Genomic DNA, 114,951 nt, shown 5'->3' with positions numbered 1-114,951 from the left:
CCGATTGCCTGGATTGACCAGGTTCTTCGGCTCGCGCGGCTCTCCAAAACGGGGGCGGGCATAGGTCTCGACCATGGGGTTCCGAATACGCTGAAACCGCCATGCCGACAACCGCTTAGCGAACCCTCACTGGATTCTGACCACAACTGTGTCCGCAGCGCCCGTGGCATCGATCACGGTGAGGCGGGCAAAGCCCGGCCCGGGCGGATCGATCAGGCGCTGGCGCCGGCTGTCGATCTCGCCGACGGCCAGTCCATTGACCAGCATGGTCAGCGGCAGCACGCCCCCGGACACTTTCACCGGCATCACCGAAGCCTCGCGTCCCGCGGATCGGTCGACATCGATGCGGGAGCCATTCAGCGGGAACTGAATGTGCGGCGCCTGCTCTGCGCCGGTCCGCACCAATTCCCCGACCGGCCGGAACCGGCGAAGGGGCATTGGCAACTTTGAATTGCTGGCGACAAGCGCCCCTTTGGGCGCCTTTGGCAGTGTCGCCGGCAGCTTGCCGCTGCGGGCAAAAGCGTCGAACAGGATCGGCGCCGCGGCGACGCGGCCGATCAGGCCGGGCACCGGCGCACCATCGGGCCGGCCGACCCAAACGCCGATCGTGATGCGGCCGTCGAAGCCGACCGACCAGGCGTCACGATAGCCGTAGCTGGTGCCGGTCTTGAAGGCGATCCGGTTCCGGGCTGCGTTTTCCGGCGGCGGCGTCCCCAGCAGCACGTTGCCGACCTGCCAGGCGGCCGCCGAGTCCATCAGCCGCATCGGCTCGCGGGCGTTATCCTGCGCACCGTCAGCCGTCATGATCTCGCGCAGCGGCCTGGTGGTGCCGAGCCGCGGAAAGCCGGTATAGAGCTGGGCGAGGTCCTGCAGGGTCACACCGACGCCGCCAAGGCCCATGGCGAGGCCCGGGGCCTCGTCCTTCGGCAGCACCAGATTGCCGCCCGCCTGCTTCAGCCGCGACGACAGCCGGCTGGCGCCGACGCGGTCCAGCAGCACGATCGCCGGTACGTTCAGCGACAGTTGCAGCGCCTTGCGCACCGGCACCGTGCCCTGGAACGTCATGTCGAAATTCTCCGGCGCATAGGAGCCGAAGCGCACCGGGCGGTCCTCGATCAGGCTCTCCGGGTGCACGAAGCCGTCCTCGAAGGCGAGCCCGTAGATGAACGGCTTCAAGGTCGAGCCGGGCGAGCGCACCGCGCGAGTCATGTCGACCTGCCCTGCCCGCTTCTCGTCGAAATAGTCGGCCGATCCGACATGGGCGAGCACGTCGCCGCTGTCATTGTCGACCACGATGATGCCGACCGAGACGTTTGGTCCCAATGCGATGGCGCGATCGCGCGCCAGCGGCTCCAGCACCTTCTGCAGCGAGGCATCCAGCGTAAGGCGGATCATCGGCTGACCCTTGACGGCCGCCGAGGCCTGGTCGGCGGCATGCGGCGCCAGGATCGGCATCGGCTTGCGGAAGGTAGGCACGGCTTGCGCCTTCGCCTGCGCCGCGTCCTCGGCGGAGATCACGTTCTCCGACACCATGCGGTCGAGCACGCGGTCCCGGCCGCGTCGAGCGGCCTCGGGATGGCGGTCGAGCCGGCGCGTCTCCGGTGACTGCGGCAGCGCCACCAAGAGGGCCGCTTCTGCCAGCGACAGCCGCTTCGGCTCCTTGCCGAAATATGCGATCGAGGCGGCGCGGATGCCTTCGAGATTGCCGCCATAGGGCGCGAGCGTCAGATAAAGATCAAGGATCTCGTCCTTGCTCTTCTGATGCTCGAGCTCAAGCGCGCGCACGATCTGCCTGAGCTTGGCGTGCAGCGAACGCTGCCGTCGCGGCTCCAGCAGCCGCGCCAGCTGCATCGTGATGGTCGAGCCGCCGGAGACGATATGGCCATGCGAGCCGAGCTGGATCGCGGCCCGCGCCAGCGCGCGTGGATCGACGCCGTGGTGGTCGTAGAAGCGCTGGTCCTCATAGGCGAACAGCAGCTTCAGATAGGTCGGATCGACGTCCTTCTTCGCGCTGACCGGCAGCCGCCAGCGCCCGTCCGCCATCGCATAGGCGCGCAAGAGCTTGCCGTGGCGGTCGACGACGGTGGTGGACAGCGCCTCGGCCTCGCGCAGCGGCAGCGGGCCGAGGGAGATGGCGTAGGCGGTGAGTGCGAGAACGATTGCAACGATCGACAGGAGCGTACACACCAACAGCCGTTTGACGCCCCGCCCCCTCCTCCCGTCATGGCCGGGCTTGTCCCGGCCATCCACGTCGTGCGGAGGCAGCGTGGGTGCCCGGGACAAGCCCGGGCATGACGGAGTATGTGGCTCCGTCCTGCGCCCATCACCGCTCGTTCCAGCCTCGCTCATTTCGCCGCGCGGACCTCCACGGACCCCGTCCCGGTCCGACCATAGCGCGACGGATTGTACATGTCCTCGACATAGGCCTGCGGCAGCACGTATTTGCCGGGCGACACCGCGCGCACGACGTAAGCGACCGTGAACACGGACTTGGAATCCGCGGCGCGGTCGAGCGCGGCGGTGAAGCGGTCGTCGCGGAACTCGGTATTGACCGGTTCCTGGCCGTCCTCGATCCAGTCGAGCGTTCCGCTGTCTCCCGACGACACCAGATGCGGATTGTCGATCTCCAGACCCGCCGGCAGATAGTCCGACACCATGATGTGCCCATATTCCGGCTTGGCCTCGGTAACCTTCAGCACGACAGCGAAACGGTCGTTCTGCTTCGCGGTTCTGATATCGGCCGGCTTGCCGTCAAGCGTGTGGTAGCCACGCTCGATCTTGAAGCCGTTCGAGGCGGCCGGTTCCGGCGTCAGGGGCGAGCCGGACACCGAAACCACCGCCTGCACCGGCGCCTCGCCGGTGTTGGTGATCTTCAGCGGCTGGCCTGACAGCTCCGTCGCCTTGTAGCTGCGGTACAGCGCCTGCTTCACCGCCTGGCCATTGACGTCCAGGGTCAGCGTCTCCTTGGCGAGCGCCCGTGCCGCCAGCACCATCCACGCATTCTCCTGCGTCGAGGTGTACGGCGTGAGCCCGCGCGCGGCTTCGACGCGGGCCACCGCCTGCGTCAAGGTCGCGCGCGGCGCATTGCCCTCGCCCGCCAGCGACACCAGTGCGGCGGCATCGCGGAGGTCGGAGCCGTAGTCGGTGCGGCCGAACACCAGCACCGGTTTCGGGGCGAGGCTGTCGGCGGCGGCGCCATAGACCCGCTCGGCGCGGGCGCGGTCACCGACCAGCGCGAGCGCGGCTGCGAGCTGCGCCTTGGCAATTGGAGTAGCCAGGTTGCCGAGCTTGGTGTCGGCGAGATAGCGCAGGTCGCCGATCGGCGCCGCGCCATTGCGCGCGAGCACGTAGAGGCCGTAGGCGAGGTCGCGGCCGCCGGTCTTCTCCGGCTCCTCGGCATTGACCACCGAGTTCCTGACGCGGTCGAGCGCGCTTTTGAACAGCACGTCGGGCACCGCAAAGCCCTTTTCGCGGGCGCGGGTCAGGAAGTCCGTCACGTAGGCGTCGAGCCAGGGATCATCGCCGCCGGCTGACCAGAGGCCGAACGAGCCGTTCGAGCCCTGCCGCGCCAGCAAGCGATCGATCGAGTCGCGGATGCGCTGATCGACCTCGGTGTCCATCGCCAGATGCGCGCCGGCCGCGAGCTCATTGACATAGAGCAGCGGCATCGCCCGGCTGGTGATCTGCTCCGAGCAGCCGTGCGGGTAGCGGTCGAGCGCCTTGAGGATCGTCGCCGCGTCGAGCGCGGTCGACAGTCCCGCCGACAGCGACACCGTGCCGGTGCCCGCCACGAGGTCGGAGAACATGTCCGACGTCAGCGTCAGGCTCTCGCCCTTGGCCAGCGTCCGGATCGAGCGCCGCGCCAGCACCTGCGTCGCCGGCTTGACGTCGAGCTGATAATGCCGCGCGAGGCTCAGCCCGTTCGGCCCCTTGATGTCGACGTCGAGCTGCGCCGTGCCGGTGCCCGAGGCGTCCAGCGGCAGGGTCGATGAGCCCCGCTGCTTGGCCGCGAGCTTCAACGTCACATTGGCATTTCCGGAGACCTTCACCGGACCGCTCGCCTTCACGGCCACGACATAGTCTCCGGGCGCGCCCTCGACATTGTCGACGTCGAATGACAGCGTGCCGCGGTCGCCCGACAGCAGGAAGCGCGGCAAGGTCGCGGTCAACACCACGGGATCGCGCACGGTGACATCGATGTTGGCACGGCCGACCTTGGTCGCGCTCCACGCCACCGCCATCACGCGCGCCGTGCCCGCGAACTCCGGAATGTCGAAGCTGACCTCAGCCGTGCCGTCCGGTCCGACGGTGACGATGCCCGAATACAGCGCCAGCGGTTTCTGCGTCGGCGGCGAGCCCTGCAGCTCGGCGCCGCCGGAGTCACCGCCGGACCGGATCTGGCCGCGCGTGCCCTGCATGCCGTCGATCAGCTGGCCATAGAGATCGCGGATCTCGGCCGAGAGCTGGCGCTGGCCGAGATAATACTCGTCCGGCGCCGGCGGCTTATAGTTGGTGAGGTTGAGAATGCCGACATCGACCGCCGCGATGACGATCTTGGCGTCCTCGCCGGGATTGAGGCCGCCGATCTTGACCGGGATCTTCAACGCCGAGCCCGGCCGCACCAGTGCCGGAGGTGTCAGCGCGACATTCAACGTGCGCGCCGACTTGTCGATGCCGAACCAGGCAACGCCGAGCGCGCGGCCCGGCATACGCTGCGCGGCCGCATCGAGCGGACGGCGCAAGGTCGTCACGACATAGGCGCCCGTGCCCCAGTCCCTGCCGACCGCGAGCTTGACCTGGTTGGTGCCTTCCTTGACCTCGGTGGTCTGCGTCGTCAGCAGCCGGTCGCCAAGCACGTTGACCGTGAGCTTGCCAGCGGTGCGCGCATTCACCGTCACCACCATGGTGTCGCCCGACTGGTACTGCGGCTTGTCGAGCGAGGTCTCCAGGAGGTCAGGCGTATCGGCGCTGCCCTCGGTGTACCAGCCGACGTCGAACTGCAGCGACGTCACTGGACCGTCGGCCTCGGCCGACTTGATGTCGAGCCGATAGCGTCCGGCCTCCGGCTGGAAGCTCAGCCGCGCCGGCTTGTTGGCAGCGATTGCGACGTCGCCGTCACCGACGCGTTTGGTCGACTTCACCGGCTCATACTCCCAATAGGAGTTCTGCCGGTACCATTGATAGCGCGACTCGATCTTCAGGAGCTCATAGCGCAGGCCATTGCGCGCTAGCGTCTTCCCCTCGGGCGAGACGAACACGATTTCGAACTCGGCCTTGTCGCCCTCGCCGACACTCTTGCCGGAAAACGACGGCTTGATGCCGATCTGCGCCGCCTTGGGCGCCACGGGGAGCACCAGCTTGCGCTCGACGGCGCGGCCGCCGGTCTCGGCCATGCGCACGAAGATCTGCGCCTCCTGCGGCCGGCTCGACGACGGCGGCTTCGGCAGGCTGACCAGGAAGGTCGCCGCGCCCTTGTCGTCGGTCTCGGGCAGCCCCTCGATCGGCGTGCGCTCGTTGGAGGCGCTCTCCTCGTCGGCGACGCCGAACTGATAGCCGGGGAAGCCCGGCCGCTCCGAGGCCGTGGTCACCAGCAGGTCGCCTTCAAGCTGCAGGCCGGAGGCCGGCGCACCATAGAGGAAATGGCCGTCGACCTTCACCTCCACCGGAGTCTCAGCCTTGATCTGCTTGTCCTTGGAGGACAAGTCGAATTCCAGCCGCTCGGGGACGTAGTCCTCGACCATGAACGTGGTCTCGCCGACCGCCGTCCCCTTCGGATCGGTGAAGGCGCGGACGCGATAGGTCCCGGTCGGCACTGCCAAGTTCAGCGCCACGCTGAACGAACGGCCGCCAGCGCCCTGATCCGGCAGCACGGCGCGGCGGAACTCGACGCCATCGGGACGCTCGACGACGAGCGTCAGCGGCGTGCCGGTCATGGCGTTGCCCTTGCCGTCGCGCAGCAGCGCGGTGAGGTAGACCGTCTCGTTGGAGCGGTAGACGCCGCGCTCGGAATAGACGAAAGCGTCTGGCCCCGTGGGCGCCTCGCGCCCGGCGACGCCGCGATCGGACAGGTCGAAGGCGGACGTCTTCAGGCTGAGGAAGGCATAGTCGGTCTTCTCGCCCGATACGGTCAGCATCGCCGGCGACAGCCCCCCCTCGCCACGCGCCAGGCCCGTCTCGAACAGCACGTGGCCGGCGTCGTCGGTCTTGCGCGTCGCCAGGATCTCGTTGTTGCGTGCCACCAGCCGCACCTCGGCGCGCGCGACCGGATCGGTCGAGGCCAGCGAATTGACGAACACGTGAATGCCGTCATTGCCGGAGAACGCGGCGACGCCGAGATCGGAGACGATGAACCATTGCGTCGCGAGCTGGCCGCCGCTGTCCTCGTCACTGTTGCCGCTGTTCGGGCCCTTCGGCGCGGCCGTGATCACATAGACGCCCGGCTGCATGTCGCTCAGCGCCTGGTCGACCGGGAAGGCAGTGGTGACGTCCTGGTTCAGGGTCATCGCGGTCGACAGCTCGCCGCTCCACACCTTCATGCCGCGCTCGTTGCCGAGATCGGTGAGCTGGTAGCTCGACAGCGGACGCTGGAAGTCGCTGTCGATGACGGTGTTGATCAGGTTGCGGTCGCCGATCCGGAACACGTTGATATTGACCGCGGGCGTGTTGACGCTGACCAGCGGAATGCCCTTCTGCCCGGTGCGCGGCAGCACATAGGCCTTGCCGGTGAAGCGCACGAACGGCTTGCGGTCGCGGACATAGATATTGAACTCGGCCGATTTCGGCAGGCTCTCCTTGACGCTAGAGGGCAGGCCGGCGCGCAGATTGATGTTGTAGCGCTCGCCATGCTTGAGTCCCTCGACGCAGAGCTGCTTGTCCTCCGAGGTCAGCGCCGGCTTGTCATTGCCGGCCTGTGCCACGAAGGGCGAAAAGTCGGTGCGCTTGGCCAGATCCTCGGAGAACTGGAAGCAGGCGCGCGGGCTCGCCGAGTCCGAATCCACGGTATAGTCGAGCAGCCTGAAGCCGTGCTCGTCGCGCATCCGCTCATACTGGCCGCGGACGTCGGCGACCTCACGGAGCTCGAGCGACATCCTGAGCGTATCCAGCGCCGGACGCCACAGCTTGCGCTCGGCCATGGTCTTTCCGAGCACCGCGAGCGCGTCGGCCTCCTCCCCGGCATTGCCGGCGCGCTGATAGGCGATGTAGGCCGCCGTCGAGGCGCGCTCGAGCAGGAAAGTCTGCTCCGACGAGTTGGCCGGCTTGATCTGGTTCAACACAGTGCGCGCCAGCCGCAGCCAGTTGCCGGAATCATCCGGCGCCGCGGTGGCGATCTGCCCGAGGATCTGCAGCCCGGTGCGCAGGTCGTTCCGGCGAAGCGCCGCGTCGGCGTCCGTGCGCAAGGTCGCCAGCGGCTTGTTCACCGCTCCCGCCTCGCTCTTGATCTGCGCCTCCAGCTTGATTGCGGCATCCGCCAGGTCGTCGCGCTTGAACGCCTTGTCGGCGGCGTGGGCAGAAGCAAGACCGAGCGCCATGATGGCGCAGAGGACGGCGGCGCGGACCAGACCGATCATGGGGCAGCTCCTTGGACGGCGATTTCGGCGGCTGTTCGGGACAAGCGGAGGGATGTCCGTGTTTGGCCGATTCGTGGCGAGAATGGACGCGAAATGGTGACGGACTGATGGCAAAGGTTGCAGTGGACCGCTGAGCGGCCCGTCGCAGGCGCGATCATCGGCATGCACATGCGACAGGAAAATCTGTTCATCGACGGGCAATTCACGGGACATGGCATACAGACAAGCCGCGGCGGCCGCTGATCCGACGCCGCTGACGCGCAAATGGGGCGATAGACCCACCTCCGCCTCCGCTTGGTCTCCCCGGGCCTCCGTCGGGTTCGGCCGCTCTTGGCGAAACGGAAGATTTTTCATATGACCCGTGCTATGGAAAGCGCGCTGGCCGGACGTCGCCCTCCGGCACCCATCCCATGACGCTCATCCTCCGGACGTTCATCTTGGGATGGTCACCCGGCGATGCTCGTCTCGCGACGACGGTCCCATAGCTCAACTGGATAGAGTAGCGGATTTCTACTCCGCGGGTTGCAGGTTCGAGTCCTGCTGGGATCGCCAATCGCCACGCCAGCGCCATCGTGGCGCCCCGCCGCTCGTTCATTTCGAAGCATCGCCGTGAGCGACAGGGCGTGCGCCACTAGGCTTGCCTTCGTTTGCCGGGCGCGTGGCCATGGCGTTGGGAGGCTCGGTTGGCGAAGCATGAGGCATCCCGGTTTCTGGTCAGAATCCTGCGGTCCCGATTCCGCGACCACAAGACGGAGCTGTCCGAGTTGCGGCGTCACATCCGGCGCGGCGACATCGTTTGCGACATCGGCGCCAACAAGGGCAGTTTTCTCTACTGGCTGGCACGGTGGTCGGCGCCGGGGCGGGTCGTCGCCTTCGAGCCCCAGCCGGATCTTGCCGAGCGATTGGCGCGGCTCTGTTCCCGGTTCTCGCTCGACAATGTCGTGGTCGAACCGCGCGCCGTCTATTCGTGCTCCAGCAGGAAAACCCTGTTCGTTCCCGAGGGGCATCAGCCCGGGGCCTCGCTGCTCCGGCCCGCCGAGACCTCGAGGGCGATCCAGGTGCAGACGACGTCGCTTGACGACTATCTCCCTGACATCGGAAACGTCTCTGCGATCAAGATCGACGTCGAGGGCGCCGAACTCGACGTGCTGCGCGGCGCCGAGCGCACCTTGCGCCGATGCCGGCCGTTGATCGTGGTCGAGTGCGACCGCCGCCTGGCGACGCTCGACAGGGTGAAGGAGACATTCTTGTTCCTGCGGGGTCTCGGCTATCAGGGCCAATTCCTGAGCCGCGGGAGATTGCTTCCGTTGTCTGCCTTCGACCCGGAAATCCATCAGCGCGCCGATGGCGAATGGTTCTGGAAGCGGAAGGACTATTGCAACAACTTCATCTTCAGGAGCGTGCGCGCGCCCATGTCCTATGACCGCGAAGCTTTCCTGGCTCCGATCGAAACCACTTCGCTGGGCGCACGAAGTCGTCTTGAAACAGACCCCCGGCATGTTGCCGAGCATCACGTCGACTGATGGGGGTTACCGATGTCCACGTTGCTGAGCTTCATTTTCGAGTCCTATTGCCTGAGCTGCCGGGCGATGTTTCCGGAGCTCGATACCGATCAATCGACCGTCGCTGAGTAGTACGCGCCAAACGGCAGGACTCGCGATCCGCGATTCCGCCGCGCGGGCCCAGCGGTTCTGCTTTAGATGTTCGCCTGCAGCCTGCGACGCAGGATGACCCGCGCGCATTAAGCTTTCCTCTTCAGCTTAACGCCGGCTTCCATTTGACGCCGGCGCCCTTCATCCGCCACGTCTGGGGCGATGGAGTTGCATCATGTTTGAATTGGCCATTTTGACCGCAATCTGTTTCATTGCCGTTGTCGCCCTCACGATCATCTACCAGCGGCGCCAGGACGTTTTGTACGGCCCCTACATCTCGGACGTCTCGTGGCCGACGGCGCTGCCCGACGACCGCATGGAGGCGTCCTCGTCCTGACCTGGACAGGCTCTCAGAAGCCCACTCCGCAGGCGCCACGATCACGTCAGGGAAAATTGGTGGCCGCTGGACCGTCCGGCTTCACAAGCCGATGCGCCCACCGGCCTCGTTGAGCAACGCATCGAGCCGATCCGGGCTCATGCTTTGTCCGCCCGGCGTTTCAATGCTGACGCAGGCGGCGCCGAGACGCAGATAGGCGTTGGCCGTAAGCAGCGCGTCCTGCGCGCTGCGGCACCTGATGGTGGCGATCGCGCTGGCGCTTTGGGCCCGTACGGTGAAGGACGCTGCGGCCATGTAGGGCTGGCTCGTCTGTAAGCGGCGGCTGAAATGAAGCCGAAGCTTATTCAGAGGAGCCCGACGGGATCATTGAGGTGGATCAAAGCCGCCAGCCGAAGACTTCGTTAAAGGCGCCCCGCTCAGCTCCGGTTCAGCGACAGGCTGATACGGGTGACGATGCCGTCCCAATCGCGTTCCCAGGCCCGGGGATAGTTGATCAGCACGCAGTGCACATAGCCCCCAACGAAGTTGCAGCGATTGTACCAGACGTAGTCGCCCTTATAGCTCGACACCGCGAAGAAGCGCGAGGTGACGCGCTTGTATTGGATGTTCGGCGGCGGGTTCTTCCTGGCGAGGAACCGCGCAGGTGACTCCTGCGCGTTGTTGGATATCGACTGCACGGTCAGATTGGCGCGGCCGTCGGCAGTCTGGAAGCGTTGGCCGTAGCCCTCGGGTTGGCCCGCCGTGTCCCTGAAGATCGAGACCGGAATGTCGACCGAGGTGCCGGTCTCCGGGATCCTGTAGGTGTTCCAGCGCACCGATTGGGCTGTCGCGGCGGTGCTCCAGCAGGCGGCGCACGCAAGCACTGCCATCGCCTTGATGATCGGATTCATGTGTGTCGTCCCGAACGGCTTGAGAAACCGATGACGTTGGACCACTTTCACGGCCGCGCGAAGGCAACGTCCGACATCAACGGCAGGGGAACGCACGACACTCGCCGAAGTTCATGGCTCCCGCAGGTCCCGTGCTCGGTCGCTTCCCATCATTGAATCCGGGACGGAGCGGGGTTCCGGGTTGCCGTCGGGCCGTCACCCGCCAGGATCTCGTTCGTCCCGGCCCCGGAGGGCTGCTCCAGTCTCTGCAAGAATGCATCCAGTTGCGGAGCGAGTTGCGAGACGACGAACCTCGAGCCTTCCGGGGTGAAATGGATGGTATCCCAAACGATCGGTGTTTCCGCGTCGATCGTCAGCGGACAACGCCTCTTGCTGCAAATCGTGCCGAGAATGGAAACGTATTGAACGAGCGGATACGCGCGGGCGATCTCTCGCAGACGATCGTCCGCCTCGAACGACGCATCTTTCGGCATCAGCGCATTGCCGATCGGGACGTGCGTCTGCTCATGGTTGAACAACGTCGACGCCAAGGGAGCTGGAAACTCGATCGAGGGACCGACGAGCAGAACTGGAACTCCCGTTTCCTGAGCGACCACCAGCAGCGCGTTCAAATAACCGTCGACGCGCCGTGCGGGGGGCTGGCCATAAGTTTCGAGATAGGCGCGCCAATTGCCGGAAAGAATGATGGCGTCAAAGCGGTGCGCCCTGATCTGATCGCGTAGCAGCTGATTGACGTCGTTACAGTTTCGCGAGCTGCGCAGCTTGAGCTCGACAAACGGCGGGCAGCCCCCTGACGTGAGCTGCAGAAGATGGTAGGCATCGGACGATAGGTAGCTGCGCAACGCCCAGGCATAATGCGCGGCAAGGCTGTCGCCGGCGAGCAGAATGTTGCGCTTGTTTGCAGCCGGCTTCAGGCACGCCTCGAAATCGTAGGCCGATGCCGGCTCATCGGGCTGCAAGAAGCAGCTATGCGCCCGATAGAACGGCTCCATCGTCCGGGAATCGTACCGGAGCATTCGCGCCTGTGATTGCGGGAAGCGATCGGCGTAGCCGTCATGCGCGACGCCGTGAATTCCGACCGCAACCAGGACGGCGGCAACGCCCGCGATCACCGGTGGGCCACGCACGCCGACCCACACGGTTCGCGCGCGCGCCGGCCGCTCGACGATGACATAGGAGAAATAGGCCAGCAGCAGCGAGCACAGTAGGAGTCCAGCCGTAGCGGCGGCTGAGGTCGCAACATCCAGCGGCAGCGCGGCCCTGCCGAGGACGAAAACCGGCCAGTGCCAAAGATAGAGCGAATAGGACAGACGACCGAGGAATGCTCCGATCTCGCTGAATGGCAGCCTGGGTCTGCCCTGCTCCTGATTGAACGCGACGATGTAGACCGCAGCACCGACACAGGGGATCAGCGCGTGCAATCCCGGGAAGCGGGTCTCTGCGCGGAAGGTGACCACGGCGAGCAGCATGGAGACCAAGCCCAAGGCCGCGAAAGCCAGGCGCGTCTCGCCTCTGACCGGTGACCATCGATGCAGGAAAAACGCAATGCTTCCGATCAAGAACTCCCAGGCCCGCAGCGGGGCGATGTAGAAGGCGGTCGAGGGCGATTGCTTGATCCAAAGCTCGTCGAGCACACACAGCGCGACCGTTCCGAGGATGACCAGCCCGAGTGACGGCTTCGACGTTGGGTCGGGAAACAGCCGGCTCCAGAGCCATGTCACGACCGGAAACAGGAAATAGAACTGCTCCTCCACCGACAATGACCAGGTGTGGATCAGAATCTTCCCGATCGTTGGCAGATCGAAATAGCCGGTCTGCGACCAGAAGAAGACGTTTGACGAAAACAGAACCGTGGAGATCGCGCTTCCGAAGAACATCCGGTAGTCGCCAGGAGGCGCCAAGAACCACGCGACCATCCCGGTGACGACGATCATCAGATAGAGCGCCGGAAGCAGGCGCCGCGCCCTTCGTTCGTAGAAGGCGATGAACGAAAAGGAATTGGATTGAATGCCGGTCCAGATGAGACGGGAGATCACATAGCCGGAGATGACGAAGAAGATATCGACCCCGACAAACCCCCCGCCAAAGCCTGGCAACTCGTAATGAAATCCAATGACCGAAATCACGGCGACGGCGCGCAGCCAATCGATGTCCGAACGGTACTCTAAAACCTTTGCACGCGTCATGCTGGCAGCCCGGGCGGGCCGTTCGCCCTAACAGGTTACCTGCTGACATACCGCCAAATGAATTGCAACGTGCAGAAACACACGAAAATACCGTTGATGGTTGGTGTATCCGAATTGCCGCACCTCAGGGGCCCATCATGCGGGATGCTGGAGGATCGCGGGCGCGGCCCGGCTCCCATTCGCCTGCGGCGTCATCCGCTTCGCATCAGGAGGGCGGCCGGTCGGGACATCCCGGTACTGAGATGGGACCGGTGATCGGAAGCTCGACAGGGCAGCGAGAACGCGCAGCATCCGTCCATGCCGTCACCGGAGGGCGGGCATGCCACGCGCGCTTCCTCCATCATCCATGAACTGCCCATCACGCTGGCGCCTCAACTGGGCTCGACACGAGACGCCCGTGCGATCCCTGCTCGATGATTATGCGGCTGTTGTTTGATGAGCACACCCACCTGCGAGATTTCAGCGAACGGCTTCCGTCGTCACCACTCACATGATACCAGTCATGCTAAAGAAGCCGGCGAGCGAGTGGCGACATTGCCATAGCCGTTAACGCCGCGTCACAAATTGGCCGAGGTCGAGGTGAGCCGCCTCTATACTTCGAGTTGCTTTTGCAACCGCATTGGCGTCGTGGCTCGGACACTGCTCATCGGCCAGCGGGCCGCACAGGCTGAGAACACTCAAACCGCTTCCCCGATGGAATTAAGCTTAAAAACGTGCGGCGCCGCGTCGCCGCAACTTGGCAACTTCTTTCAGCAGCCAAGACGTGCAACAATACTGTACGCAACTAATATCAACCTCAGATTTAATTTACTGATCATTTACTTTCCGCAACTTTGCCCCAAAAACTGCACGATGCTGGGTTCCTCTTTCACAATTAGAACTCTTCTGGGACTCTACAAAAACCACGTCCCCAGAACGGGATCTAACAACCTCAGATATACTTTTCATAACTCACTCTCCGTCTTCGTTTCGCGTACAGAGGTCCCACAATGACAACACTCATCAAGGCTCTCCCGACCCATCTCGAAGAGACTCGTATCGACTCCGAGAAGCTGCGCACGATCCTGATGCTCTGCGGCGCCACGGCGTTTGGCTTCATTCTCCACGCCACCTACGGTCTCGATCTCAGCTACGCTTTCTTCTGATTTGATCAGTCCGCCGGTCGCGGGCTGGTACTCTTCATTGCCGGACGCAATCGGCGCCGGTCCCGGCTCGCGGGGTTATTGAACGGCCCCGCGCGTCGCCTTTTTCGCAGCGATACGCGTGTCATGCGAAGAATATGGAAGAGACCGTCCATCACAGGCTTGATCGTGCTTTTGCACAGCCTGGCCGCGTCGCTCCCACAATTCCGCCGCGACGACGCGACACGCTGAGGGTGTTGAGAATTGCGGTTGCTTGAGGACGAGTAGCGTCATGCGTTCACCAGTATATGATCTCTATCAGATGAAGCAGGATCGCTTGCCGAAAGGAGCCCGTTCGGCATGGCTGAGGACGAGGCCGAATGAGCCGCCACCTGCCGCCGACGACTGGGTCTTCGTCGGCAAGGAACGGCATCCGAGCCGGTGGACGGTCGCAGAGATGAATGAAAAAGGCACCTGCTACCGCGAGATTCCGATCTGGCTGTCGAGCCGCCGCAGCATGATGGCTGGATCGGCGGCCGAAAACAGCGCTCAGCCGCCGGCCGCCTGAGATTTCATCGGGGAGCGCTGACATGGCCGCGACGTGCGAGGTTCGTCAACGGCCTGGACAGCGCAATGAACGGGTTCGGCGGTCCTAAGCGAGTTGGACGCCGTAATAGTCGTCGACCTTGCGCCCTGCTCCGGCATCGCCCCAGTCCCACTCACGCTCGTCGGAATATTTCGGCGCACCTCGCAGCTGATTCTCGGTCACGCCGGTAACGTAGCCGCCGAGTCGCGTGTCGTACTTCAGGGATTGCCAGGGCAACGGGTAGTGGTCATTGCCAAGCCCGAGGAAGCCGCCGAAGCCCAGGACGGCATACGAGACCCGCCCGCTCAGCTTGTCGATCATCACGCGTTCGATGGTGCCGATCTTGGTGTCGTCGGCGCCATAGACGGCCGTGCCTTCGACCTTGTCGCTTCCAATCAGGTTGCCATATTCGCGTTCATCGAGCATCGATGTCATGTGATCCTCCCATGCCAATGGATCGGCAACGTTCGACCGTCACCGGCTGTTCCCAAGTCCCGCCGGACGCTCAGTCCGAATCCAAGTCTCCGCTGTGTTGCTTGCGATCCTGCGAAGGATGCCGCGTCGCCTCGCGCGAGGGCGCATCCGGCGATGTAGTCTGATGCACCCGCTGCGCACGCTCCTTGTCGGCGGGCTGGTCCTCGCCGCGTTCAGTCCTGACAATGCCTTGGCTTGGCTGCGTCATCGGATAGCTCCTTCTGTCGGTGATCCAAGCGCGCCGAGCTGGGTAGCGCCGACGCGGCCGCGGTTCGCGCCGTAACGACGCCGGCTACGCCTGTTCGTTCCCTCCTTGAGCCAACACGTCGCAGAATCGACCGCGTCACCCGGCTCAGCGCAGTTCGGAGGCCCTCGCCGGCGCAAGGCGCTGATCACCGGGGAGCGACTGCTGCATGGGACGCACTGACGCCCTCGCCGAAACGCGCCGAGCGACGACCCAACCGAAGAGCCGGATGCGCAGGAGGTCATCGCCTTGATCCGGGCGGGAGGGCGGAAGGCCGTCGCCATCACTGGCGACCTGCGCGACGAGGAGTTCTGCCGGCGGCTGGTGCAACAGGCCATCGAAGCGCTCGGCGGACTCGACATCGTCGCGGCAGCAGACGCGTCAGTCGATCCGGGACGTCTCTTCCGAAGATTTCGATGCAACCATGAAGGCCAACATTCATGCCCCGTTCTGGATCATCAAGGCCGCCTGCCCTCACGTCAAGCCGGGATCAGCCAACGAACTACGTAAAGTCGTTGGCCAAGCAGCCGGGCCGAAGGGTACTCGTAACGCCGTCGCTCCCGGCCAACCTGGACCCCGCTTCAGGTCTCCGGCGGAGCTGAAATGGAGACGCTGGACGCGCGGCGGCCAGACCCCGCTGGGCCGTACCGGCGAGCCGGCGGAGCTCGGATCGATCCATGTACAATTGGCGGCTGCAAAAGCGACCTACGCCGATGGACAGGTCTATGGATCCTCTGGCGGATCGGCAGCTTTGATGCTGCCGCTGGTTCAGATGCGGGTGATGGGCTGCGGCAGCGAATACGCTTCCGTATGCACCTGGCGGATCGTCGTGAACGCGGCGACGGCCGATGCCAGGCCGAAGGCCGTCAGCAGTGCAATGAGAACGGTGCGGGGTGTCATGGGACGCTCCTCCATTCGGATTTGTTACTTGGGCAGCGCAGTCCAGGGCTCTCCGAGCGGCGCAATCTCGCCATCGAGCCAATCCTGCTGGAGGGCGAGGGCGTTCCAGCCCTGGGCCATCCGTTGATAGCGCCGGAACGCCGGCTCTCCGTCGGCGCGCTCCGCGAGCTGAAGACAGTTGTCTGCGTTCTCTCTGAAAAGATCTGATTGTTTCATCCCAATGAGTTGGTAGACGCGGCGGAGCGGTGCAACTCTGTTACATGATATTAATATTCGCCCTGCGCTCGATGGAACATGGCGCGCATTGCAGCGCCATCCGACCTCCTCCTGTCTCCCGCACCATTCCCCATCGTGCCTTCGGAGGCCATCGCGGCGACTGAGCTACCGATCTCGACCCGCGGTTCTCCGACGGCGTCTCTTCGTTGTTCCATGGAAATGGCCGTCCTCGTTGGCAGTTAAATCCTTTGGAACCCTTTTGCTGGAGGGGAGTTGAGGTGCTTGTGCCAGCAGAAGCCGGTTCCATAAGCCTGAGAAATCGGCGTCCCGGCTTGATTTGGATAGTTGCGGCGGCTTGTATGCCGCCGGCTATACGAATCTCGGATTCTTGCTGGCAGGCGGTCTGCCACGGGGGAACTTGATGAGCGATGTCGATTCTGCTGCCGGTCCGATGCCCCTGCGCCAAGGGTTTGGTCGCCAAGGCAACGGAGCCGAGGCGGCCGATGCCAGCCAGGATCTGCTCCGTGTCCTCCAGGCGATGCGTTCCGGAGATTTCTCCGTGCGCATGAGCGGCGACTATCTCGGCATTGACGGCAAGATCGCCGACACGTTCAACGAGATCATTGCAGCCAACGAGCGGATGGCGCAGCAGCTCGAACGCGTCGGCCAGGTCGTGGGACGGGAGGGAAAGACGCGCCAGCGCGTGCGATTCGGCATTGCCAGCGGCTCCTGGGCGGACATGGAGAGCTCGATCAACACGTTGATCGACGATCTTCTATGGCCCACCCGCGAGGTGACGCGCGCGGTCGCCGCCGTGGCCCAAGGCGACCTCCTGCAGACCGTGAAGCTGGACGTCGATGGGCGGCCTCTGGGCGGCGAGTTCCTGCAGTCGGCGACCATCGTCAACACGATGATCAAGCAGCTCAGCGTCTTCACCTCCGAGGTGACGCGCGTGGCGCGCGAGGTCGGCACCGAGGGCAAGCTCGGCGGCCAGGCCCAGGTTCCCGAGGTCACGGGCGTCTGGAAGGACCTGACCGAGAGCGTCAACTCGATGGCCAACAACCTCACCGGCCAGGTCCGCAACATCGCGGAGGTGACGATCGCGGTGGCCAATGGCGACCTGTCGAAGAAGATCACCGTCGACGTGCGCGGTGAAATTCTGCAGTTGAAGGAGGCCATCAACACGATGGTCGACCAGTTGCGCTCGTTCGCCTCCGAGGTGACGCGCGTGGCCCGCGAGGTCGGCACCGACGGCAAGCTCGGCGGCCAGGCCATTGTTCCTGGCGTCGCCGGCACCTGGAAGGACCTCACCGATTCCGTTAACGCGATGTGCGGCAACCTCACCGCCCAGGTCCGCAACATTGCCAACGTCACCACTGCGGTCGCCCGCGGCGACCTGTCACGCAAGATCACGGTCGACGTGCGCGGCGAGATCTTGGAGCTGAAGGACACCATCAACACGATGGTCGACCAGCTCAACGCCTTCGCCTCCGAAGTGACGCGCGTGGCGCGCGAGGTCGGCACCGAGGGCAAGCTCGGCGGCCAGGCGCAGGTGCCGGGCGTTGCCGGCACCTGGAAGGATCTCACCGACAACGTGAACTTCATGGCGTCGAACCTGACGGCCCAGGTGCGCAACATCGCTGACGTCGCGACCGCCATCGCCAGCGGCGATCTATCAAAGAAGATCACGGTCAACGTCTCCGGCGAGATACTTCAGCTGAAGGAAACGCTGAACACGATGGTCGACCAGCTCAACGCGTTCGCCGGCGAGGTCACGCGCGTCGCGCGCGAGGTCGGCACCGACGGTCGGCTCGGCGGCCAGGCCAACGTGCTCGGCGTTGCCGGCACCTGGAAGGATCTCACCGAGAGCGTCAACTCGATGGCGTCGAACCTGACGGCGCAGGTCCGCAACATCGCGGAGGTGACGACCGCCGTCGCCAATGGCGACCTGTCCAAGAAGATCACCGTCGATGTGCGGGGCGAGATCCTGGAGCTGAAGGACACCATCAACACGATGGTCGACCAGCTCAACGCCTTCGCCGGCGAGGTCACGCGCGTGGCGCGCGAGGTCGGCACCGAGGGCAAGCTCGGCGGCCAGGCCATGGTGCGTGGAGTCGCCGGCACCTGGAAAGACCTCACCGACAGCGTCAACTCGATGGCCTCGAACCTGACCGGCCAGGTCCGCAACATCGCGGAGGTCGCCACCGCCGTCGCCAAGGGCGACCTGTCGAAGAAGATCACGGTCAACGTCTCCGGCGAGATCCTTCAACTGAAGGAGACGCTGAACACGATGGTCGACCAGCTCAACGCCTTTGCTGGCGAAGTCACCCGCGTGGCGCGCGAGGTCGGCACCGACGGCAAGCTCGGCGGCCAGGCCGAGGTGCCCGGCGTCGCCGGCACCTGGAAGGACCTCACCGACAGCGTCAACTCGATGGCCGGCAATCTGACCGCCCAAGTGCGCAACATCGCCGAGGTCGCAACCGCCATCGCCGGCGGCGACCTGTCGCGCAAGATCACGGTGGACGTCCGCGGCGAGATCCTGAGCCTCAAGGAGACGCTGAACACGATGGTGGATCAGCTCAACCGCTTCGCGGGCGAGGTGACGCGCGTGGCGCGCGAGGTCGGCACCGAGGGCCGGCTCGGCGGCCAGGCCAACGTCCCCGGCGTCGCCGGCACCTGGAAGGATCTCACCGACAGCGTCAACTCGATGGCCGGCAATCTGACGGCTCAGGTCCGCAACATCGCCGAGGTGACCACGGCCGTGGCGCGCGGTGACCTCTCCCGCAAGATCACCGTGGACGTGAAGGGCGAAATCCTCGAGCTGAAAAACACCATCAACACGATGGTGGACCAGCTCAACGCCTTCGCGTCCGAAGTGACGCGCGTCGCCCGTGAGGTCGGCACCGAAGGCAAGCTCGGCGGCCAGGCCGAGGTGCCCGAAGTCGCTGGTACCTGGAAGGACCTCACCGACAGCGTCAACTTCATGGCCTCGAACCTGACCGCGCAGGTCCGCAACATCGCCGAGGTCGCGACCGCCATCGCCGGCGGCGACCTATCGAAGAAGATCACGGTCGACGTGCGCGGCGAAATCCTGCTGCTCAAGGACACCCTGAACACGATGGTGGAGCAGTTGCGCTCGTTCGCGGCCGAAGTGACGCGCGTCGCGCGCGAGGTCGGCACCGAGGGCCGGCTCGGCGGCCAGGCCGTTGTGCCCGGGGTCGGCGGCACCTGGAAGGATTTGACCGACAACGTCAACCTGCTCGCGGCCAACCTGACCACGCAGGTCCGCAACATCGCAGAGGTCACCACCGCGGTGGCGCGCGGCGACCTGTCGCGCAAGATCACCGTCGACGTGAAGGGCGAAATCCTCGAGCTGAAGAACACCATCAACACCATGGTCGATCAGCTCAACGCCTTCGCCGGCGAGGTGACGCGCGTGGCGCGCGAGGTCGGCACCGAAGGCAAGCTCGGCGGACAGGCGCAGGTGCCGGGCGTTGCCGGCACCTGGAAAGACCTCACCGATACCGTGAACTTCATGGCCGCGAACCTGACCGAGCAGGTCCGCGGCATCGTCAAGGTCGTGACCGCCGTCGCCAACGGCGATCTCAAGCAGAATCTCACGGTCAAATCGAAGGGCGAGGTCGCAGCGCTCGCCGACACCATCAACAACATGACGGAGACGCTGGCGACCTTCGCCGACCAGGTGACGAGCGTGGCCCGCGAGGTCGGCGTCGAGGGCAGGCTCGGCGGTCAGGCCAACGTGCCCGGCGCGGCCGGCACGTGGAAGGACCTGACCGGCAACGTCAACCTGCTCGCGGCCAATCTGACGTCCCAGGTGCGCGCTATCGCCGAGGTCGCGACGGCCGTGACCAAGGGCGATCTCACCCGCTCCATACAGGTCGATGCCCGCGGCGAGGTGGCCGAGCTCAAAGACAACATCAATACGATGATCACCAATCTGAGGCTCACCACCGACCTCAACACCGAGCAGGATTGGCTCAAGACGAACCTCGCCAAGTTCACCAACATGCTGCAGGGCCAGCGCGACCTGACCACCGTCGGCCGCCTGCTGCTGACCGAGCTGACGCCGCTGGTGAACGCCCATCGCGGTGTGATCTATCAGGTCGAGACTGAGTCCGCGCCACAGCTGCGCCTGCTCGCCTCATACGCCGATGACGGCATCTATCCTCACCGGACGCATGTCCAGTTCGGCGAGGGCCTCATCGGGCAATGCGCGATCGACAAACGCCAGCGGCTGGTCTCGGAGATCCCAGCCGACGTCATCCCCGTGGGCTCCGCCCTGCTCCGCGCCGTCCCGAAGAACCTCGTGGTGCTGCCGGTGTTGTTCGAGAACCAGGTCAAGGCGGTGATCGAGCTGGCGTCGCTCAGCCCATTCACGACGTCGCAGATGACATTCCTCGAGCAGCTCACCGACTCCATCGGCATCGTGCTCAATTCGATCGAAGCCACGATGCAGACCGAGGGACTGTTGAAGCAGTCGCAGCAGCTCGCCGCGGAGCTTCAGACCCAGCAGCGCGAGCTGCAGCAGACCAACGAACAGCTCGAGCAGAAGGCGCAACAGCTCGCCGAGCGCAACGTCGAGGTCGAGCGCAAGAACCAGGAGATCGAGCAGGCCCGCCGCGCGCTCGAGGAAAAGGCGACCGAACTCGCGCTGACATCCAAGTACAAGTCCGAGTTCCTCGCCAACATGTCGCACGAGCTGCGCACGCCGCTCAACAGCATCCTGATCCTCGGCCAGCAGCTGACCGAGAATCCGGACGGCAATCTCACTCTCAAGCAGGTCGAGTTCGCCCGCACCATCCATGGCGCCGGCACCGATCTGCTCAATCTGATCAGCGACATTCTCGATCTCTCCAAGATCGAGTCCGGCACCGTGACGGTCGATGCCGAGGAGATCCTCACCACCAACCTCCTGGATACCGTGGGACGTCCGTTCCGCCACGAGGCAGAAAACCGCCTGCTCGCCTTCAACATCGACGTCGACCCGAACCTGGCCCGCAGCATCGTCACGGATTCCAAGCGCTTGCAGCAGGTGCTGAAGAACCTGCTTTCGAACGCCTTCAAGTTCACCGCCGAAGGAGGGGTGCGCTTGAAGGTGTCTGCGGCGCTCGGCGGATGGAGCGCAGAACATCCGGTGCTCAACACTGCGCCGGCCGTGATCGCGTTCGAGGTCTCGGACACCGGCATCGGCATTCCGCAAGACAAGCAGAAGCTGATCTTCGAGGCGTTCCAGCAGGCGGATGCCGGCACGAGCCGCAAATATGGCGGCACCGGTCTCGGGCTCGCGATCAGCCGCGAGCTCGCCAACCTCCTGGGCGGCGAGATCCATCTCAAGAGCGCCCCCGGCAAAGGCAGCACCTTCACGCTCTACCTGCCGCTCAAATATTCAGGTCCCGCAACGACGCCGCGCGTCAGTCCCGCATCGCCCGTTCCCTACGTTCAGCCTCCAGCCCTGCAGCAGGCGGCCGCGCCGGAGCGCGGGATCGAGCCTCCGCCGGACGATCGTCTCGATCTCGAACCCGGCGATACGATCCTGCTCGTGGTCGAGGACGATCCACACTACGCGCGCGTCCTGATCGACCTCGCGCGCGATAAGGGCTTCAAGGTCCTGATCGCCGGCCGCGGCGCCGAGGCGCTGGATCTCGCCAAGCAGTATCAACCAGCCGCGATCTCTCTGGACGTCTTCCTGCCGGATATGCTCGGCTGGACCGTTCTGAGCCAGCTCAAGCACAATCCGCTGACGCGGCACATCCCGGTGCAGATCATCACGCTCGACGAAGATCGCCAGCACGCTTTGGCGCGTGGCGCCTTCTCCTTTGTCAGCAAGCCCACGACAACAGAAGGCGTCAGCGCGGCCCTGTCGCAGATCAAGGAATACGCCAAGCCGCGACGCAAGCGGCTGCTGATCGTCGAGGACAACGCGGCCGAGCAGCTCAGCATCCGCCAGCTGTTGGATCACGACGACATCGAGATCATCGCGGCGGATACGGGAGCTGCGGCGCTCGATACGCTGCGTAGCGCCCCGTGCGATTGCGTGGTTCTCGATCTACGGCTGCCCGACATGAGCGGGTTCGACGTCCTCGATCAATTGCGCTCCGACGAATTCTTGTCGAGCGTTCCGGTGGTCGTCTTCACCGGGCGGGAATTGTCGGCCGAGGAGGATGCGGAACTGCATACGATGGCGCGGAGCATCGTCGTCAAGGGCGTGGAATCGCCGGAGCGGCTGCTCGACGAGACGTCGTTGTTCCTGCACCGTGTGATTACGGAACTGCCGCTCGAGAAGCAGCGCATGCTCGAGAAGCTGAACAGTTCCGACGAGGATCTGATCGGCAAGACGGTGCTGCTGGTCGACGACGACGCCCGCAACATCTTTGCTCTCTCCAGCGTGCTGGAACGCCGCGGCATGAAAGTGCTGACGGCGACCACCGGCAGCGAAGCGATCGACCTGGTGCAGAGCAATCCTGCAATCGCGATCGTCCTCATGGACATCATGATGCCGCAGATGGATGGTTATCAGACAATCGGCGTCATCAGGCAAAACCCCGCCTTCGTCCGGCTCCCCATCATCGCGTTGACCGCGAAAGCCATGAAGGGAGACCGTGAAAAGTGTCTCGAAGCTGGCGCCTCCGATTATCTGGCAAAACCCGTCAACACCGAGCAGCTGCTTCTTGCGATTCGCATGTGGCTGCACCGCTGAACGGCTCATCATGATGGAACATGCGAAGGTCAACATCCTCCTGGTCGACGATCAGCCCGCGAAGCTGCTGGCCTACGAGGTCATCCTGAAGGAACTCGGCGAAAACCTCGTAGTCGCCACCTCTGGTCGCGAGGCGCTCGAAATTCTGTTGAAGAACGAGATCGCCGTGATCCTCGTCGACGTCTGCATGCCTGAGCTCGACGGTTTCGAGCTGGCGCAAATGATCCGTGAGCATCCGAGGTTCCAGAAGATTGCGATCATCTTCATCTCCGCCATCCAGGTAAGCGACTTCGATCGCCTGCGTGGTTATGAGATGGGCGCCGTCGATTACGTGCCGGTTCCCGTCGTGCCGGAGGTGCTGCGCGCCAAAATCAAGGTCTTTGCCGAGCTCTATCGCAAGACACGCGAGCTCGAACATCTGAACCTTGAGCTGGAGGACCGGGTACGGGCTCGCACGGCCGAGCTTGAGCGATCAACAGCAAAGCTCGTCGAGAGCGAGCAGCGTCGGAGCATGGCGATCGCGGCCGGTCGGATGGGCTCATGGGACTGGGACGGTGTCAATGGCGACTGGATGTGGGACGAGGGCCAGTACCGCATCTTCGGCGTCACGCCGCAGAACTTCGAGCTGAACACCGTGAACATCATGGCGCTGCTGCACCGGGAGGATGCCGAGCGCGCCCGCCAGGTGGTCGCGGAATTCAGCCGTGGCACGGCTTCGTATGAGGCTGAGTTCCGGATCAACCGGCCCGATGGCGAAGAGCGGTGGTGCGTTGGAACGGCCGCGGCGACCACCGACAGGACTGGCCGCGTGATCCGCGTCAGCGGGGTCACGATCGACATCACCGAGCGCAAGCGCGCCGAGGAACGACAGAACCTGCTGACCCGCGAGGTCGATCATCGTGCCAAGAATGCGCTGACCTTGGCCCAGTCGATCGTGCGGCTCACCAAGGCGGACAGCGTGAAGACCTATGTCAACGCGGTAGAGGGGCGCATCAGCGCACTGGCCCGCGTTCACACCATCCTCTCGCTATCAAGCTGGGAAGGTGCGAAGATAAGCAGGTTGGTGGCCGAAGAACTTGCACCCTATGCACCGGGCGGCCAGGTCGCCTTTGACGGTGCCGAGCTGCAACTCGAGCCTGCGACCGCACAGACGCTGGCGTTGGCGCTGCACGAGCTGGTGACAAACTCGGCCAAATACGGCGCGCTGTCGGTCCGCTCCGGACATCTCTCGGTCAAATGGACCATCGAGGATGAGCGCCTGGATCTGATCTGGATTGAAACCGGCGGTCCCTTGGTGCGCGCACCGACCTCGCGCGGCTTCGGCACGCGCAGCCTGATGGCCAGTGTGGAAAGCCAGCTCGGTGGGCGCGCCTCCTTCGACTGGCGTCCAGAGGGATTGGTGTGCCGGCTGGTCGTCCCGCTCCGCCCCGGCGCGACCCCGCCGGAGATCACGAGCCCTTGCGCAACGGCGGCGCCGGACGACGCACGACAACGGGCTGCGGGCTGACCGCCCCGGATAGCTCAGGCCATGTCGCGCGAGATCCGGACCGGGATCGACTTGGCGGCGGGCACCTTGCTGCCCTCCGCATAGTGCCATAGCGGAATCAATCCGTTGCATTCGGGGTAGTAGGCCGCAACGCTGTAGCGCGGAATGTCGAACGCCACTGCCTGGAGCCCGCCCAGCGAGCGCTCCACGCCGTCATCGGCCTCGGTCGAGAGCCGAACCGGCTCGCCCTGCTTGATGCCCAGATCAGCCATGTCGCTCGCGTTCATGAAGACGATCTGACGGCCTCCGGTGACGCCGCGAAACCGGTCGTCCTCGTTGTAAATGGTGGTGTTGAACTGCCCGTCGGCGCGCAAGGTCATCAGCTGATACACGCCATTGCCTTCCTCCGGAGGATTGAGCGCCGCCTTGGGCACGGTGAAGTTCGCCTTGCCGGTCGGCGTCTTCCATTTGCGTTCGCGGGCGCCAAGCGGCCGCGGAAAGCCGCCGGGCTCAAACAGGCGCTTGTTGAAGTCTTTGAACTGCTCGGGATAGGTCCGCTCGATCGCGTCTCTGACGCGCGCGTAGTCGCCCACCCAGGCATCCCAGTCGACGTGCGGATTTGGCTTCAGGGTGGCCTTGGCGAGACCGGCGACAATGGCTGGTTCGGACAACAGGGTCTCGGCGACGGGTTGGCGCTGCCCGCGCGAGCCGTGAATGCAGGTGGTGGAGTCCTCCATCGAGACCGCCTGATCTCCGCTGGCCTGCCGGTCGATTTCGATGCGGCCGAGGCACGGCAGCAGATAGGTCACCTCGCCTGCGACGATGTGGCTGCGATTGAGCTTGGTTGCGATCTGCACAGACAGCCGCAGCTTCGACCACGCCGGCTCCATCAGCGAACGTTCCGGGACGGCGCGCAGGAAGTTGCCGCCGAGACTGATGAAGCCCTTCACGTCGCCCTTGATGATGCCCTGGCAGGCATCCACCGTGCTGAGACCGTCCCATCGCGGCGGCTCGAAGGAATAGAGATCGGCCAGTTTGTCGAGTGGCACCAGCTTGGTCTTCTCGGAGATTCCCACGGTGCGCTGACCCTGCACGTTGGAATGGCCGCGGACAGGCGAGATGCCGGCCCCGGGCTTGCCGATATTGCCGCGCAACAGCAGGAGATTCACGATCATCTTGGCCGTCTCGACGCCATGCCGATGCTGCGTAATTCCCATGCCGTAATTGGCGATCACAGCGTGCGAGTTCGCGTAGACCTTGGCTGCCTCCAGAATGGCGGCGCGCTCGAGGCCGGAAGACCGCTCGATATCGCTCCACGACGCCTGCCGGCAGAAGGTCGCAAAGGCCTCGAAGCCGGACGTGTGCTGCTCGATGAAGGCGACATCCAGCACACGCGGGCTCTTCGTGGCGACCGCCGCGTCATCCGCCTCGATGACCGCCTTGCACAATCCGAGCAGCGTCGCCCCATCTCCGCCGACGCGCAGCTGATGATATTGCGTGCTGATCCGCGTCCCGCCGGTCAGCACCATCTGAATCGGGTTCTGCGGATCGGTGAAGCGCTCCAGCCCCCGCTCACGCAGCGGGTTGAAGGTGATGATGGGTACGCCGCGTTGCGCCGCCCGCTGCAACGGATGCAGCATGCGCGGCGAGTTCGTCGTCGTGTTCTGGCCGAAGAAAAATATGCAATCCGCTTTGTCGAAATCCTCCAGCAGCACCGTGCCGACGGGCACGCCGATCACCTCAGGCAGCGCTACCGACGTCGACTCGTGGCACATGTTGGAGCTGTCGGGAAAATTGTTGGTGCCGTACATCCGGCCGAACAGCTGATACATGTAGCTCGTCTCGAGCGAGGCCCGGCCCGACGTGTACATCACGACCGACCGTGGATCGAGCCTGTTCAACTCCGCCCCGATGTCGCGGAAGGCCTCGTCCCAGCTCACGGCAACATAGCGATCCGCCGCAGCGTCGTAGCGCATGGGATGAGCGAGACGCCCCTGCTCTTCGAGCTGATGATCCGACCAGCCTCGCAACTCTGTCAGACTGTGCCGAGCAAAGAACTCCAGTCCGACGGTCTTGCCGGTGATTTCCCACGCGGTCGCCTTGGCGCCATTCTCGCAAAATTCGAACGGGTGCGGCTTTGCCGGCTTGGCCCAGGAGCAGCTGACGCACATGAAGCCGCCCGGCTTGTTCTGTTTCAGCAGGATCTCGCTGCCGAGCAGCGTCACCTCCTCCTGCGTCAGGATGCTCGCGACCGCGTGCACCGACCCCCAACCGCCAGCCGGAGATTTGTAGTCCTGGATTTTTGCCTTCTCGCTCACGACGCATCTCCGCGGCCTGGTCAAAAGCGGCAAACCCGGGATGAGCAGCGAAGTTCCGATTCCTCACTGAACCTTGCGAGGCTATCATCGAAGTCACGCGGGCGAAGGGCCGAACATAGGAATTAGGAACGACCCAGCCCGCCGCGAGTCATGTCCGTGCCTCTGGCGGCGTTCCCCCATCTCGCTGGAGGCACTCCGTGTGGACTGCGGCCCAGCGTTCGACCCCTCGGGCGCTGGGCCTGTCCCTCCTGAGGTGGCCGGGATTTCTCCCGGCTTCCGATCTCAGCTTCAAGCCGCGCTGCGCTTGAGATGGCGGCCTTCCCTGACCTCCTCGATGATCTTGGCGCTGAAAGCTTCCAGATCGCCGGGATTGCGCGAGGTGATCACGCCTTGATCGACGACGACCTCCGCGTCCTGCCACTGCGCGCCGGCATTGGAAACGTCCGTCTTGATCGATTTGTACGACGTCATTTTGCGCCCCTTGGCGATGCCGGTCTCGATCAGGAGCCACGGCGCATGACAGACCGCCGCGACGATCTTCTTGGCTTCGAAGATCTCCTTGATGAACCGCAGCGCCTTCGGCTCGAGCCGCAACAGATCCGGATTGATCTGGCCGCCCGGCAGCACGACGGCGTCGTAGTCCGCAGCAGAAGCCTGGTCCAACGTCTTGTCGACCTTGACGGGCCGTCCCCAATCCTTCTCATTCCATCCCTTGATCTCGCCCGGCGCGAGCGAGACGATCTCGACGGTCGCGCCCGCCTGCTTGAGGCGATCGCGGGGCACTTCGAGCTCGGATTGCTCGAACCCGTTGGTTGCGAGGATCGCGATCTTCTTTCCCTTGATATCCATTGAACTCTCCTGGCCATTCGCACCGCGGGCAACCTCCCGCTGGCAGGCATGTTCCACCTGGAAAGCGCGAGGACCGTCACAACTGGTCAATCGCTTGACGCTCTCCCGGGGGTGGAACCAGCCCGCACGTGCCGCAGTTTGTTGGACGTCCCTGCCTTGAAATGGATGGGCGGCGTCGGGCGGCACGGCATCGCTGCGTCGGCGGATCGCAATCTGGAGGCGCTCGTGCCCTACGCATTGTTTGAGAATGACGAACAGATGACCCGCCCGTTTCGCACCGAGCGCGAGGTCTGGGAGGCCGCGGAACAGGCCGATCTCATCACGTTCGGCACGCATGGCGAGAAAATTCTGGACAACAATTTCGAGATCAAATCATGCGAGGCCACTCCGGAAGAGCTGACGGCCGTACCGCCGGACATCGTATTGCCCGAAGCTCACACGCCCCATGTTGGCGAGGGGCACGGGACCGCCGACCAACCTTTGCCCTCGCTGCCCAAGCCAAGGACGCGGACCTCCTCATGACCGGGCTCGGACCCGCCGTGGCCGTCTCGGCGAGCTGAATACCGACGAGCAGCGGATCGCTCGACCTTGTCGCCGGAATGTCATGCGTGCCGGGCCCCTCTCTGCCTGGGAGGCAGCCTGCTCGCCTCTTCCAGCTTGAGCTGCTCGCGTTGTTGCCGCAGTCCCTCGAGCGTTCCCAACATCCGCTGCAACAGCGCTTCGGCCGCCGCCGCCGGCACGCCGGCCCGCCGCAGTTGCACGATTTCGCGACGCTGCCGCCCGACCTGAAGGCGCAGACGGTCGATTTCGGCTCGAACCAGATCGAGATCGCGCATGGAGCCCCCTCAGACGATGATCATTACACCATAGAACAAAATGGGAACATTCTGCAAGCTGGCGCATTGAGCCCGCCAAGAACGGCAAAGCCCCATGGCTGAACGGCTGCAGAAAGAACCCGAGGACTGGGGTTCCGGAGCCGATCCGATGACCGATGCCCACGCGTCCTGCTTGAAGACGCTCAGCGAGCAGGCCGGTCGCCCTGCCCCCACGCAAGCGGAGATGACGAAGGCTGAAGCGTCCGAACTGATCGATGAGATGAGACGCGCCGCGAGGTTGGATTGAGCTGGCCAAGTTCAAGTCATCGAGACGATGATTCGGCAGATCGGTATTCCGATGTTGCCGATGCCGGGCCTAGGCTGTCGCGAATCAGAAATCGGTCGTTTAGTCTTCGCGGCATTTCGCGGGAGTCCACCATGGTTGCGGACAGTGACAGCAAGGTTGCCTGGCATCGCGCCCAGCTCAAAAAGAATCGTGCTGCCTTGAAGCAGATTGAGACGGCGCGGTTCACGGTGGGCGAGAGCGCCGATGCGAAGGCGCTCGAACACACCAAGCGGCAGGTCGCGGAACTCCAGCTCAAGATACGCGAGTCCGAGCACCTCATTGCCCAGCACGACAAACAAGTACGACGCCCGCTGGCGACCGACCTGAGAAGCCTCTCGAATGTCGCCTGGCGCAACTGGACCGGCAACGGCCCGCGCTGAGGACTCGCGCTGTCCTGCCCTTCAGTCGACGATTTTCTGATGCTCGGCTCCAGTCTCTTGCAGAACCGTGGACACATTCGACGGCTCTGATCTGTCAACCGCCGGCGCCCAGCGCTTCAGCCGCTCATCGCTTCGGCTGAGGGCATCGAGGTCGATGCGTCCTTGCGCCAGAGCCTCCTTGGCGCAGGCCAGCACGCGATGAAACTGGGTGCCGTCATAGGCCACCAGCAACAGATCGGCACCGCCGTTCAGAGCCTCCACGACAGCTTTGCAGAGATCGCGGCCGTAGATCGCCCCCATCACGAGATCATCCGTCACAATCACACCCTGATAGTTCCAGCGGCCGCGAATGAGTCCCTCGAGCACGGCTTTGGAATGTGAGGCAGGCCGCTCCGGATCGACCGCATCGACCGTCACGTGACCGACCATCATCGCCGCGTGCGAGCCCTGCAGCACCTGTCGAAATGGCCTCCAATCCGACCGTTCTAGGACATCTGCCGGTGTGCCGAGCTGTGCCGAGAAATGATGCGTATCGGCTGCGACGCGCCCCAGACCAGGGAAATGCTTGACGGCCGCGCGGACACCGCTTGCTTCCAGGCCGCGGACGTAGCCGAGCGCAATGTCGCCAACCACGGCGGGATCGTTGGAGATCGCGCGGCGGCCGATCAAGGTGTGAAAGTCCAGTCGATTGCGTGTCCAGCTCGGGCGAAGGTCGACGACAGGCGCCAGGTTGAAGGTGATGCCGGCAGCCGCGAGCGCCTCACCTTGGGCGCGCCCCATCGCGAACGCATCCTGCGCGCGCCGCGAGGCCGGCAGATCGGCCAGCGTGGCGAGGCCGGGCATGTTCGGCAGTGTCGGAGACAGGTGCGCGACGGCGCCTCCCTCCTGATCCGCCGCGACCAGCAGGGACGGCAGCCCGGCACTCCGGCGCGCGTCCTGCAACCGCGCGATCTCGGCACGGAGTTGCGGCTCGGTCCGGCCACGGACGTTGTGGTGAGTGACATAGACTCCCGCGATCAACCCCTGCCGCGCCAACGCGGCTGCGTCGCCCACGGCCGTGTAGCCGACGATGAAATGCCGGCCGAGCAGACGCGCCACGTCGGGGGGCGTGCGGAACGTCTCGTACTTGCGCCAGGCAAACATGAACTGCGTCGACGTCAGCATGATCAGCGGAACGCACCATGCCAGCACGAGCGCGCGTCCGGCGGCCCCCTGCCGCCACCGGCCGCCGAGCATCAGCAGCAGCGGGACAGCAAGCCCGATGAGGAGCAGGGCCACATGGCCGCTGCCCCGCAGCCGAACCAGATAGGGCTCGTTGCTGTTCAGCGTGACGAAAATGAAGAGCAGAGCAAGGATCCAGAGAACCGCGGTCCTGATACGTCCAAGCATGTGTGCAGCCGATCATCCCAGGGGAAAGACGGCCATTGCGTAACAATCACGTTTCGCCCGCGCCAGCAGCAGAATCGCGTCTGCACCAAATCTGCAAACAAATCCTGAAATGCTGCAGATCCCCTCGTGAGCCGCTGCATAGGCAGGCGTCATGCTGGGCTCATCGGCTTGTGCCTTCCGGCCCGAGCGATGACCCAAACCAAGGATTCCTCCATGACCACCCTTGCCGAGCCGACGGCTGCACCCGTCGCGCCCGATTCCATGTGGCTCAAATTCGCCATCGCTGCAGGCCTCGTCGGCCTCGCCGATCCGCTGCTGTACGACGGCCGGCCGATTGGCCTGGCATTCCCGCTGTTTTTCGCCGCGCTCGCCTCCGCCAGCGTTCTTGCCAACCTCGCCAAGACCAATCGAGGCCGTCTGGTCGGAGCCGCAGTTCTCTTCGGTGCCGGCCTGGCTCCCGCCATCGAGGACCTGAACCTGCTTTCTTTTCCTGTCCTGCTGCTCACGACGCTGTCGGCCGTCGCGCTGGCGACCAACCGATCCGCGCGCGGCTTCCGGCTTCCGCTGATCGCCGCACGGCAATTGCTGCTCATCGGACCGTTTCGGCTGATACCGGATGCGATCGTGACGCTACGCACGAACATGGTCATGCGAACTCTCCTTGTCTGGAGCATCCCGCTGGCACTCGGTTGCGTGTTCCTGGCTCTGTTCGCGGCAGCCAATCCGGTCATTGAGCGCTGGTTCGCCGTTCTCAGTCCCGAGCACGTCGCTTCCCAACTCACGATGGGGCGCGCGATCTTCTGGCTCGTCACATTGTCCATGGTCTGGCCGTTCATCAATCTTCGCTGGCGCGAGCGGACCAAGACTTGGAGCCCGCCGATCGAAAGCGAACCCGATCAGCCGTCAATCCTGGCGACCGTGCTCGGCCCTGAAACGGTGCTTCGGGCGCTGATCCTGTTCAACGTCCTGTTTGCTCTCCAGACGGCGCTCGACGGCGCCTATCTGTGGGGACATGCCGCGCTTCCGGACGGCATGACCTATGCAGCCTATGCGCACCGGGGCGCCTATCCCTTGATCGTCACAGCGCTGCTCGCGGCGGCCTTCGTCATCGTCGCCGTCCGCTCCGAGACGACGGCAAACGAGTCGCGATTGGTCCGGCCGCTGGTCTATCTCTGGGTGGCACAGAACGTGATGCTGGTCGTATCCTCGATCCAACGGCTTCACATGTATATCGAGACTTATGCTCTGACCTATTGGCGGATCGCGGCCTTGATATGGATGATCCTGGTTGCGATCGGCCTGATCCTCATCGTGCTCAGGATCGCTCTCGCCAAGTCCAACGCGTGGCTCGTCCGCATGAACATCCTGGTGCTCTCGGCGACCATTTACGGCTGTGCACTGATCAATTTCGACCGGCCGATCGCAGACTTCAATGTCTCCCATAGTCGTGAGGCGGGGCAGAGCGGCCCTCTCATCGACGGCTCCTATCTCGTCTGGCTCGGGCCAGAGGCGCTGCCGGCCATCGAGCGGGCGATGCTGTTGCGACCGACGGACCGGGGACTGGCGAGCGACCGCGATCGGCTCCTCGCGCAACAGCAAAGCAGCATGGCGTCCTGGCGATCCTGGAGTTTTCGCGGCTGGCGCCTGCAGCGCTATCTCGATACACATCCCGTGTCGCAGAAACCAAGCTGATGCCTCGCCGCGGAGGAAAGCACGTGTCTCCCCGAATCCTCATCGTCGACGACGACCCGCATATCCGCGAGGTCCTGCGCGTGGCCTTGAGCAAGGCCGGCATGGCGGTGAAGGAAGCCGCCGACGGCCGCGCCGCGCTGGCCAGGTTCGCCGAAGACCGTCCGGACCTGATCGTGCTCGACGTCGGCATGCCGGAGTACGACGGCCTCGAGGTCTGCCGGCGGATTCGCCGGACCTCGCAGGTGCCGATCCTGTTCCTGTCGGCGCGCGACGAGGAGATCGACCGTATTCTCGGGCTCGAGATCGGCGGCGACGACTACGTGACCAAGCCGTTCAGTCCGCGCGAGCTCGTCGCCCGCGTCAACGTCATTCTCCGCAGGGTCTCATCCGGTGGGGCGGATCGTGCGCCCGAACCGGAGGAGCTGGCGCATGGCAGGCTTCGTCTCGACCCGCAGCAGCATCTGGCGCGCTTCGGCGACGCGCCGCTGACACTTACCGCCCTGGAATTCAGCATCCTGCGCACGCTGATGACGCGCCCTGCCGTCGTGTTCAGCCGCGAGCAGATCATGAGCGCCGCGTATCAGCTCAACATCCAGGTTTCCGACCGCACCATCGACAGCCACATCCGCAACATCAGGGCCAAGCTGGCAGCCGCGCATTGCGAGAACGCCATCGAGACGGTGCATGGCGTCGGCTTCCGGCTCGGCCGCTGCGGCGCCCCATGATCGCACCCAAGCCCAAGGCAAAATGGCGGCCGTCGCTGGGACAGATCGTCTTCGGCGTTCTGGCGCTGGTCGGCACCTTACCGCTGGTCGGGCTGTTCTTCTTTCGCATCTATGACAACCAGCTGATCCGCCAGACACAGGCGGAGCTGATCGCGCAGAGCCGCGTGCTGGCGGCGGTCTTTGCCGAGGAGGTTTCCGCGCGCCTTGCCGCCGGCGTGCCGCTCGGCGCCGAGATCCCGCCCGAGTCACGTCCGGATGCCTCCGACGAGGTGACGCCGATTCGCCCCCTGCTCGATCTCCTGGCCAACGATCTGTTCGTCCGCCGGCCCGACGCACGCGATGCGGTCCATCCAGCGGATCCGGCCTACGTCGCGATCGGCGCGCGCCTGCTGCCGATCGTCAGGGAGACGCAGAAGGTCACCTTGGCCGGGTATCGCGTACTCGATCCCCAGGGCGTCGTGATCGCCGGCCGCGACGAGATGGGCAAATCCCTCGCCCATATCGACGAGGTGGCCGCCGCCCTGAAGGGACGCTACAGCGCCGCGCTCCGCATCCGCATTCCCGACAAGGCCCCGCCACCGATCTATTCGATCAGCCGCGGCGTCGGCGTCCATGTGTTCTCGGCGATGCCCGTGATCGTCGACGATCACGTCGCCGGGGTCATCTATACCTCGCGCACGCCGCGCAACATCTTCGAGCATCTCTATCAGGAGCGCGGCAAGTTCATCGCGGCCGGCTCCACCATTGTCCTCACGACGCTGCTGGTCGGCCTCATCGTGGCGCGCACGATCACGCGCCCGATGCGCGAGCTGGTCGATCGCGCCGGCCGGATCGGACGCAACGATCCCGCGGGCTTCCGTCCGCTCGCCCATTACGGCACCCGCGACTTCGCGGAGCTCGCCGAGCACTTCTTCGCCATGGCCGAGCAACTGGCGCAACGCTCCAACTACATCAGGAGCTTTTCCGCGCATCTGACCCACGAACTCAAATCACCGCTCACCTCGATCAAGGGCGCAGCCGAGCTGCTGCTCGACTCTCTGGCCAGCCCTTCTGAGACCTTGACGCGCGCCGAGCAGGAGACGTTCCTCACCAACATCCTTGGCGGCGCCGACCGCCTCGCGGCACTGGCCCAGCGCTTGCGCGAGCTGGCACGGGCGGAGACGGTGTCGGCGGTCGAGGCCGGTAGCATCGCCGAGGCCGTCGGCACGCTGCGATCGCGTTTCCCGTCGGTTGTCATCGAGACATCAGGGCCCGTCGAACGTAGCACGACATTGCCGAACGAAACCGTGCTCATCGTGCTCACGCATCTCGTCGACAACGCCGTCCGGCATGGCGCCCGGCGCATCCGCCTCGAGGCCGAGGAGAGCAAGGAGATGCTGATCGTCATCGCCAGCAATGACGGCGATCCGATCTCGCCTGACAACCGCGACCGCATCTTCGACGCCTTCTTCACGACCCGGCGCGACAGCGGCGGTACCGGCATGGGGCTGGCGATCGTGCGCGCCATCATGGCAAACCATGGCGGCGAGATCTCGCTGCGGCCGAGCCAGACCGGTGTCGCATTCGTGCTGCGGCTACCGATCGAATGCAGACGCGGGACGCCGACTTAAGATAGCGTGCTCTCTGCGGCGCCACGTCAAAGTTGCTTCCGGTCGCTCAATCGCCGCCGGCAATCCCCACCACATTCAGGGCCTTGTCGACGAAGGTCTTCTCCCATTCGTTCGTATACGAGCAATGTATGCCACGGTGCCGCCGGCTGCATGGGCCACACGAGAATGCCGCAGAACTGCATGGCAATTCGCAAATGACTTGGACCCGCGATCCGCGTAATCTTCGCCCCGATTGCACCATCGGCCAGCGTCCCGCTTGGCCTTCGGGAGACCTTGATGAATTCGAGCCGTTTCGAGATCAGCCGCCGGACCGCCCTCCTGACCTCCGCTGCCATCGCAGCGAACGTGGTCAATCCATTCCGCGCCTTCGCCCAGGAGACGCCGCGCAAGGGTGGCGTGTTCAACGTTCACTACGGCGCCGAGCAGCGCCAGCTCAATCCGAGCCTCCAGGCTTCGACCGGTGTCTACATCATCGGCGGCAAGATCCAGGAGAACCTCGTCGACCTCGACGCCAATGGCCAGCCGGTCGGCGTGCTGGCCGAGAGCTGGGAGGCGACGCCGGACGGCAAGACCGTCACTTTCAAGCTGCGCAAGGGCATCACCTGGCATGACGGCAAGCCGTTCACGTCGGAGGACGTTGCCTTCACCGCGATGAACATGTGGAAGAAGATCCTCAACTACGGATCGACCCTGCAGTTGTTCCTGACTGCGGTCGACACGCCAGATCCGCAAACCGCGATCTTCCGCTACGAGCGGCCGATGCCGCTCAACCTGCTGCTGCGCGCCCTGCCCGATCTCGGCTACGTCTCGGCCAAGCACATCTACGAGAGCGGCGACATCAGGCAGAACCCCGCCAACCTCGCCCCCATCGGCACTGGTCCGTTCAAATTCGTGAAGTACGAGCGCGGCCAGTATATCATCGCCGAGCGCAATGCCGACTACTGGCGGCCGAACGCACCCTATCTCGACCGCATCGTGTGGAAGGTGATTACCGACCGGGCCGCGGCGGCGGCGCAGATGGAGGCCGGCGAGCTGCACTACAGCCCGTTCTCGGGCCTGACGATCTCCGACATGGCGCGGCTCGGCAAGGACAAGCGTTTCATCGTGTCCACCAAGGGCAATGAGGGCAACGCGCGCACCAACACGCTCGAGTTCAACGTTCGCCGCAAGGAGCTGGCGGACGTGAAGGTCCGCCGTGCCATCGCGCATGCGATCAACGTTCCCTTCTTCATCGAGAACTTCCTCGGCGATTTCGCCAAGCTGGGCACCGGTCCGATCCCGTCGACCTCGACCGACTTCTACCCCGGCGCCAATACGCCGCAATATCCCTACGACAAGGCCAAGGCGGCGGCGCTCCTGGACGAAGCCGGCTACAAGCCCGGCGCCGGCGGAACCCGCTTCTCGCTGCGGCTGCTGCCTGCGCCGTGGGGTGAGGACATCTCGCTGTGGTCGACCTTCCTTCAGCAATCGCTGGGCGAGGTCGGCATCGCGATCGAGATCGTGCGCAACGATGGCGGCGGCTTTCTCAAGCAGGTCTATGACGAGCACGCCTTCGATCTCGCGACCGGCTGGCACCAGTACCGCAACGACCCCGCGGTTTCGACCACGGTCTGGTATCGCTCCGGCCAGCCCAAGGGCGCGCCGTGGACCAACCAGTGGGGTTGGGACGATCCCAAGATCGACAAGATCATTGATGACGCGGCGACCGAGGTCGATCCGGCCAAGCGCAAGGCGCTCTATGCCGATTTCGTGCGCGAGGCCAATACCGAGCTGCCGGTGTGGATGCCGATCGAGCAGATCTTCGTCACCGTGATCACGGCCAAGGCGCGCAACCACTCGAACACGCCGCGCTGGGGATCGTCGAGCTGGCACGATCTGTGGCTTTCCGCCTGAGCCGGAATCCGTCAGGATGAGGCCATGCGCATCTTGAGCCTTGCGGGGCGGCGGCTCGCCGCCTCGATCCCCACCCTGTTCCTGATCCTGATCGGCGTCTTCCTGCTGCTGCAACTCGCGCCCGGCGATACGGTCGACGCGATGATGGCGCAGATGGGCGGCGGCGATGCCGCCACCGCTCGCGAGTTGCGTCGCTTCTATGGACTGGACCTGTCGGTCCCGATGCAGCTCGCCAATTATCTGTGGCGGCTGGTGCGTCTCGATCTCGGGTTCTCCGCGATCTACGGCAAGCCCGTCGCTGCCGTGATCCTGGAGCGGCTGCCACCGACGCTGCTGCTGATGACATCGGCGCTGTCCTTTGCCTTCTTCTTCGGTCTTGTTTTCGGGGTGATCGCCGCGCGCGGCGTCAACCGCTGGCCGGATACGCTGATCTCCACGGTGGGCCTGATCTTCTATGCCACCCCGTCGTTCTGGTTCGGACTGATGGCCATCGTCGTGTTCTCGATCTACCTGCAGTGGCTGCCCGCCGGCGGCTTCGAGGATATCGGCGCGGTCACGACCGGCGTCTGGCGCGTGCTCGATATCGCACGACACTTGGTGTTGCCGTCCTTGACACTCGGCCTGATCTTCCTCGCCATCTATCTCCGCATCATGCGCGCCTCCATGCTCGAGGTCCTGAACCTCGATTTCGTCCGCACCGCGCGCGCCAAGGGCCTCGACGAGACCCGCATCGTCACCCGCCACGTGCTGCGCAACGCGCTGCTGCCGATGGTGACGCTGATCGGACTCCAGGCCGGCACGATGCTCGGCGGCTCCGTGGTGGTCGAGACGGTGTTCTCGCTGCCCGGCCTCGGACGTCTCGCTTATGAGTCGGTCGTCCAGCGCGACCTCAACACCCTGCTCGGCATCGTCTTCGTCTCGGCGCTGCTCGTGATCGCCGTCAACTTCGTGACCGATCTGCTTTACGCGCGGCTCGATCCGCGCATCACGGCGGAGAGCTAGCGCATGGACGCGGTCAAACGCTATTTCCGCAGTCCCGCTGCCGTCCTGGGCCTCGTGCTCCTGCTGATCGTCATCGGCATGGCGCTCAGCGCCGGCTATTTCTATCCACGCGATCCGCTCGCGCTCGCCGGCCGGCCCCTGATCTGGCCGCTCGCCAATCCGCGCTTCCTGCTCGGCACCGACAATTCCGGCCGCGACATCGCCGCCCAGATCTTCTACGGCGCCCGCATCTCGCTCCTGATCGGCGGCGTCGCCACGCTCATTGCCGTGGCGATCGGCGTGTTGGTCGGTGCGCTCGCGGGCTACTACGGCGGCTGGGTCGACAACATCCTGATGCGCATCACCGAAGCCTTCCAGACGCTGCCGAACTTCGTCCTGCTGCTGGTCCTGGTCGCGGTGTTCGGCTCGACTTTGACGACGGTGACGATTGCCGTCGGCATCGTCTCCTGGCCGGCACCGGCCCGGCTGACACGGGCGGAGTTCCTGTCGCTGCGCAGCCGCGAATTCGTCCAGGCCGGCCGCACCCTTGGCATGCGCGACACCCAGCTGATCCTGCGCGAGATCCTGCCGAACGCGCTGCCGCCGGTGATCGTCTATGCCGGTGTCGTGATGGCGGTCGCGATCCTCTTGGAGAGCGCGCTCGCCTTCCTACGGCTGTCCGACGCCAATGTCGCCTCCTGGGGCAACCTGATCGGGCTCGGGCGCGACGTGCTGCGCGTGCAGTGGTACGTCTCCGCGATCCCGGGCGTCGCCATTCTCGTCACTGTGCTCGCGGTGTCGCTGGTCGGCCAGGGGCTCAATGACGCACTGAATCCCCGGCTGAAACAGCGATGAGTCCCGCACAGCCCATTCTGACCGTCGACCGCCTCAGCGTGCGTTTGCCGAAGGGCGCCGACCGCACGCATGCGATCTCCGAGGTCTCGCTTTCGGTCGCCGAGAACGAAATCGTCTGCATCGTCGGAGAATCCGGCTCCGGCAAGTCGATGATGGCCAATGCCATCATGCGGCTGCTGCCCGACGGTGTGGGCACCGACGGCGGACGCATCCTGTTTGCCGGGCGCGATCTCTGCACCGCCACGGCGGCAGAGATGCGCAGCATGCGTGGCGCCGAGGTCGCGATGGTGTTCCAGGAGCCGATGACCGCGCTCAATCCGTTGCGCACGATCGGCGACCAGATCGGCGAGGTGCTGGACATCCATACCGATCTGTCGAAAGCCGAGATCAAATCGCGCGTGCTGTCGCTCCTGTCCGACGTCAACATTCCCGATCCGCCGCGCGCGGCGAAGGCCTATCCGCACGAGCTGTCCGGCGGCCAGCGCCAGCGCGCCATGATCGCCATGGCCTTGGCGCTTGATCCGAAGCTGCTGATCGCCGACGAGCCGACGACGGCGCTCGACGTCACGACGCAGGCCCAGATCCTCAAGCTCATCCGAGAGCTGCAGCAGCGGCGCAGGACGGCGGTGCTGTTCATCACGCATGACTTCGGGGTCGTCGCCGAGATCGCCGACCGCGTCGTCGTGATGCAGCATGGCAGCGTCGTCGAACAGGGCGCGGCGGCGGATGTCCTGCAACGGCCGCAGCATGACTACACCAGGCAACTGATCGCTGCGGTGCCACCCGTGGCGGCCCCTCCGGCACGCAGATTATCGGACCAGATGATCCTCGCCATCTCCGGTATCTCGAAGACCTATCGCACCGGCGGCTTCCTCGGCCGCGGCGAGCGCACTACCCATGCAATCAGGGACGTTTCGCTTTCACTGCCGAAGGGGGCAACGCTCGGCATCGTCGGCGAGTCCGGCTCCGGCAAATCCACCCTCGCCCGCTGCATCATTCGCCTGATCGACCCCGACACAGGAACGATCCTGCTCGACGGCGAGGACTGGGCACGCCTCTCGCGCAGCGAGGTCAGAAACAGAACCCAGCAGATGCAGATGGTGTTTCAGGACCCGTTCGCCTCGTTGAATCCGCGGCGCAAGGCGGTCGAGCTGGTGGCGCAGGGACCGATCGTGCACGGCACCGCGCGAGCGCAGGCGCTGACCGAGGCGCGCGAGCTGTTCAGCCTGGTGGGGCTCGACCCGTCCGCCGCCGACCGCTTTCCGCATGAGTTCTCCGGAGGTCAGCGCCAGCGCATCGGGCTTGCGCGCGCGCTGGCGCTGAAGCCCAAGGTGCTGGTCGCGGACGAGCCGGTGTCCGCGCTCGACGTCTCCGTTCAGGCGCAGGTGTTGAAGCTGCTGACCAGCCTGCGCGAACGGCTCGACCTGTCGATCATCTTCATCACGCACGACCTGCGGGTCGCAGCCCAGATCTGCGATCTGGTCGCGGTCATGAAGGACGGCGTCGTCGTCGAGCATGGGCCCACGCACGACGTGTTCGGCAACCCGCAGCATGCCTATACGCAGGCGCTGCTGGAGGCCATTCCGGGCGGCGACTTCGCCCGGACCCAACATCCCACGTCTTAGCCGATCTCGCGCGCGTCGCGGTACCGGTACAGGAGCAGCATCAGTGGCGCGAATGGACGCAGCAGGGCGTGCGCCGGAATGGTGACCGGCTCCGTGAACGGCAAGGCCAGCTCGTTCGCGGGCACGCCGCGCACCGCCTTCGCAAGCTCCGCACCGAGGGGGATCGTCAGTGCGACTGCCCGGCCGTTGCAACCGGTCCAGCCATAGGCATCGGGACCGAGGCGGTGAATTCGCGGCATGTAGTCCGTGGTCATGCCGACATAGCCATTCCAGACATAGTCGAACCGGACCTCGCCGATCTGCGGCCACAGGCGCTGCAGGCGCTCGGCGACCCTCGCCTTCAGCCGCTCGGACTTGTTGCCGGGACCGATCACGGCGCCGCCCGTCACCAGGCGGTTGCTCGCATCGTAGCGGGCGAAATAGAGCTCACCATGAGTATCGGACATCGCCTGCCGCGCCGGGATGATGGTCTTCCGCACATTGTCCGACAGCGGCTGCGTCGCCATCTGCCAGGACAGCACCGGCATCACCTCATGCGCGATCTCGGGTGCGAGAGCCTTGGAGAACTCGCCGCTATAGGCATTGCTCGCCAGCACCAGCGCGCGCGCCGACACCTCGCCTTGCGCGGTGCGGACGATCCAACGATTCCCGCGCCGCTCGAAATCGATCGCCGGCGAGCGCGCATAGATGCGGCCCCCCAGGCTCAGCACGGTTCGCGCCAGCCCGCGCGCGAGCGCCAGCGGATTGATGTGACCGCCGGTCCTGTTCCAGAAGCCCCCATGCCATGCATCCGAGCCGAGCATGTCGCGCGTCTGGTCGCGTGACAGCAGCTCGACTTCCGCGCCGAACTTCGACCACTGCTTGAACCTGCGCTCGGCGATCTTGATGCGGCCGGGCGTATGCACCGGCTGGACCCAGCCGGCCTGCTCATGCTCGGCGTCGATGCCGTAGCGCCTGACGGTCTCGAACAGCGCTGAGGCACTGTCGCGCAGCATCGCAACGAAGCGCTCGCCGGCGGCGCCGTGACGGGCGATGAGATCCTCGGGATCCGGGCGCGACAGTGTCGGGATCACCTGGCCGTTGTTCCGACCCGAGGCGCCCCAGCCCGGCTCCATGGCTTCGACGATCGCGACATCGACACCGGCCTCGCGCAGATGCAGCGCCGTCGACAATCCGGTGAAGCCGCCGCCGATGATCACGACATCGGCCTGCACACTGCCCTGAAGCTCGGACAGGTCAGGTCCAGACGGGGTCTGCGCAGCCCACAAGGACGGCGGCCATTGAACGTTTTCCATCGTCATGCTCATCGTGAACAGCTCATCCCTGCTGATCGACCGCCCTCCAGGAAGACGGTCTTGCCTTGCGCCGAGCGCCCATCCGCGCCGGTTGCGGCGCATGGGTCGATTGGGCATAGTTCGGCCGCCAATATGCCAACTTCGCTGCAAGGAGACAAACGCGTGGCCCTCAAGAATGTCATCGGTATCGATCACGCGGTCGTCGTGGTGAAGGATCTCGACACGGCGGCGGAGACCTGGAAGCGGCTGGGCTTTACGCTGTCTCCGCGCGGGACGCACAGCGCCAAGATGGGGTCTGGCAATTACACCATCATGCTCGATCCTGATTACATCGAGCTGCTCGGCATCCTCGCCGAGACCGACCACAACGTTCCGACCCGCAATTTCCTCGCCCAGCGCGGCGAAGGCATCGAGCGCATCGCCTTCACCGCGATCGACTCGGCGGCCGGCGCCGAGGAAATCCGCGCCAAGGGTTTTGAGCCGATTGGCCCGATCGATTTCGAACGGCCGGTGCCCCTGCCCGACGGCTCCATCTCGGCAGCGAAATTCCGGGTGTTTCAATGGCCGGTCGCGGAGGCTCCGGGCGGCCTGCGCATCTTCGCATGCCAGCACAAGACGCGCGAAACAGTCTGGATTCCTGAATTGATGCGCCATGCCAACGCCGCCAAGCAGCTGAAGCAGGCCCTGATCGTGACGCCGGATCCGACCAAGGACGCAGCCCATCTGTCGCGCCTGATCGATCGCGACGGGCGAGCCGAGGCCGACGGCGCCGTGACCGTGACCTCGGGCGGCGATCGCGCCGATTTCGTGTTCTTGACCCGGGAGCAGCTCGCAGCGCGTTATCCCGGCGTGTCGCTCGCCGGCCTGCCGGAGCGCGGCGGCGCCGGCCTGGTGCTGGCTTCACATGATCTCGCAACGACGGAAAAGGCGCTTGGCGCGGCGGCGGTGCGCAGCGGCGCGAGCCTCGTTGTTCCGCCGGCGTCAGCGACGGGCACCCTGCTCAGCTTCGTGGCCGGCTAGACTTTCGCGAGGCGGCCACGGGCCGTGGCTTCCTCGATGTCATTCGGCCGGCTGGAACATCGCCGGCCGGCCGCGCTGGCTGTCGAGCCATCCGGCGAGACGATCCATCAGTCCGCCGCGGGTCTCCGAAGGTTGCGCCGACGACACGAACGGATCGCAATGACACTTCGCGCCGGCCGCGCGTGACATCTTCGCGACCGCCTCAGTCATGGCCGGCGCGCCGCAGGTATAGACGACGTCGTTGGGCGTGAGCTCCGGCATGTGTTCGGTCGGCCGGCCGCTGCGAATCGCGGGCGAGACGTTCTGCGGCTCCGACACGATCGGAATGATCTTCACGTTCGGGAAGCGCGCCAGGCGGCACAACGCCTGATGCATGTAGAACGACTGCAAGGTGCGCGACACGACGATGAAGACGATCTCGCGCTTCGGATTCTCGGTGATGGCGGCGACAGCGATCGCCCACATGGGCGCGAAGCCGGTGCCGCTCGCCACCAGGATGATCCGGCCGCGATGCTTCTGTCGGAAGAACGCGGTGCCCAGCGGCGCCGTCAGCTTGACGCGATGGCCGACCTGGATGTCGCGGCCGAGCGCCGACGACACCAGGCCATCCTTCAGGATGCGGATGTGCAGATACAGCAAATGGCTGTCGGGCGCGCCGACCATCGGATAGGTCGGGCTGTAGCAGCGCGTCGGAAAACCGCGGTACTGGACCTTGGCGTATTGCCCGGGGAAGAATCGCAGCGGCTTCGGCATCTCGAGGGTGACGCCGACGACGTCGGGCGCGAGCCGCACGAGATCGCCCACCTCGCAATTCATCGTCACCGTATCCGGCACGGGCTCGGTGATGATCTTGAGGTCGGACACGACACGCGCCTGGCACGCATGCGCCATGTCGCCTTCCATCCCGCCGAACAGCTTGCCGTCGACGACCGTTACCTTGCAGGAGCCGCAGATTCCGCTGCGGCAGTCATGGGGCAGATCCACGCCACTGTTGATGGCGCCGTCGAGCAGGATATCGCCCACATTCGCGTAGAACGTTTCCCTGTTGTACTGGATTTTGCAAATCTTACCCATCACTGCACCTCAAGTCGCATCGGCCGGATCTGCCTCGTATGTCGGATCTGGGTGTGGTCGAACGCAGCGACTCGCATGAAGACACCGTTCTTGATCGGGACGTCGTACTTGCTTTTCGTGTCCATTTTGCGGGCAATTTCGAGCGTCCAGTGGCCCGCGGCCCAACGCGCTGCGCAACGGATGTCCGCGCGATCGCCGGTGAACTCGCCGCTGACGAGCACACCGGGCACGACGGTCCCGATCGGCGTCTGGGCATCCGCCTCGGCCGAATACGGCACCGATTCGGCCTCGGTCATGAACCAGCGTGCGCCTTCGCTCTCGCCGATGTTCGGATCGAGATTGATCTCGCCCATCGCCGCGGTCATCGCGGCGACGTCCTTCGGAAGGCGCTTCGGTCTCACGCCCCGATTCCCCAGTCTTGCGGCCTCCCTGTCGATCACGAAATTGTCGGAATAGTTCGCGGTCCCCGGATCCGGTGCGAACCCGCCCTTGTAGGGCGTGAGTCCCTTGACCTGATCCGGCGTGGGTTCTGCAGGCGGACCGAAATGATCATCATCCATCCATCCGGTCGGGCCGCCGCTCGTCGCCTTCCACAGCCAGGCGTCGGCATAGAGATTCGGCGCCGGCGTGTAGTGGATGCCGCGACCCGACAGCGTCGGCGGCTTGTCCGGCATCGGCTGCGAGCTCATGTGAAAGGTTCGGTCCGCGGCCAGGGTGATCGGCAGCGTCGTGAACAACAGCGAGAACTTGTCCTCGTTGAAGTCGTTCTCGTCGCCCTTGTCGAATCCGTTCTGCAGCAGATGCCAGCCGTCGGCCTTCTTGATCAGCGGCAACTGCTTCAGCGACCGCGTCGGGTCCTCCCAGATGACGAGGAAATACACCCACGTGCCGTCATGCGCGGCCTTGATCCAGACGCGCGATTCGCCGGTACCGTCGAAATTGTCGCCCTGGTTGGTCGTCACCATGTGCGGCTGGATGTTGCGCCAGACACGATCCGACGAATCGCCGTCAAGCGTCGGCGCATCCGATGTCGCGATTCGGTACACCGTGACGGTGTCCTCGGCGTAGTAGTCGGCGGCGAACATCGCCGAACCGATCACGATGGCCGCGGCGATCGCGACCATGAACGGGTTGGACTGGAAGCTCGGATTGCGGCGACGGGATTTGCCCTTGGCAGGTGCCGGCGGCGGACGCATGCGGCTTGGCGGCACCCGCGGCTCCGAACGTGCCCGCAGCGGCTCCTCCATGCGCCGCGGCGCCGGCATCGGCTCACGCGCTGCAGGCCGCGCGGCCGGCGCAGGCCGCTTCGGAGGCGCCTCCGCCTCCTCCAGCTTTTCCGACTGCTCGACCAGCATCGTGAGCAGTTCGACGGGATCGAGCTTCGGCGGCGGCGGCGGCAAGGGCGCCGGCCGGAACACGCGATAGAGCTGCATCTTTCCGCCGATGCTGAAATGAACCAGGACGTGCAGCACCACGAAGGCCGGGATCACCCAGGTCGCGTACCAGTGGATCATCATGGTGACGTAGCCGGAGGCCACGCCGAAGAAGAGCATGCCTCCGGTGACGATCAGGATCGCCATGGAGATGAAAAGCACCCAGTGCAGCATCACACTGATCGAGCCCAGCCGCGCCGGCCGGCGGCCGAGCAGGCCCTTGAAGCGCATCTTGTCGATGGTGACGCGGCGACCGAGCCCCGACTTCGAGATATAGATCATGTAGGCGACGGCGACGCTCGCGAGCACGACCCCAGCCGGCATGTGCCAGGTCCAGGTCCGGTGCCGGGGCAGCAGCCAGTCGAGATTGTTGGCGATCCACGCGTGTCCAGGCGCTTCGGTCGCCATGCGAAGCCCCGTCAAGAACGCGATCACAGTGGCCCCAACCAGGGTCCAGTGCAGGATGATCGTTCCATAGTCGGTCTTGCGGATCTTCATGCGTGCGCCTCCAGAGCTGCGCGCACGCGATCGGCGCGATTTACCGCCGACCTGGCGACCGTATTTCGTCTCAGCGGACCGATCCGGCGCAGGATGATGAAGTATTCACTCCTGCGGGCCGCCCCTCGACCCGAATCCATTCCCGCATCACGCGTCTCGATGGTGATGTCGTTCAGCAACTTTGTCGTCCCCCGGATACGCTTTACTAAGTGAGCAACTTCGTCCGACTTCGGCGTTACGGCGCCGTTCTGCACCCAATCGTTGCCCCGCTACGCTTGAGCGTGACCGGTTGGATCACGCCTATGGTTGATCAACTGCCGTGGCCCGAGCCGGTGACGAGTTGCTCGGATTGCACGCGGACTGATCTGCTTGGTCCTCCCTGGAGCTGATGTTGATCTCGTGCGCCCGATGCTTGACGGGTCACTGGTTCCACAGCGGCCGCACGTTCGATGATAGAACACATCGTCGGCCGCCATGCCTGGCCGAGCTGATTGCACGTCCTGGATTGGTGCGCGGGGCCGCATGTCCTCGTGTTGCCGCCGCCATCATGATCGTTCTCCGCACCATCATCGAATACCGCATGATCGAGATGACAACGCCTGTGCGTTGCACCGCAGGAAGATTTATTCGGCTTCGTGGCGTCATTCGGCCCGGACCGCGACCAATGAGTACGGAACCAAGGTGATAGACGGACGAATGTGTGACGCGCGTCGCGTGCCGATGGCTGTTATCACGCTGCAACCATCGACGATCGCGGACAGATTTCGCACAGACCCGATCGCTCCGAACGACGCCACAACTTTTCAGAGCCGACCCGGCGCATTGCGTCTCGCGCCGGTCGTGTGCCCGCGACGCTGCGACGGAATTGCCCACATGTCCAATTGTTGCCGGAAAATCGTCGGTATCGACTGTCAATAGCGCGGAGTGAAGCACTGTGTTTTGGGAGACGCGCCTGGATGAGTCTGGCTCAAGAGCGCCCGAGAACGAAAGCCGCGGCTGCCCTCAACGACCTTCTCTCGGGAAGCGACGATCCGGTGACGCGCGGGTTGCGCCAGGCTGTGAAGCGCATGGCCGGCATCGGCGTGTTCAGCGGCGTCATCAACATCCTGATGCTCTCGGGCTCGGTTTATATGATGCAGGTCAATGATCGCGTCGTTCCGAGCAAAAATCTCGCCACGCTCGTCGGCCTGTCGGTGATGATTCTGGCCGTCTATCTGATTCAGGGCTATTTCGACGCGTTGCGCACCCGCATGCTGTGCCGGGTGGCGACCGTGTTCGACGCGAGCCTGCAGGACGCGATTCATCACGCTCTGGCCACCCTGCCCCTGCGCGGCACCAAGCCGATGCTGATGCAGCAGCCGCTGCGCGATCTCGACCAGCTGCGCGCCTTCATGTCGAGCATGGGACCAACCGCCTTTCTCGACATGCCGTGGATACCGATCTTCCTGATCGGCATGTTTCTGTTTCATCCGCTGATCGGCATCACGGCCGTCATCGGCACGGCCGGAATCATCTCGATGACGCTGGTGACCGACCGGTTGTCGCGTCAGGCGAGCAAATCCGCCAGCGACACGAGCGCCGCGCGGCAGGTTCTCGCCGATGCCACCCAGCGCAATGCCGAGGTGATTCGCGCGCTCGGAATGCTGGATCGCTTCTCGGCACGCTGGAACGCCGTCAACGAGCGCTATCTGAAGGACAATATTCGCGCCAGCGATGTCTACGCCAATCTCGGGGCCGCCGCGAAAGTGCTGCGCTTCATCCTGCAGTCGGGCATGCTCGGTATCGGCGCGGCGCTCGTCGTCTCCGAACAGGCGTCCGGCGGCGTGATGATGGCCTCGTCGATCCTGATGGGCCGCGCGCTCGCCCCGATCGAGATCGCACTTGGCAGCTGGAAACAGCTGGTCGCCGCGCGCCAGGGCATCGCGCGTTTGCGTGATATCTGCAAGGCCACGGCCAGGCCGGAAGCGCCGCCGGTCGCGTTGCCCCGCCCATTCCGCGAGCTGACCGTACAGGAGCTGACGGTCACCGCGCCGGGCACCGATCGGCCGATCGTTCAAAACGTGTCGTTCTCGATCAAGGCAGGCACGGGTCTGGCGCTGCTCGGCGCGAGTGCCTCCGGGAAGACCTCGCTCTCGAAGGCGCTGGTCGGCATCTGGCCTGCACAGCATGGATCCGTCCGCCTCGACGGCGCAGCGCTCGACCAATGGAGCAACGAGGATCTCGGCCGCCATATCGGCTACCTGCCGCAGGACGTTGCCCTGTTCGATGGCAGCATCGCCGACAACATCTGCCGCTTCGACGAGAATGCGAGCTCGGATGCGATCCTGAAGGCGGCGCAGATCGCCGGCGTGCACGACATCATCCTGCGGCTGCCGGAGGGCTATTCGACGCGAATCGGCCAAGGCGGCATGTCGCTGTCGGCCGGTCAGCGGCAGCGCGTCGGTCTGGCCCGCGCGGTGTATGGCGATCCGTTTCTCATCGTCCTCGACGAGCCGAATGCCAATCTGGACACCGACGGGGAGAACGCGCTCAGCCGCGCCATTCAGATCATGCGGCAGCAGAACCAGAGCATCGTGATCGTGATTTCGCACCGTCCCAGCGCGCTGAATGCGCTCAACATGGCGCTGGTGCTGTACGAGGGCAAGGCGATCGCATTCGGTCCCTGCCAGGAGATCTTTGCCCGAGTCGCCGGGGCCAACAAGGCCGCGGGACCTGCCGTCGCGCATGCCCCCGCTCCGCCCAGGGTTGCTGCTCCCGCAGCGGCGCCAAATCCGAACGCCCGCTCGCTTCGTCGCGCCGCCCCAGCAGAAAGCGCTTGATCAATGAAACACATCAACGACTTCAGGCCGTTCGACGACGACGACTATGTACGACCGAAGACTCGCGCGGTCGGTCCGCAGGGCGACGCATTGATCCTCGAGCTGCAGCGGCTGCAGGGCGCATTCGACGACGGCTCCGACGAGGACCCGCGACAACGCCGCGGTGCACGTGACGGCGGCAAGAAGCGCCGGCGTCCGCCGCCGTCGCAGGGCAGGCCGAAGCCGCGCTCGAAGAAAAAGGGCAGCACCATGGGCCGCGCCCTCGGTGCGTCGCTGTCGCTGTTCGGTCTCGGTGCCCAGGCGCCCCGGGCACGCCGCGGTGAAGGCATCCGCGAGATGGACTGGCAGCAGCCCGCACCGATGCGTGGCTACGAGCCGGAGCTATCGCCGCCGCCGCGCCATCCGCCTGCACGCGTGGCGGGCGGCAATTCGGCGCCCGTGCTCGACCTGCAGGATGCGCGGCGCGACGGCAATTTCGGCGTCGGTGCGCCGCGACCGATAGGACAGCAGAACCTCCCTGCCCGCCTGGCGCATGCGCCCGTCGTTCCGCAAACCCGGGTCGGCCGCCTGGTCGGCACCGCCGGCACGGCCTTGACCACCGGCATGACCTTCATTGCGACGCAAGGAACGGCGGCTGATCTCGACGACGGCTCGGACGAATCGCTGGTGCCGCGCGTCAGCCGCATGTTCGAGAACGAGCTGCGTCTCGGCTTGCGGGTGCTGCTTGTCGCCGCCGTTCTCGGCGGCGGCTGGCTGACCCTCGTGCCGCTCGCCGGCGCGATCGTGGTCCCCGGCAATCTCGTGGTGCAATCCAACGTGAAGGCCATTCAGCATCCGACAGGCGGCATTGTCGCGGAAATCAAGGTCGACAACGGCACGCGCGTCGCGGCGGGCGATCTGCTCGTGCGGCTCGACGCCACGCAGAGCCAAGCCCAGCTCCAGGCGATCACCAAGCAATTGAACGAGCAGCGCGCCAAGATTGCACGGCTCTCGGCCGAGCGTGACGGTCTCGATCAGCCGGACTATCCGTCCACTCTGACCTCACGTCAGGACGATCCGAATGTCCGCACCGTGATCGCGTCGGAGAACGCGCTGTTCAAGGCCCGTGCCACGACCCGCAAGAGCCAGAAGGAGCTGCTGCAGGGCCGCATCGTCCAGCTGAACAACGAGATCAGCGGCATGGAGTCCCAGCTCGAATCCAAGAACAAGCAGATCGAGTTGATCAAGGGCGAGCTGGCCGGCGTGCAGGAGCTCTATGACAAGCGGCTCGTTCCACTGACGCGACTGACTACGCTGCAGCGGGAAGCCGCTCGAATCGACGGTGAACGCGGCCAATTGGTGTCCAGCGTGGCGGAGACGAGGTCCAAGATCAGCGAAGCCGAGCTCCAGACCGTCAAGATCGATCAGGATTTCCGCAGCGAGGTGGTCAAGGATCTCAGCGAGTCACAGGCCAAGGAAGGCGATCTGGTCGAGAAGGGCGTCGCCGCGCGCGACCAGCTCGATCGCATCGAGATGCGCGCGCCGAACTCCGGCACTATCCACCAGCTCGCGATCCACACCATCGGCGGCGTCATCAAGCCGGGTGAGACCGTCATGGAGCTGGTCCCCGATTCGGACGAACTGCAGGTCGAAGGGCACGTCCAGCCCAAGGACATCGATCACGTCCACACCGGGCAGGATGCGATGGTCCACTTCAACGCCTTCAACCAGCGCACCACGCCGAAATTGAGCGGCCAAGTCTCGTTCGTGTCGCCTGACATCACCAATGACCCACGAACCGGCTCTACCTTCTACACGGTCAGGATCACGCTATCCGACGAGGAGCGCAAGCGGCTCGGCAACGTCAACCTGATGCCCGGCATGCAGGCCGAAGTCTACGTTCAAACCGGCAGCCGGACGATGCTCAGCTATCTGATGAAGCCGGTTCTCGATCAGTGGCGCCGCGCCTTCGTGGAGTAACAAGACCGAACCGCCGCGGTCGGCGCCATCGCTCACGAATGAACGCAGACCGCGTCGGCACCTCAACATGAACGTTGCAAATTTTCTCCGCACCTCGGACCCGGCGATGGTGCCGACGAGTGCGTTACCGTCCGCCCAGCCCGGCGCCCGCACCGAGGCGTCTGATCAGGCACGCAAGCCGCGACTGCCACCGCCAGCGGCCATGCCGACCCAGGAGGGTCCCCAAGGGCTGCGCTTCGATTTCAACGACGGCTGTCGTGTCATGCTGCCCGACACCGGACACGCCTGGCGCGTCCGGTTGAGCGATCTCGAGACCGCCAACGTCCTGTTCGACATCGACCTGCGCTCTGGGCACGTCAACAGCAGCAAGCGCTACTTCGTCCCGTTCAGGCTGGAAGTGTGGTCAGGGCCCGAGCTGCTGCTGTGCCACGACTATGACGCCACCGACCGCGACGTCCTGATCCAATTCCCGGTTGGCACGATCGGCGACATCATCGGCTGGATGAGCTATGTGGTGAAGTTCAAGGACCTGCATCGATGCCGCCTGAGCTGTGCGATGGGCGAGCCGCTGATCCCGCTGTTCCGCGCCGCCTACCCAGACATCACGTTCCTCAGCCACGACACGGTCCAGGCGGAGCGATACTACGCGACCTACTCGGTCGCGCTGTTCTTCGACGATGCCGAGTTCGTGCATCATCCCTGTGATTTCCGGCAGGTCGGTCTGCATCGGACAGCAGCTCATATTCTCGGCGTCGATCCGGCCGAGCAGCCGCCACGCGTCGCGTTGAGCGAAGAGAGCCGTCCCATCGAGGACCCCTATGTCTGCATCGCCGTGCAGGCGACGACCGCATGCAAGCACTGGAACAATCCGGAGGGCTGGCAGAGCGTCGTGGCCTTCCTGCGCGCGACCGGCTATCGCGTGATCTGCGTCGATCAGACCGCGGAGCGCAGCCACGGCGCTTTCCGAACGCAGATTCCTGCCGAAGCCGAGGATCAGACCGGCGACCGGCCGCTGCCCGAGCGCGCCCGCTGGCTCAAGCACGCCGCGTTCTTCATCGGCCTTTCCTCGGGGCTGTCATGGCTGGCCTGGGCGGTCGGCACTCCGGTCGTGCTTATCAGCGGCTTCACCCACCCGACCAACGAGTTTGCGACCCCCTATCGGGTCATCAACCATCACGCCTGCAACAGTTGCTGGAATGATGCCCGTCATCGCTTCGACCATGAGGACTTTCTGTGGTGCCCGCGATGGCAGGGCACGTCCCGGCAGTTCGAATGCACGCGCCTGATCACGGCCGCGCAGGTCGAGGGCATGTTGCGCCGAATTCCCGGCTTCGGACGGGGATTGCGTCCGCAACCGCGCGCCTCTCAGCAGCAGGCGCCGCCTGCGCCCTTTGATCGGGATCGAGCCTCGAGAGCAGAGTCTGCGCCGGAATCCGTGGAGAGCGACGAGCCAGTCGCGCTCGCCGCGCTGCTGGAACGCCCGCGCGGCGATGTCGCCCGCGGGGGCCTTGCGGTCGGCGTCACGGTCGCCGCCGGCAGGCTGCTGGATCAGGCTGCCGCCGGGATCGCGGAAGGCGATCGCGCAGCCACCGCCAGCGATCTCATGGACGCGTTGCAGAACTACAAGCAGAGCATCGCCATCGTCAGGTACCTGACCGCAGCCAATCCGGACGACGCCGGGTTTCAACGCAACCTCTCGGTCGCCTTGAACCGCATCGGCGCCGTGTTGTTCGTTCAGCGAAACCTCGAGGCTGCGCATGCCGCCTATTCCGCCAGCCTCGCCATCATCCGGAAGCTGACCGCGGCCCATCGCGGCAATCTCAGCTTTCAGCGCGACCTCGCCTGGTGCCACGCTCTGCTGGCGGATGTGCTCACCGCCCAGGGCCGCCATGCCGAAGCCTTCGAGCAGCGTCGCGCCAACACCGCGCTGATCACCCATCTCGCCAACACGATCGCCAACGACCCGTCGCTGCAGCAGGCGCTTGCAAATTCCTATCAGAGTCTGGGCGATGCCTTCCTTCCGCTCGGCAACATCGACGGCGCCCTCGCCGTCTACCGGATCAGCCTGGGCCTGACCAAGCAAGGGCTCGACGCGAACGGGCAGAATGACCCGGCCTGGAATCAGCTCTACACCACACTGCTGCAGAAGATCAGGACTGCGCTCCTGGCGCAGCGCCAGGCCGCGCCGCCGTCCTGAACGGCGCACGGCGAGGTCGGCCGACACGCCCAGGCGCCTTTGCCTCTAACTCCCCCGACAGACAATCCATCGTGGCGTTTTTCCAGCGATGGCGCTGCGACAATGCCGCGCGCCCGCGTCGCCGGGCAGCCTTGACAGCATCAGACCAACCCTGCGTCTGATCGCTGGAGACCGGCCACTCACCGGCGAGATGCAGGCAGCATCTTGACGACAAGATGCAATTCGCGCCCGGTCGCCGCACCGCGCAGTTGCTGCTTGCCGCCAGAAATCAATCACTTGGCACGCGATCGCGGCGCATCTGTCACAGATCCGCGATGTCCCGAGAACAACATATTTGCGGACTCCCCCACGCCTTTTTTGGCCCGATTGCTCCGAGCATATAGCGAGGTGCGACAAAGTAGCGCGCGTCAGAAGAACGCGCGACACAGCGGCGCACGGGCGTGAGGCGCGGCGCATCACGTCCGACGCAGGGCCGATGCGCTTCCGCATCGTCCGGCCAGTTTCGGTACGGGGCCCTGCCGGGCGTCGGATGAACTTGGGGAGAGATGATCTATGGCGAATAACACCTTCAACCCGACGGCGCTGGCCAACGGAACGTCGAACCTGCTGGTGCGCGCCTCAGCGCTCAACATGTCGACCGACCTCGTCCAAGCCGGCGTGGTGTTCAACGATGCGGTGCGCGCCTCGCTCGGCCTGTTCTCGCAGGCCGGCAGCGGCAACTCGAACCCGTTCCTCGGCAGCTACACGACCGATCTCCACGCCGTGCAGAACGACATCGCGGCGATGCTCGCAAATCCCGGCCAGGTGACCCTGGGCGGCCAGGCCTTCACGCTGAACGCGACCGACACCGCCGTTCTCACCAACGTGCAGGCGCAGATCTCGACGCTGCTTACGGCCGCACCGCAGACCACGAATGCTGCGACGATCACAGCCGCGGATCAGACGCTGCACGCGGTCCAGCAGGAGATCCTGCAGGAGATCAACGGCGACGCGCATCTGTCCGGCGCGCTCAACAAGGTCAACTTCCTCGCCAACACCGGCGGCCAGGACGTCGGCTTCCAGAACACGCCGGCCGGTGCCGATGATGCGGCGACCCTGGCCGCAGCGACCGCAGGCAACACGCTGAAGGATGTCGGCCTCGTCTTCAACAAGGTCGTCGACCTCGCCTCCGGCGGCATCCACACCGGCAATCTTCAGGAGGTCACGACCGACCTCACCGCGATCTCGCAAGGTCTGACCAACATTCTCAACAACAAGACCCAGCTCGCACAGATCGAGAACGGCGAAACGGCGAACGCGGCCGCGCTCACGACCATCCATCTGCAGACGGTGCTCGGACAGGTCAACCTCGAGCTCAACCAGTATGCCAAGGCGGAAACGACCGGCAATCAGGCTGCGTTGCGCGGCACGGCCGACAACCTGCTCGACAGCATCGACATCATCCAGGGCGACGCCAACCTGAACATGGCAGCCGGCGGCAACGGCATGCCGGGCCATGCCGGAGGCTTCGCGGAGGATCCCGGCGGATTGACCGGCACGGTCACCAAGTTCCAGGACAATCAGGCGCAGACCAATTTCTGGGCCGCGTTCCTGGCCGAAGCGAACACCATCAACGCAACCCTGCAGAAGATCTCGACGGGCGGCGCGCAAGCCAGCGCGGCATTGATCACGCAGATCCAGAACTACCAGCAGTTCGGCGCCAATTTCGACGCCGCCCAGGGCAATGTCTTCCGTGGCCGCTTCGACAACGAGCTGCTCAGCGGCACGCTGGAAGCCGACTCGGCGGCCGCCGTGAAAGGCTTGCAGGGCATCCTGAACGGCGACACCGGCGCGGCTCTCGCGGCGGACAAGGCGGCGATCAACGCCGCCGGACAGGGCTTCGCCGCTGACGCCATGGACGTCTCCGGCAACAACATCGCGATTGGCGGCGCGACCTATGTCGGCACGGCCACCACGGTCTCGACGGCGACCTCGGTGCACGGCCTCGCCCACGGCACGATCCCGGTGACGGCGACCCCGAACATCGCCAACGGCACCGGCGGCACCACTTCGACGCCGCCGAGCAGCGGCGGTGGTGCCACGCCAGTCAACTTCAGTCCGACCGCGCTCGCCAACGGCACGTCGAACCTGCTGACTCGCGCCACTGCTATTCAGCATTCGACCGATCTGGTGCAGGCCGGCGTCGTCTTCAACGATGCGGTCCGCGCTTCGCTCGGCCTGTTCAGCCTCGCCAACAGCGGCAACTCGCCGACGTTCCTGAGCAGCTATCAGGCCGACATCACGGCGGTGCAGACCGATATCGCCGCCATGCTGGCCAATCCAGGTCAGGTCACGCTCGGCGGACACACCTTCGCACTGAACGCCACTGACACGGCAGTCCTCACCAACGTCGAGGGTCAGCTGGGGACGCTGCTGCAGGCGGCGGGGCAGTTCGCGAACGCCACCACCCAGGCTGCCGCCAGCCAGACCATTCATGCGCTCCAGCAGGAGATCCTGGGCGAGATCCACAACGACGCCCATCTGGCGAACGCGCTGAACAATGTGCCCTTCCTCGCCAACACAGGCGGCCAGGACATCGCCTTCCAGACCTCGCCCGCCGGCGCGGACGATCCGGCGAGCCTTGCTGCGGCGACCGCTGGCGCCAGCCTCAAGGACGTCGGCCTCGTCTTCAACAAGGTGGTCGAGCTCGCCTCCGGCGGCATCGACGCGGCGCACCTGCAGGAGGTCAACACCGATCTGACTGCGGTCTCGCAGGGCCTGACGGCCATCCTCAACAACAAGACTCAACTCGCGCAGATCGAGGCCGGCGAGACCGCCAACGCGGCGGCGCTGACAACGATCCACCTGCAGACCGCGCTCGGTCAGATCAACCTGCAGCTCAACAAATACGACGCGGCGGCGACCACGGGAAATCAGGCGGCGCTGCGCGGCACGGCCGACAATCTGCTCGACATCATCGACATCGTCCAGGGTGACACCAACCTCAACATGGCCGCGGGCGGCAACGGCAATGCCGGCCATTCCGGCGGCTTCGCCGAAGATCCGGGTGGACTGACCGGCACGGTCACCAAATTCCAGGACAATCAGGCGCAGACGAATTTCTGGGCTGCATTCCTGGCCGAGGCCAACACCATCAACGCCACCTTGCAGAAGATCTCGACCGGCGGTGCGCAGGCGAGCGCGGCCCTGATCACGCAGATCCAGAACTACCAGCAGTTCGGCGCCAATTTCGACGCCGCGCAGGGGGCCGTATTCCAGGGTCGGTTCGACAACGAGCTGCTCAGCGGCACGCTCGAAGCTGACACTGCCCATGCCGTCAAGGGCCTGCAAGGCATCCTCAACGGCGACACCGGCGCAGCACTTGCGGCAGACAAGGCGATGATCGCCGCGGCAGGCCAAGGCTTCGCGGCGGACGCCATGGACGTCTCAGGCAACAACATTCCCGTCAATGGCGGCACCTATGTCGGGACGGCCACGACGGTCTCGACGGCAACCTCCATCAAGGGCACCGCGCACGGCACCATTCCGGTCACCGCGACACCGAACCTGGCCAACGGCACTGGCGGCACAGCTGCGGCAGGAACCACCGCCGGCGGTGGCGCGGCAGCCGGTGGCACCGCGGCGAACGGAGGCACGTCGACCGGCGGAGCGGCGGCTGGCGGCACGTCGACAGGTACCACGGCCAACAACGGCAGCAACGCCGCGCATCACAGCGATCATCACCATCATCACGATCACAGCCAGGGCGCGCATACGAACCAGGCCGCGGCTGCCGGTCCCGACATGTCGCATCTCCACGCGATGCATCACATGTGGGGTTGATGAGGCAGCCGCAGCAGCTGCTGCGGATCGGATACCCGGGAGCAAGCAGATGAGGTCAACTCACGCAGTGCTCCCGGGGGAAATGAGAAGGACGATGAGCCGGGCGAGACGACACGCGTTGAAGAAAGGAAGCCTCTGAAGATCAGCAAAGATGCATGTTCCGTTCCGCACTGTGAACCCTCGTTACGCTGGAACTTTTCTAAGGAGAGATCGGCGACCAGCCGCAAGATCGGGGCAACTTCTTGTCTGGACCGTGCATCGAAGCTTCGCTGAGCGGTGATGTTGCAAGGATGCCACGACGGAATTCAAGGAGTTAGTACGCTTCCGAGCGCGGCCGTGACCCGGCTGCGACAATCGTCGTTTGCCCGAACAACATCATATTTGAGGACTCCGCGGCGCTTCTTTTGGCCCCATTGGAGCAAATAATTCCCAGGTGCTCTGAGGCTGCGACATTTCGCCCGCTCCGCGAGGAGGTGAACGAGATGTCTCAGCCCGATCAACGCCCGCGTGCTGCCGAACCGCCAAGCAGCAGACGCCGGGTTGAAACTTGGGGAGATGATCAATGGCAGCCAATACCTTCAACCCGACGGCGCTGGCGAATGGCACGTCCAACCTGCTGGTTCGCGCCTCGGCGCTCAACCTGTCGACCGACCTCGTGCAGGCCGGCGTCGTTTTCAACGACGCCGTTCGCATCTCGACCGGCCTGTGGTCGACGCCGCAGAACAGCGGCAACTCGAACCCGTTCCTCGGCAGCTACACCACCGACCTGCATGCCGTGCAGAACGACATCAACGCGATGCTGGCCAATCCCGGAGACGTCACGATCGGCGGCAAGGCCTTTACGCTCAACGCGACCGACACCGCGGTGCTCACCCAGGTCTCGAACGAGATCACGACGCTGATCAACGCGGCGCCGAACACAACCAATCCGGCGACCCTCGCCGAAGCCGACCAGACCATCCACAACGTGCAGATGCAGATCCTGGCGCAGATCCAGGGTGACGCGCATCTCTCGGCCGCGCTCAACAACGTTCCCTTCCTGGCCAACACGGGTGCCATGGATGTGGCGTTCCAGAGCCTTCCCGCCGGCAACGACAGCGCCACCAATCTCGCTGCAGCGGCCGCGGGCGACCTGACCGCCATCGGAACGGTGTTCAATGCCGTCGCTGACCTTTCGCTGGGCGGCATGAGCGCCAACAATATCAACCAGGTCCAAGCCGACTTCACGGCCGTGGCGCAGGGCCTCCAAGCGATCCTGAACGATCCCGCGAAGCTCGCTGCGATTGAAGCAGGTCAAACCGCTGTCGATGCCCAGACGACGACGCTGCATCTGATGACGCTGCTCAGCCAGGCAAACCTTCAAATCAACAACTACAACGTCGCCGAAACGATGGCCAGCCCGACGGCGCTGCGCGGCTCCGCCGACAACATCGTCGACATGATCGACGTGTTCCAGAACGACGCGGCCCTCAACGCCGCGGCGGGCGGCACCGGCATGCCGGGACACGGCGGCGGCTTCTCGGAGATGCCCGGCGGCCTGACCGGCACGGTCACGAAGTTCCAGGACAATCAGGCGCAGACCAATTTCTGGGCCAACTTCCTCGCCGAGGGCAACACGCTGGGTGCGAAGCTGGTTGCGGTCGCCAATGGAACGGGGACGGCGTCGCAGGCCCTGATCGACCAGATCACCAACTACCAGAACTTCGGTGCGGCATTCGATGCGGCGCAGGGCGCGGTGTTCAAGGGACGCTTCGACGACGAGCTCGCCGCCGGCGCTCTGCAGTCCGACACCACCATGGCCACGAAGGCCCTGATGGGCATCATGAACGGTGACACCGGTGCCGCCCTGGCGACCGATCAGGCGATGTTGAAGGCTGCCGCCGCGAACTACATCGGCAATGCCGGAGACATCGCGGGCAACAATATCGCGATCGGCGGATCGGCCTACGTCACGTCCGCGACGAGCTTCGTGACGGCGACGGCGGTCAATGGCATTGCCCAGGGCACCGGTATGCCGGCGGGCGCCACGCCGAACATCGCCAACGGCACGGGCGGAACGCCTGCGAGCACGACCACGCCCGGCGGCGGCATGGGCGGAGGTGGCACGACAGGTGGCGGCACCACCGGAGGCGGCACTGCCGGCGGAGGCACCACGGGTGGCGGGACGACCGGAGGCGGCACGACGGGCGGTGGAACGGCCGGCGGAGGAACCACCGGCGGCGACAACAACACCACCACGACCCATCACTGCGGCGGCCACCACAGCCATCACAGCAGCCACCACACGGCGGCGGCCGCGGCGGCGCCAGCCGCAACCGCTGCAGCCGCATCGAGCGGTCCGGACATGTCCCACCACCACGCGATGCATCACATGTGGGGCTGACGCCCTCGGCAACCTGACCAACATTGGCCGGCGCAGACCCTTGGGTCTACGCCGGCTCGTTGCGTTGTGGCAGCACCGGCCATCGACGCTGCACGTGGCCGGACAAATTCCATGCACTGCTCGAAGGGTTCTAGCCGACCGCTTGCGATCGGCCTCGTCTAAGCCTCCGTTTCGCTTCAATCCGCCTCGACAACGGCATTCGTCGAACATTCAGCAAGTTGCCATCATGAACGAGCACGCCGTCGCCTTCCGCCCCCGCCTCGTCCCCACAGCGTCGGACGGCGGACAGCCGTCGGCGGCCGCGCTCAGCGATCAAGCCTTGCGCATCGCTGAGCAGGCCTACCGGAAAGTTCTTTCGCTTCAGCCCCGTCATTTCCGCACCCTGTGCAGCCTCGCCGCGGTCCGCCTGCAGCTTGGCGATGCGCATGAGGCACGCGCCCTGCTCGACCAGGCCGCAGAGGAAGCCGGTGATGCCGCGGATCTGCACCTGTCGCTCGGCAAGACCTTCGCAGGCCTCGGCGATCTCGCCAAAGCGAGCGCGCATCTGCAGCGCGCCGTCGCGCTCGACGAGACCTCGACCGACGCCCGGCTGCTGCTCGGCAGCGTGCTCACCAGCCTTGGCGACCCCGGCGGCGCGGTTCGGCATCTGGAGCTGGTGCTGGCCGCGGACGCGACCAGCGCCGACGCGCACCAGGCGCTCGGCTTTGCCTTGCAGCGCCTCGACCAGTACGAGCGCGCGCTCGCGCATCACGAGGCCGCGCTCGACGCGCGGCCGGATTTCGCCGCGGCCGCCGCCAGCCTCGGCGACGCCTGCCGCATGCTCGGGCGGCATTCGGAAGCCATTGTCCATTACACGCGCGCGCTCGCGATCCAGCCCAATGCGCCGGTCGTGCTGCTCAACATCGGCGGCTGCCAGCAGGCCGCCGGCGAGCTCGATGCCGCGATCCGCACCTATCAGCAGGCCCTTGCCCTGAGCCCGCATCTCGCCGAGGCGCACTACAATCTCGGCAATCTGCACCTGGAGATGAAGAGCGTCCCTGCCGCCATCTTCCATTATGAGCGCGCCATCGCCGAACGGCCGGACTTCCCGGAGGCCCATAACAATCTCGCCAATGCCCTGCAATCGCGCGGCAAGCACGACCTGGCGCTCGCGCATTACGCCGAGGCGGTGCGCCGGCGCCCCGACTATGCCGTCGCCCACCGCAACCGCGGCGATGCGCTGCGCGACGTCAAGCGCTACGAGGACGCCGTCGCAAGCTATCGAACGGCCCTCGCCCACGATCCCCGCGACGCGACGACGATGAACCATCTCGCCGGCGTGCTGATGATCCTGGGACGGCTCGACGAGGCGGCGCTCGCGTATGAATCCGCCCTGGCTGTCAACCCGCGCAGTATCGGCACGCACCTCAACTACGGCGTGGTCAAGCCGTTCGCGGTCGACGACGCGCGCTGGGCGCCCTTGCAGGATCTGACCGCGAACTCGGAGACGCTCACCGAGGATGCGCGCATCGCCCTGCACTTCACCCTCGGGCGGGCTTATGCCGACATCAAGGACGGCGAACGGTCGCTGGTCCACCTCAACGCCGGCAATGCTCTCGAGCGCCGCCGCATCAACTATGACGAGAACCAGACGCTGCGCCAGATCGAGCGCATCCGCGCGGTGTTCTCCAAGGACATGCTGCAGGCGCGCGCCGGCCATGGCGATCCATCGCCGGCGCCGGTGTTCGTCATCGGCATGCCCCGGTCCGGCACCAGCCTGGTCGAGCAGCTCCTCGCCAGCCATTCCGCCGTGCACGGCGCCGGCGAGGTCAACTATTTCGCGGCCGCCGCGGGACTGTTCACCGACCGTGCCCGCGGCGACTATCCGGAGATGCTCGCCAAGCTGTCCGACGCCGACATTGAGGCCCTCGCGCGCGCCTATCTCGAGCGGTTCACCGACCTGCCGGCGGACACCAAGCGCATCGTCGACAAGATGCCGTCGAACTTCCTGTTCGCCGGGCTGATCCATCTCGCGCTACCGAATGCGCGCATCATTCACGTCCGGCGCAATCCGATCGACACCTGCCTGTCTTGCTACACGCAGCTGTTCGCCGAGCCGCAGCCCTTCGCCTACGACCTCGCCGAGCTCGGCCGCTACTACCGCGCCTACGATGCCCTGATGGGTCATTGGCGCAAGGTGCTGCCGGACGGCGTCATGCTGGAGGTGGCGTATGAGGACGTGGTGCGTGACTTCGATGCGCATGCGCGCAAGATCGTGGCGCATTGCGGGCTCGACTGGGATGACGCCTGCCTGTCGTTCCACGAGAACGAGCGTCCGGTGAACACGGCCAGCCTGGTCCAGGTCCGCAAGCCGCTGTTCTCCGGATCGGTCGGCCGCTGGCGGATGTATGGCGACCGGCTGAAGCCGCTGCTCGATGCGCTCGGCAGCGAAGCCGTGCGGCCGACCATTGCCGAGGCGATCGCGGGCGCCAAGCCGCCCCAGCCCGTGAACGTGGCCCCGCCCGTGGTGACGCCGACAACAGCATCGCTTTCCTTCGCTTCGCAGCAGGCCGGATCGTTGCAGACGTTGGTCGAAGGCGCCGCTGCCGTGGCAAAGAGGCTGCAAGGCCGCGGCGACTCCAAGGATGCCGAGACGATCTACAACCTGATCCTGGCGAGGCAGCCGAACCAGTTCGACGCGCTGGTCGGACTCGGCATGATCTGCACCACCGCCAACCGGCTCGACGAGGCCAAGGACTTCTTCGTGCGCGCGGTCGCGGTGAACGACAAATCCGCCGAGGCCCATGGCAGCATCGGAGCCGTCGAGGCCTCCGCCGGCCACTATGAGACGGCCGTACAGCATTACGAGACGGCACTCGCGCTGGCGCCGAGCCACCCCGGCATCCTCTACGCCTTCGCCATGGTTCGCCAGAACCAGGGGCTGATCGACGAGGCGATGGCCCTGCTCCGGCGGGCGATCGACAACAAGCCGCAGCACCTCGATGCGCATTTCGCACTCGGCAACCTGCTCTACACGACAGGAAAAGACATCGAGGCAGCGAAACACTACCTCAAGGTCCTCGACTTCAGCCCGGAGCATGCCGAGACCCACAACAACATCGCCAACGTGCTGCTGCGCCAGGGCCATCGCGAGCGCGCCATCGAGCACTACAAGCGGGCGATCGCGAGCCGGCCCGACTATGCCGACGCCTATGGCAATCTCGGCAACGCCTTCCTCGAGCTCAACCGGCTCGAGGAATCGATCGAGCAGAACCTGCTGGCCATCAAGATCAAGCCGGAGCGTTTCGGCTCCTACAACAATCTCGGCGTCGCCTACCAGGCGCTCGGCCGTTTCGAGGAGGCAACGGCGGCGTTCCAGAAGGCCCTGGAGCTGGCGCCGGACGACGCGCCGATCCACCTCAATCTCGCGAACATGTCGAAGTTCAAGCCGGACGACAGCCGGCTTCCGAGTCTACGGCAGCTGATCGAACGCGTCGACCAGCTCGACCAGGAGAAGCAGATCGCAGCCCATTTCGCGTTTGGCAAGGCGTTGTCCGACCTGAAGGACTACGACCTGGCCTTCTCGCATCTGCACAAGGCCAACACCCTCAAGCGCAAGACCTTCGACTACGACTCCGAGCAGCGGCTCGGCATGATGAAAAACGTCGCGACGCGCTTCACGCCCGAGTTCTTTCGCATGGTTGCAGGGCACGGCGACGATTCCTGGGCCCCGATCTTCATCGTCGGCATGCCGCGCTCCGGAACCACCCTGATGGAGCAGGTGCTGGCCAGCCATTCCAAGGTCTTCGGCGCGGGCGAGCTCGAGACCTTCAAGGATCTCGTCGGCGAATGCGCCAACCGCCAGAAGGTCGTTCCGGCGTATCCCGATCTGATCACGCTGCTGCCACCCGAGGAAATGACGAAGATCGGTCAGGAGTACACCGCCCGCGTTCGGACGCTGGCGCCCGAAGCCGAGCGCATCGTCGACAAGATGCCGCTGAACTTCCTGTTCGTCGGGATGATCCATGCGGCGTTCCCGCGCGCCAGGATCATCAACGCGCGGCGCGACCCGCTCGACAATTGCATATCCTGCTACTCGCTGCTGTTCACAGGCTCACAGCCCTTCGCCTACGACCTGACCGAACTCGGCCACTACTACCGGGGTTATGAGGGCGTGATGGAACACTGGCACAAGGTGCTACCGCCCGGCATCCTGATTGACGTTCAATACGAGGATCTGGTCGACGACCTCGAGGGCGTGTCGCGCCGCGTGCTCGCCCATTGCGGGCTCGACTGGGAGGATGCCTGCCTCGACTTCCATCGCACCGAGCGCATGGTGCGCACGGCGAGCCTGATGCAGGTGCGCGAGCCGATCTACCGCCGCTCGATCGGAAGCTGGCGCCGCTACGAGAAACATCTTGGGCCGCTGTGCGCGGCGCTCGGCATCGACCTTCCGCCGCCGGAAACCACATGACCGCCGGCAAATAACCGGGTGCTGTTGCCCAGGGATCGGTGACAGGCGCGGCACCCGGCTATCCGGCCGCGCGGCGGAGCGGCTCGAGCATTGTGCTCCTGGGCCTTTAAGAAATTATATTCGTCATACGCAGAAGCGTCAGTTTTACTACGCAGACGCGCCAACTGATAACACAACCATAAGTTCGCTGACCTCTTCAGCCATGGGTCCAGGAAATTGCGTTCGAAGACCGACCAGATCGCGCCCGTTGAGCCGACAGGAGCGGCATCTTCGGTTGTCCTCATCAGTACAGTTGATAGCTCGGCGCCTTTAGTTGAGCTGTGTCGAGCAATATGCCGTGATGCAGCACCGGTCTATACACAACCTATAGGCGAATTTCCGGCACCTGTCCTGACGTCCCGGTTCATCTGAGGCCGCCGCCGGTACCGACGAGGGCGTGTCATCCGCCACGGTCGTCTCGGCCTGCATCTTGATGGCGGCCAGGTTGATGGCGACCACGGCGATCGGCGCGCCAATAGGCGTGAGGGGCCCCGCCAACTCCGGCTCGGAGCGGCCTTCCCCTTTCCCGTTTGGGTCCCACAGCGCCTCCGGCGGCCGGACGAAGCCAGACTGTGACGACGGCCCAGCAGGCGCTTGACCTGGAGGCCAAGGCTTGGTTTGACCCGTTTCGCCCGGTCAGAGCCTCCGACCGGATCCAGCCCCCAACCGTGGAAGATCCCTGGCCATGCGCATCACTCTCGTCGGCTCCCGCCATTTCGGTGTCGCCACACTGAACATGCTGCGCGAGAGAGGAATCGAGATCGCGCGGGTCGTCGTTCATGATGGCGAGGACCGGCTTGCAGCCGCGGCGCGGGCGGCCGGGATCGAGGTCGTGGTCCAGGCCAATCCGAAGGTCGTGCCCGCCGGCGAGATCGCCCCCGGCACGGACCTGATCGTCACGGCGCATAGCCACGCCCGCGTCACTCACGAGGCGGTCGCAGCCGCCCGGCTCGGCGGCATCGGCTACCATCCGTCGCTGCTGCCGCGTCACCGGGGCATCGCTGCGGTGGAGTGGACCATCAAGGAAGGCGATCCGATCGCCGGCGGCACCATCTATCACCTCGCCGACCGCATGGATGCGGGCGCCATCGCCGCCCAGGAATGGTGCTTCGTCAAGAAGGGAGAGACCGCGCGCGAGCTGTGGGAGCGCGCTCTCGCACCGCTCGGGCTCAAGCTGCTCGGCGATGTCGTCGAATCGGCCAAGGCGACCGGCGCAATTCCGGCCAAGCCGCAGGACGAGCAGTTCGCGACCAAGGCGCCCAGCCTCACCCCGCACTGAGCATCTGATCGCATCGCCCTGATAAGTTGTGGACATCCTCCCCGCTGGCGCCCTCGCGGTGCCCTGCGAACGGCAGCATGGGCGGTCAGCGGAAAGATGTGGGCGTTCGCCCGCTCATGCCGTGGGCGAAGGCGCAGTTTGCGCACAATGCCGCCCGAATGCCTCCAAGCCGGGTTCCGCATTAATCGTTAATGGACTGAAATTGCTCGATAAAAATCCGTTGTGGCGCTGCGGCAAATTTTCGTCACAATTCTTCCAAATAAGGTCGTGATCAACGACATTTGAGGGACAACGATTCATGCGTCTCGACCGCATTGGAATGGCTTTCGCCGCGTCGATCCTGGTGGGCAGCTCGGCCGCCCCCGCATTCGCCCAGTCGCCCTATGACGGGCAGTGGCAGGTGACGATCGTCACCAACAGTGGCAGCTGCGAGCCCACGGCCAGCTCGACCTTGATCGTCGCAGACGGTAAGATTTCTGCGGCTGGCGCCAATGTGTCGGGTTCGATTGGACGCGAAGGCCTCGTCAAGGTCTCCATCAATGGCGCATATGCGAATGGGCAGCTCAACGGCAATTCTGGCTCGGGCAAGTGGAACGGCGCCTCGGCAGGCATCCCCTGCAGCGGCCGCTGGCAGGCTTCGCGCCTGTAACGGCGCGCACACGCTCCTGAAGATGGTGCGGCGGGTCGCGGCCACCGCCGTTGTTTTGACGGCGGGCGTGACCGCCTCGCCGGGGCATGCCGACCCTGGTCCCTTCACGGGCATGGCCGGAACATGGGGCGGCAGCGGCACGGTTGCCCTCGAGGACGGCTCAACCGAGCGCATCCGGTGCCGGGCCAATTACGGCGTCTCGGGACCGCGGATGACGCTCGTCCTGACCTGCGCCAGCGATGCCTACAAGTTCGGGCTGCAGGCCGAGGTGATCGCTGAGGGCTCGGCCATCTCGGGAACCTGGAGTGAGACCAGCCGCGGCATCAATGGCGTGCTGCAGGGCCGTGGCGGCGGCGGCAACTTCCAGCTGCTCGCGACCACCGCCGGCTTCAACGCCAACATCGCGCTCGCCACCCGCGGCAAGAGGCAGTCCGTGTCGATCCGGGCCGACAGCCAGTTCCGCGCAGCCAACATTTCACTGTCGCGGTGATCCCGATCAACTGCCGCGCCCGGCGCCGGGGACCGCACCTGCGGACGGCGGCGGAGCAAGCTGCGCGGCGGTGCGCTTGATGGTCTTGGCGACCAGCAGCGCCTGCTCCCGCGTCATGGCGAAGTCCTGCACACCTTTATGGGTGGTCAGCGACAGCACCATGAGATGAGGCTCCCGCTCCGGCCAGCCAGTGGCAAAGGCGGTCACGAAGTCGGCTGAAGCGGCGCGTTCGGTCATGTCTTGTCTCTGGCTGCCTTAGACTGTGTTGTGCTGTTCGCGGGCTGTATCGCGGCGGTCGCTTTAGGACGAAACACAGCCACACTCCACGTTTTTCTCGATGACGCGCGTCCGTCGCGAGCAAAGCCTGCAGCGGCGTTGGTGCGCTGCACCGTTGATTTCGTTTGCATTGCTCTGCGCGCGAGGTGATACAGCCCGCCTTCGCCGCCGTCCTCGCTCTCCCCGCCACCGCATGAATCGTCCCGCTTCGAAACTGATTGCCGCACTGTGGATGACGGGCTGGCTCAGCCTGATGCTGGTGATGGCGGTGGCCGGACGCGAAGCGATGCGCGAGCTCAACGTGTTCGAGCTGATGGAGCTGCGCTGCCTGATCGGCCTGGTGATGCTCTCGCCGGTCATCGCCCTCAGCGGCGGCTTTGCCACCTTGCGCACCTCGCGGCTCAAGCAGCACGCGGCGCGCAACCTCGTCCATTACGGCGCGCAGCTGGGCTGGTTCTTCGCGCTCACCTTGATCCCGATCGGCCAGGTGGTGGCGATCGAGTTCACGATGCCGATCTGGACGGCACTGCTGGCGGCGGCCTTCCTCGGCGAACGCATCACCCTGTTCAAGCTGGCGGCGATCGGGCTCGGCCTCGTCGGCGTCGTCGTGATCGTCCGCCCGGATACCGGGGCGATCAATCCGGGACAGCTCATCGCGCTGGCCGCCGCGGTCGGCTTCGGTATCTCGATCGCACTGGTCAAGCTGCTGACGCGCACCGAGCCCACCGTGTCGATCATCTTCTGGATGCTGGTGGTGCAATCCGTCGCCGGCCTCATCCCTTCGCTCGTATTCTGGACGCCGCCATCGGTCACCGCCTGGGGCTGGATCCTGCTCGTCGCCCTCTGCGGCACCTTCTCGCATTTCTGCATGGCGCGCGCGCTGCTCTACGCCGACGCCACCATCGTGGTGCCCATGGATTTTCTCCGCGTTCCGCTGACCGCCACCGTCGGCTGGCTGGTCTATGCGGAGCGTCTCGACGGATTGACCGTGGTCGGCGCGGCGTTGATTCTCGCCGGAAACCTGCTGAACCTGCGTCCGCCGCAGCCTCGGCCGGTGCCGATGGGCAGTTCGGCAGGGACCTGAGGCGCCGAGCATCCCCTCAAGCGGCGTGACCCGGATCACGGAACCGCCGCGCTACACGCGATCGTCGTGGATCTGGCGCAACACCCGCGAACTGGTTTATGGCGGAAGCGTGATTTTTTGACCGGGAACAAGACTTTTGGCGCCGATCCGCGACAAATGCTGCAGTGAACGCTTCGCTTGATCGTTGGGGGATCTCCTGATGCGCTATCTCACCGTCGCCCTGTCCCTGCTCTGCGTGGTGCTGACCGCTGAAGCCGCCAAGGCCGACCGCCGGGTCGCCTTTGTCGTTGGAAACGGCGCCTATAAGAGCGTGGCCCAACTGCCGAACCCGCCGGTCGATGCCAAGGCCATGGCGGCCACCCTGCGCAACGTCGGCTTCGACGTCGTCGAGGGCACCAATCTCACCCGCGACAAGATGACCGAGAAGCTGCTCGATTTCGGTCGCAAGGCGCAGGGCGCCGATATCGCGGTGTTCTATTACGCCGGACACGGCATTGCGATCGCCGGCACCAACTACCTGCTGCCGGTCGACGCCGACCTGAAATCGGAGATGGACGTCAAGCTGGGCTCGGCCATCAACATCGACGTGACGCTCGACCAGACGATGGGCGACGCCAAGGTCAAGCTCGTCTTCCTCGATGCCTGCCGCGACAATCCGTTCGCCGCCAAGATCAAGTCGAACTCGCCGACCCGCAGCGTGTCGGTGCAGACCGGCCTGGCCGAGATGAAGTCCGGCGAGGGTACGCTGATCGCGTTCGCCACCGGCCCGGGCCAGACCGCCCTCGACGGCGAGGCCGGCGCCAACAGCCCGTTCACCCGCGCGCTGATCTCGCACATCGCCCAGCCCGGCATCGAGATCCAGCAGGCCATGACCGCCGTGCGCGCCCAGGTCAATGAGGAGACCAGCAAGGGCCAATTGCCCTGGGGGCATACCAACCTGATCGGCGCCGTCTACCTCAACCCGGCGGCGGCCCCTGCTGCAACGGCCGCCACGGCCGGGACGACGCCGGCCGTCGCGACGGCCACCGTGACCGCAGGCGAAGCCGAGCTCGAATTCTGGCGCTCGGTGAAGGACTCCAACAAGCCGGAAGAGCTGAACGCCTATCTCTCGACCTACCCGAACGGGCAATTCAAGTCGCTGGCGATGGCGCGCATCGCCGCGATCGAGAGCGGCGCCATCAACACCGCCACTCGCAACGTCGCCAAGGGCGTCGATCCCGCCACCTACACCGAGGAAGGCACTCAGGTCAGCGAGGATCAGATCGGCCTCGACAAGACCAAGCGCCGCGACGTGCAGCGGCGGCTGACCGGTCTTGGCTTCGACACCAGGATGACCGGCGTGTTCGACGACCAGACCCGCGGCGTCGTGAAGCGCTGGCAGGCGGCCCGAGGCTATCCGTCGACTGGATTCCTGACCAAGCTGCAGCACAAGGCGCTGCTGGCAGAGCCGCAGCCCGCGCCGGCGACCGCCGCAGTCGGCGACGAGGCCAGGCCGCGCCGCGCCAAGCCGGCCGGCAACGTGGCTGCCGGCGGCCCGCCGCCTCAGGGTGCGCCGGTCTATCGCAATCCGCCGCCGCAGGACAATTCGGGCAACGCCGCCGGCGCCGCCTTCATCGGTGGCATGATGGGCGGTGTGCTCGGCAGCGCGCTGCGCCGGTAAGCGACTTCGTCTTTCCCCCGTAAAAAAGCCCGGAGCACGAGCTCCGGGCTTGTTCGTTAGAATGCAGCCGCCCCTCAGAGCCCTGCCGCCTTGCGCAGCGCCGCGTTGATGCGGTCCTGCCAGCCCGGCCCTTGAGACTGAAAGTGCTCGAGAACGTCCTGGTCGATCCGCAACGTCACCTGCTCGCGCACACCAGGAACCGCCGCCTTCTTCGGCGGCGCCTCCACCGGCTTGGTGGTCACCTTCTTGAACGCGGCCTCGGCCTCGGTACGGGCGTCAGCGAGCGTGCGCGGACGCCGCGGCTGGTCGGCCATGATCAGATCCCCTCGAACAGCGCGGTGGACAGATAGCGCTCCGAGAACGACGGCACGATCGCCAGGATCGTCTTGCCCGCGCTCTCCGGCCGCTTGCCGATCTCGATCGCGGCTGCAATCGCCGCGCCCGAGGAGATCCCGCCGGGAATGCCCTCGGTGCGGGCCAGCGCGCGCGAGGTCTCGATGGCGGTGGTGCTGTTGATCTTGACGATCTCGTCGATCACCGAGCGGTCGAGAATGTCCGGCACGAAGCCGGCGCCGATGCCCTGGATCTTGTGCGGCGAGTGCTGCCCACCCGACAGCACCGGGCTCTCCTCCGGCTCGACCGCGACGACCTTGAGACCGGGCTTGCGCGACTTCAGCACCTGGCCGACGCCGGTGATGGTGCCGCCGGTGCCGACGCCGGCGACGAACACGTCGATATTGCCCGCCGTGTCGTTCCAGATCTCCTCGGCCGTGGTGCGGCGATGGATGTCCGGGTTTGCGAGGTTCTTGAACTGCTGCGGCATCACCGAGTTCGGCGTCGTCCGCAACAACTCCTCGGCGGTGGCGATGGCGCCTTTCATGCCCTGCGACGCCGGCGTCAGCACGATCTCAGCGCCGAGGAAGGCGAGCATCTTGCGCCGCTCCACCGACATCGACTCCGGCATCACCAGTTTGAGCTTGTAGCCACGCGCCGCCGCGACGAAGGCCAGCGCGATGCCGGTATTGCCCGAGGTCGGCTCGATCAGCACGGTGTCGGGCTTGATCACGCCGGCCTGCTCCATCGCCAGGATCATGCCGACGCCGATCCGATCCTTCACGCTCGCGGCGGGATTGAAGTATTCCAGCTTGGCGAGGATGGTCGCCTTGACTCCATGTTGCTCCGGCAGCTTTCGCAACCGCACAATCGGCGTATTGCCGAACGCGTCGACAATTGAATCAAATACGCGCCCGCGTCCTGGACGCTGTGCTGACGACTCCATGAAATCACTCCTCTGCGCGCCCCGCGCGACGTCGACAACGCTTCTGACCATCTTCAGCGAGCCTGTTGCGCTGCGCAAGCACGTTTGCGCGATCTTAGGACGATCGCGGCGCACAACAAGTCGTGGCTAAATTGCGAAAAACCAACGCATTTGTGTTGCGACAAGGTCAATAAACTCGGTGTATGCTTGATTTCAGCCGGATGAAGATTCACGGTGCAGGTCGACTGCAACCCGGGCGGACATCAGCAAGATGTCATCTTCGGAGTGATACAATCGGGGCGTTCGTGCCAAACGACAGCGCCGTTGTAGAATAGATATAAGAACAGACCACCCAGACAAAACTCTTTGTGTGACGGATTTGATATCCGCGAAAGTTGGACTCGTCGGAAATAGACCCGTTCGAACGCGACTTGTTCGAAATCGACCCGTTTCGAAATTGACGTCGTTCAAGCAGAGATCGCCAACAAAGAGATCGTCCAGGAGGTCAATATGTCAGCACTCGCTGATCTCGTGTCGACCGCAACCGCCCGCCCGAATCCCCGCGGCTGCGATCTGCCGACATGCCCGGTCTGCGCCGACTCCATGATTGCCGCGGAGGCGTCGGCATATTTGGCTGACAATGCGATCAGCTATCTCTGGACCTGCGACACCTGCGGCTATGGCTTCGTCACCAAGCACTCCGTGAAAAGCCGCTTCGTCTGCAACTGAACGGCCCAGGGCGAGAGAGTTCCGCGACGTGATGTCACGGCCGTTCGATGGCCGAGGATAACGCAACCGTCGGCCATCGAGCCGGTCGGCAGTGCATGATCAGCACAATTTCATGAGGGCCGGCGCACAGGGCCGGGCTCACAACAAGCTGACGGCCTTCACCTGAAGCGGCCGTCAGCCGGCGCGCGAGGCGATGTCGCCGCGCGCCCAATCGGCCTTGGTGCGCTCGTAGAATTCCGTGAACTGCCCCTGTGCAATCGCCTCGCGCATCCCGGCCATCAATTGCTGGAAATAGGCAATGTTGATTTCCGACAGCAGCGTCGCGCCGAGTGCCTCGCCCGCCTTGATCAGATGATGCAGATAGGCGCGGGCATAGCTGCGCGCCGCCGGCCACGGGCTCTCCTCATCCAGCGGCCTGTCATCGTCGGCATGACGCGCGTTGCGCAGGTTCACCGGCCCGAAGCGCGTGTAGGCGACGCCGTGGCGGCCGTTGCGGGTCGGCAGCACGCAGTCGAACATGTCGATGCCGCGCCGGACCGACTCCAGGAGATCGTCAGGCGTGCCGACGCCCATCAGGTAGCGCGGACGGTCGGCCGGCAGCGCCGGCGCGGTCGCCTCGATCATCTCGAGCATGACCGCCTGCGGCTCGCCGACGGCCAGGCCGCCGATCGCATAGCCGTGGAATCCGATCTCGACCAGCGCCTGCGCGCTGGCGACGCGCAATGCGGGCACATCGCCGCCCTGCACGATGCCGAACAGCATGTAGCCTGCCGGCGCCTTCTCGAAGGCGCGGCGGCAGCGTTCGGCCCAGCGCAGCGACAGCCGCATCGCGCGCTCGATATCGTCGCGCTCGGCCGGCAGCCGCACGCATTCGTCGAGCTGCATCGCGATGTCGGAGTTGAGCAGGCGCTGCACCTCGATGGCGCGCTCCGGTGACAGCTCGATCTTCGCGCCGTCGATGTGCGAGCGGAACGTCACCGCCTGCTCGGTCACCTTGCGCAAGCCCGACAGCGACATCACCTGGAAGCCGCCGGAATCGGTCAGCATCGGACCGCCCCAGCCGGTGAAGCGCTGCAGGCCGCCAAGGGCGGCGATGCGCTCTGCCGTTGGCCGCAGCATCAGGTGATAGGTGTTGCCCAGCACGATGTCGGCGCCGGCCTCGCGGACGTCGCGCCAGTGGATGCCCTTCATGGCGCCAGCGGTGCCGACCGGCATAAAGGCCGGGGTGCGCACCACGCCGTGCGGAGTCGTCAGCCGGCCGGTACGGGCCGCGTCGTCTGTGCCGAGCAGTTCGAAATGGTTGGGAAGGTCGCTGACGGAGGAGCTCATGGCCGGCTTATTGCGTCAGGACCGCCCCCGATTCAACCGCGATGGCGCTGTTTTGGTGCCTTTCGGCCGTTGACGGCGGTTCCGGCCGCCCCTATGGTCCGGCGCCATGTCGACCTCGACCAAACGCACGACGAAAACCACCAAGCCCTTGCGGGCCTCGGGAGGCGTGCGCGCGTAGTCGAACTCGATTGCGACCATCTTCGAACCGAAGCCCCGCCTGATGAAGGTCCGGGGCTTTTTTTATGCCCAGATTCCAACCGGAGACTTGAAGACGTGCCTCACGATCCCACCATTGCCATCGTCGGCGTCACCGGCGCCGTCGGCGCCGAGTTCATCGCCACCCTGGACCGCCGTAATGTCCGCGTCGGCAAGCTCAAGGCGCTGGCGAGCGCCCGCTCGGCCGGGCAGACCCTCACCTTCCGTGGCCAGACGATCGTGATCGAGGAGCTCAACGAGCGCTCGTTCGAAGGCGTCGACATCGCGCTGTTCTCGGCCGGCAGCGGCATCTCCAAGAAGTTTGCGCCGATTGCGGTCCGCTCCGGTGCCGTGGTGGTCGACAACTCCTCGGCCTTCCGGATGGACCCGAACGTTCCGCTGGTCATCCCGGAGATCAACGCCCGCCGCATCCGCGACCACAAGGGTATCATTGCCAACCCGAACTGCGCGGCGATCACGGCGCTGGTGCCGCTGTGGCCGATCCACCAGAAGAACCGCATCAAGCGCATGATCATCTCGACCTACCAGGCCGCCAGCGGCGCCGGTGCGGCGGCGATGGACGAACTGGTGCAGTCGACCCGCGCGAGCCTCAACGGCCAGGTCTATGCGCCCAAGGTGATGCCGCACCCGTTCGCCTTCAACCTGTTCAGCCACAACACCGCCATCGATCCCGACACCGGCTACAACGACGAAGAGACCAAGGTTATCAACGAGACCCGCAAGATCTTCGAGGATGAAGGGATCGCCGTCGGCGTCACCTGCGTCCGCGTGCCGGTGCTGCGCGCGCATTGCGAGGCGATCACCTTCGAATGCGAGAAGCCGATCACCGAGGACGACGTCCGCCGCATCCTGGCGACCGCGCCCGGCGTGCGCGTGGTCGACGACCGCGCGAAGAACTACTTCCCGATGCCGGTCGACGCCTCCGGCCAGGACGACGTGCTGGTGGGCCGCATCAGGACGGATCTGTCCGATCCGTCAGGTCACTCGATCGCGATGTTCGTCGCCGCCGATCAGCTGCTCAAGGGCGCTGCGCTGAATGCGGTGCAGATCGCCGAGCTCTTGCCGGAGCAGGCCATGGCGTGAGGCGGCCACGCACCCTCCTCGCCAACACTGTCATCACCCGCGAAAGCGGGTGATGGACGGTGGGCACGCATCGCCTTCGGCGCCGCTTTGCCCACCCTACGTTTCTGCGCTCTACGGCTCGACGACCCGCTCGTCCGGTTGGCGGAACAGCAGACACGCATCGCCGTAGGAATAGAACCGGTAGCCGCTTTGAATCGCATGCGCGTAAGCCGCCTGCATCGTCTCGAGCCCGGCGAAGGCCGAGACCAGCATGAACAGGGTCGAGCGCGGCAGATGGAAGTTGGTCATCAGGATGTCGACCGCGCGAAAGCGATAGCCGGGCGTGATGAAGATCGACGTCTCCGCCTCGAATGGTGCGATCGTGCCGTCGGGCTGCGCCGCGCTCTCGAGCAGCCGCAGCGACGTCGTTCCGACCGCGACGATGCGGCCGCCTTGGGCGCGGGCCTGGTTCAGCGCAGCGGCGGTCTCAGGCGTCAGACTGCCCCACTCCGCATGCATGCGGTGGCCTTCGGTGTCATCGACCTTCACGGGCAGGAAGGTGCCGGCGCCGACATGCAGGGTGACGCGCTGCAGCCCGACGCCGCGCTCGCGCAGCCGCCGTTCCAGCGTCGGCGTGAAATGCAGTCCGGCGGTGGGGGCCGCCACCGCGCCCTCCTTGGCCGCGAACATGGTCTGATAATCGGTCGCGTCCTGCTCGTCTGCGGGCCGCCTGCCGGCGATGTAGGGCGGCAGCGGCGGCCGGCCGAGATCGGCGATCGCCTGGTCGAGCGCGGGCCCATGAAACACAAAGGACAGCGTCAGCTCGCCCTCCTCGCCCTTGGCCTCGACGGTGGCATCGAGATGGCCGAGCAGGCAGACCTTGCCCTCGTTGCCGAAACGGATCGTATCGCCTGGCGCGAGCTTCTTGGCGGGCCGCACCAGCGCCTGCCAGCGCGAGCCGTCGAGCCGTTTGATCAGGGTCGCCTCGATCTTCGCCTCGGTCTCGCGGCTGATGCGGCGTCCTGAGAGCTGAGCGGCGATGACCTTGGTGTCGTTGACGACGAGCTGATCGCCCGGCTCCAGCCAGTCCGGCAGGTCGGCGACCGTGCGGTCGCGCAGCACGCCATCGCCCTGCACCACCAGCATGCGCGCGGATTCGCGCGGGCTCGCCGGCCGCAGCGCGATGTTTTCGGGGGGCAGCTGAAAGTCGAAGAGGTCTGTGCGCATCGTCGTTCTGGAACGACCGTCGAAAACCTCATCCTGAGGAGCGCGTCATCGCGTCTCGAAGGATGAGGCCCGACTGTGGCCTCATGGTTCGAGACGCGTGCTGCGCACGCTCCTCACCATGAGGGTCAAAAGCCGAGGGCGCTACTGCACACCGACCATGAACACGCCGAGAGGCGTGTTCATGGAGAGGGTCGTTGGTTACGCCGCGTCGGAGGCCATGTAGGCCTTCACGATCTTGTCCGGGTTCTGCACCGGCTCGCCGCGCTTGATCTTGTCGACATTCTCCATGCCCTCGGTGACCTTGCCCCAGACCGTGTACTGTTTGTCCAGGAAGCGGGCGTCGTCGAAGCAGATGAAGAACTGGCTGTCGCCTGAATCTGGATTGGCCGCACGCGCCATCGAGGCGGTGCCGCGAACATGCGGCTCGGCGTTGAACTCGGCCTTCAGCTTCTTGCCGGAGCCGCCGGTGCCGGTGCCCTGCGGGCAGCCGGTCTGCGCCATGAAGCCGTCGATGACGCGGTGGAAGACGATGCCGTCGTAGAAGCCCTCGCGGACGAGCTCCTTGATGCGCGCGACATGGCCGGGCGCGAGATCGGGACGCATCTCGATGGTGACGGGGCCCTGGGTGGTCTCGAGGATCAAGGTATTTTCGGTCACAGCCATGCTGGTCTCTCGGTTTTGGTAGAATTGACGGGGGTCAGGACAAAGCAAATCCTGGGTCTGAAATGTCGCGGCGCCTTCCCATGTGCGGCCGTCACCCCTCCTGACGGCAATCCGAGCACGACGAGGCCCGCGATGCTGGTCCAGAATAGACCCAATGCGTTTAAAGCTGAAGCCACCGGCCCTGTCGATGTGGCGGGCCGGCAGAATCGGCATGCCGCCGCGACGTGGCAAAAGGTTCCTTAAGGCCCGAGGGAACCGGGCGCGAGACCCGGGTGTCCCCCTGCTCTGCCTCTACTTGATGTCCGAGGCGACCTGAACCTTCACCATCTTGTCCGGATCGGTGACGGCACCGCCCGAGGAGCCCGGAGGCGCCTTCTTGAGCTTGTCGACGACGTCCATGCCCTGCACGACCTCGCCAATCACGGTGTATTGGCCGTTGAGGAAGGAGGCATCGCCGAAGCAGATGAAGAACTGCGAGTTGGCGGAATCGACGCTATCGCCCCGGCGCGCCATGCCGACGGTGCCGCGCTTGAACGGCGTGCTCGAAAACTCCTGCTTCAGGTTCGGGTACTTCGAGCCGCCGGTGCCATTGAAGTTCTGGCCGTCACCGGTCTGCGCCATGAAGCCGTCCATGACGCGGTGGAACGGCACGTTGTTGTAGAAGCCTTCGCGCGCCAGCGTCTTCAGCCGCTCGGCATGCTGTGGCGCCAGATCGGTGCGCAGCTTGATGATGATGCGGCCCTTGGTGGTGTCGATGACCAGGGCATTCTGCTTGTCGAGGCCGGCAGGCAGCGACTGGGCCAGCGCCGGCAATGCGAAGACGAGAGCGAAGACGAAAGCGAGCGCGCGGATCATGGCAACTCCGATGACATGAGACGATGTGGAGAGGAAGGCACCGCCGGAACCGGCCGGTGCCTGAAGGATCACTTGAACTTGGCCTTGAGACTTTCGGCCACCGACGGCGGCACGAAATGCGAGATCTCACCGCCCATGGCGGCGATCTGGCGAACCAGCGTGGCTGCGATCGGACGGACACCCACCGAGGCTGGAACGAACACCGTCTGGACCTGCGGTGCCATGGTCTGGTTCATGCCGGCCAACTGCATCTCGTAGTCGAAATCGGTGCCGTCGCGCAGGCCCCGGATCATCATGATCGCACCGGCCTTCTGCGCGGCCGTGACCGTCAGATTGTCGTAGGTCGAAGCCTCGAAGCTGCAGCCCGCCGCGGCTGCCACGGGGCCGAAGATCTCATGCGCCATCGCCAGCCGCTCCTCGGTCGAGAACAGCGGCTTCTTGCCGTGATGCACGCCGACCGCGACGATCAGGCGGTCGCAGAGGTGGACGGCCTGCCGGACCACATCGAGATGGCCGTTGGTGACGGGATCGAACGAGCCCGGATAGAGCGCAATGCGTTGCATGCGCTCGTCCTATACCGCCCGGAACAGGCCGGCAAGCCGCCGTCAGGCACGCTGGCGTGGCTGTGATGGGCAAAGAGCGGCCGAGAGACTGCATTGCGATGGAATGAGGTGCGACGCCGATGGGCCGGAACCGTGGTCGGCTACCGCGATTGTTTCGTCGGAACATCCGACATGAAACACGCTCGCGCCGAGACGAAACCAATTCGCCCGTCCCGCGAAGACGTCTCGAAACCCGACCTGGTTATCAAATCGTTAACGAACACGGGCCGAACGGCCCAGACAGGGGACCGTCATGATCAAAGCGCTATCTGCAGTCGCAGCAGCCGGCTTGGTGGCTGCCGGCATCACCCTCCTGCCCGGCTTCGCTCCCCAGGTCGAAGCCAGCGTGCCGCGTCCGCTGGCCAAGGCGGACCGCCTGGACATCCGCCCGATCGGCCGCGACTGCTCGCAGCAGGCCTGGCCCAACTTCGAGGCGGGCTGCCTGCGCAGCGCCGGAACCCGGGGAACCATCCGCGAGGCCAGGATGGTCTCGGTCGAGCGGACGCAGTGAGGCGAACAGCGAAAGACCTGCGTCGTCCGCTATTCGCTACGCCCTATTCGCCATTCGCCTGGTCAGCGTTCCCGTTGCCGTTCTCGGCCTCCTCGCCGATATGCTCCACCGAAACGACGTGCTCATCATCGGCGGTGTCGAACACGATGACGCCCTGCGTCGAGCGTCCCGCGATGCGGATGCCGTCGACGGGGCAACGGATCAACTGCCCCTTGTCCGTCACCAGCATGATCTGATCGCCATCCTCGACCGGGAATGAGGCGACGAGCTTGCCGTTGCGGTTGTTGACCGACATCGCGACGATGCCTTTGCCGCCGCGGCCGGTGGTGCGGTACTCGTAGGACGAGGTGCGCTTGCCGTAGCCGTTGACCGAGACGGTCAGCACCACCTGCTCCTGCGCCGACATCTCGACATAGCGTTCCTGCGACAGCTGGATCGCGCCAGCGGCCGTCTCCTCGCCCTCGGCCTCGACCGGCTCCTCGGTGGCAGCATCGCCCGACATCGCCCGGCGCATCTTCAAGTACGCCGTACGCTCGTCCGAGGTCGTCTCGACATGGCGCAGGATCGACAGCGAGATCACCTTGTCGCCGCCGGCGAGCGCGATGCCGCGCACGCCCATCGAGGTCCGACCGGTGAAGACGCGCACGTCGGTGACGGGGAAGCGGATGCACTGCCCGCCCGACGCCGTGAGCAGGACGTCGTCGCGCTCGGTGCAGATCTGAACGTTGACGATCTCTTCGCCCTCGTCGAGCTTCATCGCGATGATGCCGGAGCGGCGCACGTCGACGAAATCCGACAGCTTGTTGCGGCGGACGTTGCCGCCGGTGGTCGCGAACATCACGTCGAGATTGGCCCAGGAGGATTCATCCTCCGGCAGCGGCATGATGGTGGTGATGCGCTCGCCCTGCTCCAGCGGCAGGATGTTGATCAGCGCCTTGCCACGCCCGTTGGGCGCCGCGATCGGCAGCCGCCAGACCTTCTCCTTGTAGACCTGGCCGCGCGACGAGAAGAACAGCACCGGCGTGTGCGTGGAGGCCACGAACAGCCGGCTGACGAAATCCTCCTCGCGGGTCTGCATGCCCGAGCGGCCCTTGCCGCCGCGGCGCTGCGCCCGATACGCCGACAGCGGCACGCGCTTGGTGTAGCCGGCATGCGACACGGTCACGACCATGTCCTCGCGCTGGATCAGGTCCTCGTCCTCGACCTCGCCTTCCTGCTCGGCGATCACGGTGCGGCGCGGCGTGCCGAACTCCGCCTTAACAGCGGCGAGCTCGTCCTTGATGATCCCCTGTACCCGCGCCCGCGAGCGCAGGATGTCGAGATAGTCGTTGATCTCGACCTTGAGCTTGTCGAGCTCGTCGGAAATCTCCTCACGGCCGAGCGCGGTCAGGCGCTGCAGGCGCAGGTCGAGAATCGCCTTGGCCTGCTCGAACGACAGCCGGATGGTGCCGTCCTCGGAAAGACGGTGGCGCGGATCGTCGATCAGCGTGATGATGGCCTCGACGTCGCGCGCCGGCCAGTCGCGCGACATCAACGCCTCGCGCGCGGTCGCAGGATCGGGCGACGTCCTGATGACCCGGATGACCTCGTCGATATTGGCGACGGCCACGGCAAGGCCGACCAGGATATGAGCGCGGTCGCGCGCCTTGTTGAGCAGGAACTTGGTCCTGCGCGTGACGACACGCTCGCGGAACGCGACGAAGATCGTCAGCAGGTCCTTCAACGTCATCGTCTGCGGGCGGCCGCCGTCGAGCGCCAGCATGTTGGCGGCGAAGCTCGTCTGCAGCGGCGTGAACTTGTAGAGCTGGTTGAGCACGACGTCCGGCACGGCGTCGCGCTTCAGCTCGACGACGACGCGGTAGCCGTCGCGGTCGCTTTCGTCGCGCAGGTCGGCGACGCCTTCGATCTTCTTTTCGCGCACCAGTTCGGCGATGCGCTCGACCATCGTCGCCTTGTTCACCTGGTAGGGAATCTCGGAGATGATGATCGCCTCGCGATCCTTGCGGATCGTGTCGATCGTCACCTTGCCGCGCATCATGATCGAGCCGCGGCCCAGATGATAGGCCGAGCGGACGCCGGCGCGGCCGAGGATGATGCCGCCGGTGGGGAAATCCGGCCCTGGAATGATGTTGATGAGGTCGTCGATCGTGAGCGCGGGATTGTCGATCAGCGCGATGCAGGCATCGATCACCTCGCCGAGATTGTGCGGCGGGATGTTGGTGGCCATGCCGACCGCGATGCCGCCGGCGCCATTGACCAGCAGGTTCGGATATTTGGCCGGAAGAACCGACGGTTCCTTGTCGGAATTGTCGTAGTTGGCCTGGAAGTCGACGGTGTCCTTGTCGATGTCGTCGAGCAGCGGAATCGCCGACTTGGCGAGCTTCGCTTCGGTGTATCGATAGGCCGCGGGGGGATCGCCGTCGACGGAGCCGAAATTGCCCTGGCCGTCGATCAGCGGCACGCGCATCGAGAAGTCCTGCGCCATGCGCACCATGGCGTCGTAGATCGACTGATCGCCATGCGGATGGTATTTACCGATGACGTCGCCGACCACGCGCGCGGACTTGACGTACTTCTTGTCGGGCGTGTGCCCCTGCTCGTACATCGAATACAGGATGCGCCGGTGCACGGGCTTGAGGCCGTCGCGCGCATCGGGCAGCGCTCGCGACACGATCACGCTCATCGCGTAATCGAGGTAGGAGCGCTTCATCTCGTCGAGGATGGAAACGGGACGAATGTCGGAAGGTCCGCCCGGCTCGCCGGGCTTCTCATCTTCTTTATCGGACAAAGGGGATACCGGTCGGTTTTGACACGCGAAAATCGCTTGGAATCATATAGCGCATGGCGCTGCCGCTAGCCACCCCCAAGGGGGTTCGGAGCGCGCTTTTTCTGCTCGCCTTTCCAGGGACTTAACCGGTTGCCGCGGCCGCCCATGGCAGGCTCCGGGAACCCTGTTTGGCTATGGGCCGAAGACCACCTTGTGCATGATCCGTCCAGGCATGAGCGTGAACAGTCCGGCAATCACGAGGGCGCCGGAGAACAGCGTGATCATGGCCCGGCGATGGGGCCCCACCCGATGGCGGTGCGCAGCCCACACCGCAACCGGCAGCACGGCCAGCGTATAGAGCGACAGCAGGTGAATCGGGCTGAAGGGACCGACCAGCCGGATGGTGTGAACCCAGAACGAGCTGGCCGCAACGGCGGCCATGAGAGTGACCCAGATCCAGCCGAGCGTTCGATGCGGCAAGGTCCCTTTCGGGGCTGCGAACTGGACCAGCCCCAGTGCGAACGCCGTCATCGCGGCGACAGCGTGCAGCAGGACGGCGGGCTCGGCGGCGAGCAGCGGTGCGAAGCTCATGCAACACCCCGGTGGTCAGGTTACGCACAGCTCAAGCGAACGAAACGTCAGACGCGCGCGATCGCCTGCAATGCGAGACCCGAGGTGATCGCCCCGGCTCCCGTCCCGACACGGACGGAAGCCACCTTGTATCGACCGAGGACGCAGGCGGCTCAGAACGGAATGTCGTCGTCCATGTCGCTGTTGCGTCCGCCACCGCCGGCCGAAGCGACCGCGCGGCGCGGCGGCGCCATCGACGGACCGCTGCTGCCGAAATCGCCGCCACCCATGTCATCGGAGAAGCTGCCGCCCCCGCCACCACGGCCATCGAGCATCGTCAGGGTCGAGTTGAAGCCCTGCAGGACGACCTCGGTCGAGTACTTCTCGACGCCGCTCTGGTCGGTCCATTTGCGGGTCTGCAGCGCGCCCTCGATGTAAACCTTGGCGCCCTTCTTCAGATACTGCTCGGCGACCTTGCAGAGACCTTCATTGAAGATCACCACACGGTGCCATTCGGTCTTTTCCTTGCGCTCGCCGGTCGCCTTGTCGCGCCACGTTTCCGACGTCGCAATGCTCAGATTGGCGATCGGCCGCCCATCCTGCGTACGCCGGATCTCGGGGTCCTTGCCGAGATTGCCGACCAGAATCACCTTGTTCACACTACCCGCCATCACCACTCTCCCGCGGTTCTCGATCATCGGACCGGCCGTCCACACCGGCCTCACGGCGTCCGGTGGCTAACCCTTCCTCTCGCGGCGGACCCTATACGGTTGCCGCGCGGTCCACCCGCCTCGTCCATTGTTTATCCACATATAGCAGGCGGACGGCCATTGTTCCAGTTTTGTTCGCGCGCCTGTGTCTACAACCGTGCGTCGAGTTCCAAGGAACCCGATGGAACCCAATGGAACCGCGAAAAAGTTCCGTCAATCACGAAAAAGCGATTAACTTTCATCAGCTTACATCGCCCCACTTCCTCCCCGCCTGTGGCTTTTGGGAGACGGTATCCAGGGTTGAATCGCGTATATTTGAGGACGGATTGGGGCCGCAAGCGTGGTCGCACCAACTTCACAGACGTGCGTCTCCGGGGACCATTTTGGAGACGCCCAAAGCGGGAGACTTGGGATGAAAAGAATTTTTCTTGGAGCTGTCAGCTTGATGGTCTTGGGGGCGCTGACGCCGGCGGGAGCCGCCGATCTCGCCGCCCGCCCGTACACGAAGGCCCCGGTGATGGCGCCCGCTCCGCTTCCGACCTGGGCCGGCTTCTATCTCGGTCTGCAGGGCGGTGGCGGCTGGGGCCGCAGCGATGAGACCTTCTTCGGTGCGCCGAATACGGCGATCTTTGCCGGCACGCAGCGTTACGACATCACAGGCGGCTTCGCCGGCGGCGTGATCGGCTACAATTGGCAGGTCGACAACATCGTGTTCGGCCTCGAGGGCGACTATCACTGGGCGGACATCGACGGCCGCTCGGCCGTGATCAACGCCGGCGTCGGTGACACCTACTTCACCAAGCTGCGCGGCTTCGGCGACATCAAGGGCCGGCTCGGCTGGGCCACGGGTCCGGCACTGCTCTTCGTCAGCGGCGGTGCCACCGTCGGCGATCTGCAGCACCGCTACGATGGCGTTCCCGGCAACGTGTTCGTGCAGAACGACTGGCGCTGGGGTTGGACGATCGGCGCCGGTGCCGAGTACATGTTCGCTCCGAACTGGTCGGCCAAGGTCGAGTACAACTATCTCGATTTCGGCAAGAGCTCGATCCAGTACTCCCCGGTCGCGACCAACCGCTCGGAGTGGAGCGACACCGTCCATACCGTCAAGGCCGGCATCTCCTACCACTTCGGTGGTCCGGGCATGTCGCGCTACTGATCGCACGCCAAAAGCGAATATGTCGAAAGGCCGGCCTCGCGCCGGCCTTTTTTTGCGTGCCAGAACCGGTACTTGCCGAGCCGTTGTGTCCTTTGGGTGACGGCTTTTTACGGCGGAAGGGGCTATCAAGGTCCGGCGGGTGGGCGTTGGTGAGAGCGTGCGTGCGGGCGTCGGACTTGGTTTGGGGAATGCGATGAGAAGGCTGTTGCTGGGGGCGACAACTTCGCTGGCGCTGGGGATTGCGCCGGCCATCGCTGCCGATCTGCCCGCGCGCACCTTCACCAAAGCGCCTGCGATGATCACAACGATCTATGATTGGAGTGGTTTCTATGTCGGCCTGAACGCCGGCGGCGCATCCTCCCGCACCTGCTGGACCAACAAGGTCAGCTTCGCAGGTGTCGCTGCGACCAACGCCGAGGGTTGCCACGATGCGACCGGCGCGCTGGCGGGCGGCCAGATCGGCTATCGCTGGCAGGCTGGCGGCTGGGTATTCGGCGTCGAAGGTCAGGGCAACTGGGCCAACCTCAAGGGCAGCAACACCAGCCAGTTCGCCCCGGCCGTGACCAACCAGACCAAGATCAACGGCATCGGCGTGTTCACGGGCCAGGTCGGCTATTCCTGGAACAACGTGCTCTGGTACGTAAAGGGCGGCGCCGCGGTCGCAAGCGAGAAGTACAACGGTCTCGCCACGGCAACGGGCGCGGCTCTCGACCAGTCCAGCGCCACGCGCTGGGGGGCTGCGGTCGGCACCGGTGTCGAGGTCGGCTTCGCCAAGAACTGGTCGGTCGCAGCCGAATACGAGCACCTGTTCATGGGCAACCGCACCCTGGGCTTCTCCGGTGTTCCCGGCGGAGCCGCGGGCCGGACCGATGCGGTCGGCCAGGACGTCGACATGGCGACGGTCCGCGTCAACTATCGCTGGGGCGGTCCCGTCGTCTCCAAGCACTGACCCTCGAGGACAGGCACTCGAAGACTGGCGCGCTCGAAGACTGGCACTCGAGGCCTGACGCGCCAGGCGCTCACCATGCGTGCCCTCGGGACAGCTCCACGATCGGCGCGACGGCCGCGATCTTTACCCGCGCTTAAGCACGTTCGACACATCCCGCCGCACACCTGCTGCCGATCACGAGTTTAGAAAGCAGTCTCTCCTACAACCAGCCACAGGCCACCTTCGCGTGGGCCCGGATCGGAGGGATCCGGTGCGAGGACAGTTATGGGACTGGGGAGAGACGAATGCAGAAGACGACCTTGATCTTGACCGCTGGAGCAGCGGCGCTGGGACTGGCGCCGGCCTCCGCGGCCGACTTCGCGACGCGCCCTTACAGCAAGGCGCCGCCGCCGGCCTATGTCACGCCGCTGCCGAGCTGGGCCGGGTTCTACCTCGGCGTCAATGGCGGCGCCGACTGGAGCCACAACTGCTGGACGCTCAATCGCGTCGGCGGCGTGCCGGTCGTACCGACCCAGTCCGAAGGCTGCCACAATGCCTCGAGCGGACTCATCGGCGGCCAGGTCGGCTATCGCTGGCAGGCGGCGAGCTGGGTGTTCGGCGTCGAGGCCCAGGGCGACTGGACCGACCTGAAGTCGTCGAACGCGAGCACGGCTGCGCTGGCTGCAGGCATCACCAACACCACCAAGACCGATGCGATCGGCCTGTTCACCGGCCAGGTCGGCTATGCCTGGGGCAACGTGCTCTGGTACGTGAAGGGCGGCGCGGCCGTCACCCACAACAAATACACCGGCACGGCGAATGCGGCTGCGCCCTTCCCGGTCGGCACGCTGCTGGATTCCGCCAGCGAGACCCGCTGGGGCGGCACCGTCGGCACCGGCGTCGAGTTCGGCTTCGCGCCGAACTGGTCGGTCGCCGTCGAGTACGACCACCTGTTCATGGGCTCGCGCGACATCAGCTTCCCGGCCACCGCCACCGTGCTGTCGCGCGTCGACACCATCAAGCAGGACATCGACATGGCGACCGTCCGAGTGAACTATCGATTCGGAGCGCCGATGGGCACCCGCTACTGAAAAAAGCCGCCACTCGCACGCATTCGGAAAGGCCGGCCTCCACGCCGGCCTTTTTCGTGTCAACAGCCCGGCAGCGTCGCGGCGTTTTTGTGCTAAATATATGATTTATAACGCTTTTTCGTTTCTGTGGCGGGCGCGTTACAGCGTCTCCGGGATGCCCTGTGTATGACTTGCCCATCGCTTGTCATTCCAACCTCCCGGGGGAGAATTTGATGAAGAAGTTGCTTGTGATCACGACGGCCCTCGCCGGCGTCGCGGCCGCCACGTCCGCGTCGGCGGCCGACATGGCGGCACGGCCCTACACTAAGGCGCCGCCCATGGTCGCGCAGATCCTGAGCTGGTCGGGCCTCTACGCCGGCATCCAGGGCGGCGGCGGCTGGGGCACCAGCAAGGAAACCTTCCTTGGCCGCTTCAATGCGCCGGGCTTCCTGGGCACCCAGAACTACAACACCAATGGCGGCTTCGTCGGCGGCGTGCTCGGCTACAATTGGCAGGTCGACAACGTCGTGTTCGGCCTCGAAGGCGACTATCACTGGGCCGACATCAACGGCCGCTCCGCAGTGGTCAATGCCGGCGTGGGCGACACCTTCTTCACCAAGCTGACCAGCTTCGGCGACATCAAGGGCCGCCTCGGCTACGCCGCAGGTCCCGCTCTGTTCTTCGTGAGCGGCGGTGCCGCCGTGGGCCAACTGCAGCACCGCTACGACGGCGTGCCGGGCAACGTCTTCAGCCAGACCACCACCCGCTGGGGCTACACGGTCGGCGCCGGCGCGGAATACATGTTCGCCCCGAACTGGTCGGCCAAGCTCGAGTACAACTATCTCGACTTCGGCAAGAGCGCGATCCAGTACAGCGCTTTCGCGACCAACCGCTCCGAGTGGAAGGACACCGTCCACACCGTCAAGGTCGGCCTCAGCTACCATTTCGGCGGCCCGGTCATTGCCAAATACTGATACCTGCAACCGACAGGTTCCGAGAAAGGCCGGCGAAAGCCGGCCTTTTTTGTTGCATCGATACCACCGTGCCGGCTCGCCACACACGGAACCAAGCAATTGAGTAACATAGGCTTTCTGGAACTGGGCCGTAAAAACGCGGTTTGGCCGCGAGTGTGTCTTCAGGGTGACGGTAATCCGTACGGAACCGGGCTATAGGAACCTCGTCAACTTGAACGGGTGAGTCTGTTTCGTGCGTAAGCTTATCGGTGCGATGCGGACTTCGAGGAATAAACTGGAGACTGGAATGAAGAAGATCTTGCTCGCGACCGTGGCCCTGGCCGCCCTGGCCGCTCCCGCTGCCGCCGCTGATCTCGCCGCACGCCCGACCTACACCAAGGCCCCGGTTCTCGCGCCGGTGCAGACCTGGACCGGTTTCTACATCGGTGCGATGGGTGGCTACGCCAATGAGGATGCTGACTTTGCGGCCATGAAGGGCGGCTTCGCCGGTGGCACCGTCGGCTACAACTGGCAGCAGGGTGCTGTCGTGTTCGGCCTCGAGGCCGATGCTGCCTGGGCTGACATCAATGCCTCCGTCGGCGCGCTTGGCGTGACCGCCGAATCGAAGATCCGTGACTGGGGCACGGTCCGTGGCCGCATCGGTTACGCCTTCGGCCCGACCCTGCTGTACGCCACCGGCGGTTACGCCTGGGCCGACAACCGCATCTCGCTGACGGCTCCCGGCGTCGCCGTTTCGGACAGCAAGATCCACTCGGGCTGGACCGTCGGCGCAGGCGTCGAGTACATGTTCGCCCCGAACTGGTCGCTGAAGGGCGAGTACCTCTACAAGAGCTTCGGTGGCGAGAGCTACACCTTCACCGGCCTCGGCACGCTCGCGACCGGCACGCTCAACGTGCATTCCGGTCAGGTCGGCATCAACTACCACTTCTAAGAACGTCGCCTCCGGGCCAACGCACACAGCCTCCGCTCTGCCAGAGCGGAGGCTTTTTCTTTGCGGGATCGCGCACAGGGCCGGACGGAACCGGCAGCCTCCTGCCAATCGCTGCCATTCCCTGAGCGCATTGTTGATGATTCGCTGACGGTACTGGAAATCCGGCCGCGTTCTTCCTACGTTCCGACGATACCTTTTCCCTCTGGCGTCCGATGGCCGGCTCCCGGCAGAACGCGCCTGCAACAATGGCGCGGTCTCGCGCCGTGGGACGATCGTCATGGATGAAGTGCTCAAGGCCAAGCAGCGCGCGCAAGCCAACCAGTCGAGCCTGCGGGCCATCACCATCCGCGGCGCCCGCGAGCACAATCTGAAAAACATCGACGTCGAGATCCCGCGCGACAGGCTGGTGGTGTTCACCGGGCTGTCCGGCTCCGGCAAATCCTCGCTCGCCTTCGACACCATCTATGCCGAGGGCCAGCGCCGCTACGTCGAATCGCTGTCGGCCTATGCGCGCCAGTTCCTCGAGATGATGCAGAAGCCGGATGTCGACCAGATCGATGGCCTGTCGCCGGCGATCTCGATCGAGCAGAAGACGACCTCGAAGAACCCGCGCTCGACGGTGGGCACCGTCACCGAGATCTACGACTACATGCGCCTGCTGTGGGCGCGCGTCGGCGTGCCCTACTCGCCCGCGACCGGCCTGCCGATCGAGAGCCAGACCGTCTCGCAGATGGTCGACCGCGTGCTGGCGCTGCCCGAAGGCACCCGCCTCTATCTGCTGGCGCCGGTCGTGCGCGGCCGCAAGGGCGAGTACAAGAAGGAGCTCGCCGAATATCTCAAGAAGGGCTTTCAGCGCGTCAAGATCGACGGCACCTTCCATGAGCTCGCCGAGGCGCCCACGCTCGACAAGAAGTTCCCGCACGACATCGACGTCGTCGTCGATCGCATCGTCGTGCGCCCCGACATCGGCCAGCGCCTCGCCGAGAGCTTCGAGACCGCGCTGAAGCTCGCCGAGGGCCTGGCCGTGATCGAGTTCGCGGATGCAGCCCCTTCCTCGTCATCACCGGGCCGCGCCGAAGGCGCGAGACCCGGTGATCCATCCTCTTCGAAGGAGATGGATGGCCGGGTCAAGCCCGGCCATGACGAGAAGAAGAAGGTGGCCAAGATCCACGACAAGAGCGGACCGGAGCGCATCCTGTTCTCCGAAAAGTTCGCCTGCCCGGTGTCCGGCTTCACCATCCCCGAGATCGAGCCGCGGCTGTTCTCGTTCAACAACCCCTACGGCGCCTGCCCGGAATGCGGCGGCCTCGGCGTCGAGCAGCACGTCGATGCCGACCTCGTGATCCCCGACAAGGACGTCACGCTGCGCAAGGGCGCGATCGCGCCGTGGGCCAAGTCGTCATCGCCCTACTACCTGCAGACGCTGACCGCGCTGGGGAAGTTCTACAAGTTCACGCTCGACACCAAGTGGAAGGACCTGCCGAAGAAGACGCAGAACGCGCTGCTGCACGGCTCAGGCGACGACGAGATCAAGTTCACCTATGAGGACGGCGTTCGCGCCTACGACACCAAGAAGCCGTTCGAGGGCGTGATCACCAACATCGAGCGCCGCTTCCGCGAGACCGAGAGCGAATGGGCGCGCGAGGAGCTCGGCAAGTACTTCAACGACGTGCCCTGCGCCGGCTGCAAAGGCTTCCGGCTCAAGCCCGAGGCGCTGTGCGTCAAGGTCGGCGGCAAGCACATCGGCGAGATCAGCGATCTCTCCGTCAAGGCTGCCGGCGAATGGTTTGCCGAGGTGCCGAAGGCCCTGAACGCGCAGCAGACCGAGATCGCCACCCGCATCCTCAAGGAGATCCGCGACCGCCTGACCTTCCTGCTCGACGTCGGCCTGAACTACCTGACCCTGGCGCGCTCCTCCGGCACCTTGTCCGGCGGCGAGAGCCAGCGCATCCGCCTGGCCTCGCAGATCGGCTCGGGGCTGACGGGCGTGCTCTATGTGCTGGACGAGCCGTCGATCGGCCTGCACCAGCGCGACAATGCCCGCCTGCTCGATACGCTGAAGCGGCTGCGCGACCTCGGCAACACCGTGATCGTCGTCGAGCATGACGAGGATGCCATTCGCCTCGCCGACTATGTGCTCGACATCGGCCCGGGCGCCGGCACCCATGGCGGCAACATCGTCGCCGAGGGCACGCCGGCCGAGATCATGCGCAATCCGGCGTCGCTGACCGGCAAATATCTCACCGGCGAGCTCGAGGTCGAGGTACCCGAGCGGCGGCCACCGAACCATCGCCGCACCATCAAGGTGATCAACGCCCGCGGCAACAATCTGAAGAACGTCTCGGCCGAGATTCCGCTCGGCCTGTTCACGGCGATCACCGGCGTGTCCGGCGGCGGCAAGTCGACGCTGCTGATCGACACGCTGTACAAGGCGATCGCGCGCAAGCTCAACGGCACCAACGAGGCGGCGGCGCCGCACGACCGCATCGAGGGCCTGGAGCACATCGACAAGATCATCGACATCGACCAGTCGCCGATCGGCCGCACCCCGCGCTCCAACCCCGCGACCTATACCGGCGCGTTCACGCCGATCCGCGAATGGTTCGCCGGCCTGCCGGAATCGAAGGCGCGCGGCTACGAGCCCGGCCGCTTCTCCTTCAACGTCAAGGGCGGCCGCTGCGAGGCCTGCCAGGGCGACGGCGTCATCAAGATCGAGATGCACTTTTTGCCCGACGTCTACGTCACCTGCGATGTCTGCAAGGGCAAGCGCTACAACCGCGAGACGCTCGACGTGCTGTTCAAGGGCAAGTCGATCGCCGACGTGCTCGACATGACCGTCGAGGAGGCCGCCGAATTCTTCAAGGCGGTGCCGCGCGTGCGCGACACGTTCGAGACCTTGCGCCGCGTCGGCCTCGACTACATCCATGTCGGCCAGCAGGCCACCACGCTGTCCGGCGGCGAGGCGCAGCGCGTTAAGCTCGCCAAGGAATTGTCAAAGCGCGCCACCGGCCGCACGCTCTACATCCTGGACGAGCCGACCACCGGCCTGCACTTCCACGACGTCAAGAAGCTTTTGGAGGTGCTGCACGAGCTGGTCGCGCAGGGCAACACGGTCGTCGTCATCGAGCACAATCTCGAGGTCATCAAGACCGCCGACTGGGTCATCGACCTCGGCCCCGAAGGCGGCGACGGCGGCGGCGAGATCGTCGCCTGGGGCCCGCCCGAGGACATCGTCAAGGCCCCGCGCAGCTACACCGGGCGGTTCCTGAAGCCGGTGCTGGAGAAGTCGGCCAAGCCGAAGAAGCGCAGCCGCGGCGCCGCGAGCGAGGCGGCGGAGTAGTTCCGTCGCGCCGTCATTGCGAGCGAAGCGAAGCAATCCAGAGCCGGGCGCGAGACTCTGGATCGCTTCGTCGCTCCGCTCCTCGCGATGACGGTCGGGACGACGGGCTCGTGCGCCATGCGAGAGGTCGCTGCTTGCACGGACCCTAGATCGTACATCAGTTCGATTGAACGAACGACTCCGACGCGTAGCAATCGAAGCACAGGAAGACGTAGATCATCCCGCAATCCGCGATACATATCTCGTCATTGATCGAATCGAGTTGACCGTAGAACGTCATCTTGACCCGGCAGGTCTTGCAGGTCGGCCATTCATCACCCTGGATGAAATCGGGGCTTCCACCGAGCCGGTGCCTGCGTCCGATCGGCTTTGGCGCCCATTTGAAAGGTGGCATTTCGCGCGCGACGTCATCCAACGGTTCAGGGACGAGCTGAAACGGCGGAATGACTTTCATGCGCGGGTCCGCTGGACTTCGAGGTTACAAGGCTTACCCAGCCTATCGTCTCCCCCCTGTAACGCAACGACAAAGCCCGCCGCTCAGCCAAGCGCGACGGGCTTCATCGTTGCTCTACCAACTCAACTCACCAGCGATAATACCCGCTGCGCGTGCCGTTGTTGTTGCCGCTTGGGCCGACGTCGCCCTGGGTCGAGCTCGGGGTCGGGTGGTTGGTGCCGTTGTAGCCGGCACCCCAGCCCGGGCCGTCATACTCGCCCGGCGCAACCGCGACGTAGCCTTCCTCATAGACCGGTCCGGGCGCCCAGGCGTAGGAATCGCGGTAGGCATAGGTGCTGGTGACCTGGCCACCATAGCCGTAGCCGCCGGGGCCGTACTCGCCGGCTGATGCGGCGGCGGTGCCGGCGACCAGCGTGACCGCGGTCAAAGCCGCCAAACCAAACATGCGTGTCATGAACTTGCTCCTTCGTTCCTAATTATCGCGGAGCAAACAACGTGAGGACCCCCGCGGTTCCGCGGCAGGTCAAGACAATGCTGCGACACAACGCTTCGCTCACATTGCCGCGATCAAATGATCCAACGCGGCTGTATCTTAGCGGCTCACTGCGGAAGAAAAGCCCGCCGCTCGTGTCCGGGCGGCGGGCTCGTCAACTTGACGCTGACTTATCTGAAAGCTCTGAAAGCGACTACCACTGACGATAGACGCCGGTCAGCGTGCCATTGTTGTTGCCAGACGGACCGACATCGCCCTGGGTCGAGCCCGGTGTCGGATGGTTGGTGCCGTTGTAGCCGCCGCCCCAGGCCACTGGGCCAGCCACCGGACCCGGCGCGTAGGCCGGCCCCGGCGCTGCGCCATACACCGGCTCGGAATCCGTGGTCTGCGCCGGCGGCACCCAGGCCATGGAGTCGCCGAAACGGGCATAGCCCTGCGCGGACGCAGCGGCGGTGCCGATCACCAGCGTGGCTCCGGCCAGCGCGGCCATCTTGATCGTGCGTTTCATGTCTCTCTCCTTGCTTCTGTGCGGGGTCAACCACCGCACCGCGCAAGGCGTTCCTGCAGCGCACACTCACAAAAATCGTGATCAAAGGTTGATTGGCCGCCGCACCGAGCCCCTTGCAGGACTGAGCGAACCCAGCCCCGCAAAAGCTCCCCTGCGACGCTCAAGCCGCGACGGCGACCGCCCGCGGCCGCGCCACGCCGGTCTTGGTGACTCCCGGCAGCGGCGGCGCCTTCGTGCCGGTCGCATGCGGGAAATACTGCAGCTGCATGGAATGCATGTAGCCGGCTTCCGCGGTCCAGGAGTCGTTCGCCTCGACGATCGGCGTGATCGTGAACAGGTCCGGATTGCTCGGCGCAATCGCGGTATAGGTCGGGATCGATGCGCTGAGCCACTCGAGCGGTTTGTAGATCGAGTAGTAGTTGGTGTCCTTCAGGACAGGCGCCGGCGGCGGATAGGTGCCGAGAATCCCGTTCAGGTTGGCCCACCCCATCGGCACGATGTCGTTGCTGTTGACCGCCGCGTAATAGGTGTAGCTCTTTGCGAAGGTCGCCGCGAATCCCGCGTTCCACATCGTCGGAGCAGCGAAGGTGTGCGGCCACAGCGTGAACTTCAGCGACGAGTTCAGCTTCGGCAGCTGATCCTGCAGCCATGCCGTCGCCGCCACAGCGAGCGCGCCGCCGAGGCTGTGCCCGGTCACCATCAGTTGCAGGTTCTGCTTGGCCGCGAGGCCGCGCAGATAGTCTAGCAGCGACAGGTCCGTCGTGGGATCGGTGAGCGCGATGACCAGCGCCAGCGCGTCGTTGATTCCGGCGCTGATCTGCAGCGGCGCGCCGGCCTGCTGCGGATACAGCCACGGCACCTGGAAAACCGCGTCGGCATCGGCGAGCACGTTCTCGAAGGCGCCGGCAACCGAGCCGTCGACATCGGTGCCGCGGAACGCCAGCGCATAGCTGCCGTCGCTGCCTTGCGCGACATAGGCGAGCACGCCGTTGTTGACCGCCGGGCCCCAGACGAGCGACCACGGACCGTTCGCCGCGCCCGACGGGACGGACTTCAGCATCGTCACGAAATCGCTCGGCTGAACCGCATCGAGCGCGTCGTCGATATAGGCGAAGTAGGACAGATAGGCTGCAGCCACCTTGTTGAGGGCCATGTGAAATCTCTCTGGCTTGAATGATGAAAACAATTTCGATCAAATCGGGCAGGCAGACCCTGATCCGCCGGCGCACCGGGATCATAGACCGCGTCATCTCCAGGTGCACATCACAACATGTTCACCCCCTGATCATCTAACGTCGCCATGGCGCTGCGAGACGCAACGGTCGCGTCTCATTGCGCCCCGCCCCTCCCGTTGCTATGGCGCAGGGCTGTCGCAGGACGACACGCCTCGACGATCATCAGCCCCTCGCCACGCTTACCCCGCGCGATGCCATATTCTCTCGTCATCTTCGATCTCGACGGCACCCTCGCCGACAGCTTCCCGTGGTTTCGGGTCCACGTGAATGCGGTCGCCGCGCGCTTCGGCTTTCGCCAGGTGAAGGACGAGGACATCGACGGGCTGCGCCATGCCTCGACCCGCGAGATCCTCGATTTCCTCCAGGTGCCGCGCTGGAAGCTGCCCTTCATCGCGCGCCACGTGCGCCGCCTGAAGACGGCGCATGCCGCAAGCATTCCGCTGTTTGCAGGCGTCGACATCATGCTCGACACGCTTGCCGCGAACGGCACGACGCTCGCATTGGTCTCGTCGGACAGCGAGGCCAACGCGCGGCAGAAGCTCGGATTGCGCGCCGGTCTGTTCGCCGATTTCGATTGCTCGGCCTCGGTGTTCGGCAAGGCACGCAAGTTCCGCCGCGTGCTGAAGCGGCTGCGCGTCGACCCGGCCCGGGCCATCGCGATCGGCGACGAGACCCGCGACATCGAGGCGGCGCGCGCCGCCGGCATTGCCTTCGGCGCGGTGACATGGGGCTATGCCGCGGAGCAGGCGCTGCGCGACCAGCGACCGGAGATGCTGTTCACGCGGGTGGAGGAGATCGTGGAGCGGCTGGTCGTGCATGCCGGACGAGATCCGTAGCCTGCATCGGCGCCGGGATGCAGGGACAATGACGAACCTCGATACCTGCCCGCGTCTTTGTGAGCGCCTCGTCAAAGCCCGGATGAGCGCAGCGACATCCGGGGTCATCGCCGGCGTCGCAGAAGAACCCGGATATCGCTGCGCTCATCCGGGCTACAGTCCGTGCCCAGCGCCTCACCGCCGCAGGAACGCGCCGAAGGCGCGCGGACCGTCGCCGACCTTGATCTCTCCCGTGACCTTCAGCGCGGCCACGTCGATGACGCTCAGGATGTTGCTCTCCCAATTGGCGACGATGACGCGCTGGCCGTCGGCGGTCGCCTCGATGCCCTCCGGATAGTCGCCGACACTGATGCGCTTGAGCGGCTGCAGGCTCGCCAGGTCGAACACGCTGACCGTGCCGTCATACTGGTCGGTGGCGAAGCCCCTGCCCTGCGCCAGCGCCACCGCATAGGGCCGCAAGCCGGTCTTGACCCGGCCGATCTCGCGGCGCCCGGCGAGGTCGATCACCGAGACGTCGTTGGAGGCGACATTTGCCGTGTAGGCGCGCTTGCCCTCGGCGTCGATGGTGACACCGAACGGCCGCGTGCCGACCTTGATGGTCGCGAGCCGCTGGCGCGTCGCCGTGTCGATCACCGAGACCATGTCGTCGTCGCGGTCGGCGGAGAGCAGCAGCTTGCCGTCGGGGGTCACCGCAAGCCCCGACGGCGAGGCGCCGACCGTGATGCTGCCGCTCACGCTACGGGTCTTCGCATCGATCACGCGGATTGCGGCGTTGTACCAGTCGGCGACGTAGACCGTCGAACCGTCCGGCGTCACCGCTATGCCGAGCGGCCCGCCACCGACCTCGATGCGGCCGACGACTTTTCGCTCGGCAGCATCGACGACGCTGACGGTCTTGTCGTCCGGACTCGCGATATAGGCGAAGCGGCCGTCGGCGGCGACGGCAACTCCGGCCGGCTTGCCGCCGATCGGAATCGTCGCCACCGGCTTCGAGGTCGCGAGATCGACGATCGTCAGATCGTCGCTGAGCTGATTGGTGACGAAGGCTTCCTCGGCGTGAGCTGCGGTGCCAAGGGCGAGTACAACTGCGAACAGAAGGGCTCGGCCAAAATGAGAGAGAGGACTGGTGGCAGAGTAGCGGACTCGGTGCTTACCTCTCCCCGCTTGCGGGGAGAGGTCGGATTGCATCGCCAGATGCAATCCGGGTGAGGGGGTACAGGTCTCTCCACGAGCACTTCCCGTGCGTCTGCCCCTCACCCCAACCCTCTCCCCGTAAGAACGGGGAGAGGGAGCGCAGTGCCGGCTGGGCGACATCATCGATCCCTAACTACCAATCCGCCCCTTCAGCTACCGCCCTCCACCTTCTTCTTCAGGCCCTCGAGCCCGCCCTTGTAGAGCCCACTCACCGCGTTGACCGCGGCCTCGTCGTTCAGCTCCGGCGGCGGGTCGTTGTTGGGGAAGCCGCGGTAGAACGCGCCGGTCCATTCGACCACGCTGCCCTTGCCGTCAGCGCTCGGCGTCACCGCGATGGTCGACGAGTAGTTCGTCACCGGCAGCACCTTCACGTCGACGGCGGTGATGCGATACGAATAGCTCATCTTCTCGGCGTCGTATTTGTAGAGCTCCTCGTCGACGGTCGCGCCGCCCTTCAGGGTCAGCTTGCGCGTTGCGCCGATCTCGTTGCCCTTGTCGCCCGCGGTCTTGTCGACGATGCCGAGCCAGCTCATGTCCTGGAAGTTGCCGATCACGGCCCACACCTTGGCGGGCGCGGCGTTGATCTCCACGTGCTCCTGCACCTTGCGCCGGGTGGGCCCATGCGCTTCCGCCATCGTCAGGGTCGTGATTGTCAGGGCCGTCGTCGCGATCGCGAGCGCCGTCCTTGCCGTCAGCGCCTTGCCGAACACCATCCTCATCTCGTTTCCTCGGTCACTTTCATTGGCCCGCGCATCCGGCGCGGACAGGCCTATCTTTGCACCGCACTGGATTGTTGCAACAAAAAAGACCGTGTCGTGGCCGCCTCAATTCGCGCCGCAGCAGCGCTTGTATTTCTGGCCGGAACCACAGGGACAGGGGTCGTTGCGGCCGGTCTTGCCGAACGAGGCGAACGGATTGGGCTGCCGGGCAAAGTTGGTCGACGTGGGCACCGGCGGCCCGCTCTGCCGGTATTGATACAGCGTCAGCACCGCCTCGCGGATATCAGCCGGCGCCTCGCGGTCGAGCTTGGCGTTCTCGGCACGATCGTCGTCGAGCGCCAGCTCGATCGCCACCATCAGACGCAGCGCCGCCTCGCCCACCTCCCCGTCGACCTGCCGATAAGCCTTGAACCTCTCATGGCGAAGGTCCACGGCCGCCGCAAAACCGTCGATCCACAGCTCCCAGACGACGTCGCCGTTGAAAGCGTCGATTGGAAAACGCGGCTGGTACTGCTCCGGATGCTGCGCGAGCGTCAGCGCGATCTCCCGGTGATAGTCCATGACCAGCCCGAGCACCTCATTGGCATGGTCGATGCTGGAGAAGACGGAGCGATGCCCCTTGCCGAGCCCGAAGGCCGCCGCGAACCATTCGCCCGGCGGAATCGGCTCAGGCAGCACGAGCAGGCCGGCGATGAAGCCGTCGAGCTCCTCCAGCACCATGGCGCGATCATCCAGGGCCAGCAGCGCCCGTTCGAGCTTGTCGTGGCCGTGGGTCTGCTCCGGCATGCTGCCCCCCTCTTCCTTCGCTGCCGTCGCGCCCTGAGTCGCCCGACGGGCAGGCCGCGCACATGGCCGAGCTACGACGCGGCCGTTTTGACACCAAAACAGCCGTGCGCGCAAAAGCTAAATTTCCGAACGCGATCAGCGGCATCACGCTTGTCCAGTCCTGCCGCAAAAAACATTCTTATTTCGTTTTTAGAGAATTTCTGTTTTCCTGCATGCGTCCCGTCCTCACGAGAGGGACGCTTCGCGGTCGTCACGGGCGTGGAGGGCGGGATGCGATGGACGTCACGGGCCCGGTGCTGATGCGCAAGACGACGGGTCGCGGGACGGACGGCGAAATCGTGTGGTCCTGACCTCCCGACGCTGAGGTCAAATGGGTGTCGATGCCTTTCAGGGCGTCGCGCCGATGACGGTGGCCAGAAAGCCCGGTGCACCGAGGAGAGCGCGTATAAGTCGTAAACCGTCGCGCAGGGAAGGCCGGTTGTTCGGCCAATCCTGTGGTTCCTGCCGCCTGCATTTTTTTCGCAGGCGGGCCATGGGTGCGGCCTGCACCCGGCCTTCCCTGCGCCCTCTCACCTGGGAGGGCGGAATGAATGTCAAAGCTCGGATGCCGGGGCATCGCGAGATCGGTGTCACATGGCCAGTCACGGCGAGCAATCCAGAGTCGTCCGGAGCCGTCACTCCGCGAACACCGCCTGCACGAACCCGTCCGGATCATTGCAGAACTCGCGCATGGCCTTGAAATGATCAGTGTCCTGCACGCGGACGGGCTCCAACCCGTATTTGGTCAACCGCAGCAGAGTCGCGCCCGGATAGGCCATCAGCACCGGCGAATGCGTCGCCATCAGCACCTGGCAATGACTGGAGTCATCCATCCGCCGCATCAGCTTCAAAAACTCGATCTGCCGCGCCGGCGACAGCGCCGATTCCGGCTCGTCGAAGATGTAGATGCCCTGGCGCTGGCAGCGCTCGTCGAAGAAGCGCAGGAAGCCCTCGCCGTGGGAGTGGGACAGGAAGTCCGGCGGCGGCCCGCCGAGCGGATCGTCCAGTGCGGCCTGGTCGAGATAGCGCGCCACCGAAAAGAAGCTCTCGGCGCGGAAGAACCAGCCCTGCGTGATCTTCGGCAGCCAGCTCGCCCGCAGCGCGGCAGCGAGTGCGCCGCCCATGCGCTCCACCGCGCGGCCATGATCAACCGGCATGTAACCCTTGCCGCCGCCGGCCTCGTCATAGCCGGCGAGCGCTGCGATGCCTTCGAGCAGGGTCGACTTCCCGGTGCCGTTCTCGCCAACGATGATCGTAATCGCACGCGTGAAGCTGAGCTCGAACTCATCCTGCAGGAACGGCAGGCAGAACGGATAGGCGGCGCGATCGGAGATCTTGGCCGGATCGAGCCACAGCCGCTTCAGATAAGGGGCTGGCAGCCGGATCTCGCGTTGCTTCCTCGCCATGACGCCTTCACAACCTCGGTGACATCCCCGGCAATCTCGCACATCGCGGCCGCATCGGCCACCGCCGCACCACCGCTACGCCACGACCTCCAGCACCAGCTCCATGGTCATCAGCACCGGATTGTCGCCGCGGACGAGGCGGCCTTGCGCGAGTGCTCCGGTGTAGTCGACCAGCGCGACGTCAACAGTGGCTTCAAGGCTGTCGTCACCGGGCGCGATCGTGCCGGCGGTGATCGTCAGCTCCGTCGCGAACGGCTCGACGACGCCGCCGTCCTCGAAGCGCGCCCCGATGGTCGAGCCGACGCCGCCGCGAATGCGCCCTTTGCTGATCCGCTGCGCCCGGCAGAACGCCTCGAGGCAGCCGGCGAAATCCTGGTTCGGCCGCAGCCGCAACGCGAAGGCGCGGCGATCCGTCGTGGCGCCGCTTGGTGCGGCCGCCACCGGGCCGAACAGCTTGAAGCCGGTCTCGGGATCAGGCGCGGCCGTGAAGATCGCGCCATCGAGCCCGAAAGCCTCGACCTCGAACGGCTCGGCGACGATGGTCTCTTCCGGCAGGATGTGCCCTCCCCCGGCGCGGCCGCCCTGTTCCGTCCACAGCGCGTGGCAATGGAAGAACGGCGCCCCGTCGCGCACGCCGAGCGTCATCGTCGCGGTCGACAGGCGCGTCACACCGGCGGGCCGATAGGTCTCGCTGTAGAACGCGGCATGGTCCGCCGTCTTCGACAGCGCCGGCATCACATAGGCGAACGGGCCGAGCGCACCGCCTTTGATGTCGAGCACGCCGCCGGCAAAGCCCTGGGCCGCCAAGCCGCGGCGCGCAGCTTCGAGCAGCGGCAGGCCCTGCTCCAGCTTGAACGAAAAAGCGCGGCCGCGCGCCGCGACCCACTGGATGCGGTCGGCCACGGGCGCGCCGGGCTGGATGATGGATCGCATCACGCGTCAGTCCTGCCTGGTGAGATCGAGCAGGCCGCGCGCCTCGAGCTCGTCGCGCACCAGACGCTTCGGAATCTTGCCATAGCCCGATTTGGGCAACGCGTCCCAGAAGAAGAACCGCTTCGGCATCTTGTAGCGCGGCAGCTTGGTCGCGAGATAGCCGGCGATGGCGCTCTCGCTCGGCGCCGCCGCGCCCTCGCGCGCGACGCAGACGGCGACGCCGACCTCGCCCCACACCGGATCGGGCACGCCAAGCACGGCGACCTCGCCGATATCCGGATGCGTCAGGATCTTTTCCTCGACCTCGCGCGGATAGATGTTGGAGCCGCCGGAGATGTACATGTCCGACGCGCGGCCGGTGATGTAGACGAAGCCGTGTTCGTCCATGTGGCCGAGATCGCCGGTGCGGAACCAGCCGTCGCGAAACGCCTTCGCGTTGGCCTCCGGATTGTCGTAGTAGCCCGCGAACACGGCCGGTCCGATGACGCAGATCTCGCCAGTCTCGCCGGGCTTGAGCTCACGCCCCTGATCGTCCTGGATCGAGACCTGCATGCCCGTGCGCTCATAGCCGCAGGTGCCGATCCGCGCCTCCGGTCCATCCTCTTCCTCATGCGCCGCGGCCGGCAACACCGTGATGTTGCCGGTGACCTCGCCGAGACCGAAATACTGCACGATCACCTTGCCGAGCCGCGCGAGCGCGCGCTTCTGGTCCTCGCGATACATCGGCGCGCCGGCATAGATGACATGCCGCAGCGAAGAATGATCGAACTGGTCGACCGCGGGATGCTCGACCATCATCTTGAGGATGGTCGGGACCGTGAACAGGTTGCTGACGCGATGCCTCTCGATCAGGCGGAAGGCTTCGGTGATGTCGAACTTCTCGCTCGGCAGCAGCACCGTCCGGGCGCCGCGCGCGCTCTGCATCAGCTGGTGCACGCCGGCGCCGTGCGACAGCGGCGCCACGACGAGAGACGCGTCGTGTTCTGTCGTGCCCGGCGTCAGATCCGCGAGATGATTGGTGATGACGAACGCCATCTGGCCATGGGTCAGCACCGCCGCCTTGGAGCGGCCCGTGGTGCCCGAGGTGAAGAAGAACCAGCAGGGATCGTCGTGCTCGACGGCCGCATTTGCGACCTCTGCGCCCGCATGCGCCTGCATGGCGTCGGCCACGGAGCGCGCGCCGAAGCTGCCGCCCTCGCCGATGCGCCACGTGAACTCCGTGGTCGTCACCGCCGCAGCATGCTCCGGAAAATCGCCATGGCAGAGAAATGCCTTGGCGCCCGAGGCGGTCGCGAGATAGGCGACCTCGTCCGGCATCAGTCGGAAATTGGTGGGCACCCAGACCGCGCCGAGCCGGAACGCGGCGAACATCGAGACGAACATCTCCTCGCAGTTCTTGGAGTGCACCAGAATGCGATCGCCCTTGGCGATCCCCCGCTCGGCCAGCGCCGCCGCGAGCGCCGAGACCATCGCGTCGATTTCGCGCCAGGTCCACGACCTCTCGCCCCAGACGAAGCCGACGCGATCGCCAAGCCGGCGGCCATTTTGCGTAACGATATGCGCGAGGTTCATCACGCGGCGGGACATCCGCAGGGGTGCCGGTGTCATCGACAACCTCTCGCGCCGCTGCAGCTGACGAACAGACCCATGGAAGCATCCCCTCGATCGATCCTTCAGGCGATCTCAGCCGCCCGATACCTTTGGGCCTGTTTATCCCGGTCCTGCTCGCCCTCGCAAGGCCGGCCTCCCCATCGCACCCATGCGGTGGCGTGTTTCGAACGGATGCAGATGCCGCGCGACAAACCGTGGCCGGCCGCGCATTTCTTCATATCACCGCGCGCCGAATCTGATTTGAGGACAACCATGATCGATCGTCGCTTCCTGCTTCTCGGCCTCGCTGGCGTGCTCGCCGCTTCTCCGCTGCACGCGCAGGCGTCTTCTTCCAACGAGCCCGTCGGCATCATGACCGCGATCTATACCCGCGTCGCCAAGGGCAAGGGCGAGGATGGCGGCACCTTCATCATCGAGGACAAGGCGGCGCGCGCGAAATATCTGTCGAAGTCGCTGGCCGCCCAATGGGCGAGGATGGACGCCCGCACGCCCAAGGGTGAGGTCGGGGCGATCGATTTCGATCCCGTCACGAATTCGCAGGATCCCGATGTCGCCTCGTTCAAGGTGACGCCGGAAATGCAGGACGGCGACAAGGCAACCGTCGCGGTCAGCATTCGCGGCCACCGGACCGAGCGCAAGGAACAGGCCGATGACGTCATCCGTTACGACCTCGTGCGCGAGGCCGGCCAATGGAAGATCGACGACATCCGGGGCGCCGTCGATGGCAAGCCGTGGTCGATCCGCGCGATGCTGGTGGAGTTCCTCAAACTCACCGAGAAGCCCAAGCGAAAGTAGAGAGAAAGTAGAGACGCATGACTGATGTCCGTGACAACAAGGCCGGGAGCCGCTTCGAGCTCGACATCGATGGCCACGTCGCGTTTGCCAATTACCGGGCCACGCCGCAGGGGGTGATCATCACCCACACCGAGACCCCGCTACCGCTGCGCGGCCGCGGCATCGGTTCGCAGCTCGTGAAAGGCGCCCTCGCGCTGATCCGCGCCGACGGCCGCAAGGTCATCGCGGGCTGCAGCTTCGTCGCCGACTACCTCCGTGACCATCCGGAGAATCGGGATCTCATGGCCTGATGGGCCGTGGAATTACCGGGCGAGACGATTGGACGGTGCGCTTTAACGCAATGGCTACCTGGATGGATCAGCAATCCCCCGCCGAACAAGCAACCAGACCCATGGGGAGAGGCACATGTTCATCACAGCCATTTTCGACGTTCTCAAGCGCTACGTTCACTACCGCACCCAGCTCGCCTATCTCGACCAGCTCGATGAGCGCACGCTGCGCGACATCGGCTTCGAGCGCGACCAGCTGCACGCGGAGGCCTGGGAACGCGCCGGCTTCGTCCACGTCTGAGGCGCTGGCGCAGCCTCGCGCTCGACGCGATCCGAGACGACAAAGGCCCGCACGATGGCGGGCCTTTCGCTTTCTTGTTCTTGCCGTGAGCGGCGCAAGCTCAGTGCTTGATCTCCGGCGGCAGCTTGCCGCCATTGGCGGCGAGCTTGCTCATCACCTGCTTGTGCAGCCACACGTTCATGCTGGCGGAATCGTTGGTGTCGCCGCTGTAGCCGAGCTCCTTGGCGAGCTCCTTGCGCGCAGCGAGACTGGAATCGATGTCGAGCGCCTTCATCAGGTCGACGATCGAGGTCCGCCACTCCAGCTTCTCGTGCTTGGCAGCCGCCGCCTTGTCGACGATCGCAGCCACATCGACATTTTGCGGCGCAGCAGCCGGGGCTGCCGTCGGGGACGCGGCCGCGCCGCCTGCCGGCGCGGTACCACCAGCGGCGGGCGTGCTGCCGCCGGCCGGTGCCGCCTCGGCATGATGGCCGAAAATCGCGCCCATGATCTTTCCGAAAACGCTCATCAATGGCTCCCAATGGATGGTGATCGTAAGAAGAACTCGGCCGGCGGCCTTCCGTTGCGGAGACGCCCGTCGGAGCCGCCCCGCCACCGCCGTGGCCTGCCAAACGCGAACACGGCGACCAATGTGAAGCTTACCCAAGGCGGAATGACGGCGGAACGACTTTATTGGACCATGCTCCAGCTTCTGCGTGAGCGTTCCAGTCTAATGCACTGCGACATTCACAGCCCTCACCGAGGCGTGAGTAGGCGCAGCCTGTTTTGGCACTATCCTGATGACTTCCGTTCGCGAATGGCCGCCCCGAGGTTCGTCGCGTCTGGCCATCCGCGAACTTGTTCCAACGAGAAGCGCAGCCCGCCTGCGTGGTTGGGAAGCGCCCTACGCAAGTTGAGGGAGCACACGACGATGGCCACCTACCACAGCAATGCTGCCTCCCACGTGCGGGCGGCAGACGAGGTCGCGGCTGAGCTGACGATTCGTACGATCGACATGTCGAGCCTGATGCGCGCGCTCCGGCTCGGCTGGGATGACTTCAAGGCGGTGCCGAGTCACGCCGTGATGCTATGTGCGATCTATCCCGTTCTCGGCCTGGTGCTGGCGCGCGCAGTGTTCGGCTATGCGGTGGTGCCGCTGTTGTTTCCGCTGGCGGCGGGCTTCGCCCTGCTCGGCCCGTTCGCCGCGCTCGGTCTCTATGAGCTCAGCAGCCGCCGTGACCGCGGCGAGGACACCAGTGCCTGGGACGCCCTGGAGGTGCTGCGGTCGCCGTCGTTCGGCTCGATGCTCGGACTGGGCACGCTGCTCCTCGCGCTGTTCGTCACCTGGGTCGCGACGGCGCAGGCGATCTACGTCGCAGTGTTCGGCTATGGCGGCGCGACCGGTGTGAGCGATTTCCTGCAGCGGGTCTTCACCACACCGCAAGGCTGGTGGCTGATCGCGGTCGGCTGTGGCGCAGGCTTCCTGTTCGCGCTGCTGGCGCTGTGCCTCAGCATCGTGTCCTTCCCATTGATGCTCGACCGTCACGCCGGCGCGCTCGAAGCGGTGGTCACCTCGCTGCGCGTGGCGGCCAAGAATCCAGTTCCGGTTGCGGCCTGGGGCCTCATCGTCGCAGTGCTCCTGGTGGCCGGCACGATCCCGTTCTTCCTCGGCCTCGCCGTCGTGATCCCGGTGCTCGGCCACGCCACCTGGCATCTCTACCGTGAGGCCATCGCGATCCATCCCGACGCCGCCCGGATCGTGCCGCCGGCCCCCCGCAGCTCCAAGCCCGCGGCGGATTTCCCGGCGAACCTGTTCCCATGGCGCTCGCGTGACCAGATGTGAGGACGCCGCGATGAATCTTCACTGCCGCCGGCCTCCAGGCCGGCGGTCGCGTCGAGTGGCCGCAGAGTGTGGCGGCGCTCACGAAATCCGACGCCAATGTGATCGAAAGGCCTTGCTGCTGCCGCGGTTACGCCCGACATGGAGCACGCCCAGCAACGCCTTTTGAATCCATTGCCGTCCAGGTGTTTCGATGATTGCTCGCGTTCTCGCCGTTTCCGCTCTTGCCTGTCTCGCTGCCCTCACCCCCCTGTTAGCGCCAGCGCATGCCGCGGTACCCTGCGGCAACGGCAATTTCGACGGCTGGCTCGCCGAGTTCAAGACCGAAGCGGCGGCCAAAGGCATCTCGCAGAACACGATCAATGCGGCGCTGACGGGCGTGACGCCCGACCAGAGCGTGCTGAACCGCGACCGCGGTCAGAAGGTGTTCAGCCAGACCTTCGAGGAGTTCTCCGGGCGCATGGTGCCGCCGCGCCTGACCCGCGGCTCCAACATGCTGAAGCAATACGGCTCGGTGCTGTCGCGGATCGAGCAGAGCTACGGCGTGCCCGGCGAGGTGCTGGTCGCGATCTGGGGTCTCGAGACCGATTTCGGCGTCAACGTCGGCAAGTTCCCGACCATCCGCGCGCTCGCGACGCTGGCCCATGACTGCCGCCGCGCCGAGCAGTTCCGCGGCGAGTTGCTGGATGCGCTGCGCATCGTCGACCGCGGCGACCTTCAACCGGCCGAGATGCACGGCGCCTGGGCCGGCGAGATCGGGCAGACCCAATTCATGCCGTCGTCCTGGATCAAATATGCCGTGGATTTCGACGGCAATGGCCGGCGCGACCTGATCCGCAGCGCGCCCGACGTTCTCGCCTCCACCGCGAACTATTTGAAGGGCTATGGCTGGCAGAAGGGCAAGGACTGGGAGCCCGGCGGCCCGAATTTTGCGGTCATCCAGCAGTGGAACAAGAGCGAGGTCTATGCGCGGACGATCGCGACGTTCGCGACCCAGCTGGCGCGGGCGCCGTAAGAGGGAGAGTGAGGCCGATCGCGGCATCGCGACCGGCCGTTCGTTCGATGATGCTGTGATACGCCCGCTACTTGCTCATCCCGGCCTGCATCGCCCTGGTCAGGTGCATGCTGCAGGCACCCATCTTGCCGCTCAGAAGCGCGTCCTGCGCCGCCGCGATCTCTTTTTGCGCCGTGTATCGGGCGTCGCCGTCGGCCATGGCCTCGATCGCCGTCTCGGTCTTTTCCAGGTTGGCCCCGCTGCAGCCGGCGCCATGCATCCGCGCGGCCTGAGCCGGACCGAACGCCACGATTGCCGCAGTGATGAGCGCGGCCCCAAACAGTTTGTTCATTGTTCTTCCTCGCTGGTGCGGCGGCATCGGCATCATTGCCGGATGCCGCGACACTTTGTCGCACCTTCCGCGAGATGGCACGAAATGAAATCGCCGCGAGCGATCCGTGATGGCGAGCCTTCCATTCGACAGGTAAAGCCAAAATAATGAATTTATATTCATTCTATCAACCCATGCATTTCGCGAGGTACGGGCCGGGCGGGCACCTCCAAAACTTGTCCAGCATCGCAGTTGGCATTACGCGATCCGGCAATCCGAACGAGCGATTGAAAAACCGCATGAATACGTGGTTTTTTGCAATTCGCTCAGCGGCTGGGCGCCCTGCCCGATTCTTACCCAAGCGTTACTCAAGCTATGCGCCGAGGGGTTAGCTGCATCGCAACATTCACGCTTCCGCATCGCAACATTCCCTTCTATGTTCATTTCAACGATGAAGTTCCAACGAAGAACTGAATCGCGAACTAAAGGAGATTTCTCATGTTGCTCTCGCTCATCCGCATGGTTCAGGCGTTCCGTGAGTATCAGCGCAACGTTGCCGAGCTGTCGCAGCTCAGCGATCGCGAACTCGCCGACATCGGTCTCGATCGCTCGGACATCCCGCGCGTTGCCGCCGGTCACTACAACGGCTGATCAGCACTCTTCCGATCTCTACCGGACATCGCCCGCCTCGCTGCGGGCGTTGCCGTTTTCGGGTGGTTCGCACACGGCGACACACGCGCCCGCTTTCTCGCGCCGAGCCTCACTGGCGCATTTGCAGCGCTCGGGAAAAGCGCTACCTGTCCCGCGCATGACAGGCTCCAAATCACCTTCGAAGACCGTCCACATTGTCGGTGCCGGCCTCGCCGGCTCGGAAGCCGCCTGGCAGCTCGCCGAGGCTGGAGTCGACGTCGTGCTGCACGAGATGCGGCCGGACCGCATGACCGAGGCGCACCGGACCGCGACGCCGGCCGAGCTCGTGTGCTCCAACTCGTTCCGCTCCGACGACGCGGCCAATAACGCGGTCGGCCTCCTGCATGCCGAGATGCGTCGGCTTGGCTCGCTGATCATGCGGGCCGCCGACGCCAACCAGGTCCCGGCCGGCGGTGCCTTGGCCGTCGACCGTGACGGCTTCTCGGTCGCCGTCGCAAGCGCGCTGGAAGGCCATCCGCGCATCGAGCTGCGCCGCGGCGAGATCACCGGCCTGCCGCCGGCGGACTGGGAGAACGTGATCATCGCCACCGGTCCGCTCACCTCGCAGCCGCTGGCCGAGGCCGTCCGTGACCTGACCGACGAGACGGCGCTCGCCTTCTTCGACGCCATCGCGCCGATCGTGCACAAGGACACGATCGACATGTCCAAGGCCTGGTTCCAGTCGCGCTACGACAAGGTCGGTCCGGGCGGCACTGGCGCCGACTACATCAACTGTCCGATGACGAAGGAGCAGTACGACGCCTTCGTCGCGGCGCTGCTCGCCGGCGAGAAGACCGACTTCAAGGAGTGGGAGACCAACACGCCCTATTTCGACGGCTGCCTGCCGGTCGAAGTGATGGCCGAGCGCGGTCACGAGACGTTGCGCCATGGTCCGATGAAGCCGGTCGGCCTGACCAATCCGCACAATCCGACCGTCAAACCCTACGCGATCGTGCAACTGCGCCAGGACAACAAGCTCGGCACGCTCTACAACATGGTCGGGTTCCAGACGAAACTGAAATACGGCCCGCAGCAGCAGATCTTCCGCACGATCCCCGGTCTCGAGAACGCCGAATTCGCGCGGCTCGGCGGGCTGCATCGCAACACCTTCCTCAACTCGCCGAAGCTGCTCGATGCGCAGCTCCGTCTGCGCGCGCAACCTCGGCTTCGCTTTGCCGGCCAGATGACGGGATGCGAGGGCTATGTGGAGTCGGCGAGCATCGGCCTGATCGCAGGCCTCTACGCCGCCGCCGAGGTGCGCGGCGCCGATCTGCTGCCGCCACCGCCAACCACCGCGCTCGGCGCCCTGCTCGGCCATATCACCGGCGGCCACATCGAGACGATCGACGGCGCGACGCGCTCGTTCCAGCCCATGAACATCAATTTCGGCCTGTTCCCGCCGCTGGCGGCGGCCCCCACCCGCAAGCCGGACGGCACGCGGCTGAAGGGCAACGAGAAGACGGTGGCGAAGAAGCAGGCGATGAGCGCCCGCGCGCTGGCTGATCTCGACCGCTGGATCGCCGAGCACCTGCGCGTCGCGGCCGCTGCGTGAGAGCCCCATGAGTTTGCCGAAGACTGATTCCGCCGTGCTGGCGGCACGTTGGAGCGAAGGCGTGCTGCTCAAGCGCGACGTGTTCTCGACCGTCGAGCGCGGCCGCTTCAAGAGCGAGGCCGGCGAAGTCGATGCGGTGCTGCGCCGGCTCGACGAGGTGCCGTGGTGGTCGTTCGTGCTGGCGCGGCATTTGTTCGCGCGCGAGCGCAAGGCGCTGACGCGCGCCAGGGGGCTCAACGCCGGCCCCGATCTGCTGTGGGCGGGCGATCGCGCGCTGGTCCGCGGCTTCATCAATGGCGTGGCGCTGCATCTGGCCAAGCCGCACGGCAACGTCGCCTATTTCCGCTCGGCCAAGCGGATGATGCGCCGGCTGCATCGCGCCGGAATCACGCACAACGATCTCGCCAAGGAGCAGAACTGGCTGGTCGGTCACGACGGCCATAGCTACGTGACGGACTTTCAGCTGGCCGCCTGCTTCGACAGCCGCAGCCGCCTGTTCCGGATCGCGGCCTATGAGGATTTGCGTCACCTGCTCAAGCACAAGCGGAGTTACGCGCCCGAGGCGCTGACGCCGAAGGAGCGCAAGATCCTGGCACGCAAATCGCTGTTCGCGCGCATCTGGCTGATGACCGGCAAGAAGGTGTATCGCGCGATCACGCGCGGCATCTTCAATTTCACCGACCGCGAGGGGGGTGGACGGCGCCTCGTCAACGATGCGCCGGTGCTGATGGATATGATCCGGAAGAACCCGGCCGTGCGCGATGCCGCGATCGTCGCCTTCGCCGACCGCCGAACCGGCGTCGGGCTGTATGCGTTCGTCGAGGGGGAGCAGCCTACGCTTGAAACCCAGTTGCAGAACGAGCTTGCTTCAGCCAAGGGCCCGAAGCCGCCGGAGCACATCCAGGTCGTGCATGCCCTGCCGCGCGACGCCAGCGGCAGGCCACGCACCGAGCTGTTGCAGCTGGTCGCGATGAACCAGATCGACCTGATCGAGCCGATGCTCACGAGCGACAGTGATCGCGCCTTCCTCAAGGACATCCTGGACTCGCGCAAGAACCTGCGCGACCGGTTCAATTTCGAGGCCGACCTGAAGCTGCCTTCGGCCTGAGCGGACGAGACTTCGCGGCCCGGCCATTGTATCCTGTGGTTGCAATGTCGTTTGGGAGGATTTGGCAATGAACGTCGAGACCCGCGCGGCGACAATCTCTCGGTCGTCGAGCATCGAGATCATCCCGACTGGCCGGCAACTCGGGGCGGAGATTCGACATGTCGATCTCAGGCATCTCGACGATGCGGCCTTCGGCGCCCTGCTCCGCGCCTTTCACACGCACTCCGTTTTGCTGGTGCGCGGCCAGGCTCTGACGGACCAGGACCTGATCGCCTTCAGCCGCCGCTTCGGTGATCTCGACTGGGCGCCGGTGCAGGAGAACGGGCGCCGCTTCGTCGACGGTCTGCCCGAAATCTATATCGTCTCGAACGTGAAGGTGAATGGCGAGGCGATCGGCAGCCTCGGCGCCGGCGAAGCGGTGTGGCATACGGACATGTCGTATCTCGACACGCCGCCGATCGCGAGCGCGCTCTACGCGCTGGAAATTCCGCCCGCCGGCGGCAACACCTCGTTCTGCAGCATGTATGCCGTGTACGACGCGCTTCCGCTCGAACTGAAGCGCCGTGTCGCGGATCTGAAGATCAAGCACGACGGCACCTACAACAGCGGCGGCTTCGTACGTCAGGGCGTGACGCCGACCGATGATCCGCGCACCTCGCCGGGCGCGATCCATCCGCTGGTCTGCACGCATCCCGATTCCGGTCGGCAGATGCTTTATCTCGGCCGCCGGCGCAACGCCTATCTGGTCGGGCTCGAACTGGCGGAATCGGAGGCACTGCTCGACGAATTGTGGGCGTATGTAGCCCGTCCGGAATTCGCCTGGGAGCATGTCTGGAAGGTCGGCGATCTCGTCATCTGGGACAATCGCTGCACCATGCATCGGCGCGATCCGTTCGATGATCATGCGCGGCGAATCATGCATCGGACCCAGATCAAGGGAACGAATCGCCCGCACTGATTCGCTTGCGCGCGACATCCGCACGATCAAGCGCCAGATTGCCTGCGAATGAGTTGCAGGTTGCTGGATATTTCCTCGTGCGTCGCCTTGAAGCGTCCAATTTCCGACTCAGAGCGGCAGAGTGTGCCGACAATCGGCAGATCGTGCCGCGATCCTTCCGCGAATTGCCTCCGAGCCGAAACACCCGCGACAAATTACGATGGTTGATTTGCAGGCGCTGGTGAAACTTGGGAGATGACGCAAGTGAGTCTCAGAAGCAACGTTGCTCGAAGCGCCGAAAGCAGCCTCATCCAGGTCATCCCGACGGGAAAGACGCTCGGTGCCGAGGTCTGCAATGTCGATCTCGGATCCTTCGATGATTGGGCGTTCGCCTCGTTCATGCGCGCGCTGCTCAAGCACCAGGTCCTGCTCGTGCGCGGCCAGCGTCTTGGTGAACGTGACATGGCGGCTTTCAGCCGCCGCTTCGGTCACGCGGATCTATTTTACACCTCTCCCGGCGGCTTGCTGGGCGACAGACTGTCATTCTGCAGCCTCTACGCCGCTTATGACGCGCTCTCGCCGGCGCTGCGCAGCCGCGTCGCTCATCTGAAGGTTCGTCATCTCTCGACCGACACCGCCGATGACGGCCGTCGCACCGTCATCGCAGGCCCGGTGCACCCGCTGGTCGGCAATCATATCGATACCGGCCGCTCGATGCTCGCACTGGGGCAGCGCCGCCATTCCTACGTCGTCGGCCTCGAGCAGGACGAATCAGACGCGCTGCTCGACGATCTCTGGCAGCTTGCCGAACGGCCCGAGTTCAGTTGGACCCACACCTGCCGGCCCGGTGATCTCGTCGTCTGGGACACCCGCTGCACGATCCACCGGCACGAGCCGCCGGACATGCCGAGACTCCTGCACAGCCCGCCACTATGGAACACGATGCCCTCGGCTTGAGCCGGCGACGGCGTCAGCGCGCGCGAAAACTCGCCGTCCCCGCGGCCCGCCACAGCGTCCACAGCGTCGCGAGGCGCGAGCGGGGGCGCGGTTGAAACGGATCGTCGCGGGGCTCGGCCCGCGCGAGGTCGCGCCGGACCAGCGCGAGCGGCAGCAGAACCGGCCGCACGGACGGCGGCGCCTGGCGCGCCAGCTCGAGGGTGTGATCGAGATGCTGCCGGGCCTGCCCGCGCAGCTCCATGATCACCTCCTGGATCGCCGGTGACGCCTTGCTGGAGAACATCTCCTCCTGGCCGACGCCATGCCGCGCGAGAAGATCGAGCGGAACGTAGAGCTGCCGGTGGGCGGCATCGCGCGGCAGCGACGCGATCACCTGGAGCAACCCTTGCGCGATGCCGGCATGGTGCGCGAGATGATCGGCGTCCGCAAACGGCGGCGCAATGATCTGCGCGGCCAGCGCGAACAGCGCGCCGCGCGTGTCGCCGAGATAGCCGTCCAGCGCCGCCATCGTCGGCATCGGATCGTTATAGAGATCGAACTGATGCTCATCGACCAGGCGCGTCAGCCGCTCGACCGGAAGCGCGAAGCGCTGCACGGTGAGCAGCAATTCGGCCGCAACGGGATTTCCCTCCGCGCCGCCATGTTCGTGACCCGTCAGCGTGTCGTGCCACCACTGCAGCCGGACTTCGCCCGGCAGCGGCTGCGACACCAGATCTCGAATGCGGCTTACTTCGACGTTGAATGCGTACAGCGACAACAGCGCACGCCGGGGCTCGGGTGGCATGAACAGCGTCGAGGCGTAGCGGTCGAAATCGTGCTCGCGGACAAGGCCTGCACAGAACGCGGCGTCGCTGTTGGCGCTCGTCTCGCTCATGGGACGGCGATGAGCGCTGCCGCAACCCGGCGCCGCTCGCCGATCATGACGTTGTAGGTGCGAATCGCGGGGCCGGTCTGCATCGCATCGAGCACGACGTTCACGCCGCGCAGGGCCGCGCGCAGCGGTGCGGGCGGGATCCAGACTTCGTTTCCGGTGCCGATGATGAGCGTGTCGATTCTATTCGCCGCGTCGAAAACGCGCTGCAGCGAATATCGGTCGATCTGGCCGGGCCGAGTGACATCCCAGGCCCAGATCGAGTCGGGCAGGCACAACAGCGAGCCGCGGTGCGACATGCCGGCAAAGGCAAAGCCGCCTTTGCCATAGCCGTCGATCGGCGCCGATCGCGGGAAGTGCGGAGTGTCGTTCGGAGTGGTCATGCCCGAGACCAGCTTGCTGCCTCCGGATCTGATCCGAAGGCAAGCTTCCTTCGAATCACGGCATCTTCTTCTTCGCCGCCGGCTTCTCCTCCTGCGCTTCGGCTCGGACCGAATGCACGCCAAGATAGATGAGGATCGGCGACGCGATGAAGATCGAGGTGTAGGTGCCGACCAGCACGACTCCGAACATCATCACCGCGGTGAAGCTGTGGATCGCCGGGCCGCCGAACAAGAGCAGCGCCAGCAGCGCCAGGGTCACCGTGACGTGCGTGATGATCGAGCGCGACAAGGTCGAGTTGATCGATTCGTTGAGCAGCTGCGGCATCGGCATCTTCTTGTAGCGCCGCAGCATCTCGCGGATACGGTCGTAGATGACGACGGTGTCGTTCAGCGAGTAGCCGAGAATGGTCAGCAGCGCCGCGATGCTGGTGAGGTCGAAGTCGACCTGGCTGATCGACATGAAGCCGATGGTCAGCACGATGTCGTGGACGTTGGCGATCATGGCGCCGAGCGCGAACTGCCACTCGAACCTGAACCAGAGATAGATCAGGATCGAGACGATCGCGAGCATCAGGCCAAGCAAGCCGACGGCGAGGAACTCGCCAGAGACGCGCGGACCCACGACCTCGACGCGGCGATATTCGACGGAATCACCGATCGCCGCCTTCACCTTGTTGGCGGCCTCCTGCTGCGCGGCATCACCGCCAGGCTGCTCGGCGATACGGATCAGAACCGATGCATCGGTATCAGCACCGAACTGCTGCAGCTGCACTTCGCCGAGGCCGAGCGTCGACAGCTTCGCGCGCATCCCGGCGATGTCGGCGGTGCCCGACTTGGCCCGCACCTCGAGCAAGGTGCCACCGCGGAAGTCGATGCCGAGGTTCAGGCCGTGGGTGAAGAACAGCACGATCGCCAGGATCGACAGTGCCGCCGAGATCGGGAAGCTGATGCGGCGGAACTGCGTGAAATCGAAATGCGTGTCGTCGGGCACGATGCGCAGCGACGGTAGCAGGCCGAGCGCGCTGACCACCGTCAGCACCACGATCAGGATGCCAAGCCCGATGAGAACCCAGTGTGTCACAGTAGCTCCTAGATTGGCACGCTTTGCGGCCGCTTCCACCGCACCCACCCCGCCACGATCAGGCGGGTGAGCGTGAAGGCGGTGAAGACCGTGGTGAGGATGCCGATGCCCAGCGTCACGGCGAAGCCGCGCACCGGGCCGGTGCCGATGTAGAACAGCACGGCGGCGGCGATGAAGGTGGTGATGTTGGAGTCGAGAATGGTCGCCAGCGCGCGCTTGAAGCCGGCGTCGATCGCCGAGATCGCATTGCGGCCGCCGCGCAGCTCCTCGCGGATGCGCTCATAGATCAGCACGTTGGAGTCCACGGCGATGCCGACCGTCAGCACGATGCCGGCGATGCCCGGCAAGGTCAACGTGGCGTTGAGCAGCGACAGCACACCGAAGATCATGGCGACGTTCACGACCACCGCGATGTTGGCGAATACGCCGAACAGCCGGTAGGTCACCAGCATGAACACGATGACGAGGATCGAACCGACATAGGAGGCGAGCTCACCCTTGGCGATCGAATCGGCGCCGAGACCCGGACCGACGGTGCGCTCCTCGATGACCGTGAGCGGCGCCGGCAGCGCGCCGGCGCGCAGCAGGATCGCGAGCTCGTTGGCAGACTGCACGGTGAAATTGCCGGAGATCTGGCCCGAGCCGCCGGTGATCGGCTCGCGGATGACCGGCGCCGAGATCACCTTGTTGTCGAGGACGATGGCGAACGGCTGCCCGACATTCTCGGTCGTGGCCTGCGCGAACTTGCGCGAGCCGGCCGAGTTGAAGCGGAAGGTGACGATCGGCTCGTTGGTGCGCTGGTCGAAGCCGGTCTGCGCGTCGGAGAGATCTCCGCCGGAGACCAGCACCTGCTTCTTGACGACATAGGGCTGGTTGGGCGGCGACGCGCTCTGCAGCACCTCGGAATCCGGCGGCACCCGCCCCTGCATCGCCTGATCCGCCGGCACCGAGGTGTCGACCATGCGGAATTCCATCTTGGCCGTGCGCCCGAGCAGGTTCTTGAGCTGCGTCGGATCCTGCAAGCCCGGCACCTGCACCAGGATGCGGTCGTTGCCCTGGCGCTGGATCACCGGCTCGACGGTGCCGAGCTCGTTGACGCGGCGCTCGACGATCTGCATCGACTGCTCGATGGTCTGGCGGATGCGTTCCGTGATGGCCGCCGGCGGGATCGTCAGCCGGACCAGTCCGCCGCCGGCATCGCTGACCTCGAGGCTGCGCTGGCCGCTGGAACCGAGCAGCCCACCGAGCGGCTGCGAGAGATCACGCAGCTTGGAGATCGCAGTTCCCGTGTCGCTTTCCTTGGTGATCCGGACCTCGACCCCATCACCCCGGCTCACCAATCCGGTGTAGCCGATCTTGGCATCGCGCAGCGTGCGGCGAACGTCGTCGCGCACGGCATCGAGCCGCTCCTTCTTGATGTAGTTGGAGTCGACCTCGAGCAGCAGATAGGAGCCACCCTGCAGGTCGAGGCCGAGCACCAGCCGGCGCTGCGCCCAGGCCGGCCAGGTCTTGACCGTCGCCTCGGAGAAGAAGTTGGGCACCGCGCACAGGCACACGACGAGCGCCGTGAGAATGATGCCCAGCGCCTTCCACCGCGTGAAATACAACATGGAGCTTGTCCGTAAGGGCCGTAGCCGGCCCGAAAAATCAGAACATCACTAGAGAGCGAAGGCCGGAGTTCATCTGGCCGGGCCGCAATCAGCTCGCGGCCTTCTCGTCCTTCTTGTCGTCCTTTGCGTCTGCCTTCGCGGGCTCGCCCTTGGTGCGGACGCCGGTGATCATCTGGCGCATCTGGCGCACGCGGATGCCGTCGGCGATCTCGAACTCGACCTGGTCGTCGTCGACGACCTTGGTCACCTTGCCGACCAGGCCGCCCTGGGTCACGATGGTGTCGCCGCGGCGGACGTTCTTGACCAGGTCGGCATGCTCTTTGACCTTCTTCTGCTGCGGCCGAAGGATCAGGAAATACATGATCACGAAGATCAGCGCGAACGGCAGCAGCGACATCAGCATGCTGTTGGTGTCGCCAGCGCCGGCGGCCTGGGCATAGGCAGGGGTGATCAGCATGTGGTCGATCCTCGTGGGCAGCGCCCGGTGAGACGGGAATAGCCGGCGAACCACGCATGTCTCGGCGCGGGCCGGCCTCTTGCGAATTTCGCGCGGAATATAGCGGCAGCAGTCCCAATAGCAAGGCGCCCCGCCCCTTCATTTCGCCCCGCTTGCGGCAGCCGGCGAGGCCCGATATGGCTGCCCCATCAGGAACTTGCAGCATGTCGAAAAAACCAGCCAAAGCCCCGTCCCGTAGCCCCGCCAAAAACGCCCTCGGACCGCTCGCCAAAGGCACCCGGCCTGCAGCGCAAAAGCCACCAGAGATCGCGGCAAAACGTCCTGCCCGCCCCGCCTCCGACGATACGGCTGACCGGATTGCCCGTGCGCTGGAAGCGATTGCCGCGCATCTGGCAGCAACCCATGCGGGTGCCACGCCCGCGCTGGACCTCAACGCGGCCGACGCCTTCGTCTGGCATCCGAACGGCCGGCTCTCGACGGTGCCGCGCGTCAGCCGTGTCGAGATCGACCTGCTCAAGGGCATCGACCGGATGCGCGACATCCTGATCGAGAACACCGAGCGCTTCGCCAACGGCCTGCCGGCCAACAACGCCTTGTTGTGGGGCGCGCGCGGCATGGGCAAATCATCGTTGGTGAAGGCCGCTCACGCCAGCATCAACGTCACGCGCAAGCCGGCCGACCGGCTGAAGCTGATCGAGATCCACCGCGAGGACATCGAGAGCCTGCCGGCGCTGATGGACATCCTGCGTGCCGCACCGTTCCACTTCATCGTGTTCTGCGACGACCTGTCGTTCGACGGCAATGATGCATCCTACAAATCGCTGAAAGCCGTGCTCGAAGGCGGCATCGAGGGACGCCCGGAGAACGTCATTCTCTACGCCACCTCGAACCGGCGCCATCTGTTGGCTCGCGACATGATCGAGAACGAGCGCTCCACCGCGATCAATCCGGGCGAAGCGGTCGAGGAGAAGGTCTCGCTCTCCGACCGTTTCGGCCTGTGGCTCGGCTTCCACCGCTGCAGCCAGGACGAATATCTCGCGATGGTCAAAGGCTATTGCAGCCATTTCGACATCGCAGTGGCCGAGGATCAGTTGGAGCGCGAGGCGCTGGAATGGGCCACGACGCGCGGCTCGCGCTCGGGCCGCGTCGCCTGGCAGTTCACGCAGGATCTGGCGGGCCGCCTCGGCGTGCGGCTGAGCGCGAAGTAATCCGACCTTCCGCGCCCCATCGCAGGCGATGACAGTCGCCTGCGTGGCACGCAACCAGTCTCAGCCTCCGTCATTGCGAGCGCAGCGAAGCAATCCAGAGTCCCGCACACCACCCTGGATTGCTTCGCTGCTGTTCAGCCCGGGGACATGGCTGACAGGTGTTCGGAGACATGGTTGACACCTCAAAATT

At 65.2% G+C, this 114,951-nt stretch carries 95 protein-coding genes, 1 tRNA gene and 1 pseudogene (1 of these 97 only partly in view); 52 read left to right on the top strand and 45 right to left on the bottom strand.

What is annotated here, in order from left to right:
- The 3 genes in view from ACQR10_RS04225 to ACQR10_RS04215 are tightly spaced (at most 51 nt apart) and all read right to left on the bottom strand, a layout consistent with a single transcriptional unit that may run on beyond the window.
- Positions 1-75: the 5' end (the start) of an ArnT family glycosyltransferase gene (locus tag ACQR10_RS04225; protein WP_316215849.1), read on the bottom strand. It extends 1,668 nt beyond the left edge of the window; the window shows 75 of its 1,743 coding nt (coding positions 1-75); the start codon lies at positions 73-75; the stop codon falls past the left edge of the window.
- Positions 76-126: 51 nt separating this feature from the next.
- Complete coding sequence (pbpC, locus tag ACQR10_RS04220) at positions 127-2,349, bottom strand: penicillin-binding protein 1C (RefSeq protein ID WP_316215850.1); 2,223 nt, start codon at positions 2,347-2,349, stop codon at positions 127-129.
- A complete protein-coding gene (locus ACQR10_RS04215; RefSeq protein ID WP_316215851.1) occupies positions 2,346-7,568 on the bottom strand; it encodes an alpha-2-macroglobulin family protein in 5,223 nt (1,740 codons plus the stop codon). The genes pbpC and ACQR10_RS04215 overlap by 4 nt, the downstream gene beginning before the upstream one ends.
- Before the next feature lie 475 nt (positions 7,569-8,043).
- Between ACQR10_RS04215 and ACQR10_RS04210 the strand changes: the two genes are divergently transcribed.
- The 3 genes from ACQR10_RS04210 to ACQR10_RS04200 all read left to right on the top strand — a co-directional run bounded on the left by ACQR10_RS04210 (position 8,044) and on the right by ACQR10_RS04200 (position 9,557).
- Positions 8,044-8,120: transfer RNA gene (locus ACQR10_RS04210), tRNA-Arg, on the top strand.
- Between the two features lie 131 nt (positions 8,121-8,251).
- The gene (locus tag ACQR10_RS04205) at positions 8,252-9,091 is read left to right on the top strand and encodes an FkbM family methyltransferase (RefSeq protein WP_316215911.1); all 840 of its coding nucleotides are present in this window, start codon (positions 8,252-8,254) and stop codon (positions 9,089-9,091) included.
- A gap of 304 nt (positions 9,092-9,395) precedes the next feature.
- Positions 9,396-9,557: a hypothetical protein gene (locus ACQR10_RS04200; protein WP_315799902.1), complete on the top strand. Its 162-nt coding sequence runs from the start codon at positions 9,396-9,398 to the stop codon at positions 9,555-9,557.
- A gap of 81 nt (positions 9,558-9,638) precedes the next feature.
- Here the strand turns inward: ACQR10_RS04200 and ACQR10_RS04195 are convergent, their stop codons facing one another.
- From ACQR10_RS04195 to ACQR10_RS04185, 3 genes are all read right to left on the bottom strand, one after another.
- On the bottom strand, positions 9,639-9,851 hold the full coding sequence (locus ACQR10_RS04195; protein ID WP_315799901.1) for a hypothetical protein: 213 nt from the start codon (positions 9,849-9,851) through the stop codon (positions 9,639-9,641).
- Positions 9,852-9,973: 122 nt separating this feature from the next.
- Positions 9,974-10,447 (bottom strand): hypothetical protein, encoded by a 474-nt coding sequence (locus ACQR10_RS04190; protein ID WP_315799900.1) that lies wholly within the window; start codon positions 10,445-10,447, stop codon positions 9,974-9,976.
- Positions 10,448-10,596: 149 nt separating this feature from the next.
- Positions 10,597-12,633, bottom strand: a complete 2,037-nt coding sequence (locus tag ACQR10_RS04185) for an acyltransferase family protein (protein ID WP_316215852.1) — start codon at positions 12,631-12,633, stop codon at positions 10,597-10,599.
- A 989-nt stretch (positions 12,634-13,622) separates the two neighbouring features.
- Between ACQR10_RS04185 and ACQR10_RS04180 the strand changes: the two genes are divergently transcribed.
- Together ACQR10_RS04180 and ACQR10_RS04175 are read left to right on the top strand one after the other, a co-directional pair.
- Positions 13,623-13,778, top strand: coding sequence for a hypothetical protein (locus ACQR10_RS04180; RefSeq protein WP_315738062.1), 156 nt, complete (start codon positions 13,623-13,625; stop codon positions 13,776-13,778).
- A 268-nt stretch (positions 13,779-14,046) separates the two neighbouring features.
- Positions 14,047-14,322 carry a hypothetical protein gene (locus tag ACQR10_RS04175; RefSeq protein WP_315799898.1) on the top strand — a complete coding sequence of 92 codons (276 nt, stop codon included), beginning with the start codon at positions 14,047-14,049 and terminating at the stop codon, positions 14,320-14,322.
- Positions 14,323-14,406: 84 nt separating this feature from the next.
- Here ACQR10_RS04175 and ACQR10_RS04170 read toward each other — a convergent pair whose 3' ends face one another.
- Positions 14,407-14,775 carry a PRC-barrel domain-containing protein gene (locus tag ACQR10_RS04170; protein ID WP_315738064.1) on the bottom strand — a complete coding sequence of 123 codons (369 nt, stop codon included), beginning with the start codon at positions 14,773-14,775 and terminating at the stop codon, positions 14,407-14,409.
- A 376-nt stretch (positions 14,776-15,151) separates the two neighbouring features.
- On the opposite strand from ACQR10_RS04170, the pseudogene ACQR10_RS04165 reads away from it, so the two are divergent.
- Positions 15,152-15,812: pseudogene (locus ACQR10_RS04165) on the top strand (SDR family oxidoreductase); the annotation flags it as partial.
- A gap of 14 nt (positions 15,813-15,826) precedes the next feature.
- Here the strand turns inward: ACQR10_RS04165 and ACQR10_RS04160 are convergent.
- Both ACQR10_RS04160 and ACQR10_RS04155 read right to left on the bottom strand, forming a co-directional pair.
- Positions 15,827-15,958: a hypothetical protein gene (locus ACQR10_RS04160; protein WP_315799897.1), complete on the bottom strand. Its 132-nt coding sequence runs from the start codon at positions 15,956-15,958 to the stop codon at positions 15,827-15,829.
- Positions 15,959-15,982: 24 nt separating this feature from the next.
- Entirely contained in the window at positions 15,983-16,174 is a 192-nt protein-coding gene (locus ACQR10_RS04155; RefSeq protein WP_316215853.1) for a hypothetical protein, read from the bottom strand.
- 538 nt (positions 16,175-16,712) lie between these two features.
- Between ACQR10_RS04155 and ACQR10_RS04150 the strand changes: the two genes are divergently transcribed.
- Complete coding sequence (locus tag ACQR10_RS04150) at positions 16,713-22,892, top strand: HAMP domain-containing protein (protein WP_315800421.1); 6,180 nt, start codon at positions 16,713-16,715, stop codon at positions 22,890-22,892.
- Positions 22,893-22,905: 13 nt separating this feature from the next.
- Positions 22,906-24,399, top strand: a complete 1,494-nt coding sequence (locus tag ACQR10_RS04145) for an HWE histidine kinase domain-containing protein (protein WP_316215912.1) — start codon at positions 22,906-22,908, stop codon at positions 24,397-24,399.
- 14 nt (positions 24,400-24,413) lie between these two features.
- Here ACQR10_RS04145 and ACQR10_RS04140 read toward each other — a convergent pair whose 3' ends face one another.
- Both ACQR10_RS04140 and ACQR10_RS04135 read right to left on the bottom strand, forming a co-directional pair.
- On the bottom strand, positions 24,414-26,696 hold the full coding sequence (locus ACQR10_RS04140; RefSeq protein WP_316215854.1) for an FdhF/YdeP family oxidoreductase: 2,283 nt from the start codon (positions 26,694-26,696) through the stop codon (positions 24,414-24,416).
- 288 nt (positions 26,697-26,984) lie between these two features.
- A complete protein-coding gene (locus tag ACQR10_RS04135; RefSeq protein WP_316215855.1) occupies positions 26,985-27,545 on the bottom strand; it encodes a type 1 glutamine amidotransferase domain-containing protein in 561 nt (186 codons plus the stop codon).
- Between the two features lie 165 nt (positions 27,546-27,710).
- Between ACQR10_RS04135 and ACQR10_RS04130 the strand changes: the two genes are divergently transcribed.
- Positions 27,711-28,067: a hypothetical protein gene (locus ACQR10_RS04130; protein ID WP_316215913.1), complete on the top strand. Its 357-nt coding sequence runs from the start codon at positions 27,711-27,713 to the stop codon at positions 28,065-28,067.
- An 80-nt stretch (positions 28,068-28,147) separates the two neighbouring features.
- Here the strand turns inward: ACQR10_RS04130 and ACQR10_RS04125 are convergent, their stop codons facing one another.
- Positions 28,148-28,381, bottom strand: a complete 234-nt coding sequence (locus ACQR10_RS04125) for a hypothetical protein (RefSeq protein ID WP_315799892.1) — start codon at positions 28,379-28,381, stop codon at positions 28,148-28,150.
- Between the two features lie 94 nt (positions 28,382-28,475).
- Between ACQR10_RS04125 and ACQR10_RS04120 the strand changes: the two genes are divergently transcribed.
- Together ACQR10_RS04120 and ACQR10_RS04115 are read left to right on the top strand one after the other, a co-directional pair.
- Positions 28,476-28,667 carry a DUF3072 domain-containing protein gene (locus ACQR10_RS04120; RefSeq protein WP_315799891.1) on the top strand — a complete coding sequence of 64 codons (192 nt, stop codon included), beginning with the start codon at positions 28,476-28,478 and terminating at the stop codon, positions 28,665-28,667.
- 131 nt (positions 28,668-28,798) lie between these two features.
- Complete coding sequence (locus ACQR10_RS04115; protein ID WP_315799890.1) at positions 28,799-29,086, top strand: hypothetical protein; 288 nt, start codon at positions 28,799-28,801, stop codon at positions 29,084-29,086.
- A gap of 21 nt (positions 29,087-29,107) precedes the next feature.
- Here the strand turns inward: ACQR10_RS04115 and ACQR10_RS04110 are convergent, their stop codons facing one another.
- The gene (locus ACQR10_RS04110; RefSeq protein ID WP_316215856.1) at positions 29,108-30,475 is read right to left on the bottom strand and encodes a glycoside hydrolase family 3 N-terminal domain-containing protein; all 1,368 of its coding nucleotides are present in this window, start codon (positions 30,473-30,475) and stop codon (positions 29,108-29,110) included.
- 213 nt (positions 30,476-30,688) lie between these two features.
- On the opposite strand from ACQR10_RS04110, the gene ACQR10_RS04105 reads away from it, so the two are divergent.
- The 7 genes from ACQR10_RS04105 to ACQR10_RS04075 all read left to right on the top strand — a co-directional run bounded on the left by ACQR10_RS04105 (position 30,689) and on the right by ACQR10_RS04075 (position 39,856).
- Complete coding sequence (locus tag ACQR10_RS04105) at positions 30,689-32,167, top strand: DUF4153 domain-containing protein (RefSeq protein ID WP_316215857.1); 1,479 nt, start codon at positions 30,689-30,691, stop codon at positions 32,165-32,167.
- A 23-nt stretch (positions 32,168-32,190) separates the two neighbouring features.
- The gene (locus tag ACQR10_RS04100) at positions 32,191-32,892 is read left to right on the top strand and encodes a response regulator transcription factor (protein ID WP_316215858.1); all 702 of its coding nucleotides are present in this window, start codon (positions 32,191-32,193) and stop codon (positions 32,890-32,892) included.
- The gene (locus tag ACQR10_RS04095; protein ID WP_316215859.1) at positions 32,889-34,502 is read left to right on the top strand and encodes a sensor histidine kinase; all 1,614 of its coding nucleotides are present in this window, start codon (positions 32,889-32,891) and stop codon (positions 34,500-34,502) included. The genes ACQR10_RS04100 and ACQR10_RS04095 overlap by 4 nt, the downstream gene beginning before the upstream one ends.
- 276 nt (positions 34,503-34,778) lie before the next feature.
- Positions 34,779-36,395 (top strand): ABC transporter substrate-binding protein, encoded by a 1,617-nt coding sequence (locus ACQR10_RS04090; protein ID WP_316178640.1) that lies wholly within the window; start codon positions 34,779-34,781, stop codon positions 36,393-36,395.
- Between the two features lie 24 nt (positions 36,396-36,419).
- Positions 36,420-37,397 carry an ABC transporter permease gene (locus ACQR10_RS04085; protein WP_316215860.1) on the top strand — a complete coding sequence of 326 codons (978 nt, stop codon included), beginning with the start codon at positions 36,420-36,422 and terminating at the stop codon, positions 37,395-37,397.
- 3 nt (positions 37,398-37,400) lie between these two features.
- A complete protein-coding gene (locus ACQR10_RS04080; RefSeq protein WP_315799883.1) occupies positions 37,401-38,231 on the top strand; it encodes an ABC transporter permease in 831 nt (276 codons plus the stop codon).
- Positions 38,228-39,856: an ABC transporter ATP-binding protein gene (locus ACQR10_RS04075; RefSeq protein ID WP_315799882.1), complete on the top strand. Its 1,629-nt coding sequence runs from the start codon at positions 38,228-38,230 to the stop codon at positions 39,854-39,856. Before ACQR10_RS04080 ends, ACQR10_RS04075 begins: the two co-directional genes overlap by 4 nt.
- Here the strand turns inward: ACQR10_RS04075 and ACQR10_RS04070 are convergent.
- Positions 39,853-41,163: an NAD(P)/FAD-dependent oxidoreductase gene (locus ACQR10_RS04070; protein ID WP_316215861.1), complete on the bottom strand. Its 1,311-nt coding sequence runs from the start codon at positions 41,161-41,163 to the stop codon at positions 39,853-39,855. The two genes, ACQR10_RS04075 and ACQR10_RS04070, sit on opposite strands and share 4 nt — an antisense overlap.
- A gap of 150 nt (positions 41,164-41,313) precedes the next feature.
- On the opposite strand from ACQR10_RS04070, the gene ACQR10_RS04065 reads away from it, so the two are divergent.
- Complete coding sequence (locus ACQR10_RS04065) at positions 41,314-42,171, top strand: VOC family protein (protein WP_316215862.1); 858 nt, start codon at positions 41,314-41,316, stop codon at positions 42,169-42,171.
- A gap of 39 nt (positions 42,172-42,210) precedes the next feature.
- Here ACQR10_RS04065 and ACQR10_RS04060 read toward each other — a convergent pair whose 3' ends face one another.
- Genes ACQR10_RS04060 through ACQR10_RS04050 form a run of 3 tightly spaced genes read right to left on the bottom strand, consistent with a single transcriptional unit; the run spans position 42,211 to position 45,355 of the window.
- Positions 42,211-43,245 (bottom strand): 2Fe-2S iron-sulfur cluster-binding protein, encoded by a 1,035-nt coding sequence (locus tag ACQR10_RS04060; RefSeq protein WP_315799879.1) that lies wholly within the window; start codon positions 43,243-43,245, stop codon positions 42,211-42,213.
- Positions 43,245-45,176 carry an ethylbenzene dehydrogenase-related protein gene (locus ACQR10_RS04055; RefSeq protein WP_316215863.1) on the bottom strand — a complete coding sequence of 644 codons (1,932 nt, stop codon included), beginning with the start codon at positions 45,174-45,176 and terminating at the stop codon, positions 43,245-43,247. Before ACQR10_RS04055 ends, ACQR10_RS04060 begins: the two co-directional genes overlap by 1 nt.
- Positions 45,173-45,355 carry a hypothetical protein gene (locus ACQR10_RS04050; protein WP_315799877.1) on the bottom strand — a complete coding sequence of 61 codons (183 nt, stop codon included), beginning with the start codon at positions 45,353-45,355 and terminating at the stop codon, positions 45,173-45,175. The genes ACQR10_RS04055 and ACQR10_RS04050 overlap by 4 nt, the downstream gene beginning before the upstream one ends.
- Positions 45,356-46,132: 777 nt before the next feature.
- Between ACQR10_RS04050 and ACQR10_RS04045 the strand changes: the two genes are divergently transcribed.
- The 9 genes from ACQR10_RS04045 to ACQR10_RS04005 all read left to right on the top strand — a co-directional run bounded on the left by ACQR10_RS04045 (position 46,133) and on the right by ACQR10_RS04005 (position 65,266).
- Entirely contained in the window at positions 46,133-47,995 is a 1,863-nt protein-coding gene (locus ACQR10_RS04045; protein ID WP_316178628.1) for a type I secretion system permease/ATPase, read from the top strand.
- A 3-nt stretch (positions 47,996-47,998) separates the two neighbouring features.
- The gene (locus tag ACQR10_RS04040; RefSeq protein ID WP_316215864.1) at positions 47,999-49,954 is read left to right on the top strand and encodes an HlyD family type I secretion periplasmic adaptor subunit; all 1,956 of its coding nucleotides are present in this window, start codon (positions 47,999-48,001) and stop codon (positions 49,952-49,954) included.
- A gap of 67 nt (positions 49,955-50,021) precedes the next feature.
- Positions 50,022-52,151, top strand: a complete 2,130-nt coding sequence (locus ACQR10_RS04035) for an autotransporter strand-loop-strand O-heptosyltransferase (RefSeq protein WP_434863647.1) — start codon at positions 50,022-50,024, stop codon at positions 52,149-52,151.
- Between the two features lie 552 nt (positions 52,152-52,703).
- Positions 52,704-55,973 (top strand): beta strand repeat-containing protein, encoded by a 3,270-nt coding sequence (locus ACQR10_RS04030; RefSeq protein WP_316215866.1) that lies wholly within the window; start codon positions 52,704-52,706, stop codon positions 55,971-55,973.
- Positions 55,974-56,535: 562 nt separating this feature from the next.
- Positions 56,536-58,356 carry a hypothetical protein gene (locus ACQR10_RS04025; RefSeq protein ID WP_316215867.1) on the top strand — a complete coding sequence of 607 codons (1,821 nt, stop codon included), beginning with the start codon at positions 56,536-56,538 and terminating at the stop codon, positions 58,354-58,356.
- Between the two features lie 226 nt (positions 58,357-58,582).
- Positions 58,583-62,809 (top strand): sulfotransferase, encoded by a 4,227-nt coding sequence (locus tag ACQR10_RS04020; protein WP_316215868.1) that lies wholly within the window; start codon positions 58,583-58,585, stop codon positions 62,807-62,809.
- A 724-nt stretch (positions 62,810-63,533) separates the two neighbouring features.
- On the top strand, positions 63,534-64,127 hold the full coding sequence (locus ACQR10_RS04015; RefSeq protein WP_315799870.1) for a formyltransferase family protein: 594 nt from the start codon (positions 63,534-63,536) through the stop codon (positions 64,125-64,127).
- A 298-nt stretch (positions 64,128-64,425) separates the two neighbouring features.
- The gene (locus ACQR10_RS04010) at positions 64,426-64,776 is read left to right on the top strand and encodes a hypothetical protein (RefSeq protein WP_315751045.1); all 351 of its coding nucleotides are present in this window, start codon (positions 64,426-64,428) and stop codon (positions 64,774-64,776) included.
- Between the two features lie 22 nt (positions 64,777-64,798).
- Complete coding sequence (locus ACQR10_RS04005; protein ID WP_315799869.1) at positions 64,799-65,266, top strand: hypothetical protein; 468 nt, start codon at positions 64,799-64,801, stop codon at positions 65,264-65,266.
- Between the two features lie 6 nt (positions 65,267-65,272).
- Here the strand turns inward: ACQR10_RS04005 and ACQR10_RS04000 are convergent, their stop codons facing one another.
- Positions 65,273-65,503, bottom strand: a complete 231-nt coding sequence (locus ACQR10_RS04000) for a hypothetical protein (RefSeq protein WP_316215869.1) — start codon at positions 65,501-65,503, stop codon at positions 65,273-65,275.
- A gap of 232 nt (positions 65,504-65,735) precedes the next feature.
- On the opposite strand from ACQR10_RS04000, the gene ACQR10_RS03995 reads away from it, so the two are divergent.
- Positions 65,736-66,626, top strand: a complete 891-nt coding sequence (locus ACQR10_RS03995; protein WP_316215870.1) for a DMT family transporter — start codon at positions 65,736-65,738, stop codon at positions 66,624-66,626.
- Positions 66,627-66,825: 199 nt separating this feature from the next.
- Entirely contained in the window at positions 66,826-68,286 is a 1,461-nt protein-coding gene (locus ACQR10_RS03990) for a caspase family protein (protein ID WP_316215871.1), read from the top strand.
- 74 nt (positions 68,287-68,360) lie between these two features.
- Here ACQR10_RS03990 and ACQR10_RS03985 read toward each other — a convergent pair whose 3' ends face one another.
- The gene (locus ACQR10_RS03985; RefSeq protein ID WP_315799865.1) at positions 68,361-68,600 is read right to left on the bottom strand and encodes a BrnA antitoxin family protein; all 240 of its coding nucleotides are present in this window, start codon (positions 68,598-68,600) and stop codon (positions 68,361-68,363) included.
- A gap of 2 nt (positions 68,601-68,602) precedes the next feature.
- Positions 68,603-69,565 (bottom strand): cysteine synthase A, encoded by a 963-nt coding sequence (gene cysK, locus ACQR10_RS03980; protein WP_315799864.1) that lies wholly within the window; start codon positions 69,563-69,565, stop codon positions 68,603-68,605.
- Between the two features lie 489 nt (positions 69,566-70,054).
- Here cysK and ACQR10_RS03975 point away from each other — a divergent pair, with 489 nt between their 5' ends.
- On the top strand, positions 70,055-70,273 hold the full coding sequence (locus ACQR10_RS03975) for a hypothetical protein (protein WP_315711782.1): 219 nt from the start codon (positions 70,055-70,057) through the stop codon (positions 70,271-70,273).
- 174 nt (positions 70,274-70,447) lie between these two features.
- Here ACQR10_RS03975 and tgt read toward each other — a convergent pair whose 3' ends face one another.
- Positions 70,448-71,602, bottom strand: coding sequence for a tRNA guanosine(34) transglycosylase Tgt (gene tgt / locus ACQR10_RS03970; RefSeq protein ID WP_316215872.1), 1,155 nt, complete (start codon positions 71,600-71,602; stop codon positions 70,448-70,450).
- A 273-nt stretch (positions 71,603-71,875) separates the two neighbouring features.
- Here tgt and ACQR10_RS03965 point away from each other — a divergent pair, with 273 nt between their 5' ends.
- Positions 71,876-72,901 (top strand): aspartate-semialdehyde dehydrogenase, encoded by a 1,026-nt coding sequence (locus ACQR10_RS03965; RefSeq protein ID WP_315799862.1) that lies wholly within the window; start codon positions 71,876-71,878, stop codon positions 72,899-72,901.
- Between the two features lie 111 nt (positions 72,902-73,012).
- On the opposite strand, the gene queA is transcribed toward ACQR10_RS03965, so the two are convergent.
- The 4 genes from queA to coaD all read right to left on the bottom strand — a co-directional run bounded on the left by queA (position 73,013) and on the right by coaD (position 76,188).
- Positions 73,013-74,107: a tRNA preQ1(34) S-adenosylmethionine ribosyltransferase-isomerase QueA gene (queA, locus tag ACQR10_RS03960; protein WP_316178612.1), complete on the bottom strand. Its 1,095-nt coding sequence runs from the start codon at positions 74,105-74,107 to the stop codon at positions 73,013-73,015.
- A gap of 198 nt (positions 74,108-74,305) precedes the next feature.
- Positions 74,306-74,770 carry a peptidylprolyl isomerase gene (locus ACQR10_RS03955; protein ID WP_316215873.1) on the bottom strand — a complete coding sequence of 155 codons (465 nt, stop codon included), beginning with the start codon at positions 74,768-74,770 and terminating at the stop codon, positions 74,306-74,308.
- Between the two features lie 291 nt (positions 74,771-75,061).
- Positions 75,062-75,625, bottom strand: a complete 564-nt coding sequence (locus ACQR10_RS03950) for a peptidylprolyl isomerase (protein ID WP_315711771.1) — start codon at positions 75,623-75,625, stop codon at positions 75,062-75,064.
- Between the two features lie 68 nt (positions 75,626-75,693).
- Positions 75,694-76,188 (bottom strand): pantetheine-phosphate adenylyltransferase, encoded by a 495-nt coding sequence (coaD, locus tag ACQR10_RS03945; protein ID WP_316215874.1) that lies wholly within the window; start codon positions 76,186-76,188, stop codon positions 75,694-75,696.
- A gap of 292 nt (positions 76,189-76,480) precedes the next feature.
- On the opposite strand from coaD, the gene ACQR10_RS03940 reads away from it, so the two are divergent.
- Entirely contained in the window at positions 76,481-76,738 is a 258-nt protein-coding gene (locus ACQR10_RS03940; RefSeq protein WP_315799858.1) for a hypothetical protein, read from the top strand.
- A gap of 43 nt (positions 76,739-76,781) precedes the next feature.
- Here ACQR10_RS03940 and gyrA read toward each other — a convergent pair whose 3' ends face one another.
- From gyrA to ACQR10_RS03925, 3 genes are all read right to left on the bottom strand, one after another.
- Positions 76,782-79,526, bottom strand: coding sequence for a DNA gyrase subunit A (gyrA, locus tag ACQR10_RS03935; protein ID WP_316215875.1), 2,745 nt, complete (start codon positions 79,524-79,526; stop codon positions 76,782-76,784).
- 171 nt (positions 79,527-79,697) lie between these two features.
- The gene (locus tag ACQR10_RS03930) at positions 79,698-80,096 is read right to left on the bottom strand and encodes a DUF2306 domain-containing protein (protein ID WP_316215876.1); all 399 of its coding nucleotides are present in this window, start codon (positions 80,094-80,096) and stop codon (positions 79,698-79,700) included.
- 152 nt (positions 80,097-80,248) lie between these two features.
- A complete protein-coding gene (locus ACQR10_RS03925) occupies positions 80,249-80,746 on the bottom strand; it encodes a single-stranded DNA-binding protein (protein ID WP_315711764.1) in 498 nt (165 codons plus the stop codon).
- A 451-nt stretch (positions 80,747-81,197) separates the two neighbouring features.
- Here ACQR10_RS03925 and ACQR10_RS03920 point away from each other — a divergent pair, with 451 nt between their 5' ends.
- The 6 genes from ACQR10_RS03920 (at position 81,198) to uvrA (ending at position 89,184) form a co-directional block, all read left to right on the top strand.
- A complete protein-coding gene (locus ACQR10_RS03920; protein WP_315799855.1) occupies positions 81,198-81,941 on the top strand; it encodes an outer membrane protein in 744 nt (247 codons plus the stop codon).
- Positions 81,942-82,134: 193 nt separating this feature from the next.
- Positions 82,135-82,890 (top strand): outer membrane protein, encoded by a 756-nt coding sequence (locus ACQR10_RS03915; RefSeq protein WP_316215877.1) that lies wholly within the window; start codon positions 82,135-82,137, stop codon positions 82,888-82,890.
- Positions 82,891-83,174: 284 nt separating this feature from the next.
- A complete protein-coding gene (locus ACQR10_RS03910) occupies positions 83,175-83,960 on the top strand; it encodes an outer membrane protein (RefSeq protein WP_316215878.1) in 786 nt (261 codons plus the stop codon).
- A 212-nt stretch (positions 83,961-84,172) separates the two neighbouring features.
- On the top strand, positions 84,173-84,913 hold the full coding sequence (locus tag ACQR10_RS03905; RefSeq protein WP_315799852.1) for an outer membrane protein: 741 nt from the start codon (positions 84,173-84,175) through the stop codon (positions 84,911-84,913).
- A 286-nt stretch (positions 84,914-85,199) separates the two neighbouring features.
- A complete protein-coding gene (locus ACQR10_RS03900) occupies positions 85,200-85,844 on the top strand; it encodes an outer membrane protein (RefSeq protein WP_315799851.1) in 645 nt (214 codons plus the stop codon).
- Between the two features lie 277 nt (positions 85,845-86,121).
- Positions 86,122-89,184 (top strand): excinuclease ABC subunit UvrA, encoded by a 3,063-nt coding sequence (gene uvrA, locus ACQR10_RS03895; protein WP_434911792.1) that lies wholly within the window; start codon positions 86,122-86,124, stop codon positions 89,182-89,184.
- Between the two features lie 157 nt (positions 89,185-89,341).
- Here the strand turns inward: uvrA and ACQR10_RS03890 are convergent, their stop codons facing one another.
- The 4 genes from ACQR10_RS03890 to ACQR10_RS03875 all read right to left on the bottom strand — a co-directional run bounded on the left by ACQR10_RS03890 (position 89,342) and on the right by ACQR10_RS03875 (position 91,792).
- Positions 89,342-89,638: a DUF1963 domain-containing protein gene (locus ACQR10_RS03890; RefSeq protein ID WP_316236425.1), complete on the bottom strand. Its 297-nt coding sequence runs from the start codon at positions 89,636-89,638 to the stop codon at positions 89,342-89,344.
- Positions 89,639-89,765: 127 nt separating this feature from the next.
- A complete protein-coding gene (locus ACQR10_RS03885) occupies positions 89,766-90,092 on the bottom strand; it encodes a hypothetical protein (RefSeq protein WP_316236424.1) in 327 nt (108 codons plus the stop codon).
- 232 nt (positions 90,093-90,324) lie between these two features.
- A complete protein-coding gene (locus ACQR10_RS03880) occupies positions 90,325-90,639 on the bottom strand; it encodes a hypothetical protein (protein ID WP_434847757.1) in 315 nt (104 codons plus the stop codon).
- A gap of 160 nt (positions 90,640-90,799) precedes the next feature.
- Positions 90,800-91,792, bottom strand: a complete 993-nt coding sequence (locus ACQR10_RS03875) for a lipase family protein (protein WP_315799847.1) — start codon at positions 91,790-91,792, stop codon at positions 90,800-90,802.
- Positions 91,793-92,065: 273 nt separating this feature from the next.
- On the opposite strand from ACQR10_RS03875, the gene ACQR10_RS03870 reads away from it, so the two are divergent.
- Positions 92,066-92,710 (top strand): HAD hydrolase-like protein, encoded by a 645-nt coding sequence (locus ACQR10_RS03870; RefSeq protein WP_315799846.1) that lies wholly within the window; start codon positions 92,066-92,068, stop codon positions 92,708-92,710.
- Positions 92,711-92,884: 174 nt separating this feature from the next.
- Here the strand turns inward: ACQR10_RS03870 and ACQR10_RS03865 are convergent, their stop codons facing one another.
- The 3 genes from ACQR10_RS03865 to ACQR10_RS03855 form a co-directional block, all read right to left on the bottom strand.
- On the bottom strand, positions 92,885-93,898 hold the full coding sequence (locus tag ACQR10_RS03865) for a cytochrome D1 domain-containing protein (RefSeq protein ID WP_434911791.1): 1,014 nt from the start codon (positions 93,896-93,898) through the stop codon (positions 92,885-92,887).
- 155 nt (positions 93,899-94,053) lie between these two features.
- The gene (locus ACQR10_RS03860) at positions 94,054-94,623 is read right to left on the bottom strand and encodes an SRPBCC family protein (RefSeq protein WP_316215881.1); all 570 of its coding nucleotides are present in this window, start codon (positions 94,621-94,623) and stop codon (positions 94,054-94,056) included.
- A gap of 105 nt (positions 94,624-94,728) precedes the next feature.
- A complete protein-coding gene (locus ACQR10_RS03855; RefSeq protein ID WP_316215882.1) occupies positions 94,729-95,409 on the bottom strand; it encodes a UPF0149 family protein in 681 nt (226 codons plus the stop codon).
- 62 nt (positions 95,410-95,471) lie between these two features.
- Between ACQR10_RS03855 and ACQR10_RS03850 the strand changes: the two genes are divergently transcribed.
- Positions 95,472-95,759: a hypothetical protein gene (locus ACQR10_RS03850; protein ID WP_316215883.1), complete on the top strand. Its 288-nt coding sequence runs from the start codon at positions 95,472-95,474 to the stop codon at positions 95,757-95,759.
- 324 nt (positions 95,760-96,083) lie between these two features.
- Here the strand turns inward: ACQR10_RS03850 and ACQR10_RS03845 are convergent, their stop codons facing one another.
- The 3 genes from ACQR10_RS03845 to ACQR10_RS03835 form a co-directional block, all read right to left on the bottom strand.
- Complete coding sequence (locus ACQR10_RS03845; protein WP_316215884.1) at positions 96,084-96,854, bottom strand: AAA family ATPase; 771 nt, start codon at positions 96,852-96,854, stop codon at positions 96,084-96,086.
- Positions 96,855-96,929: 75 nt separating this feature from the next.
- The gene (locus tag ACQR10_RS03840; protein WP_316215885.1) at positions 96,930-97,787 is read right to left on the bottom strand and encodes a PCC domain-containing protein; all 858 of its coding nucleotides are present in this window, start codon (positions 97,785-97,787) and stop codon (positions 96,930-96,932) included.
- Between the two features lie 6 nt (positions 97,788-97,793).
- A complete protein-coding gene (locus ACQR10_RS03835) occupies positions 97,794-99,395 on the bottom strand; it encodes an acyl-CoA synthetase (protein WP_316215886.1) in 1,602 nt (533 codons plus the stop codon).
- Between the two features lie 255 nt (positions 99,396-99,650).
- Between ACQR10_RS03835 and ACQR10_RS03830 the strand changes: the two genes are divergently transcribed.
- The 3 genes from ACQR10_RS03830 to ACQR10_RS03820 all read left to right on the top strand — a co-directional run bounded on the left by ACQR10_RS03830 (position 99,651) and on the right by ACQR10_RS03820 (position 100,763).
- Positions 99,651-100,193, top strand: coding sequence for a DUF3828 domain-containing protein (locus ACQR10_RS03830; protein ID WP_316215887.1), 543 nt, complete (start codon positions 99,651-99,653; stop codon positions 100,191-100,193).
- A 17-nt stretch (positions 100,194-100,210) separates the two neighbouring features.
- Entirely contained in the window at positions 100,211-100,483 is a 273-nt protein-coding gene (locus ACQR10_RS03825) for a GNAT family N-acetyltransferase (RefSeq protein WP_316215888.1), read from the top strand.
- A 115-nt stretch (positions 100,484-100,598) separates the two neighbouring features.
- Positions 100,599-100,763 carry a DUF1127 domain-containing protein gene (locus tag ACQR10_RS03820; protein ID WP_315799839.1) on the top strand — a complete coding sequence of 55 codons (165 nt, stop codon included), beginning with the start codon at positions 100,599-100,601 and terminating at the stop codon, positions 100,761-100,763.
- Between the two features lie 100 nt (positions 100,764-100,863).
- Here the strand turns inward: ACQR10_RS03820 and ACQR10_RS03815 are convergent, their stop codons facing one another.
- On the bottom strand, positions 100,864-101,271 hold the full coding sequence (locus ACQR10_RS03815) for a DUF3597 domain-containing protein (protein WP_316178580.1): 408 nt from the start codon (positions 101,269-101,271) through the stop codon (positions 100,864-100,866).
- Positions 101,272-101,673: 402 nt separating this feature from the next.
- On the opposite strand from ACQR10_RS03815, the gene ACQR10_RS03810 reads away from it, so the two are divergent.
- On the top strand, positions 101,674-102,585 hold the full coding sequence (locus tag ACQR10_RS03810; RefSeq protein WP_316178578.1) for a DUF2189 domain-containing protein: 912 nt from the start codon (positions 101,674-101,676) through the stop codon (positions 102,583-102,585).
- A gap of 190 nt (positions 102,586-102,775) precedes the next feature.
- Positions 102,776-103,597 carry a lytic murein transglycosylase gene (locus tag ACQR10_RS03805; RefSeq protein ID WP_316215889.1) on the top strand — a complete coding sequence of 274 codons (822 nt, stop codon included), beginning with the start codon at positions 102,776-102,778 and terminating at the stop codon, positions 103,595-103,597.
- A 67-nt stretch (positions 103,598-103,664) separates the two neighbouring features.
- Here the strand turns inward: ACQR10_RS03805 and ACQR10_RS03800 are convergent, their stop codons facing one another.
- Complete coding sequence (locus ACQR10_RS03800; RefSeq protein ID WP_316178946.1) at positions 103,665-103,928, bottom strand: hypothetical protein; 264 nt, start codon at positions 103,926-103,928, stop codon at positions 103,665-103,667.
- A gap of 477 nt (positions 103,929-104,405) precedes the next feature.
- On the opposite strand from ACQR10_RS03800, the gene ACQR10_RS03795 reads away from it, so the two are divergent.
- The 5 genes from ACQR10_RS03795 (at position 104,406) to ACQR10_RS03775 (ending at position 109,151) form a co-directional block, all read left to right on the top strand.
- Positions 104,406-104,558 (top strand): DUF1127 domain-containing protein, encoded by a 153-nt coding sequence (locus tag ACQR10_RS03795; RefSeq protein WP_006614327.1) that lies wholly within the window; start codon positions 104,406-104,408, stop codon positions 104,556-104,558.
- Positions 104,559-104,715: 157 nt separating this feature from the next.
- Entirely contained in the window at positions 104,716-106,149 is a 1,434-nt protein-coding gene (gene trmFO / locus ACQR10_RS03790) for a methylenetetrahydrofolate--tRNA-(uracil(54)-C(5))-methyltransferase (FADH(2)-oxidizing) TrmFO (RefSeq protein WP_316215890.1), read from the top strand.
- Between the two features lie 7 nt (positions 106,150-106,156).
- Positions 106,157-107,257, top strand: a complete 1,101-nt coding sequence (locus tag ACQR10_RS03785; protein WP_316178574.1) for a serine/threonine protein kinase — start codon at positions 106,157-106,159, stop codon at positions 107,255-107,257.
- A 67-nt stretch (positions 107,258-107,324) separates the two neighbouring features.
- Positions 107,325-108,215, top strand: a complete 891-nt coding sequence (locus tag ACQR10_RS03780) for a TauD/TfdA dioxygenase family protein (RefSeq protein WP_316215891.1) — start codon at positions 107,325-107,327, stop codon at positions 108,213-108,215.
- 243 nt (positions 108,216-108,458) lie between these two features.
- The gene (locus tag ACQR10_RS03775; RefSeq protein ID WP_316215892.1) at positions 108,459-109,151 is read left to right on the top strand and encodes a TauD/TfdA dioxygenase family protein; all 693 of its coding nucleotides are present in this window, start codon (positions 108,459-108,461) and stop codon (positions 109,149-109,151) included.
- 13 nt (positions 109,152-109,164) lie between these two features.
- Here ACQR10_RS03775 and ACQR10_RS03770 read toward each other — a convergent pair whose 3' ends face one another.
- The 5 genes from ACQR10_RS03770 to yajC form a co-directional block, all read right to left on the bottom strand.
- Positions 109,165-110,025 carry a phytoene/squalene synthase family protein gene (locus ACQR10_RS03770; protein WP_316215893.1) on the bottom strand — a complete coding sequence of 287 codons (861 nt, stop codon included), beginning with the start codon at positions 110,023-110,025 and terminating at the stop codon, positions 109,165-109,167.
- Complete coding sequence (locus ACQR10_RS03765) at positions 110,022-110,405, bottom strand: Mth938-like domain-containing protein (RefSeq protein WP_316178568.1); 384 nt, start codon at positions 110,403-110,405, stop codon at positions 110,022-110,024. The genes ACQR10_RS03770 and ACQR10_RS03765 overlap by 4 nt, the downstream gene beginning before the upstream one ends.
- A gap of 55 nt (positions 110,406-110,460) precedes the next feature.
- The gene (gene secF, locus ACQR10_RS03760) at positions 110,461-111,486 is read right to left on the bottom strand and encodes a protein translocase subunit SecF (protein WP_315799828.1); all 1,026 of its coding nucleotides are present in this window, start codon (positions 111,484-111,486) and stop codon (positions 110,461-110,463) included.
- A gap of 8 nt (positions 111,487-111,494) precedes the next feature.
- Positions 111,495-113,096: a protein translocase subunit SecD gene (gene secD, locus ACQR10_RS03755; protein WP_316236413.1), complete on the bottom strand. Its 1,602-nt coding sequence runs from the start codon at positions 113,094-113,096 to the stop codon at positions 111,495-111,497.
- An 88-nt stretch (positions 113,097-113,184) separates the two neighbouring features.
- On the bottom strand, positions 113,185-113,553 hold the full coding sequence (yajC, locus tag ACQR10_RS03750; RefSeq protein ID WP_172108587.1) for a preprotein translocase subunit YajC: 369 nt from the start codon (positions 113,551-113,553) through the stop codon (positions 113,185-113,187).
- Between the two features lie 203 nt (positions 113,554-113,756).
- On the opposite strand from yajC, the gene ACQR10_RS03745 reads away from it, so the two are divergent.
- Positions 113,757-114,761, top strand: a complete 1,005-nt coding sequence (locus tag ACQR10_RS03745; RefSeq protein ID WP_316215895.1) for an ATP-binding protein — start codon at positions 113,757-113,759, stop codon at positions 114,759-114,761.
- Positions 114,762-114,951 lie beyond the last annotated feature (190 nt).

This window comes from Bradyrhizobium sp. HKCCYLRH2060 (assembly GCF_051168135.1).
In the GTDB taxonomy this organism is placed as follows: domain Bacteria; phylum Pseudomonadota; class Alphaproteobacteria; order Rhizobiales; family Xanthobacteraceae; genus Bradyrhizobium.
This window is presented reverse-complemented; position numbering and strand designations above follow the sequence as displayed.

What these genes read in the sequence shown, in the direction of transcription:
- ACQR10_RS04075 (WP_315799882.1), top strand. Translation starts at nt 38,228, where the DNA reads ATGAGTCCCGCACAGCCCATTCTGACCGTCGACCGCCTCAGCGTGCGT.
- ACQR10_RS04160 (WP_315799897.1), bottom strand. Translation starts at nt 15,958, where the DNA reads ATGACACCCCGCACCGTTCTCATTGCACTGCTGACGGCCTTCGGCCTG.
- ACQR10_RS04135 (WP_316215855.1), bottom strand. Translation starts at nt 27,545, where the DNA reads ATGGATATCAAGGGAAAGAAGATCGCGATCCTCGCAACCAACGGGTTC.
- ACQR10_RS03770 (WP_316215893.1), bottom strand. Translation starts at nt 110,025, where the DNA reads ATGAGCGAGACGAGCGCCAACAGCGACGCCGCGTTCTGTGCAGGCCTT.
- ACQR10_RS04005 (WP_315799869.1), top strand. Translation starts at nt 64,799, where the DNA reads ATGGTGCGGCGGGTCGCGGCCACCGCCGTTGTTTTGACGGCGGGCGTG.
- ACQR10_RS04060 (WP_315799879.1), bottom strand. Translation starts at nt 43,245, where the DNA reads ATGGGTAAGATTTGCAAAATCCAGTACAACAGGGAAACGTTCTACGCG.
- ACQR10_RS03845 (WP_316215884.1), bottom strand. Translation starts at nt 96,854, where the DNA reads ATGGCGAGGAAGCAACGCGAGATCCGGCTGCCAGCCCCTTATCTGAAG.
- ACQR10_RS03920 (WP_315799855.1), top strand. Translation starts at nt 81,198, where the DNA reads ATGAAAAGAATTTTTCTTGGAGCTGTCAGCTTGATGGTCTTGGGGGCG.
- ACQR10_RS04155 (WP_316215853.1), bottom strand. Translation starts at nt 16,174, where the DNA reads ATGAAACAATCAGATCTTTTCAGAGAGAACGCAGACAACTGTCTTCAG.
- ACQR10_RS04085 (WP_316215860.1), top strand. Translation starts at nt 36,420, where the DNA reads ATGCGCATCTTGAGCCTTGCGGGGCGGCGGCTCGCCGCCTCGATCCCC.
- ACQR10_RS03950 (WP_315711771.1), bottom strand. Translation starts at nt 75,625, where the DNA reads ATGATCCGCGCGCTCGCTTTCGTCTTCGCTCTCGTCTTCGCATTGCCG.
- tgt (WP_316215872.1), bottom strand. Translation starts at nt 71,602, where the DNA reads ATGAGCTCCTCCGTCAGCGACCTTCCCAACCATTTCGAACTGCTCGGC.
- ACQR10_RS04200 (WP_315799902.1), top strand. Translation starts at nt 9,396, where the DNA reads ATGTTTGAATTGGCCATTTTGACCGCAATCTGTTTCATTGCCGTTGTC.
- ACQR10_RS04195 (WP_315799901.1), bottom strand. Translation starts at nt 9,851, where the DNA reads ATGGCCGCAGCGTCCTTCACCGTACGGGCCCAAAGCGCCAGCGCGATC.
- ACQR10_RS03875 (WP_315799847.1), bottom strand. Translation starts at nt 91,792, where the DNA reads ATGGCCCTCAACAAGGTGGCTGCAGCCTATCTGTCCTACTTCGCCTAT.
- ACQR10_RS03865 (WP_434911791.1), bottom strand. Translation starts at nt 93,898, where the DNA reads ATGCAATCCGACCTCTCCCCGCAAGCGGGGAGAGGTAAGCACCGAGTC.
- trmFO (WP_316215890.1), top strand. Translation starts at nt 104,716, where the DNA reads ATGACAGGCTCCAAATCACCTTCGAAGACCGTCCACATTGTCGGTGCC.
- ACQR10_RS04000 (WP_316215869.1), bottom strand. Translation starts at nt 65,503, where the DNA reads ATGACCGAACGCGCCGCTTCAGCCGACTTCGTGACCGCCTTTGCCACT.
- ACQR10_RS04130 (WP_316215913.1), top strand. Translation starts at nt 27,711, where the DNA reads ATGGGCGGCGTCGGGCGGCACGGCATCGCTGCGTCGGCGGATCGCAAT.
- ACQR10_RS04055 (WP_316215863.1), bottom strand. Translation starts at nt 45,176, where the DNA reads ATGAAGATCCGCAAGACCGACTATGGAACGATCATCCTGCACTGGACC.
- ACQR10_RS04190 (WP_315799900.1), bottom strand. Translation starts at nt 10,447, where the DNA reads ATGAATCCGATCATCAAGGCGATGGCAGTGCTTGCGTGCGCCGCCTGC.
- ACQR10_RS03825 (WP_316215888.1), top strand. Translation starts at nt 100,211, where the DNA reads ATGACTGATGTCCGTGACAACAAGGCCGGGAGCCGCTTCGAGCTCGAC.
- ACQR10_RS04040 (WP_316215864.1), top strand. Translation starts at nt 47,999, where the DNA reads ATGAAACACATCAACGACTTCAGGCCGTTCGACGACGACGACTATGTA.
- ACQR10_RS03840 (WP_316215885.1), bottom strand. Translation starts at nt 97,787, where the DNA reads ATGCGATCCATCATCCAGCCCGGCGCGCCCGTGGCCGACCGCATCCAG.
- ACQR10_RS04025 (WP_316215867.1), top strand. Translation starts at nt 56,536, where the DNA reads ATGGCAGCCAATACCTTCAACCCGACGGCGCTGGCGAATGGCACGTCC.
- ACQR10_RS04070 (WP_316215861.1), bottom strand. Translation starts at nt 41,163, where the DNA reads ATGAGCATGACGATGGAAAACGTTCAATGGCCGCCGTCCTTGTGGGCT.
- ACQR10_RS04185 (WP_316215852.1), bottom strand. Translation starts at nt 12,633, where the DNA reads ATGACGCGTGCAAAGGTTTTAGAGTACCGTTCGGACATCGATTGGCTG.
- pbpC (WP_316215850.1), bottom strand. Translation starts at nt 2,349, where the DNA reads ATGAGCGAGGCTGGAACGAGCGGTGATGGGCGCAGGACGGAGCCACAT.
- ACQR10_RS03810 (WP_316178578.1), top strand. Translation starts at nt 101,674, where the DNA reads ATGGCCACCTACCACAGCAATGCTGCCTCCCACGTGCGGGCGGCAGAC.
- ACQR10_RS04010 (WP_315751045.1), top strand. Translation starts at nt 64,426, where the DNA reads ATGCGTCTCGACCGCATTGGAATGGCTTTCGCCGCGTCGATCCTGGTG.
- ACQR10_RS03925 (WP_315711764.1), bottom strand. Translation starts at nt 80,746, where the DNA reads ATGGCGGGTAGTGTGAACAAGGTGATTCTGGTCGGCAATCTCGGCAAG.
- ACQR10_RS03805 (WP_316215889.1), top strand. Translation starts at nt 102,776, where the DNA reads ATGATTGCTCGCGTTCTCGCCGTTTCCGCTCTTGCCTGTCTCGCTGCC.
- uvrA (WP_434911792.1), top strand. Translation starts at nt 86,122, where the DNA reads ATGGATGAAGTGCTCAAGGCCAAGCAGCGCGCGCAAGCCAACCAGTCG.
- ACQR10_RS04095 (WP_316215859.1), top strand. Translation starts at nt 32,889, where the DNA reads ATGATCGCACCCAAGCCCAAGGCAAAATGGCGGCCGTCGCTGGGACAG.
- ACQR10_RS03880 (WP_434847757.1), bottom strand. Translation starts at nt 90,639, where the DNA reads ATGAAACGCACGATCAAGATGGCCGCGCTGGCCGGAGCCACGCTGGTG.
- ACQR10_RS04045 (WP_316178628.1), top strand. Translation starts at nt 46,133, where the DNA reads ATGAGTCTGGCTCAAGAGCGCCCGAGAACGAAAGCCGCGGCTGCCCTC.
- queA (WP_316178612.1), bottom strand. Translation starts at nt 74,107, where the DNA reads ATGCGCACAGACCTCTTCGACTTTCAGCTGCCCCCCGAAAACATCGCG.
- ACQR10_RS03975 (WP_315711782.1), top strand. Translation starts at nt 70,055, where the DNA reads ATGTCAGCACTCGCTGATCTCGTGTCGACCGCAACCGCCCGCCCGAAT.
- ACQR10_RS03765 (WP_316178568.1), bottom strand. Translation starts at nt 110,405, where the DNA reads ATGACCACTCCGAACGACACTCCGCACTTCCCGCGATCGGCGCCGATC.
- ACQR10_RS04120 (WP_315799891.1), top strand. Translation starts at nt 28,476, where the DNA reads ATGGCTGAACGGCTGCAGAAAGAACCCGAGGACTGGGGTTCCGGAGCC.
- ACQR10_RS03940 (WP_315799858.1), top strand. Translation starts at nt 76,481, where the DNA reads ATGATCAAAGCGCTATCTGCAGTCGCAGCAGCCGGCTTGGTGGCTGCC.
- ACQR10_RS03910 (WP_316215878.1), top strand. Translation starts at nt 83,175, where the DNA reads ATGCAGAAGACGACCTTGATCTTGACCGCTGGAGCAGCGGCGCTGGGA.
- ACQR10_RS04015 (WP_315799870.1), top strand. Translation starts at nt 63,534, where the DNA reads ATGCGCATCACTCTCGTCGGCTCCCGCCATTTCGGTGTCGCCACACTG.
- secD (WP_316236413.1), bottom strand. Translation starts at nt 113,096, where the DNA reads ATGTTGTATTTCACGCGGTGGAAGGCGCTGGGCATCATTCTCACGGCG.
- ACQR10_RS04170 (WP_315738064.1), bottom strand. Translation starts at nt 14,775, where the DNA reads ATGACATCGATGCTCGATGAACGCGAATATGGCAACCTGATTGGAAGC.
- ACQR10_RS04150 (WP_315800421.1), top strand. Translation starts at nt 16,713, where the DNA reads ATGCGTTCCGGAGATTTCTCCGTGCGCATGAGCGGCGACTATCTCGGC.
- ACQR10_RS04215 (WP_316215851.1), bottom strand. Translation starts at nt 7,568, where the DNA reads ATGATCGGTCTGGTCCGCGCCGCCGTCCTCTGCGCCATCATGGCGCTC.
- ACQR10_RS03745 (WP_316215895.1), top strand. Translation starts at nt 113,757, where the DNA reads ATGTCGAAAAAACCAGCCAAAGCCCCGTCCCGTAGCCCCGCCAAAAAC.
- ACQR10_RS04115 (WP_315799890.1), top strand. Translation starts at nt 28,799, where the DNA reads ATGGTTGCGGACAGTGACAGCAAGGTTGCCTGGCATCGCGCCCAGCTC.
- ACQR10_RS03890 (WP_316236425.1), bottom strand. Translation starts at nt 89,638, where the DNA reads ATGAAAGTCATTCCGCCGTTTCAGCTCGTCCCTGAACCGTTGGATGAC.
- cysK (WP_315799864.1), bottom strand. Translation starts at nt 69,565, where the DNA reads ATGGAGTCGTCAGCACAGCGTCCAGGACGCGGGCGCGTATTTGATTCA.
- yajC (WP_172108587.1), bottom strand. Translation starts at nt 113,553, where the DNA reads ATGCTGATCACCCCTGCCTATGCCCAGGCCGCCGGCGCTGGCGACACC.
- coaD (WP_316215874.1), bottom strand. Translation starts at nt 76,188, where the DNA reads ATGCAACGCATTGCGCTCTATCCGGGCTCGTTCGATCCCGTCACCAAC.
- ACQR10_RS03855 (WP_316215882.1), bottom strand. Translation starts at nt 95,409, where the DNA reads ATGCCGGAGCAGACCCACGGCCACGACAAGCTCGAACGGGCGCTGCTG.
- ACQR10_RS03820 (WP_315799839.1), top strand. Translation starts at nt 100,599, where the DNA reads ATGTTCATCACAGCCATTTTCGACGTTCTCAAGCGCTACGTTCACTAC.
- ACQR10_RS04110 (WP_316215856.1), bottom strand. Translation starts at nt 30,475, where the DNA reads ATGCTTGGACGTATCAGGACCGCGGTTCTCTGGATCCTTGCTCTGCTC.
- ACQR10_RS04020 (WP_316215868.1), top strand. Translation starts at nt 58,583, where the DNA reads ATGAACGAGCACGCCGTCGCCTTCCGCCCCCGCCTCGTCCCCACAGCG.
- ACQR10_RS03785 (WP_316178574.1), top strand. Translation starts at nt 106,157, where the DNA reads ATGAGTTTGCCGAAGACTGATTCCGCCGTGCTGGCGGCACGTTGGAGC.
- ACQR10_RS03955 (WP_316215873.1), bottom strand. Translation starts at nt 74,770, where the DNA reads ATGGCTGTGACCGAAAATACCTTGATCCTCGAGACCACCCAGGGCCCC.
- ACQR10_RS04105 (WP_316215857.1), top strand. Translation starts at nt 30,689, where the DNA reads ATGACCACCCTTGCCGAGCCGACGGCTGCACCCGTCGCGCCCGATTCC.
- ACQR10_RS04080 (WP_315799883.1), top strand. Translation starts at nt 37,401, where the DNA reads ATGGACGCGGTCAAACGCTATTTCCGCAGTCCCGCTGCCGTCCTGGGC.
- ACQR10_RS03870 (WP_315799846.1), top strand. Translation starts at nt 92,066, where the DNA reads ATGCCATATTCTCTCGTCATCTTCGATCTCGACGGCACCCTCGCCGAC.
- ACQR10_RS03835 (WP_316215886.1), bottom strand. Translation starts at nt 99,395, where the DNA reads ATGACACCGGCACCCCTGCGGATGTCCCGCCGCGTGATGAACCTCGCG.
- ACQR10_RS04180 (WP_315738062.1), top strand. Translation starts at nt 13,623, where the DNA reads ATGACAACACTCATCAAGGCTCTCCCGACCCATCTCGAAGAGACTCGT.
- ACQR10_RS03995 (WP_316215870.1), top strand. Translation starts at nt 65,736, where the DNA reads ATGAATCGTCCCGCTTCGAAACTGATTGCCGCACTGTGGATGACGGGC.
- ACQR10_RS04035 (WP_434863647.1), top strand. Translation starts at nt 50,022, where the DNA reads ATGAACGTTGCAAATTTTCTCCGCACCTCGGACCCGGCGATGGTGCCG.
- ACQR10_RS04145 (WP_316215912.1), top strand. Translation starts at nt 22,906, where the DNA reads ATGGAACATGCGAAGGTCAACATCCTCCTGGTCGACGATCAGCCCGCG.
- ACQR10_RS03985 (WP_315799865.1), bottom strand. Translation starts at nt 68,600, where the DNA reads ATGGCCGACCAGCCGCGGCGTCCGCGCACGCTCGCTGACGCCCGTACC.
- ACQR10_RS03780 (WP_316215891.1), top strand. Translation starts at nt 107,325, where the DNA reads ATGAACGTCGAGACCCGCGCGGCGACAATCTCTCGGTCGTCGAGCATC.
- ACQR10_RS03815 (WP_316178580.1), bottom strand. Translation starts at nt 101,271, where the DNA reads ATGAGCGTTTTCGGAAAGATCATGGGCGCGATTTTCGGCCATCATGCC.
- ACQR10_RS04030 (WP_316215866.1), top strand. Translation starts at nt 52,704, where the DNA reads ATGGCGAATAACACCTTCAACCCGACGGCGCTGGCCAACGGAACGTCG.
- ACQR10_RS04125 (WP_315799892.1), bottom strand. Translation starts at nt 28,381, where the DNA reads ATGCGCGATCTCGATCTGGTTCGAGCCGAAATCGACCGTCTGCGCCTT.
- ACQR10_RS03905 (WP_315799852.1), top strand. Translation starts at nt 84,173, where the DNA reads ATGAAGAAGTTGCTTGTGATCACGACGGCCCTCGCCGGCGTCGCGGCC.
- ACQR10_RS04175 (WP_315799898.1), top strand. Translation starts at nt 14,047, where the DNA reads ATGCGTTCACCAGTATATGATCTCTATCAGATGAAGCAGGATCGCTTG.
- ACQR10_RS03795 (WP_006614327.1), top strand. Translation starts at nt 104,406, where the DNA reads ATGTTGCTCTCGCTCATCCGCATGGTTCAGGCGTTCCGTGAGTATCAG.
- ACQR10_RS03930 (WP_316215876.1), bottom strand. Translation starts at nt 80,096, where the DNA reads ATGAGCTTCGCACCGCTGCTCGCCGCCGAGCCCGCCGTCCTGCTGCAC.
- ACQR10_RS03830 (WP_316215887.1), top strand. Translation starts at nt 99,651, where the DNA reads ATGATCGATCGTCGCTTCCTGCTTCTCGGCCTCGCTGGCGTGCTCGCC.
- ACQR10_RS04090 (WP_316178640.1), top strand. Translation starts at nt 34,779, where the DNA reads ATGAATTCGAGCCGTTTCGAGATCAGCCGCCGGACCGCCCTCCTGACC.
- ACQR10_RS03900 (WP_315799851.1), top strand. Translation starts at nt 85,200, where the DNA reads ATGAAGAAGATCTTGCTCGCGACCGTGGCCCTGGCCGCCCTGGCCGCT.
- ACQR10_RS03860 (WP_316215881.1), bottom strand. Translation starts at nt 94,623, where the DNA reads ATGAGGATGGTGTTCGGCAAGGCGCTGACGGCAAGGACGGCGCTCGCG.
- ACQR10_RS03885 (WP_316236424.1), bottom strand. Translation starts at nt 90,092, where the DNA reads ATGACACGCATGTTTGGTTTGGCGGCTTTGACCGCGGTCACGCTGGTC.
- ACQR10_RS03800 (WP_316178946.1), bottom strand. Translation starts at nt 103,928, where the DNA reads ATGAACAAACTGTTTGGGGCCGCGCTCATCACTGCGGCAATCGTGGCG.
- ACQR10_RS03990 (WP_316215871.1), top strand. Translation starts at nt 66,826, where the DNA reads ATGCGCTATCTCACCGTCGCCCTGTCCCTGCTCTGCGTGGTGCTGACC.
- ACQR10_RS03915 (WP_316215877.1), top strand. Translation starts at nt 82,135, where the DNA reads ATGAGAAGGCTGTTGCTGGGGGCGACAACTTCGCTGGCGCTGGGGATT.
- ACQR10_RS03850 (WP_316215883.1), top strand. Translation starts at nt 95,472, where the DNA reads ATGGCCGAGCTACGACGCGGCCGTTTTGACACCAAAACAGCCGTGCGC.